The following is a 105192-nucleotide window of genomic DNA, read 5'->3' on the forward strand; positions in this document are numbered from 1 at the left end:
TAAATCTGATATTTTCTATTATAACTCCATTAGGCTGGCTTCAGAGATGTCCTACCTATAAAGAGCAGATAAGCGAATTAAAGGAGAAAGATCTTAGTACGCATGGTTTTCTTGGATATCCCGTGCTTCAAGCTGCTGATATCTTGCTTTATAAAGCAGAGAGAGTTCCTGTAGGCGAAGATCAGCTGCCGCATTTAGAATTAACGAGAGAGCTGGTGAGAAGGTTCCATTATCTATTCGGTAAGAATATTTTTCCTGAACCAGAAGCTTTACTTACAAAGAGTTCGAAGCTTTTGGGTTTAGATGGGCGTAAGATGTCCAAAAGTTACAGTAATTCCATTGCTTTAGCTGATAAGAGTGATGTTATAAAAGAGAAAGTCAGAGGAATGTTTACAGATCCTCAAAGAATAAAACGCCAAGATCCGGGAAGACCCGAAGTCTGTAATGTTTATAAATATTATGAGCTGTTCTCTCCTGATAAGGTTGCCGATATTGGCAGAGAATGCAGAGAGGCTAAGATAGGATGCGTTAGAGACAAAGAGAGGCTCGCAGAACTGCTCATCAATTACCTTAAACCGTTTCAGAAAAAAAGAGAGGCTATAGACTTCGATGTGAGCTACCTCAAAAAACTGCTTAAAGAGGGAGCTAAGAAAGCTAAACAAGTTGCTCAGAAGACGATTTCTGAGGTTAGAGAGGCTATAGGTCTATGAACGATTACAAGGTAAGACTTAAGATTTTTGAAGGTCCGTTGGATCTATTGCTCTATTTGATTAAAAAAAACGAAGTAAGTATCTATGATATACCTATTGCCGAAATAACAAAGCAGTACTTGGAGTATCTTAAGCTGATGCAGGATTTAGACCTTGATATTGTTGGTGATTTTCTTGTTATGGCCGCGACGCTGTTATATATAAAATCACGAATGTTATTGCCCCAAGAAGAGGTGGTCTTGGATGAAGAGATACCCGACGATGACCCGAGAGAGGAGCTTGTTAATCGATTGATGGAGTATAAGAAATTTAAAGAGGCGGCAGGTCTGCTTAAAGATAAAGAGGAAGAAGGGAGTGAGGTTTTTAAAAGATACCTATCTCGGTCAGATATTGATTTAACGCAGAGCGAAGATCCCCCTTACGAAGGTTTTGAAGCCAGCATATTTGATCTAATATCTGCCTTTACAGAGACTCTTAAGAACATACCTAAGGAGGATTTCAAAGTTGTTTTGGATGAAGAGCATACAGTAGAAGAGAAGATGGAGTTTGTAATCTCTCTCTTGGATCAAAAAGGGGTTATCTATTTCAATAATATCTGGGGTAGGATAAGAAGCAGGATTGAGGCAGTAGTTTTCTTTCTATCATTATTGGAGCTGATAAGATTGAAAAAGATTATAATAAGGCAGATTGGTCTTTTTGGAGAGATCAAGATATTTAAACCACTACCGGTCTTAGATAGCGATGGAAAATAAAGCCGAAACAAAAAGTGTAATTGAGGCACTTCTCTTTGTTGCTGATAAGCCGCTCTCGATAGAACAGATAAAAGCCGTCATGGAAGCCGACAGATCGGAGATTAAGTCAAATATAGAAGAGTTAAAGAGAGAGTATGAGTTAAAACATAGTTTCAGAATTCGTGAGGTTGCAGGGGGGTATCAGCTTGTAACAGACCCTATCTATGCTCGTTGGCTTAGAAAATTTTTTCAAGGTGGACGTAAGGGAGGACTCTCTAAAGCAGCGCTTGAAACTCTTGCAATAGTTGCTTATAAGCAGCCTATTACAAAACCAGAGATGGAGCAGATTAGAGGGGTTGATGTTGATGGGGTTATGAGGAAACTACTTGAGAAAGGTTTGGTTAAAATTATCGGCAGGAAGAGTGTTATCGGTAGGCCGCTAATGTACGCAACTACTAAAAGGTTCTTGGAGTATTTTGGGTTAAACTCTTTGGAGGAGCTGCCCGATTTAGATAAATTTGTAGAAATGGAGCAAGAAGAGAATGAAGATAATCGAGATTAGAAAAAAGATTGACGATCTAGACAAAAAAATAGTCAATCTTCTTAACAGGAGAGCAAGGTTAATAACGGACATCGGCAAAATTAAAAGGAAGAATAATAAGAGTATCTATGTTCCTGAAAGAGAGAGAGAAGTTTATAAGAAAATTAAAAGCTATAACAAGGGGCCGATACCTGGAGAGTATCTTGAGCACATATATCGCGAGGTAATGTCTTCTTCTCTGGCGATTGAAAAAGAGATAACCGTAGCCTTCTTAGGTCCTAAAGCCACCTTCACACAACTGGCCGCTCTCAAAAAATTTGGTTTTTCAGTTAGATATATAGAGTGTAGCGTAATAACTGATATTTTTAATGAAGTAGAGAAAGGCAATGCAGATTTTGGAGTTGTCCCAATCGAGAATTCGTTTGAAGGTGCTGTAAATCATACCCTGGATATGTTTATTGACTCAGAATTAAGTATCTGCTCTGAGATATATCTAAAGATAACCCATTATCTTCTGTCAAAGTCAAAAAGTGTTAAAGAGCTAAAGAAGATATATTCCAAGTCTGAAGTCTTCGGCCAATGTAGGAAGTGGTTAGAGAGCAATGCTCATGGAATTGATATTGCTGAGGTCTCTTCTACTGCCAGAGCTGCTCAGATAGCGGCAGGAGAGAAAGGGTCTGGGTGTATAGCCAGTAAAATGGCCAAGGATATTTATGGTTTAAATATGATTGCATCTTCAATTGAAGATGCTCCTTGTAATGTAACAAGGTTTTTAGTTATAGGGGAGACTCTGGCCCAGCCTACGGGTAGAGATAGAACATCCGTAGTCTTTTCTGTTAAAGATAAGATCGGAGCCTTACATGCAATGCTTCTTCCTTTTAAGAGGCATGGTATTAACCTGACAAAGATAGAGTCCCGTCCTTCGAAGAAGAGAGCCTGGGACTATTATTTCTTTGTTGATTTAGAAGGACATTGCAAAGATGCTAAAGTAGCTAAGGCCTTGGCTGAACTTTCTGATGTAACTTTTAGCCTGAAGATATTAGGTTCTTATCCAAGAGCTTAAGAGATATGTTGATATGGATGTTGAGAAGCTGATAAAAAATGCAACAAGAGAGGCTAGGCCTTATAAACCTGGCAAACCTATAGCTGAAGTAAAAAGAGAGCTTGGACTTAAAAAGGTTTATAAATTAGCTTCAAATGAAAACCCTCTGGGGCCTTCGCCTCAAGCTATAGCTGCTATAAAGAGAGTCTCAGCAGGTATAAATCGCTACCCTGAATCAGGCTGCTTCTATCTTAAAAAACGATTGGCTGAGATTTATAACCTTGAACCGGATAATTTTATAGTAGGCAATGGTTCCGATGAACTAATAGCTTTAGCACTAAGGACTTTTTTGAATCCCGGAGATGAAGTCATAGTCTCTAAACCTACATTTTTGATGTATGAGTTCTACTCTATAATAGAAGGGGCAAATCTAAGGATAGTTCCTATGAGGAATTTTAAATATGATTTAGATGCCATCTTAGGTGCTGTAACAGATAAAACGAAGATAATCTTTATTGCAAACCCTGACAATCCTTGCGGAACTTATATTGCAAAAGATGAGCTGGAAAAATTTATAGATAGATTACCTGATAGTATTATCCTTTTTCACGACGAAGCTTATTATGAGTTCATGCAGATGGATGACTATCCGGATCTATTTAGGTATATCGAAGATAAGCCAGTTATTATGACCAGGACTTTTTCTAAAGTTTACGGTTTGGCCGGTCTAAGAATAGGTTACGGTATAGCGGATAAAAGAATAGTTGAATATATGAATAAGGTTAGAGATCCTTTCAACGTTAACTCTTTGGCTCAGGCTGGAGCATTGGCCGCTTTAGACGATAGAGATTTTGTTAAAAAAGTTGTTAAGTTGACCAAGGAAAATAGAGAATATCTTTTCAAAGAGTTTGAGCGTTTGGGCTTGAATTATGTCAAATCTTATACTAATTGCATAATTGTTGAGATTGGAGAGAGGGCTCAGGATCTATCAGGTTATCTCCTAAGAGATGGAGTTATAATAAGAGATATGTCTGCCTGGGGTCTCAATAGATATATAAGGGTGAGTGTTGGGCTCAAAGTCGAGAACAGAAAGCTTGTTAGGCTTTTAGAGGAATTTATAAAAAAGGAGATTAAAAAATGATTATTGTTCTTAAACCGGATATCACCAAAGAGGAGATTGATCATCTAACAGAGAAGATTAAATCCTGGGGCCTGACGCCGATGATATCAAGAGGTGTAGAGAGGTCTATTGTAGGAGTTATAGGCGAAGAGGATGTTTTGCGTAGCCAGCCATTGGAAGCATTTCCGGGCGTCGAGAAGGTTATCCCGATTCTGGCACCATATAAGCTTGTGTCCAGAGAGTTCAAGTCTGAGAATACTGTGATAGATATAAAAGGCATCTGTATTGGAGGTAAAAAGATAATAAATATGGCCGGTCCTTGTTCAATAGAGAGTTATGAACAGTTAAAGAGCACTGCTGAACATACCAAGAGATTAGGTGCTCAGATTTTAAGAGGCGGGGCTTTTAAACCCAGAACGTCTCCTTATAGTTTTCAGGGACTAGGGGAGGAGGGCTTAAAGATGTTAAGAGAGATTGCCGACAATCTTGATATGGCTGTTGTCACAGAGATTATGGATCCCAGAGACCTGGCGCTTCTTGAGAAATATACGGATATTATTCAGGTTGGTGCTAGAAATATGCAGAATTTTACATTACTTAAGGAGGTTGGACAGTCTAGAAAACCTGTTCTCCTGAAGAGAGGTATAAGCGCGACTGTAAAAGAGTTTTTGATGGCGGCTTAGTATATACTCTCAGGAGGCAATTTTCAGGTTATGCTCTGTGAGCGGGGCATTAGAACTTTTGAGACTGCAACAAGGTTTACCTTGGATATCAATGCTATCTCGGTTATAAAACAGAAATCACATCTTCCGGTTATAGTCGATCCTTCTCATGGTACAGGTAAATGGAATTTAGTGGCTCCTGCAGCAGCAGCTGCGATTGCGGCTGGAGCTGACGGATTAATAGTCGAAGTTCATACTAGCCCTGAAGATGCTTTCTCTGATGGAGAGCAGTCATTGCTTCCGGAAAAATATTCTGAGATGATGGATCTTATTGGTTCAGTTGCCAAGGCTGTGGGCAGAGAGATATGAGCAGGAAATTTAATAGAGTAGTCATAATCGGAGTCGGTCTTATAGGAGGTTCATTAGCCGGAGCCATAAAGAAGAGCGGAATTGCTAAAGAGGTTGTAGGTTATTTCAGGAGAGAGAGTTCGTTAAAGAGAGCGAAAAGACTTAAGATGCTAGACAGTTACTATAGAGATTTAGACCAAGCTGTTTCAGGCTCAGATTTGATTATATTGACAACACCTGTTTATAGCATAATGGGTATTGGAAAAGCGATTAAAGGTTCTCTTTTAGACGAAGCTCTTATAATGGATGCCGGGAGTACTAAGAGAGAGATAGTAGCTGAGCTTACCAGGCTCTATCCTGAGAATTATCTTGGTGTTCATCCTATTGCCGGATCAGAAAAAAGAGGAGTAGAATATGCAGATCCGGAGCTTTTTAAAGATAGAGTTGTAATCCTGACTCCTACAAAAAAGACTTCAATTGCAGTTCTCGGAAAACTAAAATTATTTTGGAAAAGTGTAGGAGCCAAGATAGTTATTCTTAATCCCGAGACTCACGATAAGATACTCTCTAAAGTAAGCCATCTCCCGCATCTTTTGATGTACTTGTTGCTGGAAAGCGTAACTAAAGAGGATTTGAAATTTGCTTCTAGCGGTTTTCATGATGCAACACGAATAGCAGCTTCTGATAGTAAGATTTGGAGCGATATCTTTTTATCTAACAGGAAAAACATCGTTAAAGATATAGATAATTACATTAAGAAGTTGCTTAAGTATAAAAATTTTATAGAGAAGGGTTTTGAAAAAGAACTCCAATCTTCTATAGCTGATGCAGCTAGTAAAAGAAGGCAGCTTGGGTGAAAGCCAAAGAGGTAATCACAATAGATGGTCCTGCCGGTTCTGGTAAAAGTACTGTTGCAAAATTAGTTGCCAAAAGGTTAGGTCTTAACTATCTTGATACGGGAGCAATGTACAGGGCTCTTACCTGGGCTTCTCTTAAAGCTAATATCGATTTTTCCAACAATAATGCCATTCTATCTGTAGCAGAAGGTATAGATTTAAATATCTCCTATCAGAATGGAAAGTCGAGCGTCTACCTCAAAGGAGAAGATATATCGGATGCAATAAGACTCCCCTTAGTCAATGAGAATATATCAAGGGTTTCAGAGGTTTCTGAGGTTAGAGGTATCATGGTTTCAAAACAACGGGAGCTGGCTAAGGGCGGGGCGGTTGTAGAAGGACGGGATATTGGGACAGTAGTCTTTCCTGATGCAAAGTATAAATTTTATATCGATGCTGATTTCGATATTAGGGTAGAAAGAAGATATAGAGAGATGCAGGCAAAGGGTCTGAATATATCCAGGGATGATGTGAGTATGGATCTCTCTAAGAGAGATATCAGTGATAAGAATAGACTTCATGGACCTCTAATGAAAGCAGAAGATGCAACAGCTATAGATACAACAGGGATCTCTATAGATGAGGTTGTTGATAAGATACTCTCTTATCTTGGAGAGAGGGATGGTTCTTAATAGATTCTTAAGCCTAATAAGTCTTCTTATTTCTAAAGTGTTGTTCTTGTTGTGTATTGAGGGTAAGAATAATATTCCTACAGGAGGAGCTGTTATAATAGCCAGTAATCATGCAAGCTTTTTGGATCCCATCTTGTTAGGTGCAGCTTCAAGGCGTGTACTAGCTTTTGTGGCTAAAGAGGAGTTGTTCTGCTTGGGGCTTTTTTCAAAGTTAATATCAAGCGTAGGTGCATTTCCTATTAAAAGAGAGGCTCTATCTAAGAGTACTATCAGACAGGCTCTCAGGCTTCTAAGAGAAGGCAGGGCTCTTGTGGTATTTCCCGAAGGCAGCAGGTCTAAGAATGGTGAGATAGGCAAAGGAGAGTCTGGAGCGGTCTGGCTTGCGAAAACAACAGGAGCTCTTATAGTGCCTTCGAGGATATCTGGAACAGATAAGGCCTGGGGTGTTAATAGCACTACAGTTCGTCCTTATCCGGTTAAGGTTGTTTTTGGAAAGCCTTTAGAGTTCTCTGATTTAGAAGGAGAGGATTTAGGTAGTATGTCAGATAGTCTAATGGAGAGAATAAAGAGGTTATGAATATAGAGATTGTTAAGCCTTGCGGTTTTTGTGCAGGAGTAAAGAGAGCCATAGATTTAGTTCAGGATGCATTGAGAAGTTATAAGTCGGTATATTGCTTGGGAGAGTTGATTCATAATGAGACAGTAGTCTCCTGCTTAAAAAAAGAAGGGCTTATTGTTATTAAAGATCTCTCTGAGCTTAAAGGTAGAGATCTCTTTAATTCTGCGGTGGTCATAAGAAGTCACGGGGCAAAAAAAGAGGTTTATGATTTCTTGAAGAACCACGATATTGCTATTGTAGATGCGACCTGTACTATTGTTAAGAAGATACAGAGTCTCTGCCAAAAATTTAGTAGAGATGGTTGTAATACGATAATATTTGGAGATAAGCTTCATCACGAAGTTCAATCCTTAATGGACTATTGCGATGGGAAAGTAAACGTTGTAGCTATCATAGAAGATGTCAGCGAAAATACAGCTTTAGATAACTCTATTCTTATAAGTCAGTCGACTAAGGACGAAAAACAGTTGATAGGTCTCTATAAACAGCTTTTTAAAAGAGGTTTGCCAAAATCCAATTTTTATAATACAATATGTTCTGATATAAAGACCAGACAGAAAGAGCTTGACTCTTTAGCGGACAGAGTAGATCTGGTTTTAGTGTTAGGGAGTAAGCAGAGTGCCAATACAGCTAATCTGTTCTCTATAGCAAAAGAGAGGTGCAGCAGGAGCTTTTTGGTTTCTGACTTAAATGAACTTCCTGAAGTTGAAATAAGTGAGTCTGGCGATATTGCTATTGTAACTGGTGCTTCAACTCCTTATAATTTTTTAAATTCTGTTACAGAGAGAATCAAAAATCTATATAAATGAGGTGAATAGCATGACAGAAGGAAAAGAGAAGATTGATATTGGCAGCGGAGAGGAAGATTTTAAAGATAACCTTGACAGGTTATATGAAGAGAGCTTCCAACAGCTTAAAGAAGGTTCTATTGTAAAAGGTACAATTATACATGTTAAAAATAATATCGTGCTCTTGGATCTACATTATAAGGCAGAGGGTATTCTTCCTAAGGATGAGTTTCTGGATTCATCTGAGATTGATATCGGTAAAGAGGTTGAGGTCTATGTATCTAGCTTAGAGAACGAAGAAGGTTTGGTTGTACTTTCCAAGAGACGGGCTGATAAGATTCTTGGCTGGGAGAAGATAAACAAGGATTATAAGGAAGGCGATGCTGTTAAAGGTAGAGTGGTTAAAAAAGTAAAAGGTGGACTGATTGTAGATATCGGTGTAGAGGCTTTTCTTCCAGCATCTCTCGTAGATATCAAAGGTATTCCGGAATTGGATGCTATGATAGGAAAGATAATCGATTGTAAGATTGTATCTATTAACATTAAGAGAAAAAATGTGGTCATCTCCCGTAAGGAATATTTAATGGCTGAGATGGGACAGAAGAAGGAAGAGTTGTTGAGTAAGATAAATGCTGGTGATATTGTTGAGGGTATAGTTAAAAATATAACCGACTATGGAGCCTTTATAGAGATAGATGTGGTTGATGGTTTGCTCCATATATCAGATATGAGCTGGGGAAGAATTAACCATCCTTCAGAACTTTTGGCGGTGGGTGATAAAGTTAAAGTTAAGATCTTAGATATCGATGATGAGCATCAGCGTGTCTCGTTAGGTCTTAAACAACTAAGTGCTGATCCATGGGAAGAGGTAGAGAAGAAATATTCTTTAAGTTCTCAGATTAAAGGGAAGATAATAAACATTCTTCCTTACGGTGCTTTTGTCGAACTTGAACCCGGAATTGAAGGTTTTATTCACGTCTCTGATCTCTCTTGGACAAAGAAGATAAGAGATGCTCATGAGATGTTTGTTATAGGGGATATAATAGAGGCGATAGTTCTCTCTGTTGACTTAAGTAGAAGAAGGATAACTCTGGGCATAAAACAGCTAGAGCAGGATCCCTGGGAAGAGATAGAATCTAAATATACTCTTGATTCTACTCTCAACGGTAAAGTCACTGGTTTTAATGAAGATGGAGCTTTCGTAGAGATAGAAGATGGTATTGACGGCTTTATCTCTAAAAATGATCTATCTTGGACCAGGCGCATAAACCATGCTTATGAGATTTTAAAGAAGGGGCAGAAGTTGGAGTTAAAGATAATAGGTATCAATAATGCTTTTAGGCAACTTATCCTGGGGTTGAAACAGCTTAAGCCTGATCCCTGGCCTCAGATAGAGGAGAAGTATAGGCCTGGTACCGTTCTCGAGGGTGAAGTTACGAGCATATTTCCTTTCGGAGTTTTTGTACAACTCGAGGAAGATTTAGAAGGTTTGCTTCACATTTCAGAGGTAGGTAAAAAATCAGATACTTTACAAGACGGGTTCAATCCGCAAGACAGAGTAGAGGTTGTTGTTTTATCTATTGATAAAGATAAGAAGCAGATAAGATTAACTTTAAAAGATAGTGATGAACCTTTAAATTCAAATGAGGTTTTAGAGGCTGAAGATGATTTAAAAGTTAGCTCTAAGGAAGTTCCCGAAGAAGATGTAAGAGTTGACGATTCTGAATTTATTCAGTTTGAAGAGGAAGCAGAAGAGGTTTCTGAAGAAGTTGAGGAGAAACTAGAAGAATCTTCTGGAGAGGGAGAGGTTAAAGAGGAACCAGAAGAAGATTCTAATCAAGGAGAGATTCAGGAGGAAGCAGAAGAGGCTTCTGATGAAAAAAGAGATGAATAACAAGATTGCCCCTGATGAGCAGTTAAAGATAATCAAAAGGGGTTTAGATGAGCTGATTACAGAAAAAGATCTTCTTAAAAAGATAGAGGCTTCATACAGCTCCAATAAGCCTTTAAATATTAAAGCAGGATTTGATCCCAGTGCACCCGATTTACATTTAGGTCATATGGTGCTTCTTAAAAAACTCAAAGATTTTCAGGATTTAGGCCATAGAATCTATTTTTTAATAGGCGATTTTACAGCTCGGATAGGTGATCCAAGTGGGCAGAGAGAGATTCGGCCTCAATTAACCAAAGAAGAGGCCAAGCGGAATGCCAAAACTTACAAGAGACAGATATTTAAAGTTCTTGACCTCATGGAGACTAAGGTTGTCTTAAATTCAAAATGGCTTGAAAAGATGAGCTTTGAAGATGTCTTAAAGCTTAGCTCTCACTATACGATTGCTAGAATTCTCGAGAGAGATGATTTTATGTTGCGCTATAAGGAGGGTAAGCCGATATCCTTAACAGAGTTTCTCTATCCTTTGATTCAGGGTTATGACTCTGTTGTTTTGGAGGCTGACATAGAGATAGGCGGAAGAGATCAGAAGTTTAATCTTCTTGTTGGGCGTGAGCTTCAGCGGAATTATGGGCAGAGCCCCCAGGTTATAATTACTCTGCCTATATTGGAGGGTACGGATGGAGTACAGAAGATGTCTAAAAGTCTGGATAACTATATTGCTTTGGAAGATTCGGCCAAAGATATCTTTGGTAAAGTTATGTCTATACCCGATAGCCTTATTTCAAGATATGCAGAGCTGCTCACCATGCTGGATTTGGAAAATTTAAACAGATATGCTGCACGTGATGCCAAACTTATGTTGGCTAGAGAGATTGTTGCAATATTCTACGGTAAGAATAAAGCGAGAGATCAAAGGGATAATTTTATCAAAGTTTTTTCTAATAGAGAGATTCCTGAAGAGATTGAGGAGTATAAAGTTGATACCGAAACATGGATAGTAGATTTGATAGTAGATAGCGGTTGTGCTGTGAGCAATTCTGATGCTAGGCGCTTGATAAAACAGGGTGCCGTGACTCTGGATTCTATCAAAGTAGAGGATAAAGGTTTTCAGATAGTAGAGCGGGGCGAGTATATTCTTAAGGTAGGGAAGCATAGGTTTAGAAAAATAATTTTTAAAGATTAAATCTTGTATTCCCAAAATTTTCCTTTTACTGAAAAAAGAGTAATATCTCTAATCAATCCTGTAATTGATAATCCTTTTGTATTTCTTGAAAGCGTATCTTCTGATTCTGACAATCAAAGGTCTTTTCTTTTTAATAATTTTGAGGATTTCTTGGTTTTTAATCCAGAAGATAACCTGGATGATTTTTTTGCAAAAGTTGAAGATTTTTTAACAAAAGGTTTCTGGCTCTGCGGTTTTTTCTCATATGAGGCAGGGTATTTTTTTGAAGAATCATTAAAGGGGTTGTATAAATCAAAGACTGCCTTTCCTCTTATATGGCTGGGTGTTAGCAGTGAGCCTATAATTATTGATCACAGCTATAAAGATAAATCATTACTCTCTGATTCCCCTGCAGATTTAAGTTATAAAATGGTAGGGTTTAAGCCAAGCATCAAAGAGAAAGAGTATGATAGTTCTATTGCCAAGGTAAAAAAATATATCGAAGAAGGCCGGACCTATCAGGTGAATTATACTTTTAAGTATAAATTTGATTTCAGGGGAAGTGTTTTAGGTCTATATCTTAATTTACGCAGGAGTCAGCCAACATCATACAGCGCTTTTATTAATACCGGCGAGAACAATATCATATCTCTTTCACCGGAACTCTTTTTTAAGATGTCTAAAGATAAGATTTTGACTAAACCAATGAAAGGTACTATTTCTCGAGGTTTCTCAAATTTAGAGGATAGAGATAGAGAGAACTGGTTAGCTCAAGATATTAAAAACCGTTCTGAAAATCTCATGATAGTTGACTTATTAAGAAATGATCTAGGCAGAGTTTCTTGTACGGGAAGCGTTAAGGTTGAAAATTTATTTCAGGTTGAAAGATACCGTACTTTATATCAGATGACATCTACTGTGACAGGAACTTTAAAAAAGAATAGCGACTATATACAGCTGTTTAAATCTCTATTTCCGTCGGGTTCTGTTACCGGAGCTCCCAAGATAAGTACGATGAAGATAATAAAAGAACTGGAGAAGGAGCCGCGTAATATATATACAGGTTCAATTGGTTATATTTCGCCAAATAGAGAAGCATGTTTCAATGTAGCGATAAGAACTATTCTATTGGATAAAAATAAGGCTGAGATGGGTGTTGGAGGCGGCATTGTATATGACTCTTTAGATAGGGCTGAATATAGAGAGGCTATTCTTAAAGCGGATTTTTTAAGAAAAGATTTTTCTAGTTTTAATTTGATAGAGACTATGCGTTGGGATAGAGGCAAAGGGTATTATCTTATTGAAAGGCATATAGATAGGATATTCAATTCAGCGGTATATTTTCAGATTCCTCTAGATGTCAGAATCTTAAAAAAGAGATTATCTGAGCTTGAGAGGGAATTTAAAGAGAATAAATATAGAGTGAGATTAACTCTTGATATGGAAGGCAATATTAAAACAGAATTCAGCATATTGGAAGATCTTAATTCTTTTATTAAGATTAAGATTAGTTCTACCAAGATAGACCCTGAGAATATTTATTTATATCATAAGACTACTCAACGGGATATTTATGATAAGGAGAGGAGGAAGGCTCTTAAAGAGGGCTTTTTTGATATTATCTATACAAATATCAAAGGTCAGATTACTGAAGGGGCTATCAGTAATATATTTCTCCTTCTGGATGGCCAACTTTATACGCCTCCTGTAAGATGCGGTTTGTTGCCGGGAATTTTAAGAGAGCATCTGTTGGTTAAGGGTAGCACAAAAGAGAAGATCCTTCACAGAGACGATCTTTACTTGGCAGATAAGGTATACATAGCTAATTCTCTTAGAGGTTTAATGATAGTAAATGGTATAGTTTGACAGAGCTATATCGCTTAGGTAGAATTAGTAACAATGATTTCAAAAAATCTTAATTTAATAAGAGAGAAAATAGAAAAAACATCTCTAAATAGTAATAGAGTTTCTGATTCTATTAGGTTAGTTGCTGTAACGAAGAATGTAGAGGTAGAGAAGATAAGAGAGGCTTCTTCTTTAGGGATTTCAGATATTGGAGAGAATCGTATTCAGGAAGCAAGAAGTAAACTGGATGACTTGAAAAGTCTCAATCTCTGCTGGCATATGGTTGGACATCTCCAGACCAATAAGGTAAAATATGCTGTCGATATTTTTGAATATATACACTCTTTGGATAGTATAAAGCTGGCTGAAGAGATAGATAGGTGTTCCAGAATTAAGAATAAATATCAAAAAGTATTTATAGAAGTAAATACTTCCGGAGAAGAGACGAAGTTTGGTGTTAGCGAAGATAACATAGAAGCTTTTGTCAATAGAGTAGTAGAGTTTAAACAGTTAGATTTAATGGGTTTTATGACCATCGCTCCTTTTACAGATGATAAGGATGTAATCAGGGAGTCTTTCAGAAAGCTTAGAATTATAAGGGATGATATGAGTAAAAAGTTGAATAGAAAACTCCATCTTTCAATGGGTATGAGTGATGACTTTGAGATTGCAATTGAAGAGGGAGCTGATTTTATAAGATTGGGCAGAGTAATCTTTGGAGAGAGAGAATGAATGTTGGAATTATTGGTTTAGGGAAGATGGGTGAGGCTATAGCTAAAGGATTAATGAACTCAAAGGGTTATAGAGTATATTTTAACGAGTCTGATGGTAAGCGATGCAAAGAAATAACGGATAAATACAGAAGATTGAAATATCTTGACATCGAGCAGCTCATAGATTCATCTTCCGCTATTATACTGGCGGTTAAACCTCAAGATTTAAAAGAGCTTTTGAATAAGATTGGCCGTGTTTTAAAGAGAGATAAGCTCTTTATCTCAATAGCAGCTGGAGTCTCTATAAATTTTGTACAGAATGAAGGTTCTTTAGAAAAGGTGGTTAGAGCTATGCCGAATATGGGTGCCTTAGTGGGAGAATCTTTTACAGCTCTCGCTTATTCAGAAAAAGTTAGTAATAGAGAACTTGAGTTAGCTAAGAAGATATTTGCTAACATAGGAGATGTTGAAGTATTAAAAGAGAATTTAATAGATGCTGTTACAGCTATATCCGGCAGCGGACCTGCTTATTTTGCCTATTTTCTTAAAGCAATTGAGGAGTCTGCGGCTGAAGTAGGCCTTGAAGATATATCTTCTAAAATTGCTCTAGATACCTTGGAAGGGGTTTTAAAAGTATTAAAAGGATTGGATATTTCAACAGATGAGCTGATTGAAATGGTCAAATCTCCCGGAGGAACAACAGAGGCTTGTTTAGATTATTGGCAGCAGAGCGATCTGTCAGGCATTATAAAAGAGGGAATTAAAAAAGCAATCAATAAGGCAAAGGAGTTAGGGAAATAATGTTTATACTTGCTAATTTAATTAAGGCGGCGGCTGAGATTCTTGGTGTTCTGCTTACGATATACTATTGGCTGATCTTAGTACGTGCTTTAATATCCTGGGTTAATCCAGACCCTTATAATCCAATAGTTCAATTTCTGCATAAAGTTACAGAGCCTGTTCTCTCTCCTATAAGAAGAATGCTGCCTTTTGGGGCTGGTATTGGAATAGATATATCACCGATTATTGCATTTTTTATAATAATGTTTTTGAGATCATTTTTAGTGAGAACATTATTGGAGATAAGCTACTATCTTAAAGGAAGTATTTAAAAAAGGAGTTTGGGGTGAAAGATTTGAGAAGAAAGATCAGCGAGGCAAGCTCTTTTATCAAAAAGAGTATTAAAATCAAACCTGATGTAGCGGTTGTTTTAGGCTCAGGTCTGTCTGCTTTTGGAAAGAAGATTAAGAATAGTAAGAGCATAGACTATACTAATATTCCCCACTTTCCTGTTTCTACAGTAGAGGGTCATAAGGGAGAGCTGATATTTGGGAAGGTTGGTATTAAGAATGTCGTGGTTATGGGGGGGCGGTTTCATCTCTACGAAGGCTATTCTGTCTATGAGATTTCCTACCCGGTATATGTTATGCGTGCTCTGGGTGCGAAACACCTTATAATCTCTAACGCTGCAGGCGGGATGAACCCTTGCTTCAGTAAAGGTGATCTCATGCTGATAGATGACCATATAAACCTTATGGGTCTAAACCCTCTCACTGGTCCCAACGATGATAAGCTTGGAGAGAGGTTCCCGGATATGTGCGAACCCTATAATAAGGAGATGTTAAAGCTGGCAATGGACTTAGCTTTAGATTTGAAGATAAGAGTACATAAAGGTGTCTATGTTGGCCTAACAGGTCCCAGTCTAGAAACAAGGGCAGAGTACCGTTTCTTAAGAGCTATAGGGGCTGACTGTGTAGGTATGTCTACTGTTCCTGAGGTTATCGCAGCTGTCCATTGCGGATTCAAGGTTTTAGGTATAAGCTGCATTACAGATCTATGTCTGCCTGATGCGTTGAAACCGGTAGACTTTAAAGAGATACTCAGCATTGCTGCAAAAGCAGAGCCTAAACTAGCCCAACTTGTGTACAAACTAATACCGAAGCTAAAATGAAGGATTATAAAGAGACTTTAAATCTTCCCAGAACTAAGTTTCCCATGCGGGGAAATCTCCCTCAGAGAGAACCTGGTTTTATTGAAAAGTGGAAAGAAAATAATTTATACGAAAATATTAAATCAAAGAATAAAGATAAGACTCCTTATATTCTTCATGACGGGCCTCCTTATGCTAACGGAAATATTCATCTTGGCCATGCCTTAAATAAAACATTAAAAGATGTAGTTTTAAGATTTAAATCTATGACTGGACATCTTGTTAATCTTACACCTGGCTGGGATTGCCATGGTCTGCCTGTAGAACATCAGCTTATTAAAAATCTTGGGTTAAAAAAATCTGAGATAGAATCTGTTAAGTTTCGCAAGAAAGCGAGAGATTATGCTCTTAAATATGTGGAGATTCAGAAAAAAGAGTTTCAGAGATTAGGCTGCATGGCTAATTGGGATACTCCCTATCTTACTTTGAGCCATGATTATGAAGCTGCTACTCTGCGTTCTTTGGCAGGTCTTATAAAACAAGGCTATCTCTATAAAGATGTTAAGCCTGTGAATTGGTGTATTGAGTGTGAAACTGCTTTAGCCGAAGCTGAGGTAGAATATGAGGAATGTCTATCTGACTCTATATATGTAAAGTTTGCGATCAATAATGGTCCGGAATTAGCGGTTGATCTGAATCTCCCGAAGCGGTCTTATTTTTTAATTTGGACCACTACTCCCTGGACATTGATATCCAATGTTGCCGTGGCCCTCAGTAATGAAAAGGAGTATAGCTTTGTAAAGCTAAAAACAGAAGAGCTGCTGGTTGTCGCTTCTAAGAGGCTGCCTTTTTTAAAAGAGAGCCTTGCTTTAGAGATAGACTCTGTAATACATACTGCTAAAGGCAGGGAGCTTGAAGGTGTTAATTTAAAACATCCCTTTATAGAGCGGGAATCTAAAGTTGTGGGGGCTGATTTTGTATCCGTGGAGGAGGGTACAGGGTCTGTCCATATAGCTCCAGGCCATGGTATGGAGGATTATCTATTAAGTAAAGAGAGAGGACTTGATATGATCATGCCTTTAAACGATAAGGGTATATTTGAGGATGTTGGTGAGTTTTCCGGTCAACTTGTTTGGAATGCTAATGAAAAAGTAAAAGAGATACTTAAAAATAAAGGTGCACTTTTAAAAGAAGAGAAGATAGAGCATTCCTATCCTCATTGTTGGAGATGTAATTCTCCGGTTATATTCAGGGCTACATTACAGCTTTTTATGTCAATAGATAAGTTTGATCTGCGTGCTAAGCTGCTTGAAGCAACCGATAAAGTAAGATGGATTCCTGAGGCAGGCTTGCAGAGGATGAAGGGGATGCTTCAGACACGTCCGGATTGGTGTCTCTCCCGTCAAAGATACTGGGGTGTTGCAATACCCTCTCTTAGATGCATGAATTGCAAAAACTCTGTTTTAAATCAAGGTTTTATTCTCAATGTTGCAGAAGAGGTAGAGAAGAGAGGTGCTGATATATGGTTTGAGGAGAGTTATAAGAAATTTTTGCCCCCAGATTTTAAATGTGATAATTGCGGTAATAAGGATGTTGATCTTTTTGAAAAGGAGAACGATATCGTAGATGTTTGGTTCGAGTCGGGAATAAGTCATCAGGCAGTGTTAAAAGATAGGTATAATTTGAGCTTTCCTGCCGATCTCTATCTTGAAGGCAGCGATCAGCATAGAGGGTGGTTCCAGACTTCTCTTATTACCGGAGTTAGCATAAAAGAGAAGCCTCCATATAAAGCTGTTCTTACGCATGGTTTCGTGGTCGATGGTGAAGGAAGAAAGATGTCTAAATCTTTAGGCAATGTAATATCTCCGCTTAAGGTGATAAAGAGGTACGGCGCTGACGTTCTAAGACTCTGGGCTATATCGCGGGATTTCACTCAAGATCTAAGGATTTCAGAAGATATAATAAAACAGACTGTAGAGTCTTATAGAAAGATAAGAAATACTTTTAGATTTCTTCTGAGTAATATATATGATTATGACCCCAAGAAGAATAAGGTTTCATATTCAGCTCTGGATTTAATAGATAAATGGATATATGCAGAGTCTATAGTGCTTAATGAAGAAGTTAAGTCTCTTTATGAGAATTATAAGTTTAATCAGGTATTTAAAAAGATATATCTTTTTATGAATGAGAGGCTGTCGTCTATCTATTTAGACGTTCTTAAAGACAGAATGTATACTTTTCATCCTCAAGATGAGAAGAGAAAATCTTCTCAGACTATGATTTACTGTCTGTTGTCTATGCTGGTGAGGTTAATAGCTCCAATATTGCCTTTTACAGCTGAGGATGTCTGGGAAAACTTAGAACTTAAAGACGAGGACGATTCAAAATGTGAGAGTATACATCTGACCTCTTTTAAAGATATGGTATTAAATCAAGAGAGTGAGGTAGTTTTGAAAGATTTCAACAAGCTCTTTATTTTAAGAGATATTGTTATGAAGGCAATCGAGAGAAAGAGAGAGCTGGGTGAAATAGGCAGCTCTCTTGAGGCTAAGGTTAGGCTAAAAATTCTACTGGACAATAGCTACAACTTTTTAGATAATTATAAAGCTATTTTAGCTGTACTGTTTATAGTCTCAGAGGTAGAGTTATCTAAGGCTGATAAAGCAGACAGTAATTTCAAGAGTATAGATGGTTTTGAAAGGATAGATATTATTGTTGAAAAGAGTCAAGGTAAGAAGTGTATGCGTTGCTGGAATTATACTTTCGATATTGGCGAAAACAGAAGATATGAAGATGTCTGTCTTCGCTGCGCTATGGTATTGGAGAAGATATTATGAATAAAAAGTTTAACAAGCAGGAGCTGGAAAAGTTTAAAAAGATTTTAATGGACTTAAAAAAGAAAGTATCTTCAGAGATAAGACATCTAACTGAGGATAGCATCTATAAATCCCAGAAAGATGTATCTGGAGAGATATCAAGTTATACCTATCATATGGCCGACATGGCTACAGACAGCTTTGATAGAGAGTTCTCTTATGCTTTGGCCAACAATGAACAAGAATTAGTCTATCTTATAAACGAGGCTCTATCCAGGATTGATTCTGGGGAGTACGGTATCTGCGAGCTTTGTGAAAACAGCATAAAGAGAAGCCGTTTAAATGCTATTCCATATGCCAAAAACTGTTTAGAATGCCAAACTAAAGAGGAGAAGAGGGTTAGAAGGGAAAAGAGATGAAAAATGGCCCCAAAGGTAAGGGCCTCCATCTTTTTCTAATAGCCATTCTGTTGGTAGCAGATCAGGCAGTAAAGACCTATTTGAGTATATTTCCCCAGGGCGAAGTTATCTGCGATCTTCTGCCCGGGTTTTTTAATATTAAAATCTTGGTAAATCCTGGAATAGCGTTTGGAATCTTAAATAATCTGTCCCAGGTATTTATATGGGTAAATACTTTTATCTTAATCTCTTTTTTAGTCTATTTCTTATTTGGTTTAAATACCAAAACTCTCTATCTAAGTTTTGCTTTAATTATAGCCGGAGCAGCTTCTAATCTCATAGATAGACTTATCTATGGAGGAGTTGTGGACTATTTAAACTTTACTTTTTTTCCTACCTTTAATCTTGCAGATAGCTATATAACTGTAGCAATATGCTTAATGCTGAAAGATGCCATATTTAGAAAAGAATAACCACTCTTTTCAGTACGAAGGTTCTAATATCAGGTTGGATCAGTTTCTCTGTGGTGAGTTTAAAAATATCTCTAGAGAGAAAATCAAAAAAATAATTTATCAGAAGTCTGTTTTAGTCAATAGTAGTAATGCGGTAAAACCTTCAGATATTATTAAAGAGGGAGACAGAATAAGTATTTTAAAAAGGGATTTTAAGGAGAAGAATATAGAGCCTAGGAATATGGATATTTCTGTTATATATGAAGATGAAGATATAGCGGTTATCAATAAACCTGCCGGTATCATTACTCACCCGCTAAGTGGGACCGATTCTGATACTCTAATTAACGGATTACTCTTTAAGTTCAATAAGCTCTCAAGTATCAATGGGTCCTTAAAGCCCGGGATTGTACATAGACTTGATAAGGATACTTCTGGTATTATGATTATTGCCAAGAACAATGAGGCTCATAACAATATAGCTGCTCAATTTAAAAATAAAGGTATTATTAAAAATTACCTTGCCTTAGTTGAGGGTAGTGTTGAATATGATGAAGGTTTAATCTCGAGGCCTATTGGAAGGTCGAGGATTAAAAGAACGATTATGGAGATAGATGATTCTATGGGGAGATCAGCAGAGACCTATTTTAGGGTTATTCAAAGAGTTAGCCTAAAACTCACTATTAAGTCTCAGAAGTTTTACACTTTTATTGTCCTCTCTCCTAAGACCGGGAGAACGCATCAATTGCGAGTACATATGAAACATTATGGTCATCCTCTTGTTGGAGATTCTAAATACGGTAGGGGTTCAGATTTGATCGGCCGTCAGGCTCTGCATGCTTATCATATAAAGTTTTTCCACCCTGTGAAAAATATTCAAATGAGTTTCAAAGCTTTATTAGCGGATGATTTTAAAAATTTGCTTTCTAAATTAGGGATAGCAAATTATAATCTTATCTTAGATAATATTATTCAGGAGGTGTGATATGTTTAAGAAAATTCTGGTTTTTATACTTGTCTTCACTATAGTAGCTGGTATCGGTGCAGGTTACTTTTTTCTTTATCAGGAGAAAGAGAGCGAGATAAGGTTGAGAAAAAATATGGAGGTTGAGTTGGATTCGACGCTAAAGGATAGAGAGAAGATAAGAGAAGAGCTGGGTAGGATAAAAGATGATTATCAAAAGATAACTCAGGAGCTTGAGAAAGGAATGGTTAAGAATGAGGAGCTCTTGAATGAAGCAGGTAAGATGGTAACTGATTTAGATGGAGCTAAGTCGGAAATCATTGTATTGTCGCAGGAGAGAGAGGTGCTTCTCAGGAGGCTTGAGGAACAGGATGCTAAGTTAGAAAAGTACCAGATAAAGTTAAAAGATGAGATTTCAAAATCAGCAGAAAGAGAGCCTATGACAGAAGATGACAACGTGCAGCTTGAGAATATTACGGTAGACGAAGATTCTCTAGAGGCTGAACCTCTACCGGAGGGTAAGGTTACTCAAATAAAAGCAGAGATTATGGCTTTCAATAAAGAGTACGGTTTTATCGTACTAAATAGAGGAACCAAGGACGGCGTGGAGATAGACTCTCTATACGAATTTAATATCAAGGGTCAATTAAAAGGAAGACTTAAGCCGGACAGAGTTTACGAATCTATGTCTGTGTTGGATATCTTAGAGGGTAGAGAGAGTATAACCGAAGGAATGAATATAGAGATATTCCCGGAAGAATAATCTTTTTATAGTCCGATATGAAAATTAAGAAGAAAAGAGAGTCTATTTCTTTTGATTCAGTGCTTACTCCTCCGCCAGACAAGTCGATATCACATCGAGGTATATTCTTTTCTGCTCTATCCAATAATAGAGTAAAGATAAGTAATTTTTTGTTTTCTCAGGACTTGCTTAGCACGATAGCTGTTTTTCGCAGTTTGGGTTTGGATATATCTGTTAAGAAGAAGGAGATTAGCATATCAGGGGTTGGACTCGAAGGATTAAAAAAGCCCGATCAGGATCTTTATCTTGGTAACTCCGGGACTACTGCAAGGCTTATTTTGGGACTTCTGAGTGCTCAGGATTTCAACGCAACGATCGGAGGCGATGAATCATTATCTCTGCGTCCGATGAAACGGGTTACAGAACCTCTCTCTATGATGGGAGCTAGCTTTAGAGGTAATGATGGTGCCAATTTTCTTCCAATAGAAGTCATAGGTTCAAAACTAAAAGGTATAGATTATATTATGCCTATCTCTAGTGCTCAGGTTAAATCGGCTATCCTGATAGCGGGTCTATATGCGGAATCTTCGACCATAATTCACCAGAAGTATAAATCCCGAGACCATACAGAGAGGATGCTTCTATCTTTTGGCGCAAACATATCGTCTAATGATTTAGAGGTAAAGATAGAGAAAACGGATAGTCTCAATGTGCTTGACTTCTCTGTTCCAGCCGACATATCTTCTGCGGCATTTTTTATTACGCTTGCGCTATTAAGTCCTGATTCAAAATTGCTGCTTAAGAACGTGGGAGTAAATCCTACTCGCTGTGGTTTTATAGATGTCTTGAAGAGGATGGGGGCTAATATAGATATTGATCTTACTCTCGGAGAGAGAGAGTCTGCTATAGCTGAGCCTTCTGCCGATATAAGTGTATCAACCTCCAGGTTAAAAGGGGTTTATGTATCTAAAGAAGAGATTCCATCTCTTATAGATGAGCTGCCTCTTCTCTTTCTTGTTGCTTCTCTTGCAGAAGGGGATAGCTATATAGAGAGTGTTTCGGAGTTGAGGGTAAAAGAGACGGATCGAATAAACTCTATAGTAACAAATTTAACAAAGATGGGGGCTAGGATAAAGGTTCTAGGCGAGGATGTTTTGATAAAGGGAGTGGAAGGTCTTAATAAGGCTGGCTTATTGAGCTTCTCTGATCATAGAACTGCCATGGTCAATGTTATAGCTGCCATTTTAGCCGAAGGAGAGTCTATTATAGATTGTCTGGACTCCATAGCTATATCCTATCCTGGTTTTATTAAAGACTTAAACAGTATCTTAGATAATTGTATTGAAATTGTGTAGATATATTATTTGCAGTTTGACTTAAATAGAGCAAATTGATAAAATATATCAGTTTATTATGGCAAAGATGGACTTATTAAAAATGTGGAAAAATCTAAGCTCTCTTTATGAGGGTATAGCCTCGTCTCTCTCTTCTGATATCGGTATAGATTTAGGTACCGCGACTACTCTTGTCTATGTTAAAGGTGAAGGAATTATTTTATGTGAGCCTTCAGTTGTTGCAATAGAGAGGAGTCAGAATCGTGTTTTAGCCGTTGGAGAAGAAGCCAAAAGAATGCTTGGCAAGACGCCTGGTAATATAGTTGCTATTAGACCTCTTCAAGATGGCGTGATAACTGATTTTGAAGTGGCTGAACAGATGTTGAGATATTTTATAACCAAGGTAAACAAGAAAAAGTTTTTACTAAAACCCCGCGTTGTAATAGCTATACCGTCTGGAATTACCGAAGTCGAAAAGAGAGCTGTCAAGGATTCAGCTCTTCATGCAGGTGCCAGAGATGTCTACCTCATAGAGGAGCCCGTTGCTGCTGCAATAGGGGTAGGGTTACCGATATATGAACCTGTAGGTAATATGGTGATAGATGTAGGTGGAGGTACTACCGAGATAGCGGTGATATCTTTAGCCGGACTGGTGCTGTCAAAGAGTATTAGAATAGGCGGGGATGAGATGGACGAAGCTATAACCCAGCATATGAAAAAGACTTACAACCTTATAATTGGAGAGAGGACAGCCGAAGACATTAAAATAAAGATCGGTTCCGCCTATCCTTTAGAAGAAGAGTTGACAATGGAGGTTAAGGGCCGTGATATAGTCACGGGTCTTCCTAAGGCGGTACCTATAACTTCCGAAGAGGTAAGAGAGGCTATGGCTGAGCCTATTACTCAGATACTGGAGGTAACCAGATTTACCCTTGAGAGGACTCCCCCCGAGCTCTCTGCGGATTTAATAGAGATTGGAATTGTTTTAGCCGGAGGAGGTGCACTTCTTAGAGGTTTGGATCTTTTGATAACTGAGGAGACTGGCCTTCCTGTTCATGTCGCAGATGATCCTTTAACCGCCGTTGCGCTGGGTACTGGCAAGGTATTGAGTGAATTAAAATATTTAAAAAGAGTTACAGTCCAGCCCAAATTAGAATCTTAGAAAGCTTTTGCTCTGAACAATAGATGAAAAGAGGCCTGATTACAGTCTCCCTATTTATAACCCTTTTTTTCTTAAAAGGCTTTTTACAAAACACTCTGTTCCAATTATCATCAAATACTTTAAGATTACCTTTTTTTGGCATCTTGCATGAAAAAGATAGCACTTCTCAAGAAGATATAGCTCAAATATTGAGAGAGAATCAAAGTCAGGCCTGTAGAATAGAGGATTTAGAAAATGAAAATAAAAATCTTAAAAATTGCTTAGAGTTGAAAAAGAGTTTAAAAAAACCTATTGCGGCTAATATTAACTCTATAATTGAAGAAGAGTTAAGAGCTAAATTTTTAATAGACAGAGGAAGCAGAAGCGGTATGAAGAAGAATAGCGCAGCAATTACTCCTGCTGGCTTTGTAGGAATAGTTGATGATGTGGGTGTAAACTATGCCTTTGTGCTGCCTTATTTCGATCCCAGCTTTAGTATCTCTGCTCGTATATCCTCTACCAGGGAGATTGTATTGTTGGCAGGTAGAGGTAGGGGGTGCAATTTAAAGTTGCTTTACATAAATATTGATAGCGATGTTAAGATAGGTGATACAGTAGTAACTTCGGGAAAGGGTTTGTTGCCCAGGGGAATAGCTGTTGGAAGAGTAGTCAATATCTATATGCATGCTTCTCAGATGTATAAAGTTGCTGATGTTGAACCATTTGTTGATATCTCTAAAGTCGAAGATGTTTTAATAATAGTACAGGAATAATGCTATACGCTATCTCTTTGGTTATTGCGGGAGTTTTAAAAATATTTAGCGGAGTAGATCTGATATCTTTTATCTTTTTATATTCTCTGCTTTTTAATGATGAATTTAGTTATAATAACTTTTTGGTATCTGCTTTGGCTGCTGAGATGTTTAGCTTTTCATTTCCGGGACTCTATTCTCTCTCTTATTTCCTGCTCTATCTTGTAAAGAGATGGCAGTTAAAGATGTTCCACGGCAATAGAGTATTCAATTTTTTATTCCTGCTTCTAGGATTTATTTCTATAAGAACTCTCTGTAATCTTTCGCTCTTAATAGGGTACAGCGCTAGCATGAAAGCCTATCTTTCGAGCTTAGCATCCAATCTGATTTTAATAATAATACTATACTTTTTACAGAATTACGTAGAAAAATGTTTTCCAAGATATACAAAACATCCTTAGCTATATCTCTGGTACTGATTATCTTAAGAGTCTTCTATTTTCAAGTTATTAAAGGTGATTATTACCGGGAGATGAGTCTCAATAATTATCTTAGAGTTTTACCACTAGGCGGTTATAGAGGTAATATTTTAGACCGTTATGGTAGAGAGCTTGCTGGGAATCGTTTAAGTTTTTCAATACAGGTGCTTCCCGATAGGATCAAAAATAGGAACGAGATCTTTGAAATCATAAACAGAGAGTTTGATATTGATATAGAAGATTTAAAAAATATTTATAAGCTTAAATTTAAAGCTCCCTTTGCTCCTTTAACACTAGTCTCTGATGTTGATTTTGAAAAGGCTCTCTTTTTGAAAGAAAAATACAGGAATATCTCAGGGTTGCTTGTATCTGAAAATATCAAAAGATATTACCCTAACAGTACTGTTGCTTCTCATCTATTAGGTTATCTTGGTGAGATCTCCGAAGACGAACTGAAAGAACTAAAATCCTACGGGTATAGATTCAGTTCTTATATTGGTAAGAGCGGAGTAGAGAAAGAATTCGAGCCTTACTTAAAAGGCAGCGATGGTGGAATGTTGGTTAAGGTTGATAATCAGGGCAGAATCGTAGAGGTTTTAAGTCGCGAAGAGCCAAAGAGAGGGTTAGATATATATCTGACTATTGATTTGGATTTACAACAGAGGGCTGAAGAGTTGCTCTCTCCTTATACGGGGTGTTTTCTTGCTATGGATGTTGACTCAGGCGAGGTTATAACCGCGGTCAGTTCGCCTAATTTTGATCCCAATCTATTTATATCGTCGGATAATTATAAAATCTCACAACTATTGAGTTCTAAAGAGAGACCTCTTTTGAATCGTGCTATACAGGGAGAATATCCTCTAGGTTCGGTATTTAAATTACTTATTGCTGTTGCAGCTCTTGAGGATGATGTTATTAATCCAGAAGATAGGTTTTTCTGTCCGGGACACTTTAATTATGGAGGGCGGAGCTATAAATGCTGGAAGAGCAGCGGGCATGATTGGCAGGATTTACGTCAAGCCATAGCACATTCCTGCAATATATATTTTTATAACACAGGACTAAAGACAGGCATTAATTCTATTGCTTACCATGCGGGTCTTTTTGGTTTTGGGCAAAAGACAGGAGTCGATTTACCTTATGAGAAAGATGGGTTCTTACCGTCTCCGGATTGGAAAGCTAAAAAGGTGAAAGAGCGTTGGTACCCTGGGGATACGATCAACGTCTCTATAGGCCAGGGTTATCTCCTGGTGAGTCCTATGCAGGTCCTGCGATTTATAGCAGCATTGGCTAATGAGGGAACTCTTTTAAAACCTAAGGTTTGCAACTCTATAAGCGGTGAGCTGGCTTATAAAAGAGAGGCTGAGAACCTTCTCTTCTCTGTCAAAAATATCAAATTTATAAAAAGAGCTATGAGAGATACGGTAAATAGCCCTACCGGTACAGGGCAGATTGCAAAGGTGGCTCCTGCTATTGCTGGCAAGACAGGTACTGCTCAGGCAACATCGGGAAAACCGCATGCCTGGTTTGCAGGCTTTGCCCCTTATGATTCTCCCAGGATTGCTTTTTTAGCTTTTATTGAGCATGGAGGCGGCGGAGGGTATGCAACTGCAAGGATAGCAAAGGAGTTTCTAAAGTATTATTACAAAAAGAGTGGGTTATGAATAAAAGATTGGATATTTTGATTTTATATGTTCTGTTAATATTTTTGATTGGGATCATGAATCTCTATAGTGCAAGTTATAATTTCTCAGGGAACTATATTATGCGGCAGGTTATATGGTTTTTAATATCTCTATTAGTGGCTTCCGGGGTATCTTTTATAGGCATTAGGCGGATTTTGAGCTTGGGATTGGTGTTCTATATCACTTCGCTTTTGCTTTTGATTATAGTTTTGATATTACCTGCCGAAGGTGCTCATAGATGGATTAAATTCGGTTTTTTAAATATTCAGCCTTCACAGATTATGAAGTTTACACTTCCGGTATTTCTTGTATCTGTGTTCTATTATAGTAATTTTGAGACTCTCTCTTCATTTATTATGCCGCTCTTTTTCACTCTTTTTGGGGCGATATTGATTGCTAAAGAACCGGATTTAGGCGGTTCATTAATGCTCTTTCCTTCAGTAGTTACTTTTTTTATACTTAAGAAAGCAAAATTTAGAAAAGCTTTACCTTGGATTATTGCTGCGCTAATGACAGTGCCTATTCTTTATTTGAATTTTAAGCCTTATCAGAAAAATAGAATTTTAACATTTATGAATCCTCAGCTTGATCCTTTAGGGGCAGGTTATACCTTAATACAGTCTAAGATAGCGGTAGGATCTGGAAATATTCTCGGCAAGGGGTGGTTGAATGGAGCTCAGGGGCAGTTGAGGTTTCTTCCGGAGTCTCACACGGATTTTGTATTCCCTGTCTTTGCTGAAGAGTGGGGTTTTATAGGTGTCATTGCGCTCTTAGGGCTATATTTACTTATGCTTAGGAGGATGCATAGTATTGCCTCTAGGAAAAAAGATGGAGCTTCGGGTATACTGCTCAATCTCTTTCTTGTCACTATATCAGTTCAGATAATAGTAAATATAGGCATGACTATAGGTATCTTTCCTATCGTAGGGTTGCCGCTTCCTTTTTTCAGTTATGGCGGGTCGGATTTAATTGTTACCGTTGTCATGATAGCACTATTTTTAAGAGATGAATAATTATTCAGAACCTAAGGAGATAGAAGAGTTTCTTCTAAACAACCTTTCTAATGTTCAAAAGCCCGGCCGCTATATAGGCAGGGAGCACAACAGTATAGAGAAGAATTGGGATAGTGCCTCTCTTAGGATTGTTTTGATATATCCCGATCTATATGAAATTGGAATGAGTAATCAGGGATTACGACTTCTATATGAACTTATAAATGCGAAGCCTGAATTTATCTGCCAGAGATCTTTTGCCCCTTGGCATGACATGGAGAACTTGCTTAAGAGTTCAAATCTGCCTCTATATAGCCTTGAGAGCAAAAGACCCCTCTCTGAATTCGATATTGTTGCGTTTACACTTCAGCATGAACTAAACTATACAAATATTTTAACTATACTTGATTTGGCAGGTTTAGATATCTTCTCTAAAGATAGAGCGGATAACCATCCTCTGATAATCGGAGGAGGTCCCTCTACATTAAACCCCGAACCTGTTGCGGATTTCTTTGATTTTTTTCTTATAGGCGAAGCAGAAGATATTATTATTCCTTTATTGGAGAGTATTTCTGCGGGACGTAAGGATGGTATCCCAAGAGAAGAACTGCTCTTTAGACTTAAGAATCAAAACTCAATCTATGTTCCCTCGCTTTATAAGACGGAGTTAACAGAAGAAGGTTTTATTGTTACCAATGTGGATAGAAAGGTCCAGAAGCATTATGTGGCTGATCTTAATAGTGTAGCGCACTCTATCAGGCCCACCGTATCTTATATCCGTACAATCCATGATAGGATAAATCTTGAGATTATGCGGGGCTGTCCGAACTCCTGCAGGTTTTGCCAGGCAAGGGTCTATTATGGTCCGCCAAGGCAGAGAGAGATGAACAATCTTATCTCTACTGCTAAGAAGAATTACAAAAATACAGGCTATGAAGAGGTCTGCCTATCTTCACTTTCAAGCGGAGTCTATTCCGGTATAGAGGATCTGATTGATGGTTTGAGATCTGATTTTAAAGATCTAAATCTATTTTTAAGTTTGCCCTCTCTTTGGGTTAGTAAGAGCCTTATAGATAGTTTGAGCAAATTCACCGATACAAAAAGGCCTTCATTGACGTTTGCTCCTGAGGTAGGCTCTTTGAGAATGAAGGATATAGTAGGAAAATATGTTGATGAGGAGATATTGAGCGAGATTATCTCTTTTGCTTTTGATAGAGGATGGAAGAGTATAAAGCTCTATTATATGCTTGGGCTTCCCGGCCTTAAGATTGATGATTTAAAAGAGATAGTCGAATTCGTAAAAGGTCTTCTAAAGCTAAGGACAAGGAGGTCTGTAAGTCTAAAGCTTAGTTTTGCAACTTTTATTCCTAAGCCCCACACTCCTTTTCAGTGGCATCCTTTTGCATCTAGAGAAGAGGTACTGGAGCAGATTGGATTTATAAGAGATAATTTGCATAGCAGGCGTATAAAAATTGATTTCAGAGATTATGATTATTCTTTAATTGAAGCAATCTTTTCTCGGGGGGATAGAAGATTGTCATCTGTCATTTATGAGGCCTGGAAGGCAGGTGCAAGATTTGATTCCTGGGGAGGAGAATTCAATAGTGATTTATGGTATAATGCATTTAGTAAAAAAAATATTGACATAGATAGTTATCTTAGACCGTCCTGGGGCGAGTCTTCTCTATTGCCTTGGGATTACGTAGGTGTGGACATTGATAAGAAGGATTTATGGGCAAGCCTTGAGAGTGCTAGGGCTAAATTTTAGTATCTCTGAGATTAAAGGGAGGTAATAATATGGATTTTCTTAAGGGTGTTATCAAAAGAAATGAGATGGACAGTTCTTTTAAAAATCTTCTTATTGAAATGTCTCAGAATAATGCTTCCGACTTACATCTTAAAGATGGTTATCCCCCGATCTTTAGAATAGATGGGAACCTGATGATGAGTGACCATCCCGAGCTTTCACCGGATAACATCGAGAAGATGTCTTTTAGTGTGTTGAACGAGGAGCAGAGAGAGAGGTTTAAAAGAGAGTGGGAGCTAGATTTTGCGATAGAGGTAGAAGGGGTTGCCCGCTACAGAATAAATCTCTATATTCAGAGAGGTTCTCTTGCTGCTGCTGTAAGGATGCTGCCTGCTAAGATACCTTCGCTCTCTGAGTGCGGATTAAATCAAGAGCTTATCATTGAGAAGCTCTTAAAGAGAAAGAGAGGGCTTATTCTTGTTACAGGGCCGACTGGAAGCGGGAAATCTACATCAATAGCCTCTATGATTGAATGGTTAAATGAAAATGGAACGAACCACATCATAACCGTAGAGGATCCTATAGAGTATGTCTTTAAATCCAGGAGCTCTGTTATAGATCAGCGGGAAGTGGGAACAGATACTCACTCATTCAGCAACTCTCTAAGGCATATATTAAGAGAGGATCCCGACGTTATTCTTGTTGGCGAGATGCGTGACCTTGAGACGGTAGAGGCGGCTTTAAATATAGCTGAGACAGGCCATCTTGTTCTTGCAACTCTGCATACTCCAGATGCAATCCAGAGTATCAATAGAATTATCGATATTTTTCCAGCACATAAACAGTCTCAGGTAAGAGTGCAGATTTCCTTTGTCCTTTTGGCAGTCCTTACTCAGCAGCTTATGGCGAAGAAAGAAGGGCCGGGCCGTGTCTTGGCGTATGAGATGATGATTGCAAATCATGCAGTGAGAAGTATGATCAGAGAGAGCAAGGTTCATCAGATAACATCAACTCTTCAGACTGCACAGGCAGAGGGCATGAGCACTATGAACCAAAGCTTAGTTAACCTCTATTTGAAAGGTGATATAGGTTATGAGCAGGCAATGCTTCACTCTTTAGATGTTGAGGATCTTAAGAAATTAATCCAGAGAAAAGCGTGAAAGAAGCAGTTGAATACTCGCTTATCTTTACAAAGAAGGGATTGTTGAAATTCATATCCCATCTTGATCTACTGCATCTCTTCCAACGTGTTTTAAGGCGAGCCAATATTGCAGTTTTATATTCACAGGGTTTTCATCCAATACCGAAGATTAAGTTCAATAGAGCTCTTAAACTTGGTGTAGAGAGTGATAACGAGCAGTTATTCATAAGATTAAAAGAAGATATAGAAGAGAGTAGATTGAAAAAAGAAATAAATAAGCAGCTTCCGGATGAGATTCAGATAGTTTCTGCAACTAAGGTCTGATTTTTTGATTCTTTAAATTGATAAATATTCTGATATAATTTGAGTTTGGTTTTTACGGCGGTGTAGCTCAGTTGGTTAGAGCATACGGCTCATACCCGTATTGTCAGTGGTTCGAGTCCACTCACCGCTATAACTCTTTCATTACGAACAGGTTAGAGCTATAGAGTTGATGTAAGTTGTTGAATTATATGCACTAATCGACCAAACTGCCGATTCTTGAGGTTAGCCTGAAAAACCCCACTAACTACTAGTGCTTTCCCGTATAGTCTAAATATTATGAAGATTTCAATCTTATTTGAGGAGTTCATTGCTTTTGCGACTTTAGAAAGATGCTTAGAACCTACTACTATTGAATGGTATAAAAGAAGCCTTGCACCGCTGCTTAAGTACTTACGTTATAAGATGCTTAAGGCAGACTTGGAGGTTTTAACCACAGAGACTCTTAGGGGCTTTTTTGTAAGCCATAGACTAAACGGCAACGCACCTAGAACAATACTTAATATTATGCAGGGAATTAAGTCGTTTTGTAGCTTTTTAGTAAAGAGAGGTTATCTCAAGGAGAACCCTTGCAATAGCCTTGAAAAGCCCAAGTTAGCCCGTAGGTTGCCTGATTTCCTAGATGAGGGGGAAGCTAAGGAGTTGTTACAAACTTGCATTAGCTTAAAGCGTAGTTATAAATCAAAGTGGTATAGAGATGTTTCTATTATTAGTATGTTTCTATTAACTGGTATAAGAAAGAGAGAGTTGCTTAATTTAAAGTTGAAGGATGTAAACTTGGATAGAGGATATATATGTGTTACAGCTAAGAACAAAGAGAGGATTGTGCCTTTAAATGATACTGTAAAAGGTTTTTTGGAAGACTACTTAAAAGTAAGGCCCAAAAGGAAAAATATCGATTACTTATTTTTATCTACCAACAGAAAGAACTCTCCTTTAACTCAACAAGGATTGTACAATCTATTTGATGAGCTAAAGAAAAAAGTTGGATTTAAAAAGAATGTTACTCCTCAAGTCTTGAGGCATACTTTCTGCACTTTAATGTTAAGAAATGGAGTAAACTTAAGAGATATTCAATTATTAGCAGGACATTCTGACATATCTACTACGGCTAGATTTTATTTAGGATGCGATGATAAACAGTTAAAAAAGGCGGTTGAAAAGCATCCATTGAATATCTAAGGGGTTTAAAACAGTACACTATTAAAACATTCTCTATGTAGTAGTGATGTGCTGTTAAGTTTCTATTGTTCGAATAATCAATACATAGTTTGTTAAATTGTTTAATATGTGGTATAAATTGACCAAAGAGCAAATTAAAGAGTTTCTATATTAATGAAAGTGAAATACAAAATTTTATTAATTATATCAGGGTTATTATTCTCGATGCCCTGTTATGCTTTTTCATTCTTAGGAGAGAGTGTTTTTGATGGAAGTCAAGATTCCTTGCAAGGTTCTTCATTTAGTTATGAATATTTTATTGATAATAATAGTAGAGTAATTATTGGTGAGACAGTTGAAGGGGATGGCTCAGTCGTAGAGGCGCCAATTATTTTAAATCAGGATTATAATGGACAGGATTATAATGGATATGAATCTACAATAAACAAAACTGCCAGACCTTTAAATGAAAAAGAAATTTTGTATTTAGAGAGTATAATTACTGATTTTAAATTAGAAGAACTTCGAAGTTATAATATAAGGGTTTTTAAGCCGAATGAAGAATCTTATGACGAGGAACAAGTTGGTGCAGCTTTCGTAGAAGCAAACACCATTGTTATTAATGATTCGTTATTTAATAATAATACGTTGTTAGGTAAAATTGCATTTGTTAAAATTATTGTTCATGAGTTAACTCATATAAAAGATTATCAGAAATCTCCAGAAGTTTTTTTGCAAAGACAGGATTTATACTATAAAGTGCTTGTTTCAATTGATTATTCTGAAGATTTTTCGTTTGTAGAATTTAAGGATAATTTAAATAATTTTGTAAGAGCATGGGTTGAGGTAGAAGTATCAGCAGAAGCGGAAGCAATTGAATTTATTTCAGATTATATTAATGAAAAAAACATAGATTTGCTTAAAGAAGTTAATAATTCACAAAGGCGAATAGGTGAAGTAAGAAAAGACGGGCTTGGTAATACTAATTTATCGGAAAATCTGTTTGAAGACAATCGGAGCTGTATTGAAACTTTATATGGCGTTAATGGTTTTACAGATATTCAAGGAAATGTTGATAAAGTAAAATTATTTTGGGGTATGTTTTTTGGCCATCTAAATACATATCTTCCTTCAGTTGTTGAACAAAGGCTATTATTGGCTCAGGAAGAAATAGGATTAATAGAAAAAGATGAAGGGGGTAATTGGGTTATAGGCATAGATAATGTCGGTAAAGTGTCTATCGGTAATTTATTAAAACCCGATATATATAATACTCCAGAGGTAAAACTATTATTTGAGAATATTTTTGGATTACCAATTTCTGATTTACAAGGAGAGTTAGTAGATAGCGGGGGTGTTGACACAGGTACATTAACTATTTATCCTCATGTTTTTACAGACATAGAAAAATCACCAGCTATTTGGTTGCAGTACTATAGTGATAATACCATAGATATTAATTATGATTTTTCAAATGGTGACCGTTGGCTTGGAATTATTATGGATTTAAACCATCCATCATATTTGACTCAACATGATAAGCTTAAATTGAGTTTTAAAGGAGACCCTGATAAATTTGAATTTAAAGTTAACGGAGAATTAATAGATATTATTAAAACTTTAGATGGTGAGTATTATTTCCAAATTGATGAGTTAATTTTTAAAATAGAGATTGCTATTAACAGAAATTACATTCAAGATGATAGTCAAGAAGGTTCATTGAAAATTAATTTTTTACCTCTAAATAATTAATTAGAACTACAGGGAGATTCTAGCTGATATCTCATCTCCATTTTTCCCTTGGAATATCTTGCGAAAGACAGGTAACAGCAAGTAGAGATAAAGGATGAATATTATTTAGACACCAAGTTTTCTGAATTCCAATGTTGATGAACTTAATTGGTTTTGATGATATTGTAAATAAACAAGTTAATTAATAGTGGGGGATATTTAGCTCCCACAGCGCTCCCATAATGCTCCCATAATTTTTCCACAACGCTCCCACAATCTCCCGACTATAATTTAATTAAGTTATTGATATTAATAGACTTAAGTATAATTTTATTAAAAAGCAGACAAAATCACTCTTCTGTTGCACTATAAAAGACTATTTTTGACAAAGATATGTACAGTATAGCGCTACAACAAGCTAAACTTAGGATTAGCGAATATTTACCCCTCCTCGTACGAAACAAGCTTTTTGTTCCCTGCAGTTAACTATAGGGCTATTAGCCTGTTAGTCAATGGTAGGGGTTTTAAACAGTACAATATTTAAAGAGCAACTTAGCGATATACCCTTGCTGTGTTTGATTTTGAGCATTACCCATATCTAGCCCTGTTTTGGTCACTATTTGGTCACCAGATGACTGTAGGGGGTTTAAAAATAGCACAATATTGAAGTATTCTCTATGCTATACCACCATAGTAGTGTGTGTGTTGTTAAATTTCTATTGTTTGGAATTAAACACCTAGTTAAACCTTGACTACTTATAATAAATAGGATTATTATGTGTTATCATGCCACAATGTAGTGGATATATAATTTGGTGATTTAATATAGGCAACTCTAGAGAGGGTTGTCTTTTTTATTTTAAAGGAGGTGAATCATGGCAGTAAAGAAGAAAGCAGCAAAGAAGAAAGCAGCTCCGAAGAAAAAGGCTGCAGTGAAGAAAGTTGTAAAGAAGAAAGCAGCTCTGAAGAAAAAGGTTGCAGTGAAGAAAGTTGTAAAGAAGAAAGCAGCTCTGAAGAAAAAGGTTGCTGGTGGTCCAAGAGGACCAAGGCCTCCTAGAAGAAAATAAATTTAATATAAATATGTTGAAATGGATTTTAAAGAAATATTTAATATTTATAGAGAATTAAATTCTAGTGTAAGGCAAAAGATTTCAGCTCTTTCTTTAGTCGTGATGGCTGCTATATTTGTGTTAATAGACAAGGAGCTAGGGGTCAAAGATTCTTTTGTTCTTTATAAGCTTTCTTTTCTTTGTTTTGTATTTTCTTTGTTTTTTGAAATTATAAATGGGCTTTGGGCGAGTGTTCATTATGCTAAATATATTGATGGTAAAATAGAAAGTTTAGATTTTAGAAAGAGTCGATGGGGTGTATGGACTGAAAAAGCGTTTTGGGCCATGTGCGTTTGTTTCCTTATTGGTGGGGTATTGTTTACAATTAGTATCTTTAAATTATCTCTTCCTTAAAAAATAAAATGAAAACTTTAGATGAAAAAAATATAGAATTATCGAAAATGCTTTTTTCACTTAAACATAGTATTGATTTAGAAAAGTTATTTGGATTAAATGCAGATATTATAAACAAAGTTGGAGTTGGGAAGAAGTTTTTTGTTCATATTCGAATGATTTTAAAGGAATCTTTTGTTATGAGTATATATAAAATTTTTGAGAAAGAAAAAACATATTCTTTGAACTCTATTCCTGCAATACTAGAATTAATTAAATCTAAAGAGTTAAATTGTAAGTATCCTGACTATGTAGATGAGTTTATATCTAAATATGAAAATGGCAAGAAAGGGACTAATTACATTGAAGCACTTGAAGCTATTTATGAAAGTTTTTATTCAAAACATCAGGCTTCTTTTGAGAGATATGATTATGCCAGAGATAAAGTAGTTGCTCATTCTGAATATAAAGCTCAGAGAGATTTATTGCCTAGTCATGCAGTCATGAAAGAAGTATTATTATTTGGTGTCGATTTTAATCGTATGATATCCGAAGCATTTCTTGGTGTAGGGCCGCATCCAATAGCTAGCGATATGCAAGTGTCTTCAAGCCTATGTAGATTATTAGAAGAGCTAGGTTATAAGAATATAAAAAAGGAATTTGATAAATAAAATAAAGTGATAGTAAGTGGTAGTTTTTAGTCAGTAGTTATTTTGTTATAATAAAATGATTAAGAACGGAAATAATGTTAAAGATATAATGTTTTATTTATGCAGGGTAAATTTTGTACTCAAAGAATTTAAAGAAAGAGTATGCTGATTTAATTATAGGAGATGATATTGTATGTTTAGGGTGTCTTTAGTTTTGAATTTGCCTGTCGTTGATACGCGACGATGTTACCCAAATGTTGAGAGCCTTTCACTTAGCCATTGTATCACTGGAAACTTTGGTAATGTGATGATAGTAGAATCTGCTATCGCAAAAGCTTAGAATTATACTTTAGGCACCCTAGCATTACTAAAATGATGTATTTATGACAAGCAGTAATTTTTTTAAATTAGAAGCAGCAGACTTAAAGAAAAGTTTTCTTGATTTAGATAGCATTCAAGATTTGGCTGCTCTTTTAGATGTAAGATGTAGCTTAGTAACATACTATGCTTTTATTCTGCCCGACAAAATAAAATATAAAAAGTTTACTATTCCTAAAAAATCTGGAGGTCAAAGAGAGATTAATGCTCCGATATTGCCATTAAAAGCAATTCAAAATAGATTAAATTTTATTCTACAAAATATTTACACCCCAAAGTCTTATGTGCATGGTTTTGTTAAAAAAAGAAGTATCCTTACTAATGCACGAAACCATGTATCTAAAAGTTTTGTTGGCAATATTGATTTAAAAGATTTTTTCCCTTCTATTAATTTTGGTAGAGTTAGGGGGGTGTTCATAGCAGCTCCTTTTGAATTTAACAATAAAGTAGCAACAGCATTAGCACGTATTGCATGTTTTGATAATTATTTACCGCAAGGAGCTCCGACTTCGCCTATAATTTCCAATCTCATTTGCGTTAAACTAGATAGTAGACTATCACAGCTTGCAAGAAAATATGATTGTTTTTACACTCGATATGCAGATGATTTGACTTTCTCTACGTTGTCTAGTGTTTTCCCTGAAGCAATTTTAAAAAAGGAAGTAGTTAATGGTAGAGAAGATATTGTAATTGGAGAAGAATTAAAAAACACAGTGATAGATAATGGATTTAAAATAAATAAAAAGAAATTAAGATTAAAAGACAAAAGACAACGGCAAGAAGTTACAGGATTAACCACAAATGTTTTTCCAAATGTAAACAGGAAGTTTATTAGGCAGGTTTGGACGATGATTCATATGTGGTATAAGCATGGTTTAGCCTCTGCTGAGAAAGAGTATTTTAATCGCATAGACGATAAGTTTAGAAATCCGAAACATAAACGTCCGTCATTTAAAGAAATACTTGTTGGCAAGATAGATTTTATCGGGCAGATAAGGGGAAGGCAGGATAGGATTTATTTAAATTTATGTAGAACGTTTAGGAAGCTTTGTCCGAAGAAAAAATTCTATGTTGATTATGATGATGAAAGTTTACCATTGATTATAACAGAGGGTAGTACCGATAGAATACATCTTAAGGCTGCCTTAAGAACGTTATATTCTAAAAGGTTGTATAGGTATCTAGATGTACGTTTTAATGAATATACACAAAGCATGGGTTCTGGTGCTTTGTCTAAATTATGTAAAGAGATGTGTAAAGTGCAACAACCAGTAAAAACAATATTTATTTTTGATAGTGACGAAGAGGAGTATATTGTATTTGCAAATGAGGGAGGTAGATGCGGTGCCCCTAGATATTGGGGCAATAATGTGTTTTCCTTTTCATTGCCGATACCTCCCCACAGGCAAAAACAATCTTATATTAGTATAGAGCATTATTATAAAGATGATGAGATTAAGAGATTGGATAGTAACGGGTGTAGATTATTTTTTAAGAATGAATTTGACTGGAATACTAAGGAGCATCTTTCTGAGAATTTGAAAATAAAAGAAGACAAAAAGATAAAAGGAACAAAGCTTACCTCAATAATTGACCATAATATTGTTAGCAGTAGTAATGATGCTAATATGGTATTGTCAAAATCTCTGTTTGCAAAAAATGTGTTACACAAAGAAAACAATTTTCACGATTTTAATTTCGATGAATTTACTAGAATCTTTGATTTAATTAATGAAATATTAAGATAATTTAATTAAAAATCCAACTTCAATATGCTGTTTATGGAGTAAGTGCATATATTTTTTAAAATTTTTCAATAATCTGTACTAGATTACCTTAATATTGTTGCTTGTTCCTTTATGTGCCTAGTAAAACTGTAGATTAATTTAGAAAGGTAAGTAATATATGAACGGGATATTAAACGGACAAGAATCGGTATTTTATAAATTATTTCGGTATATTTTTTTGCTAATTTCGAGAGATATTTCTAAGGAAACCACCTTGAAAAGCTTATGATTTTGTGGTATAATTTAAAAGTTAAGTAAGAGTTCCTTTAAAATGTTTATTTAGCAAAGAAAAGATTTAGACGAATTAGAGATTCGTGGTATAATGTATCCGATAGTTCGAGAATCAATCTAAAAAATATTCCATCTAGCAGGGAAGATTAAATTTCGGTATTTTATTCAATGTAGTATTGTCGATTAATTTAGATGTTAGTTTATAAAAAAGTTTTTTCCAATATATGGATGGATGGGGGAGCGTAGTATTGATAAATTTTAATAACTTACGAGGAGGTGATGTCTATGAGAAATTGATATGGTAGTATTTTGTTGGTTGTTTGGGGTAGCGTAGGTCTAAGGCATTCTAAAGGAAGAAATTCCACCGTAGAGCTTATATAGAAATAATAATACATTTTCTATGAATTATTCTCCCTGAGCATTAGTCGAGGTTAAATAAAATGTTAACTTTAACAATGTTTAAGGAGAATAATTATGTATGCAGAAAACAGCAAAATTAACGTAGTATTAGTAGAGCTAGAAGTAAAAAAACATTTCCCCAAACTTTGGAAGGCTACCGAAGCTTCTTTAGCAACAGTTGCAACGCTCCTGTTGAAAAATAATGCTAACCCCACATCTTTAGTGTTGATAGGTCCAGTCTCATCTGGAAAATCAACAGTACTAAGTTTTTTCCAAGGGTTAGAAAAGATTACTTACTGTACCGATTATTTTACAGCTAAAGCACTTGTTACTCATTATGCAAATAAAGATAAAAAGGAGCTAGATGATTTAGACCTACTTAAAAGAATCAAAGGTAAAAGTATGGTCGTTTCTGATTTAGGATGCATTTTTGGCTCCAAGAAAGATAATCTAAGAGAAACCCTAGGTATATTTACTAGAGCTTTAGATGGAGAAGGTCTTCTTACTGATTCTGGAGTTCATGGTAGGCGAGGGATTAAGGGGAGTTGTATGTTTGCAATGCTTGGAGGTACTACTCCATTTAAGTATAAAATATGGGATGAAATGGGGCGATTTGGCTCTAGGATGTTGTTTATTACAATGCCTTTTCTAGAGGATGAGACTAATGAAGATATCAAAAATGATTTTAAAGGTGAATTATCGTATTTAGAAAAAAGACAATTTTGCGGAGGGGAGGTCAATCAATATTTAAAAGATTTATGGGAAGAAACTGGCGGATTTCAATCTATCGATTGGGATGATAGTAGTACTTCAAGTGAGATTATGGATTTTATAATTGAATCTGCCAGATTGTTATCTAAGCTCAGAGGGTTAGTCCCGATATGGAACAGTAGCGATGGAGAATTCCAGTATCAACAACCTACAATAGAAGCTCCTCATAGAGCTATCTCTTTATTTCTTAACTTAGCAAAGGGTAGGGCAATCATTAATGGAAGAAGGCAAATATGTATAAATGATATGGCTCTAGTGCTTGATGTGGCACTTAGTTCATGCCCGTCAGATAGAGGGAAGATATTTAAGGCACTGGTTAAATCGGAAAATGGTACTTTAAATACTCAAGAAGTATGCGAAGTACTCAATGTTAGTACTAAAATAGCTTTAAGAGCTATGGAGAATTTTAGTATATTAAAAATAGTAGAGCATTACGATAGAAAGGAAGGAGTAGGTAGGCCTGGTTGTGTTATTCGCTTAAGAAAGGAAATAAAGGAGTGGACTGAAACTTCTAATTTTAAGCAATACTTTGCCGAAAACGAGAGTGATATAGGGTAATATATACAATACTTTATTATATATATATATAGTTATTGTTGTTATGTATCACTTAGTAAAAAGTAAAAAAACTACTAAAGAAACTACTAAAAAATGCTAGAGAAAATGAACGATAAGTATGTTTTTTGTACTTATCGTTCAAGGGGGAACTATTTGGTTCCCCCTTCAGTATAACTAAGAACTTAATGCTTTACTCTATGCTACTATTCAGCTATAATATGTTATAAGATGTTCTAATATACTATGAATATAATAAAAGAACTTAAAGATTACCGATTAAAGAACAAAATTACTCAACAAGAATTAGCTAAGATGCTAGAAGTATCATTTGCTACTGTAAATAGGTGGTTTAATGGACATACTAAGCCTAGTGAAATACAGGAGTATCATATAAAAGAACTACTAAAAAAGGAGGAGATAAAGGCTAAATAAGAAAGCACTAGAAACAAGGTTTTTACAGGCTCATACCCGTATTGTCAGTGGTTCGAGTCCACTCACCGCCATTTCTAATCCTACCTAATAAATACATGCAATTTTAAAAAACTTATAAAGTAATTTGACAACACGAAATTATATGGTATAAATATATTGGAAATAAATTGCTCTTAGGGTGGGGAGCTTGAAATAGATGAGATGAGAATAAAAGGTGTGAAAAGTAAAAAAGGAGGTTAGAAGATGAAGAATTTAATAGTAATTGCGGCAATGGGGTTTTTAGGAATAACAATGTTTAGTTTACCAAGTTTTGCTGTACCTTGGGAACAAGAAAAGATGCCTATAGATTGTGAGTACATACAACAAGAAAATCAACCAGCAATTGTCGGCAGTTTAGAAAAAATGGAATACGTCGACTTTAAGAAAGGGGCTGCTAAAGATATTGCATACTCATTAGAAGATGTTGATATGGATAGTTTAAATAAGGCCTTAGAAGTCATAGATAAAGCTTTATGTTCTTCATTGGTAGGTGGTGCATGTGTATTACCTATAGATGTTGAGAAGATAACTAGGCAACTAATGGCCATTGTAGGTGTATATTCAAAACAAGAAATGGATATTGAAGCTGAAACTGAATCTTTTACTAAAAGAATAGACGAATTTATCACGTTTAAATATCCTGATATACAAGATTTTGCAATCGATGGCTACGTTCTGGGTATCCTTTTGAATATTTATAGTTGTGATTTAAGAAATATTTCATTTGAATGGCATGACTATAACGAAAGAGCTCTTAATGATTTAAGCAGAACTCCATTTGAATGGCATAACTATAACGAAAGAGCTTCTGATGAAGACAATTAATCTTTGATTACGATCTAGATTAGAAAGCCCGTCATTAATTTGACGGGCTTTTCTTTTTGTATATTCCTATTTAATTCCGTAGTAAAATAATACTATAAATACTAACCGCTTAACCCCAAAAGGAGGCGATGGAGGCTAAGCAGGGAAGTACTAGTAGTCAGTAGGGTCAAAACGTTAGTTTTCTGGCGTTAGCCGTGGCTCATACCCGTATTGTCAGTGGTTTAGTGGAGCATCCCGAGATAAAATATCTATAGTTGAATTTCAACGGGGCGAGTCCATCCACCGCCAAAGTCTCTTCTTTTGATTGGCTTGTTTTTTCTTTTGCAATAGAATATTTTTGGATTAAAATATAATACAAAAGATAAAATTTGTTATTTTAACACTGTTTATTTCTGCCTGTATCTTGCCTGTTAATATTTTATATTCTCAAGAATATGGTGGTCTCACGGATTGGGAGTGGCAGGTGGTTAATGAGCTTGAGGATAGATTAGATGCTTTGGGGGATTGGCCAGATTGGGAAGATACAGACAGAGTGGTTATGGAAGTAGCAAATAAGTATAGGCTTACTAAAGATGAACTGTATGATCTTGATGAAATAGCATTTTATTTACGGATATATTTGGGGGATTTTTAAAATAAAAGTTGATTTGTAATTTAGGTGGTTTAATGGACATACTAAACCTAGCGAGATACAAGAGTATTATATAAAAGAACTACTAAAAACCCCAAAAGGAGGAGATAAGGGCTAAATAAGAAAGCACTAGAAGTAAAGTTTTCTGGCATTAGCCGTGGCTCATACTTGTAATATTGGTGGTTCAAATCTACTCATTGCTATATCTACATTTTACCGTGGTTAATTTATGTTAAATCGGTAGATTAGCGAAGCATCTCGAATGAAAAGCATCGTAGAGTAACTTCATTTGGGGCAAATTTACTTCCCGGCATTATAACTTCAGCTGATAATCGATAATAAGCAGTGAAAATTTTATACCTCGGCAAAAATTCTATCCCAACTACGAAGTGGTTTTTTGTTTTTAGCTTATAGCCAATAGTCAAAAATATCCTGCCGTAATTTGTAAAGCACTTAAATATAAGTTATATTTATTATGAGAGGTAAGAATGAAAGATTATAAATTTAAGGTTTTTGGATTAATCTATTTAGCATTAATGAGTTGTATTTTGTTTTGCACTGACTCTGCTTATGGAAGGAGAGTTAAAGAGAGTGTTATACAAAGAAATTTCAGTTTGATCGAAGACAGATTCAGTGAAAATATCGCTAATAAATTGTTAAACCTCAAGTTAAATGGGAGGGAGATAGGTAGAGAAGTATTGGCAAGAGGAACTTTAATAGGAGGCCTTGAACCCGTATTAATACTTAGAGCTGTATTGGAAGATAATTTTGAAAATACTCTATTTGGTCAAGAACCAAATTGGGATGAAATTGCCAGCGAAATAAGCTTTTTTTTCGATATGGATATTGAGCAGTCCAAAAGACAATGGATTAATAAAGAAGATGTAATTGGTTGTATGGGATATGTGTATCCCAATATATCCAAAGGAACAATAGTAAGCGTAAAGAGTATTTTTAATTATAACTATACTCACTCTGTTGCAGAATGTTTAGCAATAAGTTTATATGATAAGGATTCAGGAATAATTGCACTAGTACATTTAAAACCCAATTTGTTTTTTTCAGAACAAGAAAAAGTTAAACTCTGGATGGAAGTAATCAATGATACTCTATATAGGTTAAAAGACAGAGGTGCTGATTTAGGAAATTTGGAGGCAAGAATTATTGGGGGGAGCGTATATATTCTTGAAACCGGCACATATATTTTTAAAACTGAAGAAGAAAAGATTGCTGCTGTGAAGAGAATTCTTAAAGTTTATCAAGTACTTATAAGTTTAAATATCCCGATTGTTGAAAGAGATATCTTGAGAACAGAGCGTTCTAATGATTTAATAGTCTCTGCCTATGACGGGTTATTCTATAATGTGCGCCCATAGTATAGGGAGAGTTTGGTAATTAGTTTAATTTTGCAAAATAACAAAGAAATATAGACAAAATTAGCAAGGAAAGAACAGATAGTTAATAATTTACCAAATCCGGTGGGCTTTTCTTTTTATATCTTTCCACCTCATTTCATAGTAAAATAATAGCAATTGCGGATGTTTTCTCCCGAATTTTAATCCAAGGATTAAATAATGCAAATAGAGCAAGTTGTAATTGATGATTTGTCAGAGATTTTAAGCTTACAGAAGTTAGCATTTCAAAATGAAGCTGAAATCTATTCTGACTGTAAAATTCCGCCTTTAACCCAAAGCTTGGAAGATATAAAAGAAGAATTTCAACAGAAAGTTTTTTTAAAAGCTGCGGTAAATAGTGAAATAATCGGTTCTGTGAGAGCATTTAAAGAAAAGAGGTCTTGTTATATTGGAAAACTTATAGTACACCCTGATTTTCAGAATCAGGGTGTCGGTACAAGGTTAATACAGGAAGTAGAGGGGATCTTTAGAGATGCTGAATATTTTGTATTATGGACAGGACATAAAAGTGAAAAAAGTATTTGTTTTTATCAGAAGTTGGGCTATAAAGCAGTTAAGGCTACATTCGATATTAGAGATAATAAATTTTTACGCTTAGAAAAAAGAAAATATAGAGTAACTGAGTAGGTATATATTTCTTTTATCCCGTTTCAGATGTTGTTGAAAGAAGGGAATAAGCTACTAAAAATATCCAAAAGGAGGCGATGGAAGCTAAGACAGAGAAGCATTAGTAGCCGGTTTTCTGATGATAGCCGTGGCTTATACCTATAGTGCCGGTAGTTTAGCGGAGCATCTCGAGATAAATATCTATAGTTGAATTTCAACGGGGCAAGCCTACTCACAGTCAGTAGTTTTGGAGTTTTTTTATTGATTCTTTTTAAATAAGGTGTAACTTAAATACTATGATTGAGCGTCGTAAATATCCAAGATTAGATAATTTTCTTAGTGTTAATTATAAGGTATTAGGTATAGACGATTCTCTGGTTAATACCGTATGTAAGAATATCAGCGCAGGAGGGATATGTTTTCCTGTTAAAGAAGATATACAACAGGAGACTCTATTGGAAATAGATATCTATATCAGAGAGATAAAGAAAGGTATCCAAGCTAAAGGCAGGGTCGTCTGGTTAAAAAGAAGAGAGGATAAATGTTATCCTTATATTGTAGGTGTTGAATTTACCGAGATTGAAGATGGTGAGCGTGATTTTATTCTTCATTATGTTTGGGAAAAATTGAGGGAAAAAGAATAATCCAGACCGTTAATAGTTTCATTACTATCATTACTTAATAAACTTGGCTGTATCTGTAGTGCAAAATGAGTATTCTTTATCAGCTTTATTTTCTCAGGAATTCTAGTAAAATAATTTCTGTTATATGAAGTTAAAAAATGAGGTTAGAGATACTATATCTGAATATTTTCTCATAAAGAGAGGAGAGAATATCTTGCTATCAGTATCGGGTGGACCCGATTCTGTTGCTATGGTTTATATCCTAAATGAGTTAAGATCTGAAATAGGATTTAATATGGCTCTGGGTTATTTTCATCATGGGATAAGGAAAGATTCTGATAAAGAACAGAAATACGTAGAAGGACTTGCTGCTGTTTTTAAAATTGATTTTTATACTAAAAGATCTGATATACCTCTTATTTCAAAAAAAGAGAAGAGTTCTCTTGAGGATACTGCAAGAAGAGAGAGATATAAGTTTTTAATATCAACAGCTAAAAGGAGAGAGTTTGATAAGATAGCCGTTGCTCATAATAGCGATGATCAGGCTGAGACTATATTGCAAAGATTGATGCGGGGCTCAGGGTTAAGAGGTTTTAGAGGTATCTCTTTCAAGATGGATATGGATGGAGTAGAGATAGTAAGACCGTTACTTTCCTCTTCAAGGAAAGAGATAGAGAGATATTTAGAGAAGAATAAGATATCTCCATGCATAGATAAGAGTAATTTTGATACTAAATTTAATCGTAATAAGGTTAGACATGAGTTGATACCTTATATAGAAAAGGAATTTAATCCAAACATCAAAGAGCTTCTCTGTAAAACAGCCTCCAACATGTCGCAGCTGCATAGTTTTATAGAGGCTGAAGTTGAAGATGTTTTTAAAAGGTGTGTGAAAAAGGAATCTTCTTATGTTAAGATAAAGACCGATAGATTAAAAAGATTCCATTCTTATATTATGGCGGAGCTTGTGAGAAAAGCAGTTGAGGTGGTTAAAGGAGATCTAAAGAGGTTTGAATATTCTCACTGGAAAGAGATAGAGTCATTAATTTATGAACGTCCGGATAATTCCGTAGTAGATTTACCTGGAGGGATAAAGGTTAGGAAAGCGAAATCTTGGATAACTATAGGGAGGTAGATAAATATGGAGAAGAAGAAAAAAGATAAAAAGAGAGAATATCGCAATAGGAGTCTTTTAATTTGGCTTCTGGTTATGGTTTTGTTCTATATGTTTTGGCAGAGTAATGTAGATCAGGGGTTAAGCCAGATAGAGCTTAAATACTCAGAGTTTTACAAAATGTTAAAAGAGAGTCCTGATGATATAAGATCGGTTGTTAAGACCGAAAATTTAATAAGAGGTGAATTGAAAGACGGGACTGAATTTAGAGTGATGATTCCTAATGAAGACAGGGATTTCATAGTTCTTATGCGGAATAATATATCTGATTTTAGAGTAGAACCTCCTAAAACATTGCTATTACAGGTTCTTTTCTCCGTTGGACCAATTTTGCTCTTCATTGCTTTTCTTTGGTTCTTGCACCGTGGTTCAAAAGGGGGAGCAGGCAGGATATTCTCGTTTGGAAAGATGAAGACTAAGTTTGGCTTGGATGGACAGGGCAAGGTTACCTTTGATGATGTTGCCGGGGTTGCAGAAGCAAAGGAAGAGTTAAAAGAGATAATAGATTTTCTTACAGATCCAAAGAAATTTCAGCGCTTAGGAGGAAAGATTCCAAGAGGTGTTCTTTTAACAGGACCTCCTGGAACAGGTAAGACACTTCTTGCAAAGGCTGTAAGTGGAGAGGCTGGAGTTCTCTTTTCATCTCTATCGGGATCAGATTTTGTTGAGATGTTTGTTGGCGTAGGTGCTGCAAGAGTTAGAGACTTATTTGAGCAATCTAAGCGCCACACTCGTAATACCGGTAAGGGCTGTATTATATTTATAGATGAGATAGATGCTGTTGGTCGTCAGAGGTTTGCAGGTATAGGCGGAGGGCACGACGAGAGAGAGCAGACTTTAAATGCTCTTTTAGCTGAGATGGACGGCTTTGGTACTGATGAGAGTGTTATAGTTATTGCAGCAACCAATAGACCGGATGTATTAGACCCGGCACTGCTTAGACCGGGTAGATTTGATAGAATTATTATTGTTGGTAGCCCTGATGTAAAGGGAAGAGAGGACATTCTTAAGGTCCATGTAAGGAATAAGAAAGTTGCAAAAAGAGTAGATTTAAATAAGATTGCGCGTCAGACTTCAGGGTTCTCAGGTGCCGATCTTGCCAATCTATGCAACGAGTCAGCTCTTTTGGCTGCAAGGCGCGGTAAAGATGAGATTACAATGGATGAAATGGATGAATCGATAGATAGAGTTATGGCAGGTCCGCAGAGAAAGTCAAGAGTGATGAGTGAACATGAGAAAAAGCTTACCGCTTTCCATGAGGCTGGACATGCCTTAGTATCGCTGCTTTTGCCCAATGTTGAGCCGCTACATAAGGTCTCTATTATTCCTCGCGGTATGATGGGGGGGTATACGAAGTTTTTAGAAGAAGATAAAGAATATCAGACAAAAAATGAGATATTAGATAAAATTACTGTTGGTTTAGCAGGACGAGCGGCGGAGGAACTTGCTTTGGGTGAGATCTCAACAGGTGCTAGCCATGATATTGAGATTGTGACTAAATTCGCGCGTAATATGGTCTGTGTTTTTGGTATGAGTGAGAAACTGGGTAATGTATCTTTGGATAAGCATTCAGGGCCTGTCTTTTTAGGTAGAGATCTTGTTGCAGAGAAACATTATAGTGAGAAGACGGCTGAAGAGATCGATAAAGAGATAAAGACTATAATAGATCAGTGCTATCACACTGCAAAACAGCTGCTTGGAAAGAACCGTGAAAAGTTATATCTCCTGGCCAATACTCTTCTTGATAAGGAGACTTTGGAGGGGGATAGAGTAAGAAAGCTCTTGGGTATCAAAGATAAGAAGAGAGATGAGCAAAATAAGAGTTCTTGATTTAAATTTCAATGAACTCAAGAGTGAGTTTGATAGGCTTAATGTAGATATCTATGGCTCTAAGGTTATGCTTCCTAAGGGTAGTTTTCGCATTGTTAAGATAGAGAGCATTGCTTCGGTCTCTGCAAATGTGATAAAGCAGCAGATGTTATCTAATGGGGGAGATGCTGCAGTCAGCAGAAGTTCTATTGATGGAAGCAAGAAGAGAACAGGTTGCATAATTATGGGCACAGAGAAGCAGTACCAGGAGTTGATAAAAAAGCTAAGGCTTCAGCCTTGGGGATTATCTGAAGTTTCAGATAAAATTAAAGAATCTTTAAGTAGGTTTAATAGTAAGATGTCCAATATAAGTTTAGGGAGTAGTAAAATATCTTTTGGTAAGAGAACCAGGATTATGGGTATTGTTAATATTACTCCCGATTCTTTCAGCAATGGAGGTAAGTTCTTAAACTCCAGCAGCGCTGCTGAACAGATATATAGATTGGTAGATCAGGGAGCTGATATTATCGATATAGGCGGTGAGTCTTCAAGGCCTGGATCCGGTAATGTTAGAACAGATGAGGAGCTTAAGAGGGTTATTCCTGTAATAAAGAGAGTGCGTAAAAAGATTAAAGTGCCTATATCGATTGACACCCGTAAGTCAGAAGTTGCAAGGAAGGCTCTTGAGTCTGGGGCTGACATTGTAAATGATATCTCCTCATTCGGTTATGATCCTAAGATGGCCAAAGTTTTAGCAGAGTATAAGGTCCCGGTTATTCTTATGCATATGAAAGGAACTCCTAAGACAATGCAGAGAGCTCCGGAGTATAGAGACGTAATATCTGAGATCTATGAATATCTTGAGAAAAAGATTTCTTTAGCTGCTGAAAAAGGTATCAGTAGGGATAAGATCATAATAGATCCCGGCATAGGTTTTGGTAAGGGAGTGGAGGATAATATAGAGATAATCGGGCGTTTGAGAGAGTTTAGATCCTTAGGCAGACCTGTTCTGATAGGATTATCCAGAAAGTCTTTTATAGGCGGTATTTTAAAAAAATCTGTTGACGGGAGATTATATGGTTCACTAGGCAGCTATGCTTGTGCTATTATAAATGGAGCGGATATTTTGAGAGTCCATGATGTTCGTGAAACAAGAGATTTGGTAAGAGTAATAGATAGAATTAAAAGATGAAATTTATATCGCCTCTAATAGTTTTTTTAATTGAAATTGCTGTGTTATGGTTTATTTACTATAAGGTTCTTCGTTTCATAGAGACAACGCGCGGTAAGCAAGTTCTTAAAGGATTATTATTGGTCTTGATACTTTTTTTGGTTTCACAGCTATTCAACCTGGAGGTTATGCATTGGCTTCTAACAAAGCTTTTTACTATCTCCATTCTGGCATTTATAGTGATATTTCAACCCGAACTTAGACGTGGTTTGGCAAGGTTGGGTGAGTATTCACCTTTTACTCTTGCCGTGAGAGAAGAGAGAGTAGTAGATGAAATAGTAATAGCATCTTATACTCTGGCAAAGAGAAATATCGGTGCACTTATTGCAATACAACGCCAGGTAAATCTAGACCCTTTTATAGAGTCTGGCATCTTCATAGATAGTACTATAAGCGCAGAGTTATTAGTGGCTATTTTTACCCCGTATAACCCCTTACATGATGGAGGAGTTATTATTGAGTCTAATAAAATCAAAACAGCATCCTGTCTTTTTCCTTTGACTCAAAATCAAAATCTACCTAAAAGAATAGGCACTCGTCACAGGTCCGCTATCGGTTTAAGCGAGGAGACTGATGCGGTTATTGTGATTGTCTCTGAAGAGACCGGGGATGTATCTATAGCATTAAGAGGAGAGTTGTACCAGAATCTAAGTGCTGAAGAATTAGGCAGTAAGTTGCTGGTTCTATGTAGTAGGAAAATAACAAGAGAAGAAGAGGGGAGAATAGCGTCTTTAGATGAAGCTGATAGCAGCAATTAAAAGTAATTTTGGATATAAGCTGATAGCTCTACTGCTCGCCATAACTACCTATCTCTATGTTCAGGGAGAGATAGGTATTAAAGGTATTGGTTTGGGGGAGAAGTGGCTTTTAGAAGATGTAATCTCAAAAGTAGTTCCGACTAAGGTCTCTATAAAAGGAGAACCTCCTGAAGGATATGAGGTTTTAAAATCGAATATAATCCTCGCCCCAGAGAGAGTGATAATCATGGGCAGGAAAGATGATATTATGAATATTTCAGAGGTTGCGACTCAAGAGATAGATGTGCGAAAATTTACTCATACCCAGGTGTTATCCGTTTCGCTTCTGGCTTTAGAGAATGCTATTATAATGAGCTCTAAGACAGTGACTGTAGAGATCCCTATTATGTCATTACGGTAAAATCAATGAGGTTAGGTTTAAATATAGATCATGTTGCAACAGTGAGAGAGGCGCGGGGAGGAGACGAACCAAACCCTATTGAGGCTCTTCTGGCAGCTGAGGAAGCTGGCTGTGATTCTATAGTAGCACATTTAAGAGAAGACCGAAGGCATATCAACGACTCTGATGTAAGAGAGATAAGAACTAGCGTTAAGACAGCTTTCAATATGGAGATGTCAATTGCAGAAGATATCGTCAGGGTAGCTTTAGATGTTAAGCCTGATGAAGTGACTTTTGTTCCTGAGAAGAGAGAAGAGTTAACAACAGAGGGAGGACTTGATGTTTTAACTTACCAAAATAGGCTTGTCGATGTTATTCCGGAATTTAAGAAAAACAATATAAAAGTAACTCTTTTTATAGATTCGGACAGAGAACAGATAGAGGCTTCATCCAAGGTTGGTGCTGATTGTATAGAGATTCATACCGGCTCTTTTGCCGAGGCTTTTAAGAAAGGTCTTTATAGGGAAGAGTTGGATAAGATAATAGAAGGAGTTGACATGGCAAGATCGCTCAACCTCAGAGTCAATGCCGGACACGGCCTTAACTATGAAAATGTTTCTGAGATTGTTAAGATAGAAGGAATTGAATCTTTAAATATAGGACATTCAATAATATCAAGAGCAGTCTTTTCAGGAATTGAATCTGCGGTAAAGAAGATGCTTAAACTTATAAAATGAAGATATTGGCTACCGGAATAGATATAATTGAAGTTAAGAGAGTAAAGAATATCTATTTGAAATTTAAAGATAGGTTTCTAAACAAAATATTAACTTTAGAAGAGGCTGGTGAACTGGAGAGTAAAGGTAAGAGTTACTATCAATCTCTTGCAGCCAGAGTTGCAGCAAAAGAAGCAATATATAAGGCTTTAAATTCCTATGACCATAGAATCACTCCTAAGTGGAAGGATATCTCAATATATAATCAGGAGAATGGTTCCCCTGGTGTGAGGTTAAATTTTAACCTTGATCTTGGAGCAGCGATAGTACTCAGTATCTCCCATACAGACAATTATGCAGTTGCCAATGCTATATTGTTGCAGGAAGGCTGATGCAGGATAAGATATTAAGTTATTTCAAGAAGATATATCCCAGAGAGAAAGATAGCCATAAGGGCGATTACGGCAGAGTCTTTATTCTTGCAGGTTCGGCTGGAATGAGTGGCGCAGCAATCTTAGCATCGCTGGCATCTTTAAGATCTGGAGCTGGACTTGTCTATCTGGGTATACCGCAAGGATTAAGCAATATAGTTCAAGAAAAACTGACAGAGGTTATAACAATTCCTTTAAAAGAGACTAAGAGCGGTAGCATTAGTCTCTCTGCATTAAGACAGATAAGACCATTATTAAAAAAGGCTGATTTAGTATTGGTCGGCCCGGGCTTATCGCAGAATAAGCAGACTAAGAACCTAGTGCGGAGATTGATAGCTGAAGTTAAGAAACCTATCATACTTGATGCAGATGGTATCAGCTCTTTTAAAAGAAAAGCTAGGTTGTTAAAAAAGAGAAAAGCAACCTCTCTTATATTAACGCCACATCTCGGTGAGTTTTCAACTATTTCAAAGATAAAGATAGATAAAATAAAAAAAGATAGAGAGGGCATTGCTAAAGATTTTGCCAAAAAATTTAATCTTACACTTGTTCTTAAGGGTCATAATACGCTTGTTGTCAGCCCTTACGGTGATAGCTATATAAACGATAGCGGTAATCCTGGCATGGCAACAGCAGGTAGCGGTGATGTTTTATCAGGAGTAATAGCATCTTTAAGAGCTCAAGGTCTCTCTGATTATGAGGCTTCTTCTTTAGGGGTCTATATTCATGGGCGTGCAGGGGATTTAGCTCAGGAGAAGAAGACAAGTCTATCGTTGATTGCTTCAGACATCATCTATTTCTTAACCTCTGTATTTAAAGAGCTTATAGCAGGTTAAACCCACCTTATTTGTATCTCCATGTGATATATGGTATAAATGTTAAAAATGAAGACTTTTATAAAGATAGTATTAATATCGGTATGTATTGCTGTATGTTTTCAGCCTTTCTCTGAGAGCCAAAATGCTTGCAGAAGGATTAAATCTCTCGATAAAGAGATAACTCCACCTCTAGGTGTAAATACAGAGGCTTTATTTAGAAATATTTGGACATTTTTGGAAATTTTTGATAGCCCTCAAGTCCTCGCTCAAGCGTATCCAGAACTTTCTTCTCTTTGTTTTAAAAGCTTTTCAAACCGTAAAATGACCAAGGCGGAATACAATGAAGTCATTAGTCATATCTCAGGCATTTCGGGTATAGCTATAGAAGAAATTTCCGGATATGAAGATTATTCCCGGCAATACGAATATACGAAAGTGTATGATATGCTAACTTCTTTTGAGCAGGAGTTTTTGTCGGTATTGAATAAAAGCGGGAATATGGAGTCTGTATTTAGGATGGTTAAATCTTTGAGCTTTGCTGATTATGTGGCAACGCAAGCAAGGCATGTTTTAAATGAAGAGATACCGAATCGTCAGCAGATGCTGAATCTATATAACTGGATTTTATCTGGCAATGAAAATATTTCAAAAATCAGTAGGAGCCAAAATGTTATTTTGGAGAATAAAGATTTTATCGTTGAAAATGGTGAAGAAATTGTAGCATATTCATTGGTTATATTATTTGATAAAAGTCAGCAAATGATAGATGGTTGTAATATAAAATTGGAAGGGCTGAAAGATAAGGGATTAAGAGAAAAGCAATATAATGATGATGTGCAAGTTATTGAAAACACTATGAAAGAAGAAAGGTTTCTGAGAATATTTCATGCAGCATTAATATATAATTTAATAGACAGGCCTTATCTCCAGGAAAAATTACAGACAGTTAGAGCAATTATTGAAAACATGGTTATTGATCAAAATATTAAAAGCAAAGTACTCAGTCATTTCGGAATCTCCTTTCCTTAAAATTTAAAATATTTTCTTTTCATTCCTTGACAAAAACACCCCCTTTTTATACCATTTATTATAATTATCTAACTAATCAAATCTAGAAGGAGGATAAGGTATGCAGGAAGTCAAGGATATTAGAAACATCGCTATTTTAGGTCACTCTTCATCGGGTAAATCTACATTAGTTGAAGCTATGCTCTATAAAAATGGAGCCATAAGCAGGTTTGGGCGTATAGAAGATGGTAATACCAGTAGTGATTTTGCTTTTGATGAGATTAAAAAGGGAATATCTATAAATACCTCCGTCTTTAATATTGTCCAGGATTCTAAGCTCATAAACATTCTTGATGCTCCTGGTTATGCTGATTTTGCAGGTGATGCATTAGCTGCTTTAAGTGCGGCTGATTCAGTCATACTTACAATAGGGGCTCATTCAGGTGTTGAGGTTGGCACTGAGAGGAGCTTTAAAGCTGCTAGAGTAAGCAATAAGTCTGTTATTATTTTTGTCAACAAATGTGATAAAGAGGATACAGATTTAGATGTTCTTATAAATGAGATAAAAGAGAGGTTTGGTTCAAACTGTATACCATTCAATCTTCCTGATGCTACAGGATCTGGTTTGACAGAAATACATAGTATATTTAATTCTGCCGATGCTCCAGAGCCTATTAAATCTAAGCTGGATGAAATCTATAAGGGTATCATTGACTTTGCTGCAGAATCAGATGATGCACTTCTTGAGAAATATCTTGAAGGAGGAGAGCTGACAGAAGAAGAGGTATCTCAGGGACTTAAAAAGGCTGTTAGAGCAGGAACTTTAATTCCAGTTTTCTTTGGTTCTGCTTCAAAAGATCAGATTGGAGTAGAGGTTTTAACTAAGGCTGTTGTCAATCTTCTTCCTTCACCTGATGAATTAGGTGCTTTAGTAGGCAAGAAGCCTGGCAGCGATGAGGAGATGGAGAGAAGAGCGGATATTGGTGAACCTTTCAGTGCCTTTGTATTTAAAACTATATACGATGCCTACGTAGGTCAGCTTACTGTTTTTAGAATATTTTCTGGAAAACTTGACTCCGATTCTTCGTTTTTTAATTCTAGCGATGGGTCCAAAGAAAAGATAACTAAGATTTTAAGAATCCAGGGTAAGGAGCAGAGTGCTGTTGCATCTGCAAACTGCGGAGAGATAGTTGCGGTTGCAAAACTTAAAAACACAAAGACTGGCGATACTATCTGTGACGAGAAAGAGAAGATTATATTTGATTTAATAAATTATCCTGCTTCACCAATGTGTTCTTCAATAAAGCCTAAGTCTAGAGAAGACGAAGAGAAGATAATGGAAGCATTACATAAGCTTAGTTTTGAAGACCCAACCTTTAAAGTCTCTCGAGAAGAACAGACAAAAGAGCTCCTGATATCAGGGTTAGGTGACCTACATTTAGATGTTATGGTCGGTAGATTAAGCGAGAGATTTGGTGTTGATGTTGAGTTAAGTGCTCCTAAAGTGCCTTATCGTGAGACTATGACTAAGGTCTCAGAAGCACAAGGTAGATATAAGAGGCAGACGGGTGGTCGTGGTCAATATGGTGATGCTTGGCTTAGACTAGAGCCTTTAGAGAGAGATAAAGGGTTTGAGTTTGTCAATGCTATTGTAGGCGGCGTTATCCCTAAATCCTATATACCTGCAGTAGAGAAAGGTGTTAAAAAAGCTATGAAAGAGGGTGTCTTTACAGGATGTCCTGTTGTAGACGTTAGAGCTACGCTTTATGATGGTTCTTATCATCCAGTAGACTCATCTGATATGGCGTTTCAGATTGCAGGGTCTATGGCTTTTAAAAGCGCTGCTAAGAATTCCGGGATGGTTTTGCTTGAACCTATAATGGATATTGAGATAGCTATACCTGATGAGTTTATGGGGCAGATTAGCGGTGATATCAGTTCAAAGAGAGGAAGGGTTGCAGGAGTTGAGGCTAAAGGTGGTATGGAGAATATAAAGGCGCAGATTCCTATGGCTGAGATGTTTAAGTTTGGCTCCGAATTACGTTCTATTACTGGTGGGCAAGGTTATTATACTATGGAGTTTTCTCATTATGAGATCGTACCTCAGAGAGAGGCTGAAAAAATAGTTCAGAAGTCTAAAGTTGGTGAGAGAGAAGAATAAGATATGTTGCTTCTTGATATTTCGGTTGATATAATTTACCTATATTTATGAAGGAGAGAGAGTAATGTCCGGACATTCTAAATGGGCGAATATAAAGCATAAAAAAGGTGCTGCTGATGCTAAGAAGGGTAAAATCTTTAGCAAGATTGCAAAAGAGATTACTGTAGCAGCCAAAGACGGCGGCGGAGATCCAGGTGCTAATCCTCATCTGAGACAAGCAATGGATAAAGCTAAAGAAGCCAATATGCCCAATGATAATGTTGAGAGGGCGATTAAGAGAGGAACAGGGGAGTTGCCCGGGGTAAGTTATGAGCAGGTACAGTATGAAGGGTACGGATCTGCTGGGGTTGCTATTCTTGTTGAAGCGTTGACCGATAATAAGAATAGGACTACGTCTGACGTTAGGAATATATTTAGCAAGCGCGGCGGAAATATGGCCGGAGCCGGTTCTGTAGCCTGGATTTTTGCGAGGAAAGGTTTAATAATAATTTCTAAAGATGCTATGGGCGAAGATGCTCTTTTAAGTATGGTTATAGATACCGGAGCAGAGGACATGAAGACGGAGGATGGTAATTATGAGATTACTACTTCTGTAGATAAATTTGAAGATATTAAAAATAAGCTTAAGGATAATAATATTGATTATATCTCTGCTGGAATTACGATGATTCCTTCCAATACTATTAGGTTGACTGGTCAAGATGCAAAGCAGGTATTATTGCTAATGGAGGAGCTAGAGTCCCATGATGATGTTCAGGATGTTCACGCTAATTTTGATATACCGGATAAGATCATAGAAGAGGTCGTTGGTGAAGATACTGGGAGTTGACCCTGGGTTGGATAGTAGTGGATATGCTTTGATTGAATCCAGCAAAGGTTGTGATTTATCCAATCTTAAAGATGGCGTCAATATTTTAAATTTCAGCACTATAGCTCCTGATTCTAAGAAACCTCTCGAAGAGCGGCTTAAATATATACATTCAAAATTCAAGAAGCTTCTATCCGAGCTAGAGCCCGACGTCGTTGTTGTTGAAGATATATATTCCAACTCTTCTTATCCCCAGGCAGGTTTAAAGATGGCCAGTGTAAAGGGAGTTGTGGAGCTTGCGGTATCTCAGAAAAATATAAAGATAGTCAACATAGCAGCAACAAAAGTGAAGAAAACTATTATAGGGCGCGGCAATGCTAAAAAAGAGCAGGTTGCAAAAATGATGGAAGAGGGCTTTAATTTGAAAGGGGCAGGCAACTTGCACGAGTCTGATGCTTTAGCTGTAGCTTTGGCTTATCTCCTGATAACGACAAGAAAGGTTCAAGTTTTATGATCTCGAGACTTCAAGGAGCTATAAGAGATATTAGAGAGAGCAGTATCATTGTATCAAGCGGTGCTTTTGGTTATGAGATTTTGATTCCGGATTCTGTTCTGCAGGGTTTAGAGAGAGACCAGGAGATAGATCTTGTCATATATAGTTATTACCAGAGTGAAGGCAATAAGATGGTTCCTGTTTTAATAGGCTTCAGGAATTATGTAGAGAGAGAGTTTTTTGAAAATCTTATCAAGATATCGGGTATCGGTGCTAAGGTTGCAATTAGAGCGCTTAAATATCCTGTCTCTCAGCTTGCTATTGCAATTGATAGAGGAGATGAGAAATTCTTAAGTTCTCTTCCTGGAATAGGGCAGCAGAAAGCAAGGCTGATTATAGCAAGATTACAGGGTAAGGTAGGTAAGTATGCCTTGGTTCAAGAAGGTGCTAAAAAGTTATTAAAAGTAGATTCGGGTATTAGAGACGAGGCTCTCGATGTATTGCTCCAGCTGCAGTATAAGAAGAGTGAAGCTGAAGAGATGATAGATAAAGCATTTCTTAGAAATTTAGAGCCCAAGAATGTAGAAGAGCTGCTCAATGAGATATATAGAGTGAGGATAACGAATAGATGAAAGAGGAGAATATAAATAAAAATATTCAGGATGAGGAACAGATACTGAATATATCCTTAAGGCCTAAGAGATTAGGTGAGTTCGTAGGTCAGAGGCGAGTTACAGATGGTTTAAGTATAGGTGTTAAGGCTGCCTTAAAGAGGGAAGAACCGATAGACCATATTCTTTTCTCAGGTCCTCAAGGGTTAGGTAAGACTACCCTTGCTCATGTTATGGCCCACGAGATGGATTCAAATATTATTACTACTTCTGGTCCCAGTATTGATAGAGCCGGAGATCTGGTCGGTATACTTACCAATCTTAATGAAGGTGATATATTCTTCATAGATGAGATTCACAGATTATCTAAAACCGTTGAGGAGTTTCTCTATTCAGCAATGGAGAATTTTAAGATCGATTTCATTATAGATAAAGGGCCGTATGCAAGGACGATAAAGTTTCATCTTAAACATTTTACTCTTGTCGGGGCGACTACGCGTTCAGGATTATTATCTGCTCCTTTAAGGGCTAGATTCGGTATATACTACCATCTTGACTTTTATCAGCCTGATGAACTCTCTTACATTATAAAGCGTTCTGCGAGCCTGCTGGATATTCCAATTGAAGAAAAAGCGGCTTTAATGATAGCGAAGTGCTCTCGCGGTACACCGCGTATAGCCAACAGGATTTTACGTAGAGTACGCGATTATACCCAGGTTAAATCTGATGGTAGTATTACCCCCTCAATCGTATCTATTGCGCTGGAGAAAGAAGGGATTGACGATCTAGGTTTAAGCCATGTTGATAGAAGGGTACTTTCAACAATAATAGAGCAGTATAAAGGCGGTCCTGTAGGAATAGATGCACTGGTTGCAGCCCTCAATGAAGAGCCGGATACGATAATAGATGTTGTTGAGCCTTACCTCTTGAAGGCCGGATTTTTAAAGAGAACCCGTAAGGGGAGAGAGGTAACTAAACTTGCTTATAAACATTTAAAGTCTAATAAAGGTAAAGCATTTTTTTAGTCTATCTCTATGAGTAGCATCTTAATTCATATCTGCTGTGCGCCATGCGCAATTGAAGTAGTCAATGAATCCAGGAGAATGGGTTTTGATAATATTCTTGGCTATTATGCCAATCCCAATATCCATCCTTATTCAGAGTTTAAGAAAAGAGAAAAGACTCTTTTTGAATATTGTAAGTTATCTGGTTTAAGCTGTGAGTATTTAGATTGTAATCCTTATTCTTTCTTCAAAGCTCTGGCTGCTGAATATCAAAGCCCTAAGAGGTGCTGGAGATGTTGGGAGCTTAGGCTCAAATTAACGGCTAAGTTTGCAAAAGATAGAAAGATCGATAGTTTTACTACTACATTATTGATAAGTCCTTATCAGTCTCAAGAGAAGATAATTGAGATAGGCGAAGAAGCGGGCCGGGAATACGGACTTAATTTTATATCTTTGAATTTCAGAAAATTTTATTCAGAAGGTAGGCGTAGGGCGAAAGAACTTGATCTCTACAGACAAAACTACTGCGGGTGTATCTTCAGTGAGTTCGATAGAGAAGAGAGGATTAAATCTAAGAAGCAGAATACCTGAGCTGTACTATCTGTTCTTGATATTTCTGTTTAGAATATTTATCATGTCATTGTTTCAAGGAGATGTATTTTGGCTAAAATTTTAATTATTACAGGTCTATTAATGGTTGTTGTGGGAGGCTTTATTTTGGTCTTTGGAAAAATTCCATATTTCGGTAAGCTGCCTGGTGATATTGTAATTAAAAGAGGCAGTCTGACATTCTATCTTCCTTTTACAACATTGATAATACTAAGTATTGCTTTATCTATTATTATGAGATTTTTAATCAGAAAATGAAAAAGATATTACCTTTCCTTATCTTTGGATTATTCTTATTTTCCAAAAATGGTTTTTCTTTAGACGACTCTTTGAGAGTAGTTATTAAAAAAAATATCAAGAGCTGCCATCTTCTGGTTAAGGGAGATTACAGAGTACAGCTCCCTTTTACAGGGGAAGAGTTGGATAGAGGCAGGAATCTAAGGGTAGATATATCCGTAGATAATGGTAAAGGTATAAAGATTGGAGGAAGTTATTATAATGTTTTTGCAGTTGAAGTTTTACCGCAAAGAGATGGAGCTATCTACCTAGACTCCAGGCCCTATCGCGGAAAAGCGAGGTTTATAAGGGAAGATAATAGCCTGACTGTTATCAACATTGTATCGCTTGAAGACTATTTAAAGGGAGTTTTAGAGTATGAAGTTGCACATTGGTGGCCGATGGAAGCGCTCAGAGCTCAAGCTGTAGCTGCCCGCAGCTATGCATTATATATGAAAGAGATGAATAGGAATAAGAATTATGATTTAACATCCGATGTTCTATCTCAAGTTTACGGGGGCAAACTTGGTGAGCGTTGGCGTATAAAGAGAGCTGTCTTATCTACTAAAGGGTTAATATTGATCTATAACGGCAAGATTCTTCCTGCTTTTTACCATTCAACATGCGGCGGACATACGGATAATGTAAAACACCTCTGGAAGATGGAGACTCCTCCTCTTAGCGGGGTGAGCTGCGATTTCTGCCGTTACTCCAAGCATTACCGCTGGAATAAGAAGATAAAGGTCAAAGATTTCAAAGCTGCTCTTAGTAAGGCTGAATATAGTTTGAATAATATAGAGAGAGTTCTTGTTAAAGAGCGTTACGGGAGCGGTTACGTAAAGGAGATAGAGATCTTTGCAGATGGTAAGGAGTATCTTATCTTAGCTAAAGAGTTTAGGAGTATTCTAGGAGCAAATATTATAAGAAGCAGGAGATTTATACTTGAGAAGATAGACGGTGTTATAGATATTAAGGGTTACGGCTGGGGCCATGGTATTGGACTATGTCAGTGGGGTGCCTATGGTATGGCTAGAAAAGGATATGACTTTCGTGAGATCTTAGAGCATTACTATCCTGGTTCTGAAATAAAAAAGATTGTTTGGGATGAGAACTAGAATAGATTTAGAAGATTACAATTACAACTTAGATAGAGAGTTGATTGCATATTACCCAACTCAAAAAAGAGAAGAGTCTCGCCTTATGGTTTTAGATCGCAAGAGGGAAGGTATCGAAATTAAAATCTTTAAAGATATGCTAATCTATTTTAAGAAAGGAGATGTTTTAGTCAGAAATGTTTCGAAGGTGATTCCGGCTCGCCTGTTTGCAAATAGAGATATGGGAGGAAGAATAGAGATTCTTTTTCTCGGCCAGCCGATTAAAGGTGAAAATATTGTTTTAATGAAGTTAAGAGGTAGATTGAGGATGAATGAAGAGATATATCTTCCCGGAGATAAGAGAGCAATCTATATAGGCAGGCAAGACGGTTTTAATGTGATAAGACTTCTGTTTGATCCTGGATTTGACTATCTTCTGGAGTATGGGAATATGCCTCTTCCTCCTTACATAAAGAGAGAAGCCGAAGCATTGGATAGGGAGCGTTATCAGACAGTATATGCTAAGAATCCAGGTTCGGTTGCTGCTCCTACTGCAGGCCTCCATTTTAGCTTGGAATTGATCTCTAAGATAGAGTCTATCGGTGTAGATATTGTGGATCTCCTGCTGCATGTTAGCTATGCGACCTTCAAGCCTTTAGATAAGGTAGGTCTTGGCAGAGATAGGCTTCATGAAGAGCATTACGAAATGTCAGAGAAGAGCGCTTCTAAAATCAATAAAGCCAAAAAGGATGGCCGAAGGATTATAGCTGTTGGCACTACAACGGTTAGAGTTTTAGAATCGCAGGCATACTGTGAGGATGGAGATTTAGGGGTTAAACCTGGTGAAGGTATGACAGACATATTTATTAAACCGGGATATAAGTTCAAAATCATAGATGCTTTAATAACTAATTTTCACTTGCCTAGAACAAGTCTCCTGCTCTTAGTCTCAGCTTTTGCCGGGCGGGATCTTCTTTTCTCCGGATATAAGAAGGCGGTAGAAAGGAGGTTCCGGTTCTATTCTTATGGGGATGCCATGTTTATTGTCTAATCTGATTCTATGGTTTTAAGAGAGCGAATATCAGAGCATCTCGACTTTAAATTAAAAAAGTTGATTTTTTTCTTTTTTGCTGTACAATTTCATAAATTGCGAAGTTCTTTATATAATATAAGATGCTGGCGTAGCTCAGTGGTAGAGCTGGGGTTTTGTAAACCTCAGGTCGGGGGTTCGAATCCCTCCGCCAGCTTTTTGAAGAGATATTAAAATTTATGGGCAGGTACCCAAGTGGACAACGGGGGCAGACTGTAAATCTGCTGCCAACGGCTTCGGAGGTTCAAATCCTTCCCTGCCCATTCTTTTAATCTCTACTTAGAATTTTGTGTCCCTATCTATCCAATTGAAGTAATTAAAAAAGTCTGTTAATATTTTCTCTATGAAAGAAGAGTATAAGTCAGCACTGGATCAGATACGCCAGAAGTATGACGAGATTCTCTCTAAGCTATCTCAAGTTGAGATTTCTTCCAATTATGAGATCTGTCAGGAGTATGCTAAAGAGAGAGCTCGTTATGATAATGTTGTCGTTGCGGCTGAATTATTAGAGGATAGAGAGTTGGAATTGAAAGGGATAACGGAGATGTTAAATCAGAATGGTGTAGCTCAGGACATGAAAGAATTGGCAGAGGAGGAGAGAGAAAGAATTAGTACTGAGATAGAGGGTATCAACGTGAAGTTAGAGAGATTAATACTGAACACTTTTATATCACCTGAAGTCTATAAGAATATAATTTTCGAGATACGTGCAGGAACAGGAGGAAATGAAGCCGGACTTTTTGTTGCGGATCTATATAAGATGTATAGCCGGTTTGCTCAGAAACAGGGCTGGAGATTAGAAGTTATGGATTCAAATCCTACTTCTCTGGGCGGTTTTAAAGAACTGATATTTTCTATTTCAGGTAGAGATGTTTATCAGTATATGAAGTATGAGAGCGGGGTCCATAGGGTTCAACGTGTACCTTTAACTGAGACAGGGGGGCGAATTCATACTTCGGCAGTCTCTGTTGTTGTTTTGCCTGAACCGGAAGAGGTTGAAGTTAAGATAGATACTAAGGATTTAAAGATAGATACTTATAGAGCATCTGGGGCAGGAGGACAACATGTTAACGTGACTGATTCTGCGGTTAGAATTACCCATCTTCCATCAGGTATTGTTGTTGCCTGCCAAGATGAGCGTTCACAGATAAAAAACAGACAGAAGGCGATGAGAATCTTAAAAGCGCGATTATTAGATTTTCAGATAAGAACTCAGGAGAGAGAACGCGATGAGAAGAGACGTGTATCTGTTGGGACAGGAGATAGAAGCGAGAAGATAAGGACCTATAATTTTCCCGACAATAGAGTTACGGACCATAGAATAAACCTGACCCTGTATAAACTTGAAGGGATATTAAACGGAGATCTTGATGAGATTGTCGAATCTCTGATGATAGAAGAGAGAAAGAAGATGCTTAAAAAATTAAAGTTTAAGGGAAGCATAGATGAGAGCGGTTGATATTGTAAGCAGGTATAGCAGTGAGATTTCAAAGAGAGAAGCAGAGGAGATAATGCTTTCCGTTTTAAACTTTAAATGCCGAAGCGAGCTCTATATGGCTGAAATTAAAGATCTCCCTCTATATGAGATGGATTATTTTCTAAGCCAGAGAAAGAGAGGCATACCTTTACAGTATTTAACATCGAATGTTAATTTTTACGGCTTTGATTTCAACGTAGAAGAGGGTCTCTTTATCCCGCGTCCGGAAACAGAAGTCGTTGTTGATTATATAGCTAAAGAGTATTCTGGACATAAAAATCTGAAGATACTGGAGATAGGTACAGGGACCGGTGTAATAGCTATATGTTTGACAAAGTTATTTGACGATTGTAGAATTGTTGCCACCGATATCAGCTCTAATGCTATTCGTGTTGCATCAGAGAATGCAGTTTTAAATAGTTCTGCATTGAATATTTTGTTTGTAAAGGGCGATTCGATTGGATTTATTAAAAGGGAGAGATTTTTTGACCTTCTGGTTTCAAATCCTCCTTATATAGCATTTTCTCAAGAGAGTGTTTTACCTCCTGAGGTAAAGAGGGAACCCAGAGAGGCTCTCTTTGGAGGAGAGAATGGTTATGAGTTTACTCTTCAGCTGATAGCCGAAGCCTCTGCTGTTATAAAAAAAGGCGGTAGAATGATTATAGAGATAGACCCTGAGCATAAATTTATATATGAGAGTAGACTAATTAGGGTTAAAAAGTTGGATTTTATAGAGGATCTGGAACATAAAGAGAGAGTAATGGTTATAAGTTTTTAAAATGGACAAGATAAAGATAAGAGGTGTCAACAAGCTGGTTGGCAGCGTGGATATATCGGGAGCAAAGAACTCCCTGCTCCCGATTCTTGCTGCAACATTGCTTAGTGATGAAGAGTGCATTATAGATAATATATCCAATCTAAAAGATGTTAAGACTATGGTCCAGATTTTAGGGTGTCTGGGAGTATTGGTTAGAGAGGAAGGTAAGAGATTCTATGTAGAGCCAAGAGAATTTTTAGGCAATGAGGCATCTTATGAATTGGTTAAAACCATGAGAGCATCAATATGCATCTTGGGTCCTCTTCTGGCTAGAAAGAGAGAGGCGCGTGTCTCTTTTCCCGGAGGCTGCATTATAGGGCGAAGACCGATAGATTTACACCTTAAAGGATTAAAATCTTTGGGGGCAAAGATAGAGTGCAAACATGGCTATATTAATGCTGAAGCCAGTTCTCTTAAAGGCAGGCGTTTATATTTGGGCGGTCCTTTTGGTTCTTCTGTTCTTGCGACCGCAAACGTTATGATGGCTGCAACTCTAGCTGAAGGTGAGACTTATATAGAGGCTGCTGCCTCAGAGCCCGAGATTGCTGATCTGGCCGATTTTTTAAATAAGATGGGGGCTAAGATTGAAGGGGCTGGTTCTCCTATGGTAAAGATAGAGGGTGTTAAAAAGCTGCATGGAGCAAAGCATAGTGTTATACCTGACAGGATTGAAGCAGGTACCTATATGGTTGCAGCTGCTATAACAGGGGGTGATGTTTTTATAAAGAATGCCCGCGTAGAGCATCTCGGTGCTGTTATAGATACTCTTGATAGCATAGGTTGCATTGTTAACATAAAAGAGGATGGTATAGGGGTCAAATTTAATGGTAGCTTGAGTTCGTCTGAGATAACAACATTACCTTACCCAGGTTTTCCTACTGATATGCAGGCTCAGTTTATGTCGCTTCTTGCAGTCTCCGATGGAGTTAGTGTTATAACCGAGAAAGTTTTTCCTGAAAGATTTATTCATGTAGGGGAGTTAAATAGGATGGGAGCGGATATAAGCTTAGAGGGTCCTACCGCTATAATTAAAGGAGTAAGCAGTTTAAGCGCTGCTGATGTAATGGCTTCAGATTTGAGGGCTTCAGCGGCATTAATCTTAGCTGGATTGGTTGCAGAGGGTGATACTGTAATATCTAGAGTCTATCATTTAGATAGAGGTTATGAGAGAATAGTGGAGAAACTTAGAAGTCTGGGTGCCCAGATAGAGAGGGTAAAAGAATAAAACGTATTAGTGCAGTAAATTTAAATTCTAAGGAGGTAGGAGATGGCTGTTAAGATCAGGTTAAGAAGAATGGGTAAGAAGAAAGCTCCTCATTACAGGATAGTTGTAGTTGACTCTAGAGCTGCAAGAGACGGTAGGTTTATAGAACAGATTGGATCTTATGATCCCAGAAAAGAGGCTACTCAAGCCAAGATTGACAGGGAGAAGGCTATGGAGTGGATTAAGAAGGGTGCTCAGCTAAGTGAGACCGTTAAGTCTTTGATGAAAAAAAACGGCATGGATCCAGACGAGTTTAAAAAAGCGATAAAGAAGAAAAAGTAAGATGGTCATAGATGTTTTGACTCTCTTCCCAAGCATGTTTAAGTCGGTAATCTCTGAGTCTATATTAAAACGAGCTCAGGAAAAAGAGCTGGTAGACATAAACCTTCACGATTTAAGAGGCTGGACATCTGATAAGAGAGGTACTGTAGATGATAGACCGTTTGGCGGAGGACCGGGGATGGTCTTAAAGCCAGAGCCTATTTTTAAAGCTTTAAATGAGCTAAGAAGAGAGGATTCCTATGTTATTCTTCTTGGCCCTTCCGGGAAGAGGTTAGAGCAGAGCTATCTGGTAAAGTTAAGGTCTAGAAATCATATTATTTTGATCTGCGGTCATTATGAAGATGTGGATGAGAGGGTTAAAAAATATTTAATAGACCAGGAAGTATCTGTGGGGGATTATATATTGACTTGCGGGGAGTTGCCTGCAATGATAGTCATAGATTCCCTCGTACGTCTTCTGCCTGACGTTTTAGGCAATAAAGATGCAAATGAGCGGGAGTCTTTTAATAGAGGGTTGTTAGAGTACCCTCAATATACAAGACCGGCTGGTTTTAATGGTTGGAGTGTTCCGGATGTTCTTTTAAGTGGTGACCATAAAGAGATAGAACAGTGGAGATTTGAAAAGTCGTTGGAGAAAACAGAGAGATTGCGGCCGGATTTATACGATAATTTTAAAAAGAACAATAAAATATAAGGAGGAGAAGATGTCCGATATTATCAGAGAAGTAGAGCAGAAGTATAGTAAAGAAAAATTACCTGAATTTAATGTGGGAGATATTGTTAAGGTCTATATTAAAATACAGGAGGGAGAGAGAAGTAGGAAGCAGATCTTTGAGGGTATAGTTATCTCTATAAGGGGATCAGGTATAAGAAGGTCTTTTACTGTAAGAAAGATAAGCTATGGCGAAGGTGTAGAGAAGGTTTTTCCGCTGCATTCACCTGCCGTTGAAAAGGTAGCTGTTGTAAGAAGGGGAGATGTTAAAAAAGCAAAGCTTTACTATTTAAGAGAGAGAGTAGGTAAAAAGGCAACAAGAGTCAAAGAGAAGATAGGCGGTTCAAAAAGAGCAGCCAAGGAGAAAAAATAGAAAAGAGTTTTATAGAAAAAGGGTTCTCCTTGATTGCAGGGGTAGATGAAGTAGGGCGCGGAGCGCTTGCCGGTCCTGTTGTAGCAGCTGCAGTATCGTTTGGCAGGGAGGTATTAAAGAATAGAAGCAGCATCTTTAAAGGCGAGATAAAAGATTCTAAACTTTTAAGTGCTCGTAAGAGGGAAGAGTTGTTTTTTAAAATCTCTAAATTTGCTAAAGTTGCGACCTATAGTATCTCTCATCAGAAGATTGATGAGGTAAATATTCTGGAAGCTACAAAACTTGCTATGAAGGAAGCCATTCTCTCCCTGAGTCTAAAACCTGACTTAGTGCTTATAGACGGGAATATAACTCTGGATTTAAAGCTGGCTCAGGTTCCAATACCGGGAGGGGATAGAGTATGTTTCTCTATTTCAGCCGCCTCTATTATAGCCAAAGTGACAAGAGATAGGTATATGGTAGAGATGGATAATAAGTATGGCAATTATAATTTTGTTCAAAATAAAGGATATGGTACGAAAGAGCATATGGAATTACTTCGTCTTCATGGCCCATCTCCGATACATAGAAAGACATTTGCACCTCTAAAGAATAGAGCTTTTAAAGTATAGTGGTAAATTTTTCAGATTCTATTAATAAATAGAGAATTTAGGCAAAGAATATATTTATGCTGTAACTCTCTATTCCTATTGAGATAGCCAATGCCTGTCTACCGATAGGCAGAGTACTTGTCTCCGGTAGGGTAGAGCGCGGGACTGAAAATCCAATTCAGGAAAATTCTGTAACTTCCATAAAATTAAAAAATTAGATATAACTACTTCATAAATCAAGCAACTATTATCATGAATTCTTCACTTTATCATCTGTTTGGCTGTATTCTGGTCACATTTTGGTTGCAACCCCCTTCAATATGTTACACTACTTTTTACAGATTAAGATTCCAAAATTAGTAATATTGTTATATCCTATTGTATAGTTATATTTTAACTATATTTTTAAACCGGGATATTTTATGAAAGTTAAAAAGATTACAGATGTTGCAGATAGGATTGGATTAAGCAGCAAAGACTACTTGGCTTACGGGGATTTTAAAGCCAAGGTCAGATTATCTATTCGAGAGAAGGTCAAAAATAGAGAAGAAGGTAAGCTTATATTTGTAACCTCTATAAATCCTACTCCTTCAGGAGAAGGTAAGACAACAACATCTATAGGATTAACCCAGAGTTTAAATAGAATGGGTAGAAAGACCCTGCTCTGTTTGCGTCAGCCTTCGTTGGGTCCTGTCTTTGGTAGAAAAGGAGGAGCAGCGGGAGGTGGAAAAGCCTCTCTCTATCCGTTCTCCGATATAAATCTTCACTTAACAGGTGATTTTCATGCCATAGCTGTTGCTCATAACCTTTTGGCGGCTGTTATAGATAATCATATTTACTGGGGAAATAAGCTGGGCATCGATAGAGATAGAGTACTTTGGAATAGAGTTTTAGATGTAAACGATAGAACCTTAAGAGGAGTTTCTATTGGTCTGGGTTTGAAAGGTGAAAACTATCCTAGGAATAGCGGTTTTAAGATTACATCTGCGTCTGAGCTGATGGCTATACTTGCTCTTTTTAAAAACAGAAGAGATATCGAAAAAATGATATCCCGTATTATGATTGCTTACGATAAAGATGGTTCTCCTGTTTATGCCAGAGACCTAAAAGTTGTACCTGCAATATCACTTCTTTTAAAAGATGCTATGATGCCTAATCTTGTTCAGACCCAGGAAGGCGACCCTGTCTTTGTACATACCGGACCATTTGCTAATATAGCCCATGGTAACTCTAGCCTTGTAGCTACTGAGATGGCTTTAAAACTTGCAGATTATGTTATAACAGAAGGAGGTTTCGGTTCTGATTTAGGGTTTGAAAAATTTATAGATATTGTAGCCAGAAAGGGTAGTTTTAAAATATCCTCAGTTGTACTTGTAGTCTCTTTGCGAGCCTTAAAATATCATGGCGGGCTTAGTTTGGAAAAGATTAACAGAGCCAATAGTGCTGCCTTAAAAAAGGGATTGGTCAATCTTGCGCATCATGTTGGAATTGTACGCAGGTTCAATCTTGAGCCTATTGTCTGTATAAATAGGTTTAAGCAGGATAAAGATAGTGAGATCGAATCTTTAAAGAGGTATTGCTTCGGAGTTCTAGGGGTTGAAGTTGCAGTCTCTGATGTATATGCTAAAGGTTCTAGAGGCGGATATGAGTTGGCAGAGAAGGTTTTATCAGGTATCTCTTACAAAAAGAGTAAGATGAAAGTGCTTTATGGTTTGAACCAGACTCTTAAGGATAAAATTTTAAAAATAGCAGAAAATATCTATGGAGCTTCTGGAGTTGATTATACAGAAGAGGCAGAGAGGAAGATAGATTCATTTCAGAGCCTCGGTTACGGAAGACTTCCCGTGAGTATAGCCAAGACCCAGTTCTCTTTAACTCATAATCCGCGAATTAAAGGAGTTAAAAAGGATTGGAAGTTACTGATAAAAGATATTGTTATCTCAAGCGGTGCAGGTTTCTTGATACCGATTACAGGAGATATGCTTCTTCTGCCTGGACTGCCCGAACATCCGGTACTTGAGAACATAAAATTTTCTAAAGGTGAATATGAGGGACTTTTTTAATGGATAGAGTGATAGACGGTAGTTTAAAGGAGTATTTAGCAGGTTTAGGAGAGAAGATTCCGGCTCCGGGCGGAGGCAGCGCTACTGCTGCCGTGCTCTGTTGCGGGATATCTCTGCATAAGAAATGTTTGTTATACAGTTCTAGTAATTTCGAAAAAGAGAGTTTTAAAAATATAAAGTTATCTTTAGACCAGGCTATAGAGAAGGCCTTAGCTCTAATTGATAGAGATAGAGAGGTCTATCTAAAGTTAAATGATTTGATTAAAGATAGATCAGCCAATAAAGATGAGATTCAGGAAGCTTATCGTGATGCAGCATCTGTTCCTCTTGAGATGATCAGAATAGTCATAACTGTTCTTGATCTGATAAATAGATCTATAGGTAAGATTAAAATGATATTTGTTTCAGATATTATGGCTGCAATGAGTTTTTTAGAAGCTGTTTTTGATTCTGCTTTAATTTTCGTTGAAATAAATTTAAAATCTATCGATGTGAGTTTTAAGGAATTTTCGGGTTTTGATGAAGAAGAGATTAAAAAGCTGAGAGAAGATTTTAAAAGAATTGGTATAGAGCTAGAGAATGAATAATATAATAGATGGCAAAAATATAGCTTCGGTTTTAGCCGAAGGATTAAAAAAAGAATTCTCTTTACTGAAAGAGTCTTGTGATGTTAAAGCAAAGATGGCAGCTTTCTGCTTCAGCGATGATTCAGCTTCAGATATATACATAAAAGCCCAAGCTAAGATAGCAACTTATTTAGGGGTTGAATATCAGCTCTTTAAATTGGGACAGGATTTGAGTCTAACTGCTTTAAAACAGAAGTTTACTAATTCAAATGGCGATTCTGATTTAGATGGTATTATTATTATGCAGCCTCTATCGGATTCTCTTGATTACAGGTCATTGCTTTTGGATATGGATCCAGCTAAAGATATTGAAGGTGTCCATCCTGTAAATCTTGGTAATCTTATCTCTTCTGATTCAGTGTTGATACCGCCTACAGCTGCAGCTGTTATGAATATTTTAGATAGCTGTGTTGAAGATTATGTTGGTTCTGAGGTTGTAGTAATTGGACATAGTTATATAGTGGGTAAACCGTTGACTATGCTGCTTGCAGACAAGCTTGCAACTGTTACCCTCTGTCATATTGGTACCTCAAAGGTTAATAGATTAGAGGAACATGTTAAGAGAGCAGATATTCTTATTGCAGCCGTTGGTAAGCCTGGACTTATAAAAGGTGAATGGATAAAAGAGGGTGCTGTTGTTGTAGATGTAGGCATAAATAAGGTTGGTGCTGATATTGTAGGAGATGTTGAGTTTGAAAAAGCGAGAAAGAGGGCTAGCTATATTACTCCTGTTCCAGCGGGAGTAGGCCCCCTGACAACAGTTATGCTGATGAGGAATCTATTGTTGGCTCTTAAAAAGAGACGTAACATTAAAATCTAATCTATTCAAATGCAGATGAAATATCTTTTGGTTCTATTGCTTTTGGTAGCCAATAAACTTTATGCTCAAGATCTCTCCGTAAAATATTCTATGGATAGAGAGAGCATCTCTTTGGATGAGGTTTTAAAATACAGGATTTTAGTAACAGGAAGTTTTAAAACAACTCCGGCTTTACATGTTCCTGAGCTTCAGAATTTTAAGATTATCTCAAACAGGAAGATGAGCAAGGTTAGTATCTCTGCTGGAGAGATAGTATCTTCTGTAGAGTTTATCTTTATGCTCTCTCCGCTTAAAGAGGGGTTTTTTGAAATGTCCGGATTTAAAGTAGAAGCAGGAGACGTAGAGTATGAGGTTGAAGCTATAAAGATAAAGGTTAGTGGGAGTAAAGATAGCATCTTACCTAAAGAAGATAATGACGGCTCAGAGAATAGTGAAGAAAAAATTTGGCTATGAAAAACATTGCTTTCCTAAAAAATGTACTGTTTAATTCTATGGGACTTAAGAGAGGGGAAAACCTTCTCTTTATAACGGATAGACTGCTTTATCCAATAGCCGAACTCTTCTACAGCAACTCTTTAAAGTTGGGATCTGAATCCCTTCTCGTTAAGATACCCGATATGGAAATAGATGGTCAGGAGCCTTCATCTGTAGTGGCTAAAATCCTTAAGACTGCAGATGTTGCTTTGCTTATGACTTCAAAATCACTCTCACATACCAGAGCCAGAAAAGAGGCTTCTAAATCAGGAGTTAGAATTGCTTCTATGCCTGGGATAAGTTATGAGGTTGTAATGCGCAGTTTAAATCTGGACTATAGAGAGATTAAGCGTTCAGTCAAGAGAGTATCCGATAGGCTCTCTAAAGCCAGGAGGGCCAGGGTTTTGACATCCAAAGGTACCGACATATCTTTTTCAATAGAGAGTAGGGTTGGACTTGGAGATTACGGTATTTATAAAAAAAAGGGTGACTTTGGCAACCTTCCTGCAGGTGAGGCTTTTATAGCCCCTCTTGAAAGTTCAGCTAACGGTATCGTGGTCTTTGATGGTTCTATTGCTGGTTTTGGTAAATTGAGTAAAGATATAAAGGTCTGGATTGAGAGAGGTAAGCTTGTAAAGAGTAAGCCTGGTAAGTTTATGAATTCTATCTCTAGTTTTGGCGATAAGGCTTTAAACTTAGCAGAGTTTGGAATAGGTTTAAATCCCAAAGCTAAGGTTACAGGTAATGTATTAGAAGATGAGAAAACTCTTAATACAGCCCACTTTGCATTTGGAACCAATAAAAGTTTTGGCGGTAGAGTAAATGCCGGGATACATATCGATGCGGTTTTCTTTGACCCTCAGATATATTTAGATTCCAAGAGATTGAATATTTCTTAGCCTAACTCAAAATAGAAATGACAGGAGTTGTTAAAGTTTCTTCTCTATGCTAAAATCTCATCTATTATGAAGATATTAATTATAGGCGTAGGTAATGTTGGTGCTCACATAGGATACCTTATGCTATTTACCGATTTTATTGATGAGGTATTGATATATGATATTCAGAAAGATATTTTAAAAGGTAAGGTTTTAGACCTCTCTCATGCCGGGGGTGTATTAAAAAAAGATATTAGGTTTACGGCAGTTGAAGATCTAAATACGGTAGAGGCAGATATTGTAATTATAACAGCCGGTATGCCGCGCAAAGAAGGAATGAGTAGGTTTGACCTTCTTGAGGTTAATACCAAGATATTAGATCAGGTAATAGGCGGTATGAATAGACGTCTTATTGACGAATCTATATTTGTGATAGTCTCTAATCCGGTCGATGTTCTAACATATTGTTTTCATAATAAGACTGCTATTGATAGAAAAAGGCTTATTGGTATGGCTGGTGCTTTAGATAAGGGTAGATTTAGGTATTATTTGAGTAAGAATACAGGAAAGAATATTACAGAGCTTGAACCTCAGGTTATAGGTTCACATAGTAAAGATATGCTCTGCATCTTTGATACTAATGGTGAAGAGATAGAGCTTTCTAAAAGAGAGACAAAAGAGGCAGGGGCTACAATTGTCTCTTACTATAAGGGCGGCAGCGCTTATTTTGCCCCAGCCGCTGGAGTTAAAGTTGTATTAGATGTTATATTAAGCGATAGAAAAGAGATAGTTCCTTCTGTAGCTATTTTAGATGGGGAATATGGCTATAGCGATATAGCATTTGGTGTTCCAGTTGAAATATCGTCAAATGGAATCGAGAAGATTATTGAATTAGATTTAGATCAGTTTCAGAAAGAAGATTTAGATAAATCAATAAAAGGGATCAAAGAATCCTTGAGTTTTCTTAAAAAAAGAGGGATTTTGAGTTGATATGAGAAACGTAGAGCTTGCGGTAATCGGTGCAGGTCCCGGAGGTTATCAGGCTGCTCTTCTTGCCGCCGCTTCTGGTATAGAGACTCTATTAATTGAGAAACAGTATCTTGGAGGGGTCTGTCTTAATTGGGGTTGTATTCCAACAAAGTATTTTCTAAATCAAAGCGAAAAGTATCTCCAGATAAAAAAGTCTAGAAACTTTGGCTTAAAAGAGAATTCTTTAAATCTAGACTATAAGTTGCTTAAAAAAGAAAAAGACTTATTAGTAAAATCTTTACGAGATGGTATTAAGTTTTTATTGGATAAGAGAGGTGTGGATTTAATATTTAAAGAGGCAGAGGTCTTATCATCAAGCCGTATTCTGATCAAAGATGGAGATAGCTCTGAAGAGATAGAAGCAGGGAATATAATAGTTGCGACAGGTTCACGGCCTAAACCTCTTAAAGGTATAGAGTTTGACAATAAGAGAGCATTCTCATCTGATACAATATTAGACTTAGATTATATCCCAAAATCAATCACAATAATAGGGGCCGGAGTAATTGGGGTTGAATTTGCTTCTCACTTCTCCCGGTTAGGTAGCGAGGTAAGTTTGATTGAAGCTATGGATAGTATCTTGCCTAATGTGGAGAGAGAGCTTTCAAAGGTAATAGAGTCTCGACTTATCAAGCAGGGTGTTAAGATGTATAGTTCTTCTGAGGTGGTTGATCTTAAAAAGAGAGAAGAATCTATAGAGTTAAATCTTTCTTCAGGGGATAGACTATCGTCACAGATTGTACTTGTTGCTGCATCCAGAGAGCCTAACGTAGAAGTTTTAGATAATACCGGTGTTGATTTAAAAAATAAGTTTGTTACCGTCCGTTCTAATACAGAATCATCCCTTAAAAATCTTTATGCTATAGGGGACTTAATTGGCGGGTCTATGCTGGCCCATAGTGCAAGCTATGGGGCTCATGTAGCAGTCTCAAATATAGCTGGGATCAAAAAAGAGCTGGACTATTCCTCTATACCTAATTGCATCTATACGGATCCGGAGATTGCCTACATAGGTTTAAAAGAGAGAGAGGCTAAAGAACGAGGTTTTAAGGTAAAGATTGCGAAGTTCCCTTTTAAGGCACTAGGTAAGGCAAGGGCGGTATCAAAGACAGAAGGTTTTGTTAAAATCATTGCGGATGAGAGCAGCAAGGTGATATTAGGAGCAGGGCTTGCCGGATCTTCTGTTACAGAACTGATAACAGAACTGACCATGGCTATAAAGTTTAAGATTCCTTATTCTGAACTTATAGACGTTGTGCATCCGCATCCTACACTAAGTGAGGCTATTGGTGAAGCTTTGGCGATTTTAAACGATAAAGCTATACACTATATATAAATATTAGCTTGATTTAATTTAAGAGTTACCTTTAAAATCTAAATATGAAATCTTTAAGAGTTGCCATTGCGCAGACCAATCCTTTGGTTGGAGATTTAAAGGGGAATAGTCGGGAGATAGCAAAATATATAAAAAAGGCGGCTGTTAGTGAGCCTGATATTGTAATCTTTCCGGAGCTTGCTCTCTGCGGCTACCCTCCTGAAGACTTGATTTTAAAACTCCACTTTAGAAAAGATTGTAAAGATACCCTTAAGAAGCTAATCAAAAATAATAATTTTAAAGGTCTGGTATTCCTCGGCTATATTGAAGAGAGTAGAGGCAGTATTTATAATAGTGTTGCTGTTATAAAGGGCAAGAGAGTAGTTGCAAATTATAGAAAGATCTGCTTGCCGAACTATGGAGTCTTTGATGAGAGAAGATATTTCTCCGGAGGTAATAACTCTATGGTTATATCACTTAGCGGGATAAAGGTTGCAATTACGATATGTGAGGATATCTGGGCCGATAATAGTTTTAATTATAGAGATATTTGGAGCGGAGTAGATGTGATAATAAATGTTTCGGCTTCCCCATATCATATGGGTAAATTTAATCAGCGCAAGAGGCTGCTTGAGAAAATATCTATAGAGTGTAAAGTCAAGATTATATATGTAAATCAAGTTGGAGCTCAAGATGAGCTTGTTTTTGATGGTGCCAGCATGGTTGTCGATGATGGGTCTTTAAGGGTTATGGCCAGACAGTTTAAGGAAGATATGGTTTTTATAGACTTAGATTTTAAAAGTCTTAAGAGAAAAAAGTCTTCAAAGAATTGTAATTTTATTGGTTTAGATTTAAGTTCAAAAAGAAGAAAGACTATTTTACCAAGATTAAAAGAGAAGCCAATGGATGAACTAAAAGAGGTTTATTCAGCTCTTGAGATAGGTGTTAAGGACTATGTCAGAAAGAATGGTTTTTCAAAGGTGGTTATAGGTTTATCAGGAGGGATTGACTCTTCTCTTGTTGCGGCTATAGCAAAAGATGGTCTGGGTTCATCTTCTGTTTTGGGGGTTATAATGCCGTCAGCATATTCGTCTAAGTCGTCAATTAAAGATGCGCAGAGATTGGCAATGAATCTAGGAATCAAATCCATAGAAGTTCCTATAGGCGGTATATACGGTTCTTACATTAAGACTATGAAGCCATTTTTTAAAGGTTTAAAGTTTGATAAAGCAGAAGAGAATATTCAGGCTAGGATAAGAGGCAACATTCTTATGGCCCTATCTAATAAGTTCGGCTACCTTGTCTTGACAACCGGTAATAAGTCTGAAGTCTCTGTTGGCTATTGTACTCTCTATGGTGATATGGCTGGCGGTTTTGCTGTAATTAAAGACCTTACAAAGACCTTAGAGTATAAGCTGGCTAAATGGAGAAACAGTTTGGAGAAAATACCTCTAATACCGCTTAATGTTATAAAGAAAGCACCTTCTGCGGAATTACGTCCCAACCAGAAAGATCAAGATACGCTCCCTCCTTATAGTATGCTTGATGATATAGTCTTAAGGTATATTGAAGAGGATATGAGTTTTGATGATATGGTAAGAGATGGATTTAATAAACATGTAGTCAAGAGGGTGATTAAAATGATAGACGACAATGAATATAAGCGCCGTCAATCCCCGCCTGGTATCAAGATTACACCCAAATCTTTTGGTAAGGATAGAAGAATGCCTATAACGAGCGGGTATAGGATATAACCACTCTGTTCTATATCTTGCAACTTGTTTTTCTTAATTAGCCTTCATTGATACATTCATTGATGCATTATTTGATTTCATTATAATTGTATGGTATATATAAAAAGAGAGTTTCATTACGAGAGGGGAGGAACTAAAAAGTGTCTGAATAGTATATCTTTATTATGATATTTAACAATATAAGGTTGTAAAAATATATGGTAAATGTGATGAGCAAAATAAAGTTTTTCATATTTGGAGTAGTGATTTTATTCTCTATAAATGGAAATATTCTGTCTACTTATCGTTATAATAACGTACGCAGGACTAAAAGCATAACTGCTGTATCTGAGGAAGGTATCCATTCTATTATTGAAATAATTCTCCAGGCTGTTGATTTTGAAAGTGAAGGTGATATTCTTATTTCTCAGAAGGGTATCTTCCTAAATGGAAATTGTATATCTCCTTCACCCAACCTTGGTTCTATCGGAGAACAAAGTTTCCAACTTCCCCAACCGTTTAAAGAACTGGCAATTCGAATAATAGGAGTCTATTCAGGTCTTTCTCAAGGCGAATTGCAGGAGGTTATGAGAAGCTGGAATAAACATTACGCTTTGGCAGCTCTTGGCACAGAGGAAGCTGTTCGGACTATTTTCAGGTCAGTACCGTATCTAACAAGCAGTGCTGTATCAACAATTGAACATATAATAAAAAATGACTTTGGTTTTAGAGATGCAGCAGCATCTCTTTTGAAGCGCCCTGATTTAAATGAAGAAGGGGTAATTGCATTGCGTAAAGCTGTCGAATGTGAAGATTTAGAGCTTGAAACCCGTGTTTGTGCCATTGCATGTTTAACAAAACTGTTAAACTTAGGAGCTAGAATATCTGCTTTAGATAATTTACGCAGTGAGACAATTCAATGGCTTAATGACTGTAAAGAAAAGTATGCGTCTTCGGAGCTGGTGAATTCATTTAAAGTTGCATTGAGCGGTATTTATGCGGTCTCTTTAGAGGAAGGTTTGGATTTAGATTGTTTTGGCCCCGGCATAGTAGAATTTAGTTCGGAAAGAGAGCTTAATTTATATGATAAAGGACCTGTGTATGCTGAAAGAATTATTCAAGCTTTAGTTACTCAAAAAAAGTATGATTTAATGTTAGAGGTCTTAAAAAATAATAGTAGTTATATAGAAAATAGGATTACTGTATTGGATCCTATTGCATCAGGAATAACTGAAATGCCGGATTCAGTTTGCAACCGGATTATAGACTTTATAATTGCAAATGTTTCTGATGTTACAGATAAGAATGCGCTGGTTACTTTATTACATATCGCTGCTCCTGATGTAGAAAAGGCGCAAAAGCTTATTCAGTACCTTATTACAAGATATGAAAATTTAGCAGAAGTACCTGTGTTTAGTTTTAATAGCCCTGAACTATTACAGGCTCTTAAAGAGCTTCTTTACAGCCCCACAATCTCTGCAGTATGGGAAGATGTTACGCATCTAATTAAAGTTATTCCGCATCCGTTTACTCCCTATATTACAAGAGAACCTTTTTTTGGCTCAGGAGAAGCTACATCTTCAAACTCTGATACTTTGGTAATGGTTTCAAGAAACTTGGATGATACTTATAAAACCCCTCTTATGAGTTATCAAAGGATTATGCTTCATGGGCACAAGAATTATGTTTCTCCTTCTAATATGAATGTAGCAATTGTAGAGGGGGTTTTAAATTTTTGGTTAACCGGTGATATCGAATGTATAAGAAATCTGCCTCACATAGAAAGTGAAGGAACTATTAAAAATATTATGGATGATAATTTGGATACATATGTTTCTACTCATCAGGAAGTTCTACAGGGACTTTTTCATACGCTTCAAATTGATAATGTCCAGGACTTACAAAAATTCAGTATCGAGGAAATAGCGGCTGCTTGTACAGAAGGAAAAGTTTTAGAAGAGATAAAACTGTATTTTAAGGTATTGAATAAATATCAGGGCGGGGTGGCTGCTAATGTACGTAAGGATTTACAAAGCATAGAAATGCAGGGTTTAGTATGGGATGATTATCCTCCTCAGATACATCAGCTTTTTAATGATTTTATTGCATCCTGGGAATCTGCAGAAGATTCAGAAAGCCTTATTGCCGCAGCAGATAGACTCCAGCGTCTTATGTTGTCTGTGCAGGAATTTTGTGTTTCTGAAATTGAACCTGCAAAGAATCCTTTTGTAAAAATAGTAGTTCATAAAGATTTAGAACGGCTGGAGTTCAAAGACCCTAAATTTACTATGTTAAATGTATTGTACTATAAGCTTATTCTAGCTCAAGAATCTATATATTCAAAAGTGTGGAATTCATTAGCAAGTCTGGAATCATTAAACAGAGAAGGATTAAGCTCTGCATTGGGATTTTTGAAATCTTTAACGGACAGCCTTGAAGAGCAGGGGTATATTAATGATTCTGTAATACAGGGTGTCGTGGAGGCAATTACTGAGGATATGCCGTACAGTATGTTGATAGACCATATTATGTGGTGCAAACAGAATATTTATAACCCTTTATATAGTATGTTCTTAAAGAATGTTTTACAGATTGACGGTTTGAGTGATGATTATCTGCGGGACAGGGAAATAGCAGTTCCTTGCTTAGAATATTTTAGGAAAGTTCTTGGTTATCTTCATGATGGGTTAAGTAATTCTCAGATATTAAAAGCAGAGCTTTTAGGTAATTTGGCTCCGGAGTTTGTGTTAATTCAGCAAAGCAAATCATTGTCACCGCTGGATATCGGTAATAAAGCATGGTCGTTAAATTATCTGAATCAAAACGGTTTCCAGGCTCCGGAAGCTGCAGTAATTACTAAAGAAGTTATCATGAATTGGGAAAATATGTCTGAGGTAGAAAGGCATGATATCATAGGTAAAATTGTATTGGAACTGGAACAGCGTACGGGGAAAGAATTCGGCCGCAATTTGCTTTTTTCTGTGCGAAGTTCTCCGGTTATACCGCATCCAGGGGTGCTTTTGACAATGCTTGATGTCGGTATGAATGAATCAGTTGTGGAAAATCTTATAGCAGAAATACAGGATGAAAGATTTGCCTGGGAAAATTATCGTGTTGCTGAATATATGTGGGCAGTAGAATATTTAGGAATTAAAGACGAAAATTTAAGGCAGGTAATAAATAGGGTAAAAGAAGCGCATGGAGTTGAAACTAAAAAGCAATTAAATGTTGATGCCATAAAAGAAGTCATCTATGAGTATGGGCAGTTGATAGATCAAGTTAGAGAGGATAGTCTTAGTAGTGGAAGTTTAGAGATAGGAGAGGACCCTATGAGCATGAGTTCTTACGAACAGCTGTATCTTGCAGTTGTTCTTGCTGTTAAGTCCTATAATTCAGAAGCTGCTCAGTCGTATCGAAGGAGTGTTGGTATTCCTGAGGACAGCGGTATGGGTATTATTATACAGGCTATGAGTTTCGGGAATTATTCTCAATCCTTATCCGGCGCTGGAACAGTGAATGTTACTGCCGATGGTGAAATAAGAGGAACTTTTAACGAGTGTTCTTTGGGGGTAGACATAATGTCTGGTCTTTCCCGGGCAGGTATTCCTGTCAGCAATATGGGGACCGGCGATGCTTCAACATCGACACTGGAATTTCTTTATCCGGATGTTTATAAAGAACTTTATACCGCATTGTTTGGAGATCCGGATACCGCAAAGGTAGGTATTTTTGACCTTTTTGGAAGGCAGCCTATACAGTATGAGTTTGTTATTGAACAAAATAAGATTGTTTCTCTTCAGGTTAGGACTTTAGCTGAAGAAGAGATATATGATAGGAAACAGCTTAATTATGTAGAAATACCTTCAAGTGTTCCGGCATTAGGCAGAGGTATTTTTATCGGAAACAGGGCTGTAAAGGGTTATGTCATTACAATAGATGATTATCTTGATCAGGGCAAACGTGCAGAGTTAATTGCGAAGGTAGATTCTGACCCTGACATTGACGGGCTGATTTTAGCAACAAGTGAGATTAAAACTGCAGTCTTAGGGCCAATTTTACAGGATGCTTATATTTTAGGGTTCTTTAGCAACGTAGGGTATGAGGTTTCTCATGGAATTTCTTTGGCAATACGTTATCATATATCCGCATTATTAGGTGTCCGGAATTTAAGTCACGATTTTACAACAGATGAATATACTTTTAAAGTAGGGAGTCAGCAAATAGTGCTTAAATCAGGTGATATAGTTACTATTGATACAGATGGTAAGTTATATCAGGGTGCCTATCCAATATATCCAATCGAGCAATAATATTTTCTTAATCAACCTTGACAACTTAAGGAGTTCGTGCTATAAATCTCTAGACCTTTAAACTGGTTCGGTGAGACCGGGAAGGTGAAAGAGATGAATAAGAATATAAGTTTCAATGATGAAAAGAGGCCCTTCAAAGAGGGTTTATTTTTTTATGTCTAAGAAAATCATAGAACGTTCGAAGGTTTTAGATTCAAAACAACTCTATAAGACTGTCTGCCGTATAAGTCATGAAATAATAGAGAGAAATAAGTCTTTATCGAATATAGCTATTGTAGGCATAAGGACAAGAGGTGTCTATTTAGCAGATAGAATAGTAAATAATATTTTTGAGATTGAGGGTGTAAAGATTCCGTCAGGAGTACTTGATATTACGCTCTACAGAGATGATCTTACTTTGATAGCAGAACAGCCTCTGGTTAAGGAGACAGAGCTTAACTTCGATATCAATGGTAAGCTGATAATAATAGTAGACGATGTGTTATTTACAGGCAGGACTGTTAGGTGCGCAATGGATGCTTTGATTGATTTTGGTAGACCCAGAGCTATTCAGCTTGCTGTTTTGGTTGACCGGGGTCACCGTGAACTTCCAGTAAGAGCAGATTATGTAGGTAAGAATGTACCGACCTCTCTTAGTGAATCTATAGAGGTAAGATTAAAAGAGGTTGATAAGAAAGATGAGGTTGTGATGTTGGAGGTAGTTGATGGCTGAGGATATTGTTGAAAGAGATATCAAGTGGAGTAAGAAGCATCTTCTTGGCATTGAAGATCTAACCGTAGAGGAGATAGGTTATATATTACAGCTTGCCAAATCTTTTAAGGAGATCTCAACCCGGCAGGTCAAGAAGGTCCCTGCTTTAAGAGGTAAAACAGTTGCTTTTCTATTCTTTGAACCCTCAACAAGAACCAGGATATCTTTTGAGCTTGCAGCTAAAAGGCTCTCAGCTGATACTGTGAGTTTCTCAGTCTCGACATCCAGTGTACAGAAAGGGGAGAATCTTAAGGATACAGCCCGCAATATAGAGGCTATGAATGTTGATATTATAGTCTTAAGGCACCCAGCTTCCGGAGCTGCCCATTATCTCTCCGGGGTTGTATCGGCCGGTGTTATAAATGCCGGAGATGGGACACATGAACATCCAACTCAGGCTCTGCTTGATGTCTTTACCATCCAGGAGCAGAAAAAAAACATTGCAGGGTTAAGAATTGCTATCTTGGGTGATGTCTCTCATTCAAGGGTGGCAAGGTCTAATATATTTGCTCTTAAAAAATTAGGTGCTGAGGTTACACTCTGTGCGCCGCCAACAATGATTTTGCCTGAGTTTAAAGAGCTGGGCGTAGAGGTTTCATATGATCTTAAGGATGTTTTGGCCAAAGCCGATGTTTTAAATATCTTGAGGATACAGAGAGAGCGCATCAATGAAAACCTGATTCCTTCAATAGCTGAATACAGAGAGTTTTTCGGTGTAGATAGAGCTAAGCTTTTAAAATATGCAAAGCCGGGATTACTAATTCTTCATCCGGGTCCGGTAAATAGAGGAATTGAGCTAAGCCCTGACGTGCTTGACGAGGGATTGCTGGAGAAGAATATCTGCAGCGTTGTTTTAAATCAGGTTACAAATGGCCTGGCGATCAGAATGGCGATACTCTATCTTATTGCAGGTATGGGAGGCAGCGTTGAAGTTACTGATTAAAAATGGTTCGGTTATTGATTTAGAGAAAAAAGTTTTTAAAAAAAATGATATCTTGGTTCAAAATAAGAGAATCTCTAAGATAGCTAAAAATATAAAAGAGAAGGCGAATTTAGTAGTTGATGCTGGAGGATGCTATATCTTTCCAGGACTTATTGATATCCATGCTCATCTAAGAGAGCCAGGCCGGGAAGATGAGGAGAATATAGAGTCCGGTTCTCGTGCGGCTTTAAGAGGGGGTTTTACAACACTCTGCTGCATGCCCAATACAGATCCTGCTATAGATAGTGCCGGTCTGGTAAGATTTTTAAGAGAACGTTCTAAGAGCGTAGGCCTGGTAGATATTTATCCAGTGGGAGCTATTACAAAAGGAAGGGCTGGCTTGGAACTATCTGAGATGATTAAGATGAGAGAGGCAGGAGCTGTTGGTTTTTCAGACGATGGCAGCTGGGTTAATAGCCCGCTTCTTATGCGTAGAGCTATGGAGTATTCTGTTCTCTCCGGCTTACCTCTAATTATCCACGCCGAAGACGAGAGACTCTCTATCGGCGGCCTGATGAATGAAGGTATATTTTCTCTTAAGATGGGACTAAAAGGGTATACCGCGGGAGTCTGAGATAGTAGCCATTGCAAGAGATATAGAGCTCACTAGGCTAACAGGAGCCAGGATTCACTTTACGCATATAAGCTGTAGGGAATCTGTAGAGCTTATAAGAAAAGCTAAGAAAGATAAGTTGATGGTTACTGCGGATGTTACTCCTCACCATCTAACTTTAACTGAAGACTCTGTTAGGGATTATAATACTTTTTCTAAGGTCAATCCCCTATAAGGACAGAGAAGGATAGGGGAGCTTTAATCAATGGATTAAAAAATAATACTATAGATATAATTGCTACTGACCATGCTCCGCATTCAAGCGAAGAGAAAGATTGTAATTTCTCCGAGGCAAGTTTCGGTACTATAGGACTGGAGACAGCATTATCTTTAGGTCTAAAGTTAGTCAACGAAGGTAAGATAGATATCTTTTCTTTAATAGAGAAGCTTACTTCCAATCCCGCCAGGATATTCTCCTTTAAAGATAGAGGGAATATCTTAGAGAACTATTTGGCTGATATCATAGTAGTAGATCCAGATCTAAAGTGGAAGTTTAGTCAGGAAGATATTGAATCTAAAAGTAAGAATTCCCCATTTTTAAATATGGAGTTGAAGGGAAGAGCTAGAACTGTTGTTTCAAAAGGCAGGGTTTTGGTTGATGACTTTAAATTGATTGGAGATTGTTTATGAGGTTTTCTAAGGTGGTTTTACCGTCAGGGGGTTAATATTTTAGACACGACTCCTCAGGCCAGAGAGATGTTGAAGGAGTCTCAATTAAATGAGTAATGAAGTTTATACTCAGCCCTGAATTGGGAAGGTTGACCAAGTGGTTAAGGATTTTAAGTTATGACTCTTATTATTTTAAAGGCAGCAGCAGAGCTCTTATTCTGAAAGCTCTAAAAGAGGATAGAGTTGTTTTAACTTCTATAGTCTCTTTGGCTGATGAGCTCAAGGCAAAAGTCTTTATAATTAAATCTCAAGATTTAAGAACTCAACTTAAAGAACTTGAAGAGAGTTTTGGTTTAGAAATCGATAGCAGTAATATGTTTTCACGCTGTATCAGGTGTAATTTAGAGTTAAAAGAATTAACCAGAGAACAAGCCGAAGAGAAGGTCCCCGTATCTATCTATCAAAGCAGGGTGAGTTTTTACAAATGTTCTAAATGCAAAAAAATATTCTGGACTGGCAGCCATTGGAAGTTGGCTAAGGAATATTTAGAGAGTATCAATGATAATAGCTGATATACATATCCATTCTAAGTATAGCCGTGCAGCAAGCAAAAATATGGATCTGGATAATTTAAGTGAGTTTGCCAAGATTAAAGGAGTAGACCTCTTAGGTAGCGGCGACTTTACCCATTTCTTATGGCTGCAAGAGTTAAAGACGAAATTAAAAGAAGCTGGCTATGGAGTATATAAATATAAAGGAATTAACTATATATTAACCGTTGAAGTGTCAAATATCTATTCTTATAAAGGGAGAGTTAGAAAGATTCATAATCTTATTATTGCGCCTGACTTTACCGCAGTTGATAAGATAAACAGAGAACTTGCTAAATATGGGAGTTTAACTGCGGATGGCAGGCCTACGCTAAGTTTGGATGTCAGGAGCCTTATGGAGATCGTTCTCTCTGCTAATAGCGACTGTTTTTTGATACCTTGTCATATCTGGACTCCATGGTTCGGCCTCTTTGGTGCCAATTCGGGTTTTGATTCTATAGAAGAGTGTTTTGGTCCTTACGTAAAAGATATCTATGCTTTGGAGACCGGTCTCTCAAGTGATCCAGCTATGAATTGGCGGATATCGGATTTAGATAGATATACCCTTGTATCTAATTCCGATAGTCATTCTCCTTCAAAGATAGGGCGGGAAGCAAACGTTTTAAATATAAGTATGGATTATAGAGAACTTCTGGAGGCATTGAAAAACAGAGACTCCGGAAAATTTGCCTATACAATAGAGTTTTATCCTCAGGAGGGGAAGTATCACTTGGATGGTCATAGAGGTTGCGGGCTTTCGTTTAGCCCTAAAGAGTCTATGCGTTTGAACAATATATGTCCCAAATGCAGCAAACCATTAACTATTGGGGTGATGCATAGAGTAGAGGAGCTTGCAGACAGGGAGGATGGATTTATGCCTAAAGGGGCAGTTGGTTTCAAGAGCTTGGTACCGTTGGATGAGATTATCGCAGAGTTAAAAGGTGTTCAGAAAACAGCCAAGGCGGTAATAGTAGAATATCATAGCTTGATTCAAAGCTATGGTCCGGAATTAAAAATATTAAGTGAGCTTGATGAGAAATTTCTAAAGAATAATCTGCCTGTAAAGATAGCCAAAAGTATTATAGCCGTTAGAGAGGGCAGGGTTAAGATTAAACCGGGTTTTGACGGTCTTTACGGTAATGTCAAAGTCTTTGATGATAAGAAAATGAAGAGCGAGAAGCAGTTAACCTTTTTTTAAAAATAACTCTTCTTGTTTTGTTTCTTTTTTTGTGATATAAAGACGAAACTTAATAAATGGTAGCTTGAAAGAGAATATATAAGAAGGGAGTGAGGTATGCCTGAGTTGCCGGAAGTTGAGACAATACGCAGAGAGTTAAGAAGCTTGATTCAGAAGAAAAAGATCACGGATTTTGAGGTTAGAGACAAGATCTTTCTTAAAAAGCCTAAAACAGTCTCTTCCTGGAAAAAGATACTCTCTTCCAAGATAAAGGATGTAGAGAGAAAGGGTAAGTTTCTGATCTTTAAACTTAGCAATGGGCTGAAGATAGTTGTGCACCTTAGAATGACAGGTCAGATAATATATGGCAATAATCATGATGCCAAAATTAAAATTGTATTTTCAGATTTAAGTACCCTTAGTTATTATGATAGAAGAAGATTCGGTGAGTGGTTTTTGGTAAAAGATATAAAAGATGTGCCTCTGCTTGGAGCCATAGGTATTGATCCTACAAGTGAAGAGTTTACTCCTGAAGTTTTGAGTGAGATATTAAAAAATAAGAGTACTAAGGTCTACAATCTTCTTTTAGACCAAAAAGTTATATCTGGAATAGGCAATATATATGTAAATGAGATACTGTATCGCTCCAAAATAAGCCCTTTCAGAAAGACCAGGGATATTACCGAGCCTGAGATTAAAGAGCTCTGTTTCTCTATAAGAGATATACTTCTCAAAGCGCTTAAAGCCAGAGGTTCTTCAATAGATACCTATTTGGATATTTGGGGTAACCCGGGTAAATATGCCTATCAGCATCTTGTTTACGGAAAAGATGGCCATTTTTGTGAACACTGTCCTAATAAGATTATGAAGAGCAAGATGAACTCTAGATCGATCTATTATTGTCCGGGATGTCAACAGTAACTAAAGATTTTAGAAAAGTAAAAATATTTTCTAATTCCGAGTTTTATCCCGGATATTTTCTACTCTCTTTTGAAACCCCGGAAGTTTTTTCTGTTAATCCGGGGCAGTTTCTTCAATTACGATTAGTAGAGAAGGGTCAGTTTTTGAGGAGACCTTTTGGAGTCTTTGACCAGAGAGATAACCGTATTGAGATTCTTTACAAAGTAAGAGGGGATATAACTCAGAAGATGTCTTTACTTAAAACAGGAGATGAGCTGGATATTATATGTCCTCTAGGTAACGGGTTTAAAGAGCCGAACCGAAAGAGGCCGATTATTGTAAGCGGCGGTACAGGCTTTGCTCCGCTTGGTTTTCTTGCAAGGAGTCTCTCCTCTAAGGCTGAAGATAGAGGGATATTTATTATTGGAAGTGCAGGGGCTGAGAGTGAAAAATTTGCTGAATCTATAAGCTCTTTGGATATAGACTCTTTAGTTGTCTCTGAAGACGGCAGTGTAGGAAAGAGAGGAGTGGCGACCGATTATCTGGCTGGTATTATTAAGCCTGGTTCTGTTCTGTTTTCGGCTGGCCCCGTTGAGATGTTGAAAAATATTTATAAAATAGCTGAAGATAAAGAGATTGAGACTCAATTTTCTTTTGAATCTCACTTTGCCTGCGGTATGGGTTTCTGTTGGGGCTGCGCTTTAAAGACCAGGAATGGAACTTTAAGAGTATGTAAGGATGGTCCTGTTTTTAAAGGAGAAGATATTCTATGGGAAGAGTTATGATTCCGGTTGAGATTGCTTCTTTAAAACTAAGAAGTCCTGTTGTCCTCTCTTCAGGTTGTGTGGAGTATAGCCCCTCTGTGAGTGATATCGTTCCGTTTAGTAAGATCGGTGCCATTATAACAAAGACAGTTACTCTTAGAGAATGTCCCGGCAATCCTATGCCCAGAACATCCGAGGTAGATTTTGGGTTAATAAATTCTATAGGTTTGCAAAATAAAGGTCTGGATGATTATCTTGGTAGGATTTTACCGCAAATAAGAGAATCGCTTGATTGCCGAATCATTACCAGCATATCTGGTTTTACAATTGAAGAGTTTGCTAATATTGCTGCTGCTGTAGATAAAGAGGATGCGGTCTCTGCTATTGAGGTTAATATATCCTGTCCAAACCTTGAAAAAGATAGCGAGGGCGGGTCGGCTATCTTTGCCCAGGATGAACATATGAGTTATGGTGTTATAAAGGCTGTCAGGGAGTCATCGTCTAAACCTGTAATAGCTAAGCTCTCTCCCGATGTTACAGATATACGTTCTGTTGCTCAGGCTGTCTCTGATGCCGGAGCTGATGCAATAACCGTTGCGAATACCTATTCAGCTATGGCTATAGATATATATACGAGAAAACCGAAAATAGCTAAGGTATCAGGGGGATTGAGCGGCCCTGCTATTAGACCCCTGACATTAAAGAGGGTCTGGGATGTATATAATACCGTAGATCTGCCAATCATTGCCTCCGGCGGTATCATGGATTATAAGGACGGTTTGGAGTATATTATTGCGGGTGCGGCCCTTTTAAGTATAGGTACTGCTAATTTCATAAACCCCGGCGTTGCGGAAGAGGTAGCCGAAGGTATAGAGAGTTATCTTAGAGAGAGAGGGATAGAGTATAAAGATTTAATTGGGAGTCTTAAAATTGGATAAGAGAAAAAAGATAATAATTGCGCTTGACGTAGATAGCATCGATGATTTGCGTTACTATCTTGATATGTTAGCCCCCTATGTGAAAACTTTTAAAATAGGACCTCGCCTCTTTATTCCTTATGGTAGAGAGGTGGTAGACCTTATAAAGGGCTATGGTTCAGATGTCTTTTTAGACCTTAAGCTGCATGATATTCCTACTCAGGTTGCAGAGAGCGTGAAAAAGATTGGAGATTTGGGAGTTAAGATGTTTACAGTTCATGCTTTTGGCGGTAAGGTTATGATAGAAAATTCAAGAGAGGCTCTAGATAGTTTTGATGAAAAAGAGAGACCGTTGATGCTTGCAGTAACCCTTCTTACCAGCATTGACGAAAATGACTTGCATTTTTTAGGTTTTAAAAATAAAATTAATAACATGGTTTATAAACTTGCTGAATTAGCTTTAACTTCCGGAGCTGATGGTGTTGTCTCTTCCGCGGCAGAGGTCAGAAGGTTAAAAGAAGGGATAAGCCGGAGCTTTATATCAGTTGTTCCGGGTATAAAGATAGGCGTTGCGAATAGAGACCAGAAGAGGAGCGGTTCGCCGCAAGAGGCATTTGACAATGGAGCCGATTATATTGTTATCGGCAGATCTATACTTAATGCAGATAATCCTGTAAAGATAGTTAAGGAGGTATTAGATGAACGATAAAGAACTTATGGGAATTTTAAATGAGACAGGGGCTATTCAAGGTGGACACTTCTTATTATCCAGCGGTTTACATTCGGAGCAGTATATCCAGCTGGCTCGTATTTTTCAATATCCTAAACATACTTCACGTATAGCCAATGCATTAGTAGAAGATTTTAGGTTCGAAAGACCTGCCGTTATAATTGGCATTGCACATGGGGGTACTATTTTGGCTTATGAAGTTGCAAGAGCTATAGGTGCAAGGGCAATGTTTGCAGAGCGCTTTAAAGGAGAACTCTGTTTGAAGAGGGGTTTTGAGATTAAAAATAGGGAGAGAGTTTTGATAGTTGAAGATGTGCTTACAACAGGGAAATCAGTTTTGGAATTAAAATCGCTGCTTAAGAATTTTCAGCCGCTGATTGTAGGAGTCGCTTCTGTTATAGACCGTTTTGATGGAGAGTTTAAGATAAGAAATAAATATTCATCTCTTATGAAATATGCCCTCCCGGTGTACTCTAAAGAGGAGTGCCCTCTATGTAAAAAGGATATACCGCTGCTTAAACCCGGGAGCAGGGAGATTGTGAACGCATAATCGTTCTTACTTCTGCTATAATTTAGAAGCAAAAAAATGACCGGAGGATTAATATGGAAGTTAGATTAGATGGACTAATTGAAAAGATAAAAAAAGAGGGTGTTCAAGAAGCTAAAAACGAAGCCGGTAAAATTGTAGCCAAAGCCGAAGAAGAGGCTGTCCGCATCTTGCAAGAAGCAAAGTCTAAATCCGAGGTTGTTATTCAAGATTCAAAATCTCAGTCTGATAAATATAAAGATGCAGCTAAAATCGCAATAGAACAAGCAGCGAGAGATTCAATTATAAGCTTAAGAGAGAAGATAGTAGCTGTATTTGACGATCTCTTAAAGAGAGATGTTTCAAATTCCCTTAGTCCTCAGGCAGTTAAGGATATGATTACCCGGATTTTATCTAATTGGAAGCCGGGGAAAGATGACTCTATTGAGATTTTAACTTCAAAAAGAGATAGGGACTCTTTAAGAGATTTGCTGATTGATGAATTTAAGGAGAAAATAGCAGCTGGTTTTGAGGTTAAGATTCACCCGGGGTTAAAGAAGGGTTTTAGAATCGGGATAAGAGGCGAAGATATGCATTATGATTTTTCAGATCAGGGTATAGCTGATACTATTGCTCTCTTTCTCAATGAAGAGATAAGAGAGATAGTGAATAAAAGTTTAAATGGATAGGTACTATTATCTGATATCCCAGCTTCCTCTATTGGATTTTGATGGTAAGAATTATATCAGCAGTGACTACTTTTTAGAGCAGGCAGCCAAGTGGTTGAGCCCTGCAGATTTCAAGGTTTTAAAAAAAGCGAATATAGATGATATCTATGTTAGCGATAGCGATAAAGGTATCGTAAGAGAGTATAAGAGTTTTGAATACAATTTAAGAGATAATATTGTTAAATTCAGGGAAGGCAGTTTAGAATCTATAGTTGATGAAAACTTGAAAGCGGTTTTAGTTAATACAGATCCTCTTAAAATTGAGCTGGAGATATTCTATCTGAGGTGGAGTTTCATTGACCAAATTGGATCATATCATCATTTTGATTTAGAGAGTACAGTGGTTTACTTCTATAAGCTTCAGATTTTAGATAAGATTTCCCAGTTTGATAAAGAGAGAGGGAAAAAGTTATTTAACAGCAGTTCAAACATTAGTTACGAGGCGGTAGTCTATGAAAGTTAATAGAGGCAGCATTCTATCTATAAGCGGGAACATGATAACTGTAAAACCGCAAAGTCATATCATGCAGAATGAGTTGGGCTATGTTTTAAAAGGAGAGCAGCGTCTTAAAGCCGAGGTTATTAAGATCAGAGGAGAGGCAGCGTATATGCAGGTTTTTGAGGATACCAAAGGTCTTAGAGTAGGAGATGAGGTTGAATTCAGCAATCAGCTTCTTTCGGTTGAACTTGGACCGGGTCTTCTGGGCAGTATATACGACGGTTTGCAGAATCCTTTAAATATTCTTGCTGATGAGTATGGATTTTTTTTACCTCGAGGAGTCGATATAGCAGCTTTGGATCTTAAAAAGAGATGGCATTTTACCCCTCTTGCTAAGGAAGGAGATCTATTGTTGGCCGGAAACTATATTGGTTATGTAGAAGAAGAGATTTTTAAGCATTATATAATGGTGCCTTTTGATCTTAGCGGAGAGCATCTTCTTGAGAGTCTGAAGCCTGAGGGTAATTACAGTGTTAAAGATACTATAGCTACGGTAAAAGACAGATCAGGCAATAGTGTTGATATCACCATGTCTTTTCGCTGGCCTATAAGAGTGCCTATTACTTCATACAGGAAGAGGCTTCAGGCTATTGAGCCGTTAACTACGCGTATTAGGATAATTGATACTTTCTTTCCTGTGGCTAAGGGGGGGACTTATTGTATTCCCGGTCCTTTTGGGGCTGGGAAAACAGTATTGCAGCAGTTGACTTCAAGATATGCTGAGGTTGATATTGTAATTATTGCTGCCTGCGGTGAGAGGGCAGGTGAGGTCGTTGAGACGTTAAGAGAGTTTCCAAAACTTAAAGATGATAGGACTGGTAAGTCTCTGATGGCGAGGACAATAATCATCTGTAATACCTCTTCTATGCCTGTTGCTGCCAGAGATGCTTCGGTATATACTGCGGCAACTCTCGGGGAATACTATAGACAGATGGGTTTGGATGTACTGCTTCTGGCTGACTCTACTTCACGTTGGGCTCAGGCGATGAGAGAGGTTTCAGGCAGGCTGGAGGAGATCCCGGGCGAAGAGGCTTTTCCGGCTTATTTGGAATCGCGTATAGCTGCTTTCTATGAAAGGTCTGGCGTGGTTGAACTTTTAAACGGAGAGAGCGGGTCTCTTACAATAGGAGGAACAGTATCCCCGGCTGGCGGTAATTTCGAAGAACCTGTTACCCAATCAACATTAAAGGTTGTCGGAGCTTTCCATGGCTTATCCCGCGAGAGGTCTGATGCCAGAAAGTACCCTTCTATATCCCCTCTGGAGAGTTGGTCCAAATATAGGAGCTTTATTGTAGAGGATATAGTAGCTTATGCCAAAGAAGTGATATTTAAAGGCGATGAGGTTTTTCAGATGATGAAGGTTGTTGGCGAAGAAGGTGTGGCAGATGAGGACTTCTTAATATATCTGAAATCCGAGTTTTTAGATTATGTCTATTTACAGCAGAATGGTTATGATAGAGTGGATGCTGCTACGCCTCTAGAGCGCCAGGATTATGTTTTTTCAAAGGCTGACTATATCCTTAGATCTAAAGTTAATTTAGAAACAAAAGATGAATTAAGAGCTATCTTTTTTAAATTACGTCAGATGTTTCTGGACTGGAATTATACCAAGTGGAATTCTTCGGAATTCAAAAGCAAAGAAAAAGAGATAGATGAATTTATTAAAAGAGAGGTTTTAAAGAAAGATGAAGAAGCTGTACAGCAAGATAGATAGTATTGTAGGAGATGTTATCACTGTAAAAGCTAAAGGTATTAGTTATCATGAGCTGGCCGAGGTGAACACTAAAAAGGGAAAGTCTTTTGCTCAGGTTATAAGTTTAGATAGAGAGAATGTCTCTCTTCAGGTTTTTTCGGGAAGCCGAGGCATATCTACTGCTGATGAAGTTAGTTTTCTATCTCATCCTATGCAGGTTCCTTTTTCGGAGGATATGCTTGGAAGAGTCTTTGACGGCAGCTGCAGGCCAAAGGATGGAGGGCCTGCTATAATCGGAAACAATATTGAGATAGGCGGTTCTACAGTCAATCCTGCAAAGAGGAAGATACCAGACCGCATGATAAGAACCAATATACCTATGATAGATATTTTTAATTCTCTAGTTGTTTCTCAGAAGCTTCCTATATTTTCAGTCTCTGGCGAACCTTACAATGAGCTTTTAGCTCGAATTGCAATACAGGCTCAGGTTGATATAATCATTTTAGGCGGTATAGGTCTGAAGTTCGATCAGTATATGTTTTTTAAGAATAGACTGCAGAGTAGCGGTGCTTTAAGCAGGTCAATATTTTTCGTGCATACCGCTTCTGAACCAGTAGTAGAGAGCATTATGATACCGGATATATCTTTGGCTGTAGCTGAGAAGTTTGCTTTATCGGGTAAGGATGTGCTGGTTCTACTTACAGATATGACTAACTTTGCCGATGCGCTTAAAGAGATTGCCATTACTATGGAGCAGGTTCCTTCAAATAGAGGTTATCCTGGAGATCTCTATAGTCAATTAGCAGCCAGATATGAGAAGGCTGTGGATTTTGAAGATAGCGGTTCTATTACAATACTTGCAGTTACAACCATGCCGGGTGATGATGTTACCCACCCGGTTCCGGATAATACAGGTTATATTACCGAGGGCCAGTTCTATCTTCGTAATGGCAGAATAGAACCCTTCGGCTCTTTAAGCCGGCTGAAGCAGCAGGTCAATGATAAAACTCGTGTTGATCACAGGGCTATTATGAATGGCATGATACAACTATATGCTGATTATAAGGAGACAGAAGAAAAAAGAGACATGGGTTTTAAGATGAGTGTTTGGGATCAAAAACTTCTTAAGTATGGAGCTGTCTTTGAAAAGGAGCTGATGGATCTATCTGTGAATATACCTTTGGAGACTGCCCTGGATAAAGGATGGCAGATTCTCTCGGGATGTTTCCAGCCTGAAGAGGTTCCATTTCGGACTGAATTGATCAAAGAGTTTTGGCGAGGCTGATTGTGGGAAAGTTAAGATTGACGAAGAACGAATTAAAGAAACAGAAAGAGACGCTTAAACGTTTCAACAAATATCTTCCCATGCTGCAGCTTAAGAAGCAGCAACTACAGCTTGAGGTAATTAAAAACCATCAGGATTTAAATAGGATTAAAGAAGATATAGAGTCTTTTTTAAGATCGATAGATGTTTGGATAGATGTTTTCGGGGAAGATGTTGGGATTGAGAATCTATTTAAAGTCGATAGAATAATTGTAACCGCAAGCAATATAGCCGGCATGGATATTCCGATTTTTGAGAATATAAAGTTCAAGGAACGCAGCTACGATCTATATCTAACGCCTCTTTGGGTAGATAGAGCTATAGAGGTTTTAAGAGGCCTTCTCACTTTAAAGGCAAAGAGCTTGGTCTTAGAAAGGGCGAGAGAGGTTTTAAAAGAGGAGCTTAGAATTACAACTCAGCGTGTCAATCTTTTTGAGAAGATCAAGATTCCTGAAGCAACAAAAAACATAAAGAAAATAAATATCTTTTTGGGCGATCTGTCTACATCTGAAGTTGTAAGAGGTAAGATTGCAAAATCTAAATTGAGAATCAGAGACGATAGAATAGAGGTTTAAGAATGATAGTTAAGATGAAGCAGGTAACTCTGCTGGTTTCAAATAGAGAGAGAGAGAGAGCTCTTGAGAGGTTGAGGTCGCTGGGTGTTATGCATATAAAGGGAAGAAAGTCTCTCTCTTCCGGGGAGATATCTTTTCTGGAAGACAAGATATCTATCTTTGAGAGAGCTATAGAGTTGATATCTGATTTTAATACTGAGAGCGATAAAGATTGCCCCGGAAGCAAAATCCCTGCCTTTATAGAGGAGATAAATTTTCTGGGTAGAGATAGAGACGATTTGCAGAATAGATTAGCTGCAGTAAGAAGAGATCTATATTGGTATGGAGATTGGGGTATCTTTTCGTTAGATTCTCTGTCTAAAATCAGAGAGCATGGAATAAATCTGGAGCTATACATTGTAGGCAAAAAAGAGTTTAAAGAGATAATTGTGAAGCAAAATGCTTACTTAATTAAAAAAGATAAATCCAGATTCTATGTTGCTTTAGTCGCTAATAATAAAAATCCTCTCTCTGCTGCCCCTCAGCAGATTCCAAGCAGGGAATACAGCATGCTTGAGAGGGAGAGGTCTGATACAGAGAAACAGATTCAAGAGATAGATAAGAGAGCGATATATCTCTCTAGTTTCAAAAATTGCTTTAATAGATATAAATCTACTTTAGGTAAAGAGCTTGAGTTTGCTCAGGTTAATTCAGAGATGAATACCTGTGAAGGTTTTAGTTTCTTAGAAGGATTTATTCCAGTTGATACAGCTGAAAGATTAAATACTCTATCGGAAGAGGAGGGCTGGGGATTGCTCTTGAAGGATCCAGGCAATCCTGATGAAGTTCCTACTTTGATACGTAATCCTAGCTGGTTAAGGATAATAGATCCTGTGTTTAAGCTTATGGATACTATACCTGGATATGAGGAGTATGATATTAGTTTCTGGTTCCTTATCTTCTTCGGTATGTTCTTTGCTATGATTATAGGTGATGCAGGTTATGGGCTTATTTTTTTAATAACCGCTTTTTTAATCCAAATTAAAAATAAAAATATATCTAAACAGATTACGCGGCTTATTTACTATCTTAGTTCTGCTACCGTTATCTGGGGAGCTATAACAGGAAATTGGTTTGGAATAGAGAGGTTTTCTCAGCTGCCATTCTTTAATATCTTTATAATACCCGGTCTTAATAATTTTGTTGATGCCAATCAAAATAATTTTATCTATCTCTGTTTTATTTTAGGATTTTCTCATCTTGCTATTGCTCATCTTGTGGCAGCTCTGCGCTTTGTGAACTCTATTAAATTTTTTAGTCATTTAGGTTGGATTGCTATAGGATGGTCCATGTTTCTGTTGACTCGAGGCGTAGTTTTGAATTTGCAGATTCCACAAACAATGACTTTCTTTGTTATTCTTGGAGCTCTTATGGTAATGATATTTTCAAAGCCTGAAACTAGTATTTTAAAAAGAATAACATCATCATTATTAGATCTTCCTTTTGGTATCATAAACTTCTTTGCCGACATACTATCTTATCTGCGCCTTTTTGCTGTTGGCTATGCTACCGTAATGATTGCAGTTACTTTTAACAATATGGCTAGAGATATAGGTTTTAATAGTGTTCCTGCTATTATATCGTCTGTAGTAATTATCTTACTGGGACACTCTCTAAATATAATTTTGGGTTTAATGTCTGTCCTTGTTCATGGGGTGAGATTGAATGTTCTTGAGTTTCCAACCCATCTTAGTTTGGAATGGAAAGGAAATAGTTATAAACCGTTTAAGGAGTAAAGGAGGGTAAAGAGATGATAGAGGGTTTAGGGGATTTAAATGCTTCGCTGGGACTTACAGCTATAGGCTCTGCCTTGGGTATAGGCGTAGCTGGTATGGCAGCTATAGGAGCTTGGAAGAAGGCGTTCTCTCAGAATAAAACAGCTCCTTTTATGATGATAGCTTTTGTGGGTGCGCCGTTAACTCAGATATTTTACGGTTTTATATTAAGAAACAAAATTCAGGCTGCCAATTTACCTTACGATTCAGTGTCAACGATAATGCAGATGACAATAGGATTAATGGCTGGATTAGCGATGGGATCTTCGGCCTATATGCAGGGTAAAGCTGCTGCGCGGGCTTGTGATGCTCTTGCTGAAACAGGGAAAGGATTTGCTAATTATATGCTTGTTTTGGGAATCATAGAGACAGTTGCATTGTTTGTTATGATATTCTCTATGATAGCGTTACCTGGTTGATAAAAGAATTGACATAGATGTTTAAAGAGAGTAGATTTTTAAAAAAGGAGGTGTAGATATGATACGGAGCATGGTAGTTTTTCTTATGGTTTTCTGCATAGCTGTTTCTTTTGCTTTCGAAAAGTATGGTTTCAATGGGCAGGAAGAGAGCGGATATGGTGTTTGGACTTCAAACCCTGAAGATAAAGCTCTCATAGCTACCGGTTCGGTTGTTACTACGGATAAGGTTGGTTTTTCCGGAGGCTGCTTTGAATTTAAATATAATTTAGGGTCACCGGATGGTGGTTTTGCCGGGTTTTATATCGAATTTGGTTCTATTGATCTATCGAAATATTCTCAGCTGGTTTTTTGGATAAAAGGAGATAAAAAGTCTGGTTTTTCGGAGAAAGCAGTTGTAAACTTCTCAGGCGGTTCTCAGTTTATCAATATTACTCCGAATTGGCAGAAGATAGTAATAGGTTTAAAAGGTTTTACAAAGAAGAATGCTGGTAGCGAATTCAGTCTTACATTTGAGAGCGGGTGGGCAACTGAGAAGAAGGGTACAGTCTATATCGACGAAGTAACATTAAAGTAGAAAAATAACGTTGTAATTTCTAAGATAAACCATTATTATCTCTTAACGGTAGTATCCCTGGTATATTAATTGTTTTTTGATATTTGGTGCTCTTATACTTTAAAGGGCGAGTAGTTCAGTGGGAGAACGCCTCGCTTACAACGAGGAGGTCGGAGGTTCAATCCCTCTCTCGCCCACCAACCCCTCTATAATCTTATAAATATCTTGTATTTATGGTAATATTGGATTAAAATATAAAAAAATGAAACTAAAATTTCTATCTATAACTATGGTAACTTTATTTATAAGCGTTGCTTTTGCTCAGGAACTTAGCAGCGGAATATCTAAGGAGAGTGTTGAGTCTATTTTAGGCAAGCCGGATATAGTAACAACAAGAGAGGACTTACAGGCTCAGATATTTCCTATAGCTATAGAGGGGGATAGGTACGATGAGGAGTTTGAATTCTGGGTGTATTATCAATATCCAGATGGTAAAAAAAAATGGGGTTTTGTTGAGTTTAACGTAGATAGTAAAGTAGTTGATTTTTCAATCTATACTCCAGGGAAGAAGAGTAAATATCCTTTAAAGATAAGCTTTCCCGATGCTGAGGTCTTTAAAAAGATAGGACACTATAACGGTGATGATTGGAGTCTTATGCCTGACAAAAGTAAGACGCTTTTAATTATTGAGATAATGGATAATTTAAGAGGGAAAAATGTTTTTATAAAGAGACATCCGTTTTACTACCTGGAAGAGTTAGACTCTTTTTTTAAGGAAGATGCCCATAGGCATTTTACTGTGATTAATACACTATATACTTTTGCGTTATTGAATAGAGATTGGAATGATGGTCTGGATAAAGATGAAAGAATTAAACGGACTTTGCCTACTGATATTTGGAGTGATTTTATAAGATGATACCGATTGAGATACGTAAATTCGTTAAGAAGCTTTCTTATGGTTTTTTGGGGACATCTGATGAGGAAGGTAAACCGAATATATCAATAAAAGGTGTTGTATCAGTAGACTCTCGAAGTCTCTATTTCTGCGATCTATTTATGGCTAAGACAAAGAAAAATCTGGAAGTTAATTCACGGATCTCATTTTTTGTAATTGACTGGAATAGCTTTGTAGGGTTTCAGTTTAAAGGCAGAGCAAAGGTTGAATTCAAAGGAGAGTTATTCGAGAAATATATAAGTAACTGGGAAAGGAAGCGTAATGATTTTATAATATCAAGGATGATTGAGAATCTAAAGAGTGAGAAAATTGTAAAGAGACACGATCTCTACCTTTTAAAACCTGAGTATCTGATTGTAATGGATGTAGAAGAGATATATGATTTAGTCGAGCCCATTAAGATGCTCGTTAAAACACATCTTGACAAGGTAAAAAGTTGAGGCTATATTATCGAAGAATAACAACTGAAGGAATGGGAATATGGAAAAAGAGAAAATAATAGAGAAGTTTTCTATCCATGATAAAGATACGGGTTCACCCGAAGTCCAAATCGCTATCTTAACAAACAAAATTGCTTATCTTAATCAGCATTTGAAACAACATAAGAAAGACCACCATTCAAGGCAGGGTCTTCTAATTATGGTGAGTAAGAGAAAGAAGCTTCTCAACTACTTAAAAAGGAAAGATCAAAAGAGATATTTAGAGCTTGTGGAGAAGCTTAATTTACGTAAGTAACTCTCCACATGCGAATCCTACCTTTTAATGACAAGGAGTTATAATGAAAGAAGAAGTAAGAGTTAAAATTGGTGAAGAAGATATTGTAATAACTACAGGAGAGATGGCCAGGCAGGCTAACGGTTCTGTGAGAGTGCAATGCGGAGAGACTATCGTTCTGGTCAATGCAGTTATGTCTACCGAAGTCAGAGAAGGAATAGATTTTCTTCCTCTTATGGTTGATTATAGAGAGAGGACTTATGCAGCCGGTAAGATACCTGGAGGGTTTTTCAAAAGAGAGGGGAGACCTACAGATAAGGAGATATTAACATCCCGTCTAATTGATAGACCGATACGGCCTCTATTCCCCGAAGGTTTAAGAAATGAAGTTCAGATTACAGCTATAGTACTATCGAGCGATGGTAAGTATGATCCAGATGTTCTAGCTATTATTGGGACTTCTGCGGCGCTCTATATCTCTGATATCCCGTTTGAGTCTCCAATAGCAGGAATTAAGCTTGCCATGGTCAATGGTGAGTCTGTTTTAAGCCCAGAGTATAAGCAGGTAGAAGAGTCTGATCTAACTATTACTTTGGTCGGAGATGGAGAGGGTATCATTATGCTGGAGGGAGAAGCCAGAGAGATGAGTGAGGAAGATGTTTTTAATGCTATTAGTTTTGCTCAAAAATACCTTCCCTCTATTATAGAAGCTCAGAATGAATTGAGAAAAAAATGCGGAAAGGAAAAATTTAAGCCCGAGCTTTTTAAAGTAAGCAGCGATACGATTAATGCCATAAAGAAAGATGCAGGGGTTAAAATTGCAGAGATCAGCATTACAAAAGATAGAGAAGAGAGAGCTGACTTGCTATCTTCCCTTAAGAGTGAATTGATAGAGAGATATCAGGAAGTCTATTCAGAGGAAGATATTAAAGAGGCTGTCTATGCAGTGCAGAAAAGTTCTATTAGGGAGTATGCTATCAAAAACAAAAAAAGAGTAGATGGCAGATCGTTAACAGAGCTTAGAGATATAAGCTGTTCGGTTGAGGTATTACCTCGCACTCATGGTTCCGCATTGTTTACCAGAGGTCAGACTCAGAGTCTGGCTGTTACGACTTTGGGTACAACTAGCGATGAGCAGACTATAGAATCATTAGAAGGAAGATCGTCTAAAAAATTTATGCTTCACTATAATTTCCCTTCTTTTAGCGTAGGAGAGGTACGTCCTATGAGAGGACCAGGCAGGCGGGAGATAGGTCACGGTGCTTTGGCTGAGAAAGCTTTAAAAGCGGTAATGCCTCAGAATGAAGAGTTTCCTTACACCGTTAGGCTGGTTTCAGATATTTTAGAATCTAATGGTTCCTCATCTATGGCTACGGTATCTGCCGGATCTTTGTCGATGATGGATGCCGGTGTTCCTTTAAAATCATCTGTTGCAGGTATAGCCTTGGGTCTATTTAAAGAGGGCGATGATGAGTTGATACTAACAGATATTGCTGGTGCGGAAGACAATTTTGGAGATATGGATTTTAAGATTGCTGGAACTAGAGCTGGGATTACTGCTATACAGTTAGATTTAAAGATAGCCGGAATCAAAATTGATTTAATATCAAAGATTCTAAAGCAATCTCAGGAGGCTAGGATCAAGATCTTAGATATAATGGATAAGGTTATGAGTCAGGCCAGAACATCTGTATCAGTTTATGCGCCTCGATTGACATCCTTTAAGTTAGAATCTGAGAAGATAGCTATAATTATTGGCCCTGGTGGAAAGACAATAAGAAAGCTTACAAGTGATACTGGGGCAAGGTTTGATATTGATGATGATGGTGTTGTGCATATAGCTGCTGATGACGACGAACAATTGCAGTATGCTCTCAAAAGAGTTGAGGAGTTGATAAAAGATGTCAAGGTTGGAGAGCTCTACGATGGTAAGGTGGTCAAGGTTGTTAATTTTGGAGCTTTTTGCGAAATAGCTCCGGGTAAAGAAGGTTTGGTTCATGTATCTGAGATTTCCAACGATTATGTTGCCAACGTTGAAGATGTTATTAAAAAAGGAGATGAAGTTAAAGTCAAAGTTATCGGTATAGATGATACCGGTAAGATAAAGTTGAGCATGAAGCAAGTCGAATGATTTTGTTGGGAGATTTATGAAAAAGGAGATTCTCTGCCTGCTTGGGGCAGCAATAGGCCTATATCTTTTTTTAGCAATTATCTTTTTTTCGCCATTATCTCATCCAGAGCTTAGTTTCTATGGGATTGAAGGGGGAAGCTTTTTCAGGAATATTACTGTTCTCTCGGGTTATTTTTTACGTAGTTATTTTGGATGGACAGGTATTATAATTCCTGCTGTTATTTTTTTCTGGACATATATGTTTTATTTCTATGAAGAGGATTTTAAGCATTTCAGACTTAAGCTATTCTCTTTTTTTCTTCTTATCTGTTCACTAAGCTGTTCTGTTGCGCTCTTGAGTCATTTCAATAAGGAGATTAGTTTTAATCTTTCCGGTATTGCCGGGTTTTATTTTTTAGATTATACCAGAAAGTATTTTGGTTATTCCGGGGCGATATTGGTAAGTTTTTTTGTCCTGCTGCTCTCTGCTATAATGGTCACTGATTTACCGCTTTTGAGTTATATTATTAAGGGATTGAAGAGATTATATTTTATTTTGATTAAGGCAATATCAAATCTATTTAGATATCATAGGATTAGAAAATTTGAGCCAAAACAGAGATTTTCTAAAGTAGAAAAAGGGAAGGCTTTAGAGCCTGAAGATAGGATTTCCGAAGTTAAAGTTGTTAAGAAGAGGCCGCTGCTTAAAATAAAAGATATAGATAGACCGCAGAGACATACAATTTTAAAACAATTTAAGGATGTATCCCGAGGCGGCTTTACTTTGCCGCCCATAGATTTACTGGAGATTCCAGAGCAGCGTCAAGGCAGAGATAGAGCAGAGGATTTTCATGCCAGAGCAGAATTGCTTGAAGAGACACTGAGAGATTTTAATATTGAGGCTAAGGTTGTAAATATTGAAAAAGGTCCCGTTATAACAAGGTATGAGCTTCAACCTGCCCCGGGAGTAAAAGTTCAGTGGATTGCTTCTCTATCTGAAGATATAGGTCTTGTTATGAAAAGCTATAATGTTCATGTAAGCCCTGTTGCCGGTAAAGGAACAATTGGGGTTGAGATTCCAAATATAACCTCTTCAATGGTCTATTTGAGGGATGTTATCGAATCGGCCGACTTTCACGCTCAACGGTCGCTCTTATCTTTAGCGTTGGGTAAGAAAATTTCAGGCGAGCCTCTTATAAGCGATTTAAATGAAATGCCCCATCTTTTGATAGCTGGAACAACTGGCTCTGGTAAAACGGTATGTATAAACTCTCTTATAGTCAGCTTTCTTTATCGTGCTACCCCTGATGAGTTAAAGATGATTTTAATAGATCCTAAAATGGTTGAATTGATGCCTTTTAATGGCTTGCCTCACTTGATAGTACCTGTTGTAACCAACGCCAATCAGGCTGTTTCGGCTTTAAAGTGGGTAGTCGAGGAGATGGATAGTAGATATAAGTTTCTATCTAAGGCGACAACTAGAAATATAGATTCCTATAATCAGAAAAAAGATAAAGGCTCTGAATTACCTCAGAGTCTGCCTTACATTGTTGTTGTAATAGATGAGCTTGCAGATTTGATGTTGGTGGCGTCTAAGGAGATAGAGGGTTGCATCGCACGGCTTGCTCAGCTTTCCCGTGCAGTGGGAATTCATATGATACTTGCGACTCAAAGACCGTCAGTTGACGTAATTACCGGCGTTATAAAGGCAAACTTTCCTTCCAGGTTATCTTTTAAGGTGGCATCCAAGGTTGATTCCCGTACCGTTTTAGATTTAAACGGGGCTGATAAGCTTTTAGGTAAAGGCGATATGTTGTTTATATCTCCGGGAGCGTCTAAGCCTTGCAGGGCTCAGGGTAGCCTGATCTCAGACAAGGAGATAGAGAGGGTTGTCGACTTTATAAAAGAACAGAGAAAACCCGAATACGATGATAATATTTTGGGTTCTTCTTCCGGAGTAGCCGGGGTAAGGGCTCACGGCAAGAGAGACCAGATATACAGAGAAGCAATTAATGTTATCATGCAGACAGGGCAGGCTTCGGTATCGATGCTGCAGAGAAGGCTCGGCGTTGGTTATACCAGGGCTGCCAGGTTAATAGATATGATGGAAGAAGATAATATAGTAGGTTCTTATCAAGGTTCGAAGCCTAGAGAGATATTGATGGACAGAGAAGAGTATTTACAAGATTTTAAAGAGGAGGTTGACCATCAATAGAGTTTATCCATGGCTAATATAGGAATAAAACTAAAAAAGGCGCGCCAAAAATTAGGCTATGAGTACGATTTTATCACTCAGAGAGCCAAAATACACCCCAAGGTTTTGCAAGTACTGGAAGATGAAGATTTCGGTTACTTTAAATCCACTCTTTATTTAAGGAGTTTTTTGGGGAAATATGCTCGATTTTTGGGGTTGGATGAGGATCAAATTTTAAGCGAGTTGGATATGCTTCCGCCAGAACTTAAAGCCAGGGAGCAGGGGTATCTTAAGCCGGGCTCTATGCCTGGTAAATTTGTTTTAATTTTTAAAACAGCCATACTCTCTCTATTTATAGTCAGCTCTATATACTTCATATTTTTAGGAGTTAAAAAGACATTAGCGATATTTATCGACCATGATGGTTCTGATCTCAAGATAGAAGACGTTGTAAATGTCGGAATAAGAAACGATGGTATAATTGAGGCCGAAGATATAGCTGCCAAGAAAAGCGCAAAAGAAGTTATCACTTTACAGTTGACGATAAAAGCTAGTGAAGACTGCTGGATTCAGCTTCGCGCCGACAATAAAAAGATTTTTGACGGTATTTTGAAAACTAATCAATCTGAGATATGGAATGCTGAGGGAGAGTTTGAGCTTTGGGTTGGGGAGGCATCCCGACTCTCGTTCATACTTAACGGTAGAAGTATCGGACCTATAGGAAGAGGTATTATAAAAGGGATAAAGATTACATCTGACGGTATAGACCTACCATAGGTTTAATCTTGATTGAAGTAAGATAATGAAAGTTTTTTTAATAAGCTTGGGTTGCGCTAGAAATCTTGTTGATTCAGAATATGTGCTGGATATTATCTCTAGAAAGGGAGATGAGATTGTAGATGAAGTATTAAGTGCGGATATTGCTATTGTAAATACTTGCGGGTTTATAGGAGATGCCAAGAAAGAGTCAATTGATATAATTTTAGATTTGGTCCAGGTTAAAAAAACAAAGGATATCAAAATCATAGTAGGTGGATGTTTTACTCAAAAATATTCAAAAGAGGTATTAAAAGAGATGCCTGAGGTTGATGCTGTTATTGGAATCAACTGGGATGATATAATAGAGGTACTTAAGGATATCTCAAAAGGTGAAAGAGTTCAAAATGTTAAAGAAGAGAAGTATCTATTAGACTATCCGGTCAAGAAGAGAGCATATCTGACTCCAGCTCATTTTGCATATTTAAAGATATCTGAAGGATGTTCTCATAAATGTAGTTACTGTGCCATTTACGGCATAAAAGGTTATTACAGAAGCAGGCCTTTGGATGATATTTTAAAAGAGGCTGAGTTTTTAGTAGGGAGAGGGGTGAGAGAGTTGAATATTGTGGCTCAAGATTCGACTTCATACGGTGTTGATTTAGGGGCTAAGATAGACATCGTGAGTCTACTTAGAGGTATAAATAATATCGAGGGTGATTTTTGGATTCGTTTGCTTTATGCGCATCCTCAGATGGTAGGAGACGATTTAATAGGTTGCTATCAGGAATTAAAGAAGCTCTGTAAGTATATAGATTTACCTCTGCAGCATATAAGCGGCAAAATTTTGAAAAAAATGAATAGACCTGCTTCAAAGAAAAGAATATTCAGTTTAATAAAAAAGCTAAGAGAGAGAGTACCGGGTTTATCGATCAGAACAAGTTTTATAGTTGGATTTCCGGGAGAGAGTGAAGCTGATTTTAATGAGTTGATTGGTTTTATAAAGGATACTAAATTTGACAGGCTGGGTTGTTTCAGGTATTCAAGAGAAGATAATACAGATGCCTTTGATTTCAAAGGGCAGATACCGGAATCTATAAAAGACCAGCGGTTTGATGCTGTTATGAAAGTGCAGAACGGTATAGCAAAAGAGCTTAACAGCAGGTTGTTAGGGAAAGAGGCCAGGGTTTTAGTTGAGGAGGAGATAGAGGAGTATTACCTTTCCAGGTCTGAATTTGATGCTCCGGAGGTAGACGGCATTGTCTATATTGAGAAAAGTGATAAAATAGATCCTGGAGAATTTGTTAATGTAAAAGTAAAGGATGTATTAGAGTATGACCTTACTGCAGAGATTACCTAATATATTAACCGTATCTCGTATTCTGCTTGCCTTCTTTTTTCTGCTGTTTATTTTTTCTTCGTTTGAATGGGCATCAGTTATAGCCCTCGCTATCTTCATAGTTGCCTCTTTAACCGATTACTACGACGGTAAGCTTGCTCGTAAATTGAACGTTACTTCAAAGTTCGGTGCTTTTCTAGACCCTTTGGCTGACAAAATATTGATTATGGTTGCTTTTATATCTTTCGTGAGTCTGAAATTGATTCCCGCTTGGATGGTTATAGTTATTTTAGCTCGGGAGTTTATGATAACCGGTTTAAGGCTTCTTGCTGCAGGCTTAGGAAAGGTTATTCCGGCGTCGCGTCTGGCAAAACACAAAACATTATCTCAAGTTATAGCTGTCTATCTTATTTTGATATTGATATGTCTTAAAGAGTTAAGTTTAGCATCGCTGTATATTGTGCACGTAGAAGCTGTGATACTATCTTTTATGTATCTTACAGTATTGTTGACCCTTGCTTCTGGTTTGGCATATCTCTATAATCATAAGGATGTTTTTGGCAAAAGAAAGATCAATAGCTCTAATTGAAGGTCTCGGATTTACTATTGTAAGCGAGGAGATCTTAATATCAAACTATCCTATCTCTGCTCTAGCTTTTAAAGAAGATAAGTTTTTTTTTATAGAGTATCTTTTTAAAAATAATCTTGGGTTTATAGAGAAGCATTTTGATTGGATTAAATATAACATCAATCTTTTTAAATCAAAATACAAATTAAAAGGTCTCTCCGAGGTTAATCTCCTCTGCTTATCTTTTACGGAAGAAGAACTCAACCTTGAGGTCCCCGGGTTTAAAGGTGAGCTGTCTATCTATAAAGCTCCTTTTAAAAATGGAAAGGATGGCTTATCGCCTTTAAACAGTTGGACGTTTAACAGGGAGTATCTTAAAAGCAGGATATACTCTCTATTATCTAACATCTCCAGAGAAGAGGCAAGTATTTTAAAATTGTTATTTACTCTTAAGCCATTATTTGTTAAAGAAGAGTCCAAAGATTATTTTTTGATTCAAGCTCAAAACGAAGAATATAGACTAAGATTCTTTAAGGATTTTATCTGGCTTCACGAAGGCCCTGCCCCATTTAGGCCTAGAAAGATATTAATTAAATCTTGACAATATTCTGCTTTAGGATATAATTTCTACCACGCTCTGGATAACTAATCCAGAGCCTTGTTTTCTTGACATTGTTAATAATAAAGGTTACAATTACCTTTTGTCTAAAATCAGTTCTTTGAAATTTAGGTTGACAGTGCGGTAAAGTTAAAAAGAGTAAGATCAAATTTTTTTCGGAGGGTTTGATCCTGGCTCAGAGCGAACGCTGGCGGCGTGGATTAGACATGCAAGTCGAGCGATCTGCCTTCGGGTAGATAGCGGCGAACGGGTGAGTAA

105 protein-coding genes, 4 tRNA genes, 1 rRNA gene and 1 pseudogene are annotated in these 105192 nt (G+C 37.3%); all 111 read left to right on the forward strand.

Going from position 1 to position 105192, the window contains the following annotated elements; translation table 11 throughout:
* A partial coding sequence (trpS, locus tag P9L98_00490) for a tryptophan--tRNA ligase (GenBank protein MDP8215789.1) occupies positions 1-710 on the forward strand: 710 nt, incomplete at its 5' end.
* On the forward strand, positions 707-1462 hold the full coding sequence (locus P9L98_00495; protein ID MDP8215790.1) for a segregation/condensation protein A: 756 nt from the start codon (positions 707-709) through the stop codon (positions 1460-1462). The genes trpS and P9L98_00495, both read left to right, overlap by 4 nt.
* A complete protein-coding gene (scpB, locus tag P9L98_00500) occupies positions 1452-2003 on the forward strand; it encodes an SMC-Scp complex subunit ScpB (GenBank protein MDP8215791.1) in 552 nt (183 codons plus the stop codon). Before P9L98_00495 ends, scpB begins: the two co-directional genes overlap by 11 nt.
* Entirely contained in the window at positions 1984-3045 is a 1062-nt protein-coding gene (gene pheA, locus P9L98_00505) for a prephenate dehydratase (GenBank protein ID MDP8215792.1), read from the forward strand. The genes scpB and pheA overlap by 20 nt, the downstream gene beginning before the upstream one ends.
* Before the next feature lie 13 nt (positions 3046-3058).
* The gene (hisC, locus tag P9L98_00510; protein ID MDP8215793.1) at positions 3059-4165 is read left to right on the forward strand and encodes a histidinol-phosphate transaminase; all 1107 of its coding nucleotides are present in this window, start codon (positions 3059-3061) and stop codon (positions 4163-4165) included.
* Positions 4162-5175: pseudogene (gene aroF, locus P9L98_00515) on the forward strand (3-deoxy-7-phosphoheptulonate synthase). Before hisC ends, aroF begins: the two are co-directional and overlap by 4 nt.
* Positions 5172-6011: a prephenate dehydrogenase/arogenate dehydrogenase family protein gene (locus P9L98_00520; protein ID MDP8215794.1), complete on the forward strand. Its 840-nt coding sequence runs from the start codon at positions 5172-5174 to the stop codon at positions 6009-6011. Before aroF ends, P9L98_00520 begins: the two are co-directional and overlap by 4 nt.
* Complete coding sequence (cmk, locus tag P9L98_00525) at positions 6008-6682, forward strand: (d)CMP kinase (GenBank protein MDP8215795.1); 675 nt, start codon at positions 6008-6010, stop codon at positions 6680-6682. The genes P9L98_00520 and cmk overlap by 4 nt, the downstream gene beginning before the upstream one ends.
* A complete protein-coding gene (locus tag P9L98_00530; GenBank protein ID MDP8215796.1) occupies positions 6672-7259 on the forward strand; it encodes a lysophospholipid acyltransferase family protein in 588 nt (195 codons plus the stop codon). Before cmk ends, P9L98_00530 begins: the two co-directional genes overlap by 11 nt.
* Positions 7256-8110 carry a 4-hydroxy-3-methylbut-2-enyl diphosphate reductase gene (ispH, locus tag P9L98_00535; protein MDP8215797.1) on the forward strand — a complete coding sequence of 285 codons (855 nt, stop codon included), beginning with the start codon at positions 7256-7258 and terminating at the stop codon, positions 8108-8110. Before P9L98_00530 ends, ispH begins: the two co-directional genes overlap by 4 nt.
* Positions 8111-8120: 10 nt before the next feature.
* Positions 8121-9983 carry a 30S ribosomal protein S1 gene (locus tag P9L98_00540; protein ID MDP8215798.1) on the forward strand — a complete coding sequence of 621 codons (1863 nt, stop codon included), beginning with the start codon at positions 8121-8123 and terminating at the stop codon, positions 9981-9983.
* Positions 9964-11166 carry a tyrosine--tRNA ligase gene (gene tyrS / locus P9L98_00545; protein ID MDP8215799.1) on the forward strand — a complete coding sequence of 401 codons (1203 nt, stop codon included), beginning with the start codon at positions 9964-9966 and terminating at the stop codon, positions 11164-11166. The genes P9L98_00540 and tyrS overlap by 20 nt, the downstream gene beginning before the upstream one ends.
* A 3-nt stretch (positions 11167-11169) precedes the next feature.
* Positions 11170-13011, forward strand: a complete 1842-nt coding sequence (gene pabB, locus P9L98_00550) for an aminodeoxychorismate synthase component I (protein MDP8215800.1) — start codon at positions 11170-11172, stop codon at positions 13009-13011.
* 33 nt (positions 13012-13044) lie between these two features.
* Entirely contained in the window at positions 13045-13722 is a 678-nt protein-coding gene (locus P9L98_00555; protein ID MDP8215801.1) for a YggS family pyridoxal phosphate-dependent enzyme, read from the forward strand.
* A complete protein-coding gene (gene proC, locus P9L98_00560) occupies positions 13719-14504 on the forward strand; it encodes a pyrroline-5-carboxylate reductase (protein ID MDP8215802.1) in 786 nt (261 codons plus the stop codon). Before P9L98_00555 ends, proC begins: the two co-directional genes overlap by 4 nt.
* Positions 14504-14815, forward strand: coding sequence for a YggT family protein (locus tag P9L98_00565; GenBank protein MDP8215803.1), 312 nt, complete (start codon positions 14504-14506; stop codon positions 14813-14815). The genes proC and P9L98_00565 overlap by 1 nt, the downstream gene beginning before the upstream one ends.
* Positions 14816-14829: 14 nt before the next feature.
* Complete coding sequence (locus P9L98_00570) at positions 14830-15654, forward strand: purine-nucleoside phosphorylase (protein ID MDP8215804.1); 825 nt, start codon at positions 14830-14832, stop codon at positions 15652-15654.
* The gene (ileS, locus tag P9L98_00575) at positions 15651-18473 is read left to right on the forward strand and encodes an isoleucine--tRNA ligase (GenBank protein MDP8215805.1); all 2823 of its coding nucleotides are present in this window, start codon (positions 15651-15653) and stop codon (positions 18471-18473) included. The genes P9L98_00570 and ileS overlap by 4 nt, the downstream gene beginning before the upstream one ends.
* The gene (locus P9L98_00580) at positions 18470-18871 is read left to right on the forward strand and encodes a TraR/DksA family transcriptional regulator (GenBank protein MDP8215806.1); all 402 of its coding nucleotides are present in this window, start codon (positions 18470-18472) and stop codon (positions 18869-18871) included. The genes ileS and P9L98_00580 overlap by 4 nt, the downstream gene beginning before the upstream one ends.
* A complete protein-coding gene (lspA, locus tag P9L98_00585) occupies positions 18868-19323 on the forward strand; it encodes a signal peptidase II (protein MDP8215807.1) in 456 nt (151 codons plus the stop codon). Before P9L98_00580 ends, lspA begins: the two co-directional genes overlap by 4 nt.
* Positions 19301-20287 (forward strand): RluA family pseudouridine synthase, encoded by a 987-nt coding sequence (locus P9L98_00590; protein MDP8215808.1) that lies wholly within the window; start codon positions 19301-19303, stop codon positions 20285-20287. Before lspA ends, P9L98_00590 begins: the two co-directional genes overlap by 23 nt.
* Position 20288: 1 nt before the next feature.
* The gene (locus tag P9L98_00595) at positions 20289-21029 is read left to right on the forward strand and encodes a hypothetical protein (GenBank protein ID MDP8215809.1); all 741 of its coding nucleotides are present in this window, start codon (positions 20289-20291) and stop codon (positions 21027-21029) included.
* Positions 21030-21046: 17 nt separating this feature from the next.
* Positions 21047-22363, forward strand: a complete 1317-nt coding sequence (gene aroA, locus P9L98_00600) for a 3-phosphoshikimate 1-carboxyvinyltransferase (GenBank protein MDP8215810.1) — start codon at positions 21047-21049, stop codon at positions 22361-22363.
* 82 nt (positions 22364-22445) lie between these two features.
* Positions 22446-23504 (forward strand): rod shape-determining protein, encoded by a 1059-nt coding sequence (locus P9L98_00605; GenBank protein ID MDP8215811.1) that lies wholly within the window; start codon positions 22446-22448, stop codon positions 23502-23504.
* Positions 23505-23692: 188 nt separating this feature from the next.
* Positions 23693-24256, forward strand: coding sequence for a rod shape-determining protein MreC (gene mreC / locus P9L98_00610; protein MDP8215812.1), 564 nt, complete (start codon positions 23693-23695; stop codon positions 24254-24256).
* The gene (locus tag P9L98_00615; GenBank protein ID MDP8215813.1) at positions 24256-24696 is read left to right on the forward strand and encodes a hypothetical protein; all 441 of its coding nucleotides are present in this window, start codon (positions 24256-24258) and stop codon (positions 24694-24696) included. Before mreC ends, P9L98_00615 begins: the two co-directional genes overlap by 1 nt.
* Positions 24666-26378 (forward strand): penicillin-binding protein 2, encoded by a 1713-nt coding sequence (gene mrdA, locus P9L98_00620; protein ID MDP8215814.1) that lies wholly within the window; start codon positions 24666-24668, stop codon positions 26376-26378. The genes P9L98_00615 and mrdA overlap by 31 nt, the downstream gene beginning before the upstream one ends.
* Positions 26375-27412 carry an FtsW/RodA/SpoVE family cell cycle protein gene (locus P9L98_00625; GenBank protein ID MDP8215815.1) on the forward strand — a complete coding sequence of 346 codons (1038 nt, stop codon included), beginning with the start codon at positions 26375-26377 and terminating at the stop codon, positions 27410-27412. The genes mrdA and P9L98_00625 overlap by 4 nt, the downstream gene beginning before the upstream one ends.
* Positions 27405-29159 (forward strand): TIGR03960 family B12-binding radical SAM protein, encoded by a 1755-nt coding sequence (locus P9L98_00630; protein MDP8215816.1) that lies wholly within the window; start codon positions 27405-27407, stop codon positions 29157-29159. Before P9L98_00625 ends, P9L98_00630 begins: the two co-directional genes overlap by 8 nt.
* Before the next feature lie 29 nt (positions 29160-29188).
* Positions 29189-30298 (forward strand): type IV pilus twitching motility protein PilT, encoded by a 1110-nt coding sequence (locus P9L98_00635; GenBank protein ID MDP8215817.1) that lies wholly within the window; start codon positions 29189-29191, stop codon positions 30296-30298.
* Positions 30295-30603 carry a TIGR03936 family radical SAM-associated protein gene (locus P9L98_00640; protein ID MDP8215818.1) on the forward strand — a complete coding sequence of 103 codons (309 nt, stop codon included), beginning with the start codon at positions 30295-30297 and terminating at the stop codon, positions 30601-30603. Before P9L98_00635 ends, P9L98_00640 begins: the two co-directional genes overlap by 4 nt.
* 56 nt (positions 30604-30659) lie before the next feature.
* Positions 30660-30733, forward strand: a tRNA-Met gene (locus tag P9L98_00645).
* Between the two features lie 146 nt (positions 30734-30879).
* Positions 30880-31782 (forward strand): tyrosine-type recombinase/integrase, encoded by a 903-nt coding sequence (locus P9L98_00650; protein ID MDP8215819.1) that lies wholly within the window; start codon positions 30880-30882, stop codon positions 31780-31782.
* A 153-nt stretch (positions 31783-31935) separates the two neighbouring features.
* Positions 31936-33513, forward strand: a complete 1578-nt coding sequence (locus P9L98_00655) for a hypothetical protein (GenBank protein ID MDP8215820.1) — start codon at positions 31936-31938, stop codon at positions 33511-33513.
* 854 nt (positions 33514-34367) lie between these two features.
* Complete coding sequence (locus P9L98_00660; protein MDP8215821.1) at positions 34368-34559, forward strand: hypothetical protein; 192 nt, start codon at positions 34368-34370, stop codon at positions 34557-34559.
* 21 nt (positions 34560-34580) lie between these two features.
* The gene (locus P9L98_00665; GenBank protein ID MDP8215822.1) at positions 34581-34955 is read left to right on the forward strand and encodes a hypothetical protein; all 375 of its coding nucleotides are present in this window, start codon (positions 34581-34583) and stop codon (positions 34953-34955) included.
* An 8-nt stretch (positions 34956-34963) separates the two neighbouring features.
* Positions 34964-35605 carry a hypothetical protein gene (locus P9L98_00670; protein MDP8215823.1) on the forward strand — a complete coding sequence of 214 codons (642 nt, stop codon included), beginning with the start codon at positions 34964-34966 and terminating at the stop codon, positions 35603-35605.
* A gap of 362 nt (positions 35606-35967) precedes the next feature.
* Positions 35968-37710, forward strand: coding sequence for a reverse transcriptase domain-containing protein (locus P9L98_00675; GenBank protein ID MDP8215824.1), 1743 nt, complete (start codon positions 35968-35970; stop codon positions 37708-37710).
* 744 nt (positions 37711-38454) lie between these two features.
* Positions 38455-39708, forward strand: coding sequence for a hypothetical protein (locus tag P9L98_00680; GenBank protein MDP8215825.1), 1254 nt, complete (start codon positions 38455-38457; stop codon positions 39706-39708).
* A gap of 243 nt (positions 39709-39951) precedes the next feature.
* Complete coding sequence (locus P9L98_00685) at positions 39952-40140, forward strand: helix-turn-helix transcriptional regulator (protein MDP8215826.1); 189 nt, start codon at positions 39952-39954, stop codon at positions 40138-40140.
* Positions 40141-40383: 243 nt separating this feature from the next.
* A complete protein-coding gene (locus P9L98_00690) occupies positions 40384-41004 on the forward strand; it encodes a hypothetical protein (protein ID MDP8215827.1) in 621 nt (206 codons plus the stop codon).
* Positions 41005-41467: 463 nt separating this feature from the next.
* Positions 41468-41638 (forward strand): hypothetical protein, encoded by a 171-nt coding sequence (locus P9L98_00695; protein ID MDP8215828.1) that lies wholly within the window; start codon positions 41468-41470, stop codon positions 41636-41638.
* A 485-nt stretch (positions 41639-42123) separates the two neighbouring features.
* Positions 42124-43011, forward strand: a complete 888-nt coding sequence (locus tag P9L98_00700) for a hypothetical protein (GenBank protein ID MDP8215829.1) — start codon at positions 42124-42126, stop codon at positions 43009-43011.
* Between the two features lie 198 nt (positions 43012-43209).
* The gene (locus P9L98_00705; GenBank protein ID MDP8215830.1) at positions 43210-43677 is read left to right on the forward strand and encodes a GNAT family N-acetyltransferase; all 468 of its coding nucleotides are present in this window, start codon (positions 43210-43212) and stop codon (positions 43675-43677) included.
* 275 nt (positions 43678-43952) lie between these two features.
* The gene (locus tag P9L98_00710) at positions 43953-44300 is read left to right on the forward strand and encodes a PilZ domain-containing protein (protein ID MDP8215831.1); all 348 of its coding nucleotides are present in this window, start codon (positions 43953-43955) and stop codon (positions 44298-44300) included.
* Between the two features lie 124 nt (positions 44301-44424).
* Complete coding sequence (tilS, locus tag P9L98_00715) at positions 44425-45414, forward strand: tRNA lysidine(34) synthetase TilS (GenBank protein MDP8215832.1); 990 nt, start codon at positions 44425-44427, stop codon at positions 45412-45414.
* Between the two features lie 6 nt (positions 45415-45420).
* Positions 45421-47283, forward strand: coding sequence for an ATP-dependent zinc metalloprotease FtsH (ftsH, locus tag P9L98_00720; GenBank protein MDP8215833.1), 1863 nt, complete (start codon positions 45421-45423; stop codon positions 47281-47283).
* A complete protein-coding gene (gene folP / locus P9L98_00725; protein MDP8215834.1) occupies positions 47261-48454 on the forward strand; it encodes a dihydropteroate synthase in 1194 nt (397 codons plus the stop codon). The genes ftsH and folP overlap by 23 nt, the downstream gene beginning before the upstream one ends.
* Positions 48451-49251, forward strand: coding sequence for a diadenylate cyclase CdaA (gene cdaA / locus P9L98_00730; protein MDP8215835.1), 801 nt, complete (start codon positions 48451-48453; stop codon positions 49249-49251). The genes folP and cdaA overlap by 4 nt, the downstream gene beginning before the upstream one ends.
* Positions 49229-49651 (forward strand): CdaR family protein, encoded by a 423-nt coding sequence (locus P9L98_00735; protein ID MDP8215836.1) that lies wholly within the window; start codon positions 49229-49231, stop codon positions 49649-49651. Before cdaA ends, P9L98_00735 begins: the two co-directional genes overlap by 23 nt.
* Before the next feature lie 5 nt (positions 49652-49656).
* Positions 49657-50367, forward strand: a complete 711-nt coding sequence (locus P9L98_00740) for a pyridoxine 5'-phosphate synthase (GenBank protein ID MDP8215837.1) — start codon at positions 49657-49659, stop codon at positions 50365-50367.
* A complete protein-coding gene (gene acpS / locus P9L98_00745; protein ID MDP8215838.1) occupies positions 50364-50738 on the forward strand; it encodes a holo-ACP synthase in 375 nt (124 codons plus the stop codon). The genes P9L98_00740 and acpS overlap by 4 nt, the downstream gene beginning before the upstream one ends.
* Positions 50738-51613: an NAD(P)H-hydrate dehydratase gene (locus P9L98_00750; GenBank protein MDP8215839.1), complete on the forward strand. Its 876-nt coding sequence runs from the start codon at positions 50738-50740 to the stop codon at positions 51611-51613. Before acpS ends, P9L98_00750 begins: the two co-directional genes overlap by 1 nt.
* 48 nt (positions 51614-51661) lie before the next feature.
* Positions 51662-52624, forward strand: coding sequence for a hypothetical protein (locus P9L98_00755; protein ID MDP8215840.1), 963 nt, complete (start codon positions 51662-51664; stop codon positions 52622-52624).
* Positions 52625-52724: 100 nt separating this feature from the next.
* Complete coding sequence (gene fusA / locus P9L98_00760; protein ID MDP8215841.1) at positions 52725-54764, forward strand: elongation factor G; 2040 nt, start codon at positions 52725-52727, stop codon at positions 54762-54764.
* A gap of 64 nt (positions 54765-54828) precedes the next feature.
* The gene (locus P9L98_00765) at positions 54829-55593 is read left to right on the forward strand and encodes a YebC/PmpR family DNA-binding transcriptional regulator (protein MDP8215842.1); all 765 of its coding nucleotides are present in this window, start codon (positions 54829-54831) and stop codon (positions 55591-55593) included.
* Positions 55574-56086, forward strand: coding sequence for a crossover junction endodeoxyribonuclease RuvC (locus P9L98_00770; protein ID MDP8215843.1), 513 nt, complete (start codon positions 55574-55576; stop codon positions 56084-56086). Before P9L98_00765 ends, P9L98_00770 begins: the two co-directional genes overlap by 20 nt.
* Positions 56083-56697: a Holliday junction branch migration protein RuvA gene (gene ruvA / locus P9L98_00775; GenBank protein ID MDP8215844.1), complete on the forward strand. Its 615-nt coding sequence runs from the start codon at positions 56083-56085 to the stop codon at positions 56695-56697. Before P9L98_00770 ends, ruvA begins: the two co-directional genes overlap by 4 nt.
* The gene (ruvB, locus tag P9L98_00780; GenBank protein MDP8215845.1) at positions 56694-57701 is read left to right on the forward strand and encodes a Holliday junction branch migration DNA helicase RuvB; all 1008 of its coding nucleotides are present in this window, start codon (positions 56694-56696) and stop codon (positions 57699-57701) included. The genes ruvA and ruvB overlap by 4 nt, the downstream gene beginning before the upstream one ends.
* 9 nt (positions 57702-57710) lie before the next feature.
* Positions 57711-58271 carry an epoxyqueuosine reductase QueH gene (locus P9L98_00785; protein ID MDP8215846.1) on the forward strand — a complete coding sequence of 187 codons (561 nt, stop codon included), beginning with the start codon at positions 57711-57713 and terminating at the stop codon, positions 58269-58271.
* A gap of 69 nt (positions 58272-58340) precedes the next feature.
* Positions 58341-58547 (forward strand): DUF2905 domain-containing protein, encoded by a 207-nt coding sequence (locus P9L98_00790; GenBank protein MDP8215847.1) that lies wholly within the window; start codon positions 58341-58343, stop codon positions 58545-58547.
* Positions 58544-59680: a SpoIID/LytB domain-containing protein gene (locus P9L98_00795; protein ID MDP8215848.1), complete on the forward strand. Its 1137-nt coding sequence runs from the start codon at positions 58544-58546 to the stop codon at positions 59678-59680. Before P9L98_00790 ends, P9L98_00795 begins: the two co-directional genes overlap by 4 nt.
* Entirely contained in the window at positions 59670-60710 is a 1041-nt protein-coding gene (queA, locus tag P9L98_00800; GenBank protein MDP8215849.1) for a tRNA preQ1(34) S-adenosylmethionine ribosyltransferase-isomerase QueA, read from the forward strand. Before P9L98_00795 ends, queA begins: the two co-directional genes overlap by 11 nt.
* 124 nt (positions 60711-60834) lie before the next feature.
* Positions 60835-60906, forward strand: a tRNA-Thr gene (locus P9L98_00805).
* 24 nt (positions 60907-60930) lie between these two features.
* Positions 60931-61012: transfer RNA gene (locus P9L98_00810), tRNA-Tyr, on the forward strand.
* Positions 61013-61092: 80 nt separating this feature from the next.
* The gene (gene prfA / locus P9L98_00815; protein MDP8215850.1) at positions 61093-62208 is read left to right on the forward strand and encodes a peptide chain release factor 1; all 1116 of its coding nucleotides are present in this window, start codon (positions 61093-61095) and stop codon (positions 62206-62208) included.
* On the forward strand, positions 62195-63004 hold the full coding sequence (gene prmC / locus P9L98_00820; GenBank protein ID MDP8215851.1) for a peptide chain release factor N(5)-glutamine methyltransferase: 810 nt from the start codon (positions 62195-62197) through the stop codon (positions 63002-63004). The genes prfA and prmC overlap by 14 nt, the downstream gene beginning before the upstream one ends.
* Before the next feature lies 1 nt (position 63005).
* Entirely contained in the window at positions 63006-64268 is a 1263-nt protein-coding gene (gene murA / locus P9L98_00825; GenBank protein MDP8215852.1) for a UDP-N-acetylglucosamine 1-carboxyvinyltransferase, read from the forward strand.
* Between the two features lie 42 nt (positions 64269-64310).
* Complete coding sequence (gene rpsP, locus P9L98_00830; protein ID MDP8215853.1) at positions 64311-64589, forward strand: 30S ribosomal protein S16; 279 nt, start codon at positions 64311-64313, stop codon at positions 64587-64589.
* A 1-nt stretch (position 64590) separates the two neighbouring features.
* The gene (gene trmD, locus P9L98_00835; protein ID MDP8215854.1) at positions 64591-65283 is read left to right on the forward strand and encodes a tRNA (guanosine(37)-N1)-methyltransferase TrmD; all 693 of its coding nucleotides are present in this window, start codon (positions 64591-64593) and stop codon (positions 65281-65283) included.
* 10 nt (positions 65284-65293) lie between these two features.
* On the forward strand, positions 65294-65674 hold the full coding sequence (gene rplS / locus P9L98_00840) for a 50S ribosomal protein L19 (GenBank protein MDP8215855.1): 381 nt from the start codon (positions 65294-65296) through the stop codon (positions 65672-65674).
* 29 nt (positions 65675-65703) lie between these two features.
* On the forward strand, positions 65704-66285 hold the full coding sequence (locus P9L98_00845; GenBank protein MDP8215856.1) for a ribonuclease HII: 582 nt from the start codon (positions 65704-65706) through the stop codon (positions 66283-66285).
* Positions 66286-66686: 401 nt separating this feature from the next.
* The gene (locus tag P9L98_00850; protein ID MDP8215857.1) at positions 66687-68327 is read left to right on the forward strand and encodes a formate--tetrahydrofolate ligase; all 1641 of its coding nucleotides are present in this window, start codon (positions 66687-66689) and stop codon (positions 68325-68327) included.
* Complete coding sequence (locus P9L98_00855) at positions 68327-68914, forward strand: cyclodeaminase/cyclohydrolase family protein (GenBank protein MDP8215858.1); 588 nt, start codon at positions 68327-68329, stop codon at positions 68912-68914. The genes P9L98_00850 and P9L98_00855 overlap by 1 nt, the downstream gene beginning before the upstream one ends.
* Entirely contained in the window at positions 68907-69773 is an 867-nt protein-coding gene (locus P9L98_00860) for a bifunctional 5,10-methylenetetrahydrofolate dehydrogenase/5,10-methenyltetrahydrofolate cyclohydrolase (GenBank protein MDP8215859.1), read from the forward strand. The genes P9L98_00855 and P9L98_00860 overlap by 8 nt, the downstream gene beginning before the upstream one ends.
* 15 nt (positions 69774-69788) lie before the next feature.
* Positions 69789-70226, forward strand: coding sequence for a BatD family protein (locus P9L98_00865; GenBank protein MDP8215860.1), 438 nt, complete (start codon positions 69789-69791; stop codon positions 70224-70226).
* Positions 70223-71146, forward strand: a complete 924-nt coding sequence (locus P9L98_00870; GenBank protein MDP8215861.1) for an aminopeptidase — start codon at positions 70223-70225, stop codon at positions 71144-71146. The genes P9L98_00865 and P9L98_00870 overlap by 4 nt, the downstream gene beginning before the upstream one ends.
* Positions 71147-71212: 66 nt before the next feature.
* Positions 71213-72115, forward strand: coding sequence for a hypothetical protein (locus P9L98_00875; GenBank protein ID MDP8215862.1), 903 nt, complete (start codon positions 71213-71215; stop codon positions 72113-72115).
* Between the two features lies 1 nt (position 72116).
* On the forward strand, positions 72117-73490 hold the full coding sequence (lpdA, locus tag P9L98_00880; protein ID MDP8215863.1) for a dihydrolipoyl dehydrogenase: 1374 nt from the start codon (positions 72117-72119) through the stop codon (positions 73488-73490).
* Positions 73491-73534: 44 nt separating this feature from the next.
* Complete coding sequence (locus P9L98_00885; protein ID MDP8215864.1) at positions 73535-75223, forward strand: NAD+ synthase; 1689 nt, start codon at positions 73535-73537, stop codon at positions 75221-75223.
* Positions 75224-75432: 209 nt separating this feature from the next.
* Positions 75433-79512 carry a PEP/pyruvate-binding domain-containing protein gene (locus P9L98_00890; protein ID MDP8215865.1) on the forward strand — a complete coding sequence of 1360 codons (4080 nt, stop codon included), beginning with the start codon at positions 75433-75435 and terminating at the stop codon, positions 79510-79512.
* Positions 79513-79666: 154 nt separating this feature from the next.
* Positions 79667-80224: a bifunctional pyr operon transcriptional regulator/uracil phosphoribosyltransferase PyrR gene (pyrR, locus tag P9L98_00895; protein MDP8215866.1), complete on the forward strand. Its 558-nt coding sequence runs from the start codon at positions 79667-79669 to the stop codon at positions 80222-80224.
* Positions 80217-81206: an aspartate carbamoyltransferase catalytic subunit gene (locus tag P9L98_00900; GenBank protein MDP8215867.1), complete on the forward strand. Its 990-nt coding sequence runs from the start codon at positions 80217-80219 to the stop codon at positions 81204-81206. The genes pyrR and P9L98_00900 overlap by 8 nt, the downstream gene beginning before the upstream one ends.
* The gene (locus tag P9L98_00905) at positions 81190-81819 is read left to right on the forward strand and encodes an amidohydrolase family protein (protein ID MDP8215868.1); all 630 of its coding nucleotides are present in this window, start codon (positions 81190-81192) and stop codon (positions 81817-81819) included. Before P9L98_00900 ends, P9L98_00905 begins: the two co-directional genes overlap by 17 nt.
* A 273-nt stretch (positions 81820-82092) precedes the next feature.
* Positions 82093-82488: an amidohydrolase family protein gene (locus P9L98_00910; protein ID MDP8215869.1), complete on the forward strand. Its 396-nt coding sequence runs from the start codon at positions 82093-82095 to the stop codon at positions 82486-82488.
* Positions 82489-82583: 95 nt separating this feature from the next.
* Positions 82584-83039, forward strand: coding sequence for a Mut7-C RNAse domain-containing protein (locus tag P9L98_00915; GenBank protein MDP8215870.1), 456 nt, complete (start codon positions 82584-82586; stop codon positions 83037-83039).
* On the forward strand, positions 83026-84255 hold the full coding sequence (locus tag P9L98_00920; protein MDP8215871.1) for an endonuclease Q family protein: 1230 nt from the start codon (positions 83026-83028) through the stop codon (positions 84253-84255). The genes P9L98_00915 and P9L98_00920 overlap by 14 nt, the downstream gene beginning before the upstream one ends.
* Positions 84256-84351: 96 nt before the next feature.
* Positions 84352-85155, forward strand: coding sequence for a DNA-formamidopyrimidine glycosylase (gene mutM / locus P9L98_00925; protein MDP8215872.1), 804 nt, complete (start codon positions 84352-84354; stop codon positions 85153-85155).
* Positions 85143-85919, forward strand: coding sequence for a hypothetical protein (locus tag P9L98_00930; GenBank protein ID MDP8215873.1), 777 nt, complete (start codon positions 85143-85145; stop codon positions 85917-85919). The genes mutM and P9L98_00930 overlap by 13 nt, the downstream gene beginning before the upstream one ends.
* Entirely contained in the window at positions 85904-86836 is a 933-nt protein-coding gene (locus P9L98_00935; protein MDP8215874.1) for a dihydroorotate dehydrogenase, read from the forward strand. Before P9L98_00930 ends, P9L98_00935 begins: the two co-directional genes overlap by 16 nt.
* Positions 86829-87524 (forward strand): orotidine-5'-phosphate decarboxylase, encoded by a 696-nt coding sequence (pyrF, locus tag P9L98_00940; GenBank protein ID MDP8215875.1) that lies wholly within the window; start codon positions 86829-86831, stop codon positions 87522-87524. The genes P9L98_00935 and pyrF overlap by 8 nt, the downstream gene beginning before the upstream one ends.
* Complete coding sequence (pyrE, locus tag P9L98_00945) at positions 87514-88095, forward strand: orotate phosphoribosyltransferase (protein ID MDP8215876.1); 582 nt, start codon at positions 87514-87516, stop codon at positions 88093-88095. Before pyrF ends, pyrE begins: the two co-directional genes overlap by 11 nt.
* 53 nt (positions 88096-88148) lie before the next feature.
* Positions 88149-88760 (forward strand): hypothetical protein, encoded by a 612-nt coding sequence (locus P9L98_00950; protein ID MDP8215877.1) that lies wholly within the window; start codon positions 88149-88151, stop codon positions 88758-88760.
* Positions 88753-89262, forward strand: a complete 510-nt coding sequence (locus tag P9L98_00955) for a DUF2764 family protein (GenBank protein MDP8215878.1) — start codon at positions 88753-88755, stop codon at positions 89260-89262. The genes P9L98_00950 and P9L98_00955 overlap by 8 nt, the downstream gene beginning before the upstream one ends.
* A complete protein-coding gene (locus P9L98_00960) occupies positions 89252-91012 on the forward strand; it encodes a V-type ATP synthase subunit A (protein ID MDP8215879.1) in 1761 nt (586 codons plus the stop codon). The genes P9L98_00955 and P9L98_00960 overlap by 11 nt, the downstream gene beginning before the upstream one ends.
* A complete protein-coding gene (locus tag P9L98_00965; GenBank protein ID MDP8215880.1) occupies positions 90984-92276 on the forward strand; it encodes a V-type ATP synthase subunit B in 1293 nt (430 codons plus the stop codon). Before P9L98_00960 ends, P9L98_00965 begins: the two co-directional genes overlap by 29 nt.
* Before the next feature lie 2 nt (positions 92277-92278).
* Positions 92279-92890 carry a V-type ATP synthase subunit D gene (locus P9L98_00970; protein MDP8215881.1) on the forward strand — a complete coding sequence of 204 codons (612 nt, stop codon included), beginning with the start codon at positions 92279-92281 and terminating at the stop codon, positions 92888-92890.
* Positions 92891-92892: 2 nt separating this feature from the next.
* Complete coding sequence (locus tag P9L98_00975; protein MDP8215882.1) at positions 92893-94665, forward strand: hypothetical protein; 1773 nt, start codon at positions 92893-92895, stop codon at positions 94663-94665.
* Between the two features lie 14 nt (positions 94666-94679).
* Positions 94680-95123, forward strand: a complete 444-nt coding sequence (locus tag P9L98_00980) for a V-type ATP synthase subunit K (protein ID MDP8215883.1) — start codon at positions 94680-94682, stop codon at positions 95121-95123.
* Positions 95124-95181: 58 nt separating this feature from the next.
* Complete coding sequence (locus P9L98_00985) at positions 95182-95697, forward strand: carbohydrate binding domain-containing protein (protein ID MDP8215884.1); 516 nt, start codon at positions 95182-95184, stop codon at positions 95695-95697.
* A gap of 104 nt (positions 95698-95801) precedes the next feature.
* A tRNA-Val gene (locus P9L98_00990) sits at positions 95802-95876 on the forward strand.
* A 62-nt stretch (positions 95877-95938) separates the two neighbouring features.
* Positions 95939-96595, forward strand: a complete 657-nt coding sequence (locus tag P9L98_00995) for a hypothetical protein (GenBank protein ID MDP8215885.1) — start codon at positions 95939-95941, stop codon at positions 96593-96595.
* Positions 96592-97074 carry a pyridoxamine 5'-phosphate oxidase family protein gene (locus P9L98_01000; protein MDP8215886.1) on the forward strand — a complete coding sequence of 161 codons (483 nt, stop codon included), beginning with the start codon at positions 96592-96594 and terminating at the stop codon, positions 97072-97074. Before P9L98_00995 ends, P9L98_01000 begins: the two co-directional genes overlap by 4 nt.
* A 40-nt stretch (positions 97075-97114) precedes the next feature.
* Positions 97115-97369 carry a 30S ribosomal protein S15 gene (rpsO, locus tag P9L98_01005; protein ID MDP8215887.1) on the forward strand — a complete coding sequence of 85 codons (255 nt, stop codon included), beginning with the start codon at positions 97115-97117 and terminating at the stop codon, positions 97367-97369.
* Positions 97370-97412: 43 nt separating this feature from the next.
* Complete coding sequence (locus P9L98_01010; protein ID MDP8215888.1) at positions 97413-99479, forward strand: polyribonucleotide nucleotidyltransferase; 2067 nt, start codon at positions 97413-97415, stop codon at positions 99477-99479.
* Positions 99480-99495: 16 nt separating this feature from the next.
* Positions 99496-101673, forward strand: coding sequence for a DNA translocase FtsK 4TM domain-containing protein (locus tag P9L98_01015; protein ID MDP8215889.1), 2178 nt, complete (start codon positions 99496-99498; stop codon positions 101671-101673).
* A 9-nt stretch (positions 101674-101682) separates the two neighbouring features.
* On the forward strand, positions 101683-102429 hold the full coding sequence (locus P9L98_01020; GenBank protein ID MDP8215890.1) for a DUF4115 domain-containing protein: 747 nt from the start codon (positions 101683-101685) through the stop codon (positions 102427-102429).
* Positions 102430-102454: 25 nt separating this feature from the next.
* Positions 102455-103768: a 30S ribosomal protein S12 methylthiotransferase RimO gene (gene rimO / locus P9L98_01025; GenBank protein MDP8215891.1), complete on the forward strand. Its 1314-nt coding sequence runs from the start codon at positions 102455-102457 to the stop codon at positions 103766-103768.
* On the forward strand, positions 103743-104336 hold the full coding sequence (gene pgsA, locus P9L98_01030; protein MDP8215892.1) for a CDP-diacylglycerol--glycerol-3-phosphate 3-phosphatidyltransferase: 594 nt from the start codon (positions 103743-103745) through the stop codon (positions 104334-104336). Before rimO ends, pgsA begins: the two co-directional genes overlap by 26 nt.
* Positions 104305-104916, forward strand: coding sequence for a hypothetical protein (locus P9L98_01035; GenBank protein MDP8215893.1), 612 nt, complete (start codon positions 104305-104307; stop codon positions 104914-104916). Before pgsA ends, P9L98_01035 begins: the two co-directional genes overlap by 32 nt.
* 170 nt (positions 104917-105086) lie before the next feature.
* Positions 105087-105192 (forward strand): 16S ribosomal RNA (locus tag P9L98_01040); the annotation flags it as partial.

Origin of the sequence: Candidatus Kaelpia imicola (assembly GCA_030765505.1) — a bacterium.
Taxonomy (GTDB): Bacteria; Omnitrophota; Gorgyraeia; order Kaelpiales; family Kaelpiaceae; genus Kaelpia; species Kaelpia imicola.

Excerpts from the sequence above, each read along its gene's own strand:
- P9L98_00615 (MDP8215813.1), top strand. The coding sequence starts at position 24,256 with ATGCTATACGCTATCTCTTTGGTTATTGCGGGAGTTTTAAAAATATTT.
- rpsO (MDP8215887.1), top strand. The coding sequence starts at position 97,115 with ATGGAAAAAGAGAAAATAATAGAGAAGTTTTCTATCCATGATAAAGAT.
- P9L98_00960 (MDP8215879.1), top strand. The coding sequence starts at position 89,252 with ATGAAAGTTAATAGAGGCAGCATTCTATCTATAAGCGGGAACATGATA.
- P9L98_00920 (MDP8215871.1), top strand. The coding sequence starts at position 83,026 with ATGATAATAGCTGATATACATATCCATTCTAAGTATAGCCGTGCAGCA.
- pyrE (MDP8215876.1), top strand. The coding sequence starts at position 87,514 with ATGAACGATAAAGAACTTATGGGAATTTTAAATGAGACAGGGGCTATT.
- P9L98_00630 (MDP8215816.1), top strand. The coding sequence starts at position 27,405 with ATGAATAATTATTCAGAACCTAAGGAGATAGAAGAGTTTCTTCTAAAC.
- P9L98_00710 (MDP8215831.1), top strand. The coding sequence starts at position 43,953 with ATGATTGAGCGTCGTAAATATCCAAGATTAGATAATTTTCTTAGTGTT.
- prmC (MDP8215851.1), top strand. The coding sequence starts at position 62,195 with ATGAGAGCGGTTGATATTGTAAGCAGGTATAGCAGTGAGATTTCAAAG.
- ruvB (MDP8215845.1), top strand. The coding sequence starts at position 56,694 with ATGAAAGAGGAGAATATAAATAAAAATATTCAGGATGAGGAACAGATA.
- hisC (MDP8215793.1), top strand. The coding sequence starts at position 3,059 with ATGGATGTTGAGAAGCTGATAAAAAATGCAACAAGAGAGGCTAGGCCT.
- queA (MDP8215849.1), top strand. The coding sequence starts at position 59,670 with ATGAGAACTAGAATAGATTTAGAAGATTACAATTACAACTTAGATAGA.
- pgsA (MDP8215892.1), top strand. The coding sequence starts at position 103,743 with ATGACCTTACTGCAGAGATTACCTAATATATTAACCGTATCTCGTATT.
- P9L98_00915 (MDP8215870.1), top strand. The coding sequence starts at position 82,584 with ATGAAGTTTATACTCAGCCCTGAATTGGGAAGGTTGACCAAGTGGTTA.
- prfA (MDP8215850.1), top strand. The coding sequence starts at position 61,093 with ATGAAAGAAGAGTATAAGTCAGCACTGGATCAGATACGCCAGAAGTAT.
- lspA (MDP8215807.1), top strand. The coding sequence starts at position 18,868 with ATGAAAAATGGCCCCAAAGGTAAGGGCCTCCATCTTTTTCTAATAGCC.
- rimO (MDP8215891.1), top strand. The coding sequence starts at position 102,455 with ATGAAAGTTTTTTTAATAAGCTTGGGTTGCGCTAGAAATCTTGTTGAT.
- P9L98_00665 (MDP8215822.1), top strand. The coding sequence starts at position 34,581 with ATGGATTTTAAAGAAATATTTAATATTTATAGAGAATTAAATTCTAGT.
- scpB (MDP8215791.1), top strand. The coding sequence starts at position 1,452 with ATGGAAAATAAAGCCGAAACAAAAAGTGTAATTGAGGCACTTCTCTTT.
- P9L98_00785 (MDP8215846.1), top strand. The coding sequence starts at position 57,711 with ATGAGTAGCATCTTAATTCATATCTGCTGTGCGCCATGCGCAATTGAA.
- P9L98_00765 (MDP8215842.1), top strand. The coding sequence starts at position 54,829 with ATGTCCGGACATTCTAAATGGGCGAATATAAAGCATAAAAAAGGTGCT.
- P9L98_00965 (MDP8215880.1), top strand. The coding sequence starts at position 90,984 with ATGAAGAAGCTGTACAGCAAGATAGATAGTATTGTAGGAGATGTTATC.
- ispH (MDP8215797.1), top strand. The coding sequence starts at position 7,256 with ATGAATATAGAGATTGTTAAGCCTTGCGGTTTTTGTGCAGGAGTAAAG.
- P9L98_00755 (MDP8215840.1), top strand. The coding sequence starts at position 51,662 with ATGAAGACTTTTATAAAGATAGTATTAATATCGGTATGTATTGCTGTA.
- P9L98_00655 (MDP8215820.1), top strand. The coding sequence starts at position 31,936 with ATGAAAGTGAAATACAAAATTTTATTAATTATATCAGGGTTATTATTC.
- P9L98_00680 (MDP8215825.1), top strand. The coding sequence starts at position 38,455 with ATGTATGCAGAAAACAGCAAAATTAACGTAGTATTAGTAGAGCTAGAA.
- mutM (MDP8215872.1), top strand. The coding sequence starts at position 84,352 with ATGCCTGAGTTGCCGGAAGTTGAGACAATACGCAGAGAGTTAAGAAGC.
- P9L98_00650 (MDP8215819.1), top strand. The coding sequence starts at position 30,880 with ATGAAGATTTCAATCTTATTTGAGGAGTTCATTGCTTTTGCGACTTTA.
- P9L98_00860 (MDP8215859.1), top strand. The coding sequence starts at position 68,907 with ATGAATAATATAATAGATGGCAAAAATATAGCTTCGGTTTTAGCCGAA.
- aroA (MDP8215810.1), top strand. The coding sequence starts at position 21,047 with ATGAAAATTAAGAAGAAAAGAGAGTCTATTTCTTTTGATTCAGTGCTT.
- P9L98_00635 (MDP8215817.1), top strand. The coding sequence starts at position 29,189 with ATGGATTTTCTTAAGGGTGTTATCAAAAGAAATGAGATGGACAGTTCT.
- P9L98_00740 (MDP8215837.1), top strand. The coding sequence starts at position 49,657 with ATGAGGTTAGGTTTAAATATAGATCATGTTGCAACAGTGAGAGAGGCG.
- rplS (MDP8215855.1), top strand. The coding sequence starts at position 65,294 with ATGTCCGATATTATCAGAGAAGTAGAGCAGAAGTATAGTAAAGAAAAA.
- murA (MDP8215852.1), top strand. The coding sequence starts at position 63,006 with ATGGACAAGATAAAGATAAGAGGTGTCAACAAGCTGGTTGGCAGCGTG.
- P9L98_00975 (MDP8215882.1), top strand. The coding sequence starts at position 92,893 with ATGATAGTTAAGATGAAGCAGGTAACTCTGCTGGTTTCAAATAGAGAG.
- ileS (MDP8215805.1), top strand. The coding sequence starts at position 15,651 with ATGAAGGATTATAAAGAGACTTTAAATCTTCCCAGAACTAAGTTTCCC.
- P9L98_00685 (MDP8215826.1), top strand. The coding sequence starts at position 39,952 with ATGAATATAATAAAAGAACTTAAAGATTACCGATTAAAGAACAAAATT.
- P9L98_00675 (MDP8215824.1), top strand. The coding sequence starts at position 35,968 with ATGACAAGCAGTAATTTTTTTAAATTAGAAGCAGCAGACTTAAAGAAA.
- pyrR (MDP8215866.1), top strand. The coding sequence starts at position 79,667 with ATGTCTAAGAAAATCATAGAACGTTCGAAGGTTTTAGATTCAAAACAA.
- pheA (MDP8215792.1), top strand. The coding sequence starts at position 1,984 with ATGAAGATAATCGAGATTAGAAAAAAGATTGACGATCTAGACAAAAAA.
- P9L98_00660 (MDP8215821.1), top strand. The coding sequence starts at position 34,368 with ATGGCAGTAAAGAAGAAAGCAGCAAAGAAGAAAGCAGCTCCGAAGAAA.
- P9L98_00625 (MDP8215815.1), top strand. The coding sequence starts at position 26,375 with ATGAATAAAAGATTGGATATTTTGATTTTATATGTTCTGTTAATATTT.
- ruvA (MDP8215844.1), top strand. The coding sequence starts at position 56,083 with ATGATCTCGAGACTTCAAGGAGCTATAAGAGATATTAGAGAGAGCAGT.
- P9L98_00795 (MDP8215848.1), top strand. The coding sequence starts at position 58,544 with ATGAAAAAGATATTACCTTTCCTTATCTTTGGATTATTCTTATTTTCC.
- rpsP (MDP8215853.1), top strand. The coding sequence starts at position 64,311 with ATGGCTGTTAAGATCAGGTTAAGAAGAATGGGTAAGAAGAAAGCTCCT.
- P9L98_00520 (MDP8215794.1), top strand. The coding sequence starts at position 5,172 with ATGAGCAGGAAATTTAATAGAGTAGTCATAATCGGAGTCGGTCTTATA.
- P9L98_00875 (MDP8215862.1), top strand. The coding sequence starts at position 71,213 with ATGAAGATATTAATTATAGGCGTAGGTAATGTTGGTGCTCACATAGGA.
- P9L98_00700 (MDP8215829.1), top strand. The coding sequence starts at position 42,124 with ATGAAAGATTATAAATTTAAGGTTTTTGGATTAATCTATTTAGCATTA.
- P9L98_00885 (MDP8215864.1), top strand. The coding sequence starts at position 73,535 with ATGAAATCTTTAAGAGTTGCCATTGCGCAGACCAATCCTTTGGTTGGA.
- ftsH (MDP8215833.1), top strand. The coding sequence starts at position 45,421 with ATGGAGAAGAAGAAAAAAGATAAAAAGAGAGAATATCGCAATAGGAGT.
- P9L98_00590 (MDP8215808.1), top strand. The coding sequence starts at position 19,301 with ATGCCATATTTAGAAAAGAATAACCACTCTTTTCAGTACGAAGGTTCT.
- P9L98_00735 (MDP8215836.1), top strand. The coding sequence starts at position 49,229 with ATGAAGCTGATAGCAGCAATTAAAAGTAATTTTGGATATAAGCTGATA.
- P9L98_00850 (MDP8215857.1), top strand. The coding sequence starts at position 66,687 with ATGAAAGTTAAAAAGATTACAGATGTTGCAGATAGGATTGGATTAAGC.
- mrdA (MDP8215814.1), top strand. The coding sequence starts at position 24,666 with ATGTTTTCCAAGATATACAAAACATCCTTAGCTATATCTCTGGTACTG.
- P9L98_00985 (MDP8215884.1), top strand. The coding sequence starts at position 95,182 with ATGATACGGAGCATGGTAGTTTTTCTTATGGTTTTCTGCATAGCTGTT.
- cdaA (MDP8215835.1), top strand. The coding sequence starts at position 48,451 with ATGAAATTTATATCGCCTCTAATAGTTTTTTTAATTGAAATTGCTGTG.
- P9L98_00870 (MDP8215861.1), top strand. The coding sequence starts at position 70,223 with ATGAAAAACATTGCTTTCCTAAAAAATGTACTGTTTAATTCTATGGGA.
- trmD (MDP8215854.1), top strand. The coding sequence starts at position 64,591 with ATGGTCATAGATGTTTTGACTCTCTTCCCAAGCATGTTTAAGTCGGTA.
- P9L98_00995 (MDP8215885.1), top strand. The coding sequence starts at position 95,939 with ATGAAACTAAAATTTCTATCTATAACTATGGTAACTTTATTTATAAGC.
- P9L98_00930 (MDP8215873.1), top strand. The coding sequence starts at position 85,143 with ATGTCAACAGTAACTAAAGATTTTAGAAAAGTAAAAATATTTTCTAAT.
- P9L98_00580 (MDP8215806.1), top strand. The coding sequence starts at position 18,470 with ATGAATAAAAAGTTTAACAAGCAGGAGCTGGAAAAGTTTAAAAAGATT.
- P9L98_00980 (MDP8215883.1), top strand. The coding sequence starts at position 94,680 with ATGATAGAGGGTTTAGGGGATTTAAATGCTTCGCTGGGACTTACAGCT.
- P9L98_00950 (MDP8215877.1), top strand. The coding sequence starts at position 88,149 with ATGGAAGTTAGATTAGATGGACTAATTGAAAAGATAAAAAAAGAGGGT.
- P9L98_00555 (MDP8215801.1), top strand. The coding sequence starts at position 13,045 with ATGATTTCAAAAAATCTTAATTTAATAAGAGAGAAAATAGAAAAAACA.
- folP (MDP8215834.1), top strand. The coding sequence starts at position 47,261 with ATGAGCAAAATAAGAGTTCTTGATTTAAATTTCAATGAACTCAAGAGT.
- P9L98_00900 (MDP8215867.1), top strand. The coding sequence starts at position 80,217 with ATGGCTGAGGATATTGTTGAAAGAGATATCAAGTGGAGTAAGAAGCAT.
- P9L98_01000 (MDP8215886.1), top strand. The coding sequence starts at position 96,592 with ATGATACCGATTGAGATACGTAAATTCGTTAAGAAGCTTTCTTATGGT.
- acpS (MDP8215838.1), top strand. The coding sequence starts at position 50,364 with ATGAAGATATTGGCTACCGGAATAGATATAATTGAAGTTAAGAGAGTA.
- P9L98_01015 (MDP8215889.1), top strand. The coding sequence starts at position 99,496 with ATGAAAAAGGAGATTCTCTGCCTGCTTGGGGCAGCAATAGGCCTATAT.
- tilS (MDP8215832.1), top strand. The coding sequence starts at position 44,425 with ATGAAGTTAAAAAATGAGGTTAGAGATACTATATCTGAATATTTTCTC.
- lpdA (MDP8215863.1), top strand. The coding sequence starts at position 72,117 with ATGAGAAACGTAGAGCTTGCGGTAATCGGTGCAGGTCCCGGAGGTTAT.
- P9L98_01010 (MDP8215888.1), top strand. The coding sequence starts at position 97,413 with ATGAAAGAAGAAGTAAGAGTTAAAATTGGTGAAGAAGATATTGTAATA.
- P9L98_00595 (MDP8215809.1), top strand. The coding sequence starts at position 20,289 with ATGTTTAAGAAAATTCTGGTTTTTATACTTGTCTTCACTATAGTAGCT.
- P9L98_00530 (MDP8215796.1), top strand. The coding sequence starts at position 6,672 with ATGGTTCTTAATAGATTCTTAAGCCTAATAAGTCTTCTTATTTCTAAA.
- fusA (MDP8215841.1), top strand. The coding sequence starts at position 52,725 with ATGCAGGAAGTCAAGGATATTAGAAACATCGCTATTTTAGGTCACTCT.
- proC (MDP8215802.1), top strand. The coding sequence starts at position 13,719 with ATGAATGTTGGAATTATTGGTTTAGGGAAGATGGGTGAGGCTATAGCT.
- P9L98_00890 (MDP8215865.1), top strand. The coding sequence starts at position 75,433 with ATGAGCAAAATAAAGTTTTTCATATTTGGAGTAGTGATTTTATTCTCT.
- P9L98_00955 (MDP8215878.1), top strand. The coding sequence starts at position 88,753 with ATGGATAGGTACTATTATCTGATATCCCAGCTTCCTCTATTGGATTTT.
- P9L98_00935 (MDP8215874.1), top strand. The coding sequence starts at position 85,904 with ATGGGAAGAGTTATGATTCCGGTTGAGATTGCTTCTTTAAAACTAAGA.
- P9L98_00690 (MDP8215827.1), top strand. The coding sequence starts at position 40,384 with ATGAAGAATTTAATAGTAATTGCGGCAATGGGGTTTTTAGGAATAACA.
- P9L98_00865 (MDP8215860.1), top strand. The coding sequence starts at position 69,789 with ATGAAATATCTTTTGGTTCTATTGCTTTTGGTAGCCAATAAACTTTAT.
- tyrS (MDP8215799.1), top strand. The coding sequence starts at position 9,964 with ATGAAAAAAGAGATGAATAACAAGATTGCCCCTGATGAGCAGTTAAAG.
- P9L98_00670 (MDP8215823.1), top strand. The coding sequence starts at position 34,964 with ATGAAAACTTTAGATGAAAAAAATATAGAATTATCGAAAATGCTTTTT.
- P9L98_00605 (MDP8215811.1), top strand. The coding sequence starts at position 22,446 with ATGTGGAAAAATCTAAGCTCTCTTTATGAGGGTATAGCCTCGTCTCTC.
- P9L98_00705 (MDP8215830.1), top strand. The coding sequence starts at position 43,210 with ATGCAAATAGAGCAAGTTGTAATTGATGATTTGTCAGAGATTTTAAGC.
- P9L98_00565 (MDP8215803.1), top strand. The coding sequence starts at position 14,504 with ATGTTTATACTTGCTAATTTAATTAAGGCGGCGGCTGAGATTCTTGGT.
- P9L98_00855 (MDP8215858.1), top strand. The coding sequence starts at position 68,327 with ATGGATAGAGTGATAGACGGTAGTTTAAAGGAGTATTTAGCAGGTTTA.
- P9L98_00540 (MDP8215798.1), top strand. The coding sequence starts at position 8,121 with ATGACAGAAGGAAAAGAGAAGATTGATATTGGCAGCGGAGAGGAAGAT.
- P9L98_00495 (MDP8215790.1), top strand. The coding sequence starts at position 707 with ATGAACGATTACAAGGTAAGACTTAAGATTTTTGAAGGTCCGTTGGAT.
- P9L98_01020 (MDP8215890.1), top strand. The coding sequence starts at position 101,683 with ATGGCTAATATAGGAATAAAACTAAAAAAGGCGCGCCAAAAATTAGGC.
- P9L98_00750 (MDP8215839.1), top strand. The coding sequence starts at position 50,738 with ATGCAGGATAAGATATTAAGTTATTTCAAGAAGATATATCCCAGAGAG.